The organism is Macrococcus sp. GL_134 (assembly GCF_057834705.1).
The window spans coordinates 230,687-346,029 of sequence record NZ_CM174409.1 but is presented as its reverse complement, the minus strand read 5'-3'; the positions used below and the strand labels follow the sequence as shown (position 1 = coordinate 346,029).

Annotated in this window: 116 protein-coding genes, 8 tRNA genes, 3 rRNA genes, 4 pseudogenes and 1 riboswitch (2 of these 132 running past the window's edge); of the genes and pseudogenes, 35 read left to right on the top strand and 96 right to left on the bottom strand. The window is 42.4% G+C overall.

Annotated features, from left to right (window positions below; all coding sequences use genetic code 11):
- The 14 genes from mmuM to AC3IPL_RS01885 form a co-directional block, all read right to left on the bottom strand.
- A protein-coding gene (gene mmuM / locus AC3IPL_RS01950; RefSeq protein ID WP_489241372.1) for a homocysteine S-methyltransferase crosses the window boundary here: on the bottom strand, positions 1–63 show its beginning. Its footprint begins 828 nt before the window's first position; only the first 63 of its 891 coding nucleotides appear in the window; its start codon is at positions 61–63; the stop codon falls past the left edge of the window.
- Positions 47–1,390 carry an amino acid permease gene (locus tag AC3IPL_RS01945; RefSeq protein WP_489241371.1) on the bottom strand — a complete coding sequence of 448 codons (1,344 nt, stop codon included), beginning with the start codon at positions 1,388–1,390 and terminating at the stop codon, positions 47–49. Before AC3IPL_RS01945 ends, mmuM begins: the two co-directional genes overlap by 17 nt.
- 54 nt (positions 1,391–1,444) lie before the next feature.
- Positions 1,445–1,543, bottom strand: a riboswitch (SAM riboswitch).
- Positions 1,544–1,663: 120 nt separating this feature from the next.
- Entirely contained in the window at positions 1,664–2,215 is a 552-nt protein-coding gene (locus AC3IPL_RS01940; protein ID WP_489241370.1) for a hypothetical protein, read from the bottom strand.
- Positions 2,216–2,219: 4 nt separating this feature from the next.
- Entirely contained in the window at positions 2,220–2,546 is a 327-nt protein-coding gene (locus AC3IPL_RS01935; protein ID WP_489241369.1) for a DUF3784 domain-containing protein, read from the bottom strand.
- Positions 2,547–2,781: 235 nt separating this feature from the next.
- Complete coding sequence (locus tag AC3IPL_RS01930; protein WP_489241368.1) at positions 2,782–4,209, bottom strand: 6-phospho-beta-glucosidase; 1,428 nt, start codon at positions 4,207–4,209, stop codon at positions 2,782–2,784.
- Between the two features lie 69 nt (positions 4,210–4,278).
- Positions 4,279–5,634, bottom strand: coding sequence for a PTS cellobiose transporter subunit IIC (gene celB, locus AC3IPL_RS01925; protein WP_489241367.1), 1,356 nt, complete (start codon positions 5,632–5,634; stop codon positions 4,279–4,281).
- Positions 5,635–5,654: 20 nt separating this feature from the next.
- Complete coding sequence (locus tag AC3IPL_RS01920; RefSeq protein ID WP_489241366.1) at positions 5,655–6,155, bottom strand: hypothetical protein; 501 nt, start codon at positions 6,153–6,155, stop codon at positions 5,655–5,657.
- Between the two features lie 11 nt (positions 6,156–6,166).
- Positions 6,167–6,487, bottom strand: a complete 321-nt coding sequence (locus tag AC3IPL_RS01915) for a PTS cellobiose transporter subunit IIA (protein WP_489241365.1) — start codon at positions 6,485–6,487, stop codon at positions 6,167–6,169.
- A gap of 17 nt (positions 6,488–6,504) precedes the next feature.
- Positions 6,505–8,481: a BglG family transcription antiterminator gene (locus AC3IPL_RS01910; protein WP_489241364.1), complete on the bottom strand. Its 1,977-nt coding sequence runs from the start codon at positions 8,479–8,481 to the stop codon at positions 6,505–6,507.
- A gap of 33 nt (positions 8,482–8,514) precedes the next feature.
- Positions 8,515–8,829: a PTS cellobiose transporter subunit IIB gene (locus AC3IPL_RS01905; protein WP_489241363.1), complete on the bottom strand. Its 315-nt coding sequence runs from the start codon at positions 8,827–8,829 to the stop codon at positions 8,515–8,517.
- 12 nt (positions 8,830–8,841) lie between these two features.
- Positions 8,842–10,275 carry a 6-phospho-beta-glucosidase gene (locus AC3IPL_RS01900; protein ID WP_489241362.1) on the bottom strand — a complete coding sequence of 478 codons (1,434 nt, stop codon included), beginning with the start codon at positions 10,273–10,275 and terminating at the stop codon, positions 8,842–8,844.
- A 344-nt stretch (positions 10,276–10,619) separates the two neighbouring features.
- On the bottom strand, positions 10,620–11,702 hold the full coding sequence (gene nadA / locus AC3IPL_RS01895) for a quinolinate synthase NadA (RefSeq protein WP_489241361.1): 1,083 nt from the start codon (positions 11,700–11,702) through the stop codon (positions 10,620–10,622).
- Entirely contained in the window at positions 11,695–12,519 is an 825-nt protein-coding gene (gene nadC, locus AC3IPL_RS01890) for a carboxylating nicotinate-nucleotide diphosphorylase (protein WP_489241360.1), read from the bottom strand. The genes nadA and nadC overlap by 8 nt, the downstream gene beginning before the upstream one ends.
- 2 nt (positions 12,520–12,521) lie before the next feature.
- Complete coding sequence (locus AC3IPL_RS01885; protein WP_489241359.1) at positions 12,522–13,874, bottom strand: FAD-binding protein; 1,353 nt, start codon at positions 13,872–13,874, stop codon at positions 12,522–12,524.
- 82 nt (positions 13,875–13,956) lie between these two features.
- On the opposite strand from AC3IPL_RS01885, the gene AC3IPL_RS01880 reads away from it, so the two are divergent.
- Both AC3IPL_RS01880 and AC3IPL_RS01875 read left to right on the top strand, forming a co-directional pair.
- Positions 13,957–15,054, top strand: coding sequence for an aminotransferase class V-fold PLP-dependent enzyme (locus AC3IPL_RS01880; RefSeq protein ID WP_489241358.1), 1,098 nt, complete (start codon positions 13,957–13,959; stop codon positions 15,052–15,054).
- A complete protein-coding gene (locus tag AC3IPL_RS01875; RefSeq protein WP_489241357.1) occupies positions 15,023–15,535 on the top strand; it encodes a 3H domain-containing protein in 513 nt (170 codons plus the stop codon). The genes AC3IPL_RS01880 and AC3IPL_RS01875 overlap by 32 nt, the downstream gene beginning before the upstream one ends.
- 205 nt (positions 15,536–15,740) lie before the next feature.
- Here AC3IPL_RS01875 and AC3IPL_RS01870 read toward each other — a convergent pair whose 3' ends face one another.
- Together AC3IPL_RS01870 and AC3IPL_RS01865 are read right to left on the bottom strand one after the other, a co-directional pair.
- Complete coding sequence (locus AC3IPL_RS01870) at positions 15,741–16,088, bottom strand: hypothetical protein (protein WP_489241356.1); 348 nt, start codon at positions 16,086–16,088, stop codon at positions 15,741–15,743.
- A 168-nt stretch (positions 16,089–16,256) separates the two neighbouring features.
- A tRNA-Val gene (locus tag AC3IPL_RS01865) sits at positions 16,257–16,328 on the bottom strand.
- A gap of 154 nt (positions 16,329–16,482) precedes the next feature.
- Here AC3IPL_RS01865 and AC3IPL_RS01860 point away from each other — a divergent pair.
- Together AC3IPL_RS01860 and AC3IPL_RS01855 are read left to right on the top strand one after the other, a co-directional pair.
- Positions 16,483–16,890, top strand: a complete 408-nt coding sequence (locus tag AC3IPL_RS01860; RefSeq protein WP_489241355.1) for a hypothetical protein — start codon at positions 16,483–16,485, stop codon at positions 16,888–16,890.
- An 18-nt stretch (positions 16,891–16,908) separates the two neighbouring features.
- Positions 16,909–17,379, top strand: coding sequence for a hypothetical protein (locus AC3IPL_RS01855; protein ID WP_489241354.1), 471 nt, complete (start codon positions 16,909–16,911; stop codon positions 17,377–17,379).
- Here the strand turns inward: AC3IPL_RS01855 and AC3IPL_RS01850 are convergent.
- The 3 genes from AC3IPL_RS01850 to glmS all read right to left on the bottom strand — a co-directional run bounded on the left by AC3IPL_RS01850 (position 17,370) and on the right by glmS (position 21,080).
- The gene (locus AC3IPL_RS01850; RefSeq protein WP_489241353.1) at positions 17,370–17,900 is read right to left on the bottom strand and encodes a DNA topology modulation protein; all 531 of its coding nucleotides are present in this window, start codon (positions 17,898–17,900) and stop codon (positions 17,370–17,372) included. The genes AC3IPL_RS01855 and AC3IPL_RS01850 overlap by 10 nt on opposite strands.
- 28 nt (positions 17,901–17,928) lie before the next feature.
- Positions 17,929–18,801 carry an MBL fold metallo-hydrolase gene (locus AC3IPL_RS01845; protein WP_489241352.1) on the bottom strand — a complete coding sequence of 291 codons (873 nt, stop codon included), beginning with the start codon at positions 18,799–18,801 and terminating at the stop codon, positions 17,929–17,931.
- Positions 18,802–19,277: 476 nt separating this feature from the next.
- On the bottom strand, positions 19,278–21,080 hold the full coding sequence (glmS, locus tag AC3IPL_RS01840) for a glutamine--fructose-6-phosphate transaminase (isomerizing) (RefSeq protein WP_489241351.1): 1,803 nt from the start codon (positions 21,078–21,080) through the stop codon (positions 19,278–19,280).
- Positions 21,081–21,501: 421 nt separating this feature from the next.
- Between glmS and AC3IPL_RS01835 the strand changes: the two genes are divergently transcribed.
- From AC3IPL_RS01835 to AC3IPL_RS01820, 4 genes are all read left to right on the top strand, one after another.
- A complete protein-coding gene (locus AC3IPL_RS01835) occupies positions 21,502–23,022 on the top strand; it encodes a PTS mannitol transporter subunit IIBC (protein ID WP_489241350.1) in 1,521 nt (506 codons plus the stop codon).
- A 63-nt stretch (positions 23,023–23,085) separates the two neighbouring features.
- Positions 23,086–25,095, top strand: a complete 2,010-nt coding sequence (locus tag AC3IPL_RS01830; protein WP_489241349.1) for a BglG family transcription antiterminator — start codon at positions 23,086–23,088, stop codon at positions 25,093–25,095.
- 16 nt (positions 25,096–25,111) lie between these two features.
- Positions 25,112–25,546 (top strand): PTS mannitol transporter subunit IIA, encoded by a 435-nt coding sequence (locus AC3IPL_RS01825; RefSeq protein ID WP_489241348.1) that lies wholly within the window; start codon positions 25,112–25,114, stop codon positions 25,544–25,546.
- Positions 25,546–26,676 carry a mannitol-1-phosphate 5-dehydrogenase gene (locus AC3IPL_RS01820; protein WP_489241347.1) on the top strand — a complete coding sequence of 377 codons (1,131 nt, stop codon included), beginning with the start codon at positions 25,546–25,548 and terminating at the stop codon, positions 26,674–26,676. The genes AC3IPL_RS01825 and AC3IPL_RS01820 overlap by 1 nt, the downstream gene beginning before the upstream one ends.
- A 135-nt stretch (positions 26,677–26,811) precedes the next feature.
- On the opposite strand, the gene glmM is transcribed toward AC3IPL_RS01820, so the two are convergent.
- From glmM to AC3IPL_RS01800, 4 genes are read right to left on the bottom strand one after another with little or no spacing between them, the layout of a single operon-like run.
- Positions 26,812–28,155 carry a phosphoglucosamine mutase gene (glmM, locus tag AC3IPL_RS01815; RefSeq protein ID WP_489241346.1) on the bottom strand — a complete coding sequence of 448 codons (1,344 nt, stop codon included), beginning with the start codon at positions 28,153–28,155 and terminating at the stop codon, positions 26,812–26,814.
- 26 nt (positions 28,156–28,181) lie between these two features.
- Positions 28,182–29,120 (bottom strand): CdaR family protein, encoded by a 939-nt coding sequence (locus AC3IPL_RS01810; protein WP_489241345.1) that lies wholly within the window; start codon positions 29,118–29,120, stop codon positions 28,182–28,184.
- Positions 29,107–29,919 (bottom strand): diadenylate cyclase CdaA, encoded by an 813-nt coding sequence (cdaA, locus tag AC3IPL_RS01805; RefSeq protein WP_489241344.1) that lies wholly within the window; start codon positions 29,917–29,919, stop codon positions 29,107–29,109. Before cdaA ends, AC3IPL_RS01810 begins: the two co-directional genes overlap by 14 nt.
- 30 nt (positions 29,920–29,949) lie before the next feature.
- Positions 29,950–31,218 carry a helix-turn-helix domain-containing protein gene (locus AC3IPL_RS01800; RefSeq protein ID WP_489241343.1) on the bottom strand — a complete coding sequence of 423 codons (1,269 nt, stop codon included), beginning with the start codon at positions 31,216–31,218 and terminating at the stop codon, positions 29,950–29,952.
- 208 nt (positions 31,219–31,426) lie between these two features.
- Between AC3IPL_RS01800 and AC3IPL_RS01795 the strand changes: the two genes are divergently transcribed.
- A complete protein-coding gene (locus AC3IPL_RS01795) occupies positions 31,427–31,870 on the top strand; it encodes an ArsR/SmtB family transcription factor (RefSeq protein ID WP_489241342.1) in 444 nt (147 codons plus the stop codon).
- A gap of 56 nt (positions 31,871–31,926) precedes the next feature.
- On the opposite strand, the gene rocF is transcribed toward AC3IPL_RS01795, so the two are convergent.
- From rocF to AC3IPL_RS01735, 12 genes are all read right to left on the bottom strand, one after another.
- A complete protein-coding gene (rocF, locus tag AC3IPL_RS01790; RefSeq protein ID WP_489241341.1) occupies positions 31,927–32,832 on the bottom strand; it encodes an arginase in 906 nt (301 codons plus the stop codon).
- A 189-nt stretch (positions 32,833–33,021) separates the two neighbouring features.
- Positions 33,022–33,094, bottom strand: a tRNA-Lys gene (locus tag AC3IPL_RS01785).
- Positions 33,095–33,097: 3 nt separating this feature from the next.
- Positions 33,098–33,172: transfer RNA gene (locus AC3IPL_RS01780), tRNA-Gln, on the bottom strand.
- 4 nt (positions 33,173–33,176) lie between these two features.
- Positions 33,177–33,260: transfer RNA gene (locus tag AC3IPL_RS01775), tRNA-Tyr, on the bottom strand.
- Positions 33,261–33,286: 26 nt separating this feature from the next.
- Positions 33,287–33,362 (bottom strand) — tRNA-Val (locus tag AC3IPL_RS01770).
- Between the two features lie 3 nt (positions 33,363–33,365).
- Positions 33,366–33,437 (bottom strand) — tRNA-Glu (locus tag AC3IPL_RS01765).
- Between the two features lie 9 nt (positions 33,438–33,446).
- Positions 33,447–33,521: transfer RNA gene (locus AC3IPL_RS01760), tRNA-Asn, on the bottom strand.
- Positions 33,522–33,534: 13 nt separating this feature from the next.
- Positions 33,535–33,649, bottom strand: a 5S ribosomal RNA gene (gene rrf / locus AC3IPL_RS01755).
- Between the two features lie 119 nt (positions 33,650–33,768).
- Positions 33,769–36,693, bottom strand: a 23S ribosomal RNA gene (locus AC3IPL_RS01750).
- Between the two features lie 219 nt (positions 36,694–36,912).
- Positions 36,913–38,467: ribosomal RNA gene (locus AC3IPL_RS01745) — 16S ribosomal RNA — on the bottom strand.
- Together the 16S, 23S and 5S rRNA genes with 6 tRNA genes alongside form the textbook arrangement of a ribosomal RNA operon.
- Positions 38,468–38,873: 406 nt before the next feature.
- Complete coding sequence (locus AC3IPL_RS01740) at positions 38,874–39,575, bottom strand: KinB-signaling pathway activation protein (RefSeq protein ID WP_489241340.1); 702 nt, start codon at positions 39,573–39,575, stop codon at positions 38,874–38,876.
- A 13-nt stretch (positions 39,576–39,588) separates the two neighbouring features.
- Positions 39,589–40,635, bottom strand: coding sequence for an Mrp/NBP35 family ATP-binding protein (locus tag AC3IPL_RS01735; protein ID WP_489242235.1), 1,047 nt, complete (start codon positions 40,633–40,635; stop codon positions 39,589–39,591).
- Positions 40,636–40,791: 156 nt separating this feature from the next.
- On the opposite strand from AC3IPL_RS01735, the gene AC3IPL_RS01730 reads away from it, so the two are divergent.
- Positions 40,792–42,252, top strand: a complete 1,461-nt coding sequence (locus AC3IPL_RS01730) for an alpha-amylase (protein ID WP_489242233.1) — start codon at positions 40,792–40,794, stop codon at positions 42,250–42,252.
- A 56-nt stretch (positions 42,253–42,308) separates the two neighbouring features.
- On the opposite strand, the gene AC3IPL_RS01725 is transcribed toward AC3IPL_RS01730, so the two are convergent.
- The 9 genes from AC3IPL_RS01725 to AC3IPL_RS01685 form a co-directional block, all read right to left on the bottom strand.
- Positions 42,309–42,782: a SepA family multidrug efflux transporter gene (locus AC3IPL_RS01725; protein WP_489241339.1), complete on the bottom strand. Its 474-nt coding sequence runs from the start codon at positions 42,780–42,782 to the stop codon at positions 42,309–42,311.
- A gap of 193 nt (positions 42,783–42,975) precedes the next feature.
- Positions 42,976–44,517: an amidohydrolase gene (locus AC3IPL_RS01720; protein WP_489241338.1), complete on the bottom strand. Its 1,542-nt coding sequence runs from the start codon at positions 44,515–44,517 to the stop codon at positions 42,976–42,978.
- Positions 44,518–44,584: 67 nt separating this feature from the next.
- Positions 44,585–45,445 carry a KPN_02809 family neutral zinc metallopeptidase gene (ypfJ, locus tag AC3IPL_RS01715; RefSeq protein ID WP_489241337.1) on the bottom strand — a complete coding sequence of 287 codons (861 nt, stop codon included), beginning with the start codon at positions 45,443–45,445 and terminating at the stop codon, positions 44,585–44,587.
- A gap of 91 nt (positions 45,446–45,536) precedes the next feature.
- Positions 45,537–45,689, bottom strand: a complete 153-nt coding sequence (locus AC3IPL_RS01710; protein ID WP_489241336.1) for a TipAS antibiotic-recognition domain-containing protein — start codon at positions 45,687–45,689, stop codon at positions 45,537–45,539.
- A 176-nt stretch (positions 45,690–45,865) separates the two neighbouring features.
- Positions 45,866–47,026 (bottom strand): efflux RND transporter periplasmic adaptor subunit, encoded by a 1,161-nt coding sequence (locus tag AC3IPL_RS01705; RefSeq protein WP_489241335.1) that lies wholly within the window; start codon positions 47,024–47,026, stop codon positions 45,866–45,868.
- An 87-nt stretch (positions 47,027–47,113) separates the two neighbouring features.
- Positions 47,114–47,344 carry a hypothetical protein gene (locus tag AC3IPL_RS01700; protein ID WP_489241334.1) on the bottom strand — a complete coding sequence of 77 codons (231 nt, stop codon included), beginning with the start codon at positions 47,342–47,344 and terminating at the stop codon, positions 47,114–47,116.
- 8 nt (positions 47,345–47,352) lie between these two features.
- Positions 47,353–48,540, bottom strand: coding sequence for a UTP--glucose-1-phosphate uridylyltransferase (locus AC3IPL_RS01695; protein ID WP_489241333.1), 1,188 nt, complete (start codon positions 48,538–48,540; stop codon positions 47,353–47,355).
- Positions 48,541–48,600: 60 nt separating this feature from the next.
- Positions 48,601–49,110 (bottom strand): metal-dependent hydrolase, encoded by a 510-nt coding sequence (locus AC3IPL_RS01690; protein ID WP_489241332.1) that lies wholly within the window; start codon positions 49,108–49,110, stop codon positions 48,601–48,603.
- Positions 49,111–49,182: 72 nt separating this feature from the next.
- Positions 49,183–49,725, bottom strand: coding sequence for a hypothetical protein (locus AC3IPL_RS01685; protein WP_489241331.1), 543 nt, complete (start codon positions 49,723–49,725; stop codon positions 49,183–49,185).
- Between the two features lie 115 nt (positions 49,726–49,840).
- On the opposite strand from AC3IPL_RS01685, the gene rarD reads away from it, so the two are divergent.
- The 4 genes from rarD to AC3IPL_RS01665 all read left to right on the top strand — a co-directional run bounded on the left by rarD (position 49,841) and on the right by AC3IPL_RS01665 (position 52,291).
- A complete protein-coding gene (gene rarD, locus AC3IPL_RS01680) occupies positions 49,841–50,734 on the top strand; it encodes an EamA family transporter RarD (protein WP_489242232.1) in 894 nt (297 codons plus the stop codon).
- A 136-nt stretch (positions 50,735–50,870) separates the two neighbouring features.
- Entirely contained in the window at positions 50,871–51,131 is a 261-nt protein-coding gene (locus tag AC3IPL_RS01675; RefSeq protein ID WP_489241330.1) for a SunI/YnzG family protein, read from the top strand.
- Positions 51,132–51,236: 105 nt separating this feature from the next.
- Positions 51,237–51,953, top strand: coding sequence for an SDR family NAD(P)-dependent oxidoreductase (locus tag AC3IPL_RS01670; RefSeq protein WP_489241329.1), 717 nt, complete (start codon positions 51,237–51,239; stop codon positions 51,951–51,953).
- A gap of 17 nt (positions 51,954–51,970) precedes the next feature.
- The gene (locus AC3IPL_RS01665) at positions 51,971–52,291 is read left to right on the top strand and encodes a heme oxygenase (protein WP_489241328.1); all 321 of its coding nucleotides are present in this window, start codon (positions 51,971–51,973) and stop codon (positions 52,289–52,291) included.
- Positions 52,292–52,369: 78 nt separating this feature from the next.
- Here AC3IPL_RS01665 and AC3IPL_RS01660 read toward each other — a convergent pair whose 3' ends face one another.
- A complete protein-coding gene (locus AC3IPL_RS01660; protein WP_489241327.1) occupies positions 52,370–53,716 on the bottom strand; it encodes a YjiH family protein in 1,347 nt (448 codons plus the stop codon).
- Positions 53,717–54,039: 323 nt separating this feature from the next.
- Entirely contained in the window at positions 54,040–54,678 is a 639-nt protein-coding gene (locus tag AC3IPL_RS01655; protein ID WP_489241326.1) for a tetratricopeptide repeat protein, read from the bottom strand.
- Between the two features lie 166 nt (positions 54,679–54,844).
- On the opposite strand from AC3IPL_RS01655, the gene AC3IPL_RS01650 reads away from it, so the two are divergent.
- Positions 54,845–55,981 carry an MFS transporter gene (locus AC3IPL_RS01650; RefSeq protein WP_489241325.1) on the top strand — a complete coding sequence of 379 codons (1,137 nt, stop codon included), beginning with the start codon at positions 54,845–54,847 and terminating at the stop codon, positions 55,979–55,981.
- Positions 55,982–56,062: 81 nt separating this feature from the next.
- Here the strand turns inward: AC3IPL_RS01650 and AC3IPL_RS01645 are convergent, their stop codons facing one another.
- The 6 genes from AC3IPL_RS01645 to AC3IPL_RS01620 all read right to left on the bottom strand — a co-directional run bounded on the left by AC3IPL_RS01645 (position 56,063) and on the right by AC3IPL_RS01620 (position 60,568).
- On the bottom strand, positions 56,063–56,482 hold the full coding sequence (locus AC3IPL_RS01645; protein ID WP_489241324.1) for an NUDIX hydrolase: 420 nt from the start codon (positions 56,480–56,482) through the stop codon (positions 56,063–56,065).
- Between the two features lie 5 nt (positions 56,483–56,487).
- Positions 56,488–57,237 carry a class I SAM-dependent methyltransferase gene (locus AC3IPL_RS01640; RefSeq protein WP_489241323.1) on the bottom strand — a complete coding sequence of 250 codons (750 nt, stop codon included), beginning with the start codon at positions 57,235–57,237 and terminating at the stop codon, positions 56,488–56,490.
- Positions 57,238–57,264: 27 nt separating this feature from the next.
- Positions 57,265–58,287, bottom strand: a complete 1,023-nt coding sequence (locus tag AC3IPL_RS01635) for a S66 family peptidase (RefSeq protein ID WP_489241322.1) — start codon at positions 58,285–58,287, stop codon at positions 57,265–57,267.
- A 14-nt stretch (positions 58,288–58,301) separates the two neighbouring features.
- The gene (locus AC3IPL_RS01630) at positions 58,302–58,841 is read right to left on the bottom strand and encodes a DNA-3-methyladenine glycosylase I (RefSeq protein WP_489241321.1); all 540 of its coding nucleotides are present in this window, start codon (positions 58,839–58,841) and stop codon (positions 58,302–58,304) included.
- A 92-nt stretch (positions 58,842–58,933) separates the two neighbouring features.
- Positions 58,934–60,085 carry a chromate efflux transporter gene (chrA, locus tag AC3IPL_RS01625; RefSeq protein ID WP_489241320.1) on the bottom strand — a complete coding sequence of 384 codons (1,152 nt, stop codon included), beginning with the start codon at positions 60,083–60,085 and terminating at the stop codon, positions 58,934–58,936.
- A 66-nt stretch (positions 60,086–60,151) separates the two neighbouring features.
- Positions 60,152–60,568 (bottom strand): hypothetical protein, encoded by a 417-nt coding sequence (locus AC3IPL_RS01620; RefSeq protein WP_489241319.1) that lies wholly within the window; start codon positions 60,566–60,568, stop codon positions 60,152–60,154.
- A gap of 190 nt (positions 60,569–60,758) precedes the next feature.
- Here AC3IPL_RS01620 and AC3IPL_RS01615 point away from each other — a divergent pair, with 190 nt between their 5' ends.
- Positions 60,759–61,268 carry a DUF402 domain-containing protein gene (locus AC3IPL_RS01615; RefSeq protein ID WP_489241318.1) on the top strand — a complete coding sequence of 170 codons (510 nt, stop codon included), beginning with the start codon at positions 60,759–60,761 and terminating at the stop codon, positions 61,266–61,268.
- Between the two features lie 17 nt (positions 61,269–61,285).
- Here AC3IPL_RS01615 and AC3IPL_RS01610 read toward each other — a convergent pair whose 3' ends face one another.
- The 3 genes from AC3IPL_RS01610 to AC3IPL_RS01600 all read right to left on the bottom strand — a co-directional run bounded on the left by AC3IPL_RS01610 (position 61,286) and on the right by AC3IPL_RS01600 (position 63,125).
- Entirely contained in the window at positions 61,286–62,218 is a 933-nt protein-coding gene (locus tag AC3IPL_RS01610) for a cation diffusion facilitator family transporter (protein ID WP_489241317.1), read from the bottom strand.
- A gap of 91 nt (positions 62,219–62,309) precedes the next feature.
- A complete protein-coding gene (locus AC3IPL_RS01605) occupies positions 62,310–62,711 on the bottom strand; it encodes a hypothetical protein (protein WP_489241316.1) in 402 nt (133 codons plus the stop codon).
- Positions 62,712–62,759: 48 nt separating this feature from the next.
- Positions 62,760–63,125 (bottom strand): thiol-disulfide oxidoreductase DCC family protein, encoded by a 366-nt coding sequence (locus AC3IPL_RS01600; protein ID WP_489241315.1) that lies wholly within the window; start codon positions 63,123–63,125, stop codon positions 62,760–62,762.
- A 103-nt stretch (positions 63,126–63,228) separates the two neighbouring features.
- Here AC3IPL_RS01600 and AC3IPL_RS01595 point away from each other — a divergent pair, with 103 nt between their 5' ends.
- Positions 63,229–63,663 carry an organic hydroperoxide resistance protein gene (locus tag AC3IPL_RS01595; protein ID WP_489241314.1) on the top strand — a complete coding sequence of 145 codons (435 nt, stop codon included), beginning with the start codon at positions 63,229–63,231 and terminating at the stop codon, positions 63,661–63,663.
- A gap of 77 nt (positions 63,664–63,740) precedes the next feature.
- On the opposite strand, the gene AC3IPL_RS01590 is transcribed toward AC3IPL_RS01595, so the two are convergent.
- From AC3IPL_RS01590 to AC3IPL_RS01580, 3 genes and pseudogenes are all read right to left on the bottom strand, one after another.
- Positions 63,741–64,973 carry an aminopeptidase gene (locus tag AC3IPL_RS01590; protein WP_489241313.1) on the bottom strand — a complete coding sequence of 411 codons (1,233 nt, stop codon included), beginning with the start codon at positions 64,971–64,973 and terminating at the stop codon, positions 63,741–63,743.
- Positions 64,974–65,055: 82 nt separating this feature from the next.
- Positions 65,056–67,538: pseudogene (gene copZ / locus AC3IPL_RS01585) on the bottom strand (copper chaperone CopZ).
- A gap of 23 nt (positions 67,539–67,561) precedes the next feature.
- Entirely contained in the window at positions 67,562–67,804 is a 243-nt protein-coding gene (locus tag AC3IPL_RS01580; RefSeq protein WP_489242231.1) for a metal-sensitive transcriptional regulator, read from the bottom strand.
- A gap of 186 nt (positions 67,805–67,990) precedes the next feature.
- On the opposite strand from AC3IPL_RS01580, the gene AC3IPL_RS01575 reads away from it, so the two are divergent.
- The 3 genes from AC3IPL_RS01575 (at position 67,991) to AC3IPL_RS01565 (ending at position 69,473) form a co-directional block, all read left to right on the top strand.
- Complete coding sequence (locus AC3IPL_RS01575; protein ID WP_489241312.1) at positions 67,991–68,317, top strand: four-helix bundle copper-binding protein; 327 nt, start codon at positions 67,991–67,993, stop codon at positions 68,315–68,317.
- 143 nt (positions 68,318–68,460) lie between these two features.
- Positions 68,461–69,153: an AzlC family ABC transporter permease gene (locus AC3IPL_RS01570; protein WP_489241311.1), complete on the top strand. Its 693-nt coding sequence runs from the start codon at positions 68,461–68,463 to the stop codon at positions 69,151–69,153.
- The gene (locus tag AC3IPL_RS01565; RefSeq protein ID WP_489241310.1) at positions 69,150–69,473 is read left to right on the top strand and encodes an AzlD domain-containing protein; all 324 of its coding nucleotides are present in this window, start codon (positions 69,150–69,152) and stop codon (positions 69,471–69,473) included. Before AC3IPL_RS01570 ends, AC3IPL_RS01565 begins: the two co-directional genes overlap by 4 nt.
- Before the next feature lie 49 nt (positions 69,474–69,522).
- Here the strand turns inward: AC3IPL_RS01565 and AC3IPL_RS01560 are convergent, their stop codons facing one another.
- A complete protein-coding gene (locus tag AC3IPL_RS01560) occupies positions 69,523–70,014 on the bottom strand; it encodes a GyrI-like domain-containing protein (RefSeq protein WP_489241309.1) in 492 nt (163 codons plus the stop codon).
- A gap of 142 nt (positions 70,015–70,156) precedes the next feature.
- On the opposite strand from AC3IPL_RS01560, the gene AC3IPL_RS01555 reads away from it, so the two are divergent.
- The 3 genes from AC3IPL_RS01555 to AC3IPL_RS01545 all read left to right on the top strand — a co-directional run bounded on the left by AC3IPL_RS01555 (position 70,157) and on the right by AC3IPL_RS01545 (position 72,432).
- Positions 70,157–70,885 (top strand): ABC transporter ATP-binding protein, encoded by a 729-nt coding sequence (locus AC3IPL_RS01555; protein ID WP_489241308.1) that lies wholly within the window; start codon positions 70,157–70,159, stop codon positions 70,883–70,885.
- A complete protein-coding gene (locus AC3IPL_RS01550; RefSeq protein WP_489241307.1) occupies positions 70,882–72,000 on the top strand; it encodes an ABC transporter permease in 1,119 nt (372 codons plus the stop codon). Before AC3IPL_RS01555 ends, AC3IPL_RS01550 begins: the two co-directional genes overlap by 4 nt.
- 231 nt (positions 72,001–72,231) lie before the next feature.
- Entirely contained in the window at positions 72,232–72,432 is a 201-nt protein-coding gene (locus AC3IPL_RS01545) for a cold-shock protein (protein ID WP_133444102.1), read from the top strand.
- An 88-nt stretch (positions 72,433–72,520) separates the two neighbouring features.
- Here AC3IPL_RS01545 and AC3IPL_RS01540 read toward each other — a convergent pair whose 3' ends face one another.
- The 8 genes from AC3IPL_RS01540 to AC3IPL_RS01505 all read right to left on the bottom strand — a co-directional run bounded on the left by AC3IPL_RS01540 (position 72,521) and on the right by AC3IPL_RS01505 (position 79,139).
- Entirely contained in the window at positions 72,521–73,648 is a 1,128-nt protein-coding gene (locus tag AC3IPL_RS01540) for an MFS transporter (protein ID WP_489241306.1), read from the bottom strand.
- A 105-nt stretch (positions 73,649–73,753) separates the two neighbouring features.
- Complete coding sequence (arsC, locus tag AC3IPL_RS01535) at positions 73,754–74,152, bottom strand: arsenate reductase (thioredoxin) (protein ID WP_489241305.1); 399 nt, start codon at positions 74,150–74,152, stop codon at positions 73,754–73,756.
- 17 nt (positions 74,153–74,169) lie between these two features.
- Complete coding sequence (locus AC3IPL_RS01530) at positions 74,170–75,462, bottom strand: arsenic transporter (protein ID WP_489241304.1); 1,293 nt, start codon at positions 75,460–75,462, stop codon at positions 74,170–74,172.
- Positions 75,459–75,782, bottom strand: a complete 324-nt coding sequence (locus AC3IPL_RS01525) for an ArsR/SmtB family transcription factor (RefSeq protein ID WP_489241303.1) — start codon at positions 75,780–75,782, stop codon at positions 75,459–75,461. Before AC3IPL_RS01525 ends, AC3IPL_RS01530 begins: the two co-directional genes overlap by 4 nt.
- A gap of 83 nt (positions 75,783–75,865) precedes the next feature.
- Positions 75,866–76,465, bottom strand: a complete 600-nt coding sequence (locus AC3IPL_RS01520) for a response regulator (protein ID WP_489241302.1) — start codon at positions 76,463–76,465, stop codon at positions 75,866–75,868.
- A gap of 4 nt (positions 76,466–76,469) precedes the next feature.
- Positions 76,470–77,537 (bottom strand): sensor histidine kinase, encoded by a 1,068-nt coding sequence (locus AC3IPL_RS01515; RefSeq protein ID WP_489241301.1) that lies wholly within the window; start codon positions 77,535–77,537, stop codon positions 76,470–76,472.
- A complete protein-coding gene (locus tag AC3IPL_RS01510) occupies positions 77,537–78,274 on the bottom strand; it encodes an ABC transporter permease (RefSeq protein ID WP_489241300.1) in 738 nt (245 codons plus the stop codon). The genes AC3IPL_RS01515 and AC3IPL_RS01510 overlap by 1 nt, the downstream gene beginning before the upstream one ends.
- Positions 78,261–79,139, bottom strand: coding sequence for an ABC transporter ATP-binding protein (locus AC3IPL_RS01505; RefSeq protein ID WP_489241299.1), 879 nt, complete (start codon positions 79,137–79,139; stop codon positions 78,261–78,263). The genes AC3IPL_RS01510 and AC3IPL_RS01505 overlap by 14 nt, the downstream gene beginning before the upstream one ends.
- 146 nt (positions 79,140–79,285) lie before the next feature.
- On the opposite strand from AC3IPL_RS01505, the gene AC3IPL_RS01500 reads away from it, so the two are divergent.
- From AC3IPL_RS01500 to AC3IPL_RS01490, 3 genes are all read left to right on the top strand, one after another.
- Complete coding sequence (locus AC3IPL_RS01500) at positions 79,286–79,669, top strand: VOC family protein (protein WP_489241298.1); 384 nt, start codon at positions 79,286–79,288, stop codon at positions 79,667–79,669.
- Between the two features lie 126 nt (positions 79,670–79,795).
- Positions 79,796–80,170 (top strand): VOC family protein, encoded by a 375-nt coding sequence (locus AC3IPL_RS01495; RefSeq protein WP_489241297.1) that lies wholly within the window; start codon positions 79,796–79,798, stop codon positions 80,168–80,170.
- A 20-nt stretch (positions 80,171–80,190) separates the two neighbouring features.
- Positions 80,191–81,126 (top strand): DMT family transporter, encoded by a 936-nt coding sequence (locus AC3IPL_RS01490; protein ID WP_489241296.1) that lies wholly within the window; start codon positions 80,191–80,193, stop codon positions 81,124–81,126.
- 31 nt (positions 81,127–81,157) lie between these two features.
- Here AC3IPL_RS01490 and AC3IPL_RS01485 read toward each other — a convergent pair whose 3' ends face one another.
- Positions 81,158–81,598, bottom strand: a complete 441-nt coding sequence (locus AC3IPL_RS01485) for a DUF4825 domain-containing protein (RefSeq protein WP_489241295.1) — start codon at positions 81,596–81,598, stop codon at positions 81,158–81,160.
- A 136-nt stretch (positions 81,599–81,734) separates the two neighbouring features.
- Between AC3IPL_RS01485 and AC3IPL_RS01480 the strand changes: the two genes are divergently transcribed.
- A complete protein-coding gene (locus AC3IPL_RS01480) occupies positions 81,735–82,634 on the top strand; it encodes a DMT family transporter (protein WP_489241294.1) in 900 nt (299 codons plus the stop codon).
- A 25-nt stretch (positions 82,635–82,659) separates the two neighbouring features.
- Here the strand turns inward: AC3IPL_RS01480 and AC3IPL_RS01475 are convergent, their stop codons facing one another.
- From AC3IPL_RS01475 to AC3IPL_RS01460, 4 genes are all read right to left on the bottom strand, one after another.
- Entirely contained in the window at positions 82,660–83,499 is an 840-nt protein-coding gene (locus AC3IPL_RS01475) for a manganese catalase (RefSeq protein ID WP_489241293.1), read from the bottom strand.
- A gap of 170 nt (positions 83,500–83,669) precedes the next feature.
- A complete protein-coding gene (locus AC3IPL_RS01470; protein WP_489241292.1) occupies positions 83,670–84,185 on the bottom strand; it encodes a GNAT family N-acetyltransferase in 516 nt (171 codons plus the stop codon).
- An 87-nt stretch (positions 84,186–84,272) separates the two neighbouring features.
- Complete coding sequence (locus AC3IPL_RS01465; protein WP_489241291.1) at positions 84,273–84,908, bottom strand: endonuclease III domain-containing protein; 636 nt, start codon at positions 84,906–84,908, stop codon at positions 84,273–84,275.
- Positions 84,909–84,922: 14 nt separating this feature from the next.
- Complete coding sequence (locus AC3IPL_RS01460) at positions 84,923–85,759, bottom strand: alpha/beta fold hydrolase (protein ID WP_489241290.1); 837 nt, start codon at positions 85,757–85,759, stop codon at positions 84,923–84,925.
- A gap of 151 nt (positions 85,760–85,910) precedes the next feature.
- Here AC3IPL_RS01460 and AC3IPL_RS01455 point away from each other — a divergent pair, with 151 nt between their 5' ends.
- Entirely contained in the window at positions 85,911–87,356 is a 1,446-nt protein-coding gene (locus AC3IPL_RS01455) for a Mur ligase family protein (RefSeq protein WP_489241289.1), read from the top strand.
- Positions 87,357–87,397: 41 nt separating this feature from the next.
- On the opposite strand, the gene AC3IPL_RS01450 is transcribed toward AC3IPL_RS01455, so the two are convergent.
- Both AC3IPL_RS01450 and AC3IPL_RS01445 read right to left on the bottom strand, forming a co-directional pair.
- A complete protein-coding gene (locus tag AC3IPL_RS01450) occupies positions 87,398–88,957 on the bottom strand; it encodes an amidase family protein (protein ID WP_489241288.1) in 1,560 nt (519 codons plus the stop codon).
- 114 nt (positions 88,958–89,071) lie between these two features.
- Positions 89,072–89,575 carry a GNAT family N-acetyltransferase gene (locus tag AC3IPL_RS01445; RefSeq protein WP_489241287.1) on the bottom strand — a complete coding sequence of 168 codons (504 nt, stop codon included), beginning with the start codon at positions 89,573–89,575 and terminating at the stop codon, positions 89,072–89,074.
- 86 nt (positions 89,576–89,661) lie between these two features.
- Here AC3IPL_RS01445 and AC3IPL_RS01440 point away from each other — a divergent pair, with 86 nt between their 5' ends.
- On the top strand, positions 89,662–90,687 hold the full coding sequence (locus AC3IPL_RS01440; RefSeq protein WP_489241286.1) for a threonine aldolase family protein: 1,026 nt from the start codon (positions 89,662–89,664) through the stop codon (positions 90,685–90,687).
- A 31-nt stretch (positions 90,688–90,718) separates the two neighbouring features.
- On the opposite strand, the gene AC3IPL_RS01435 is transcribed toward AC3IPL_RS01440, so the two are convergent.
- The 8 genes and pseudogenes from AC3IPL_RS01435 to AC3IPL_RS01400 form a co-directional block, all read right to left on the bottom strand.
- Positions 90,719–91,243, bottom strand: coding sequence for a GNAT family N-acetyltransferase (locus tag AC3IPL_RS01435; protein ID WP_489241285.1), 525 nt, complete (start codon positions 91,241–91,243; stop codon positions 90,719–90,721).
- A gap of 182 nt (positions 91,244–91,425) precedes the next feature.
- Positions 91,426–92,286 (bottom strand): prephenate dehydrogenase, encoded by an 861-nt coding sequence (locus AC3IPL_RS01430; RefSeq protein ID WP_489241284.1) that lies wholly within the window; start codon positions 92,284–92,286, stop codon positions 91,426–91,428.
- Positions 92,287–92,349: 63 nt separating this feature from the next.
- Positions 92,350–92,667, bottom strand: coding sequence for a thioredoxin family protein (locus AC3IPL_RS01425; RefSeq protein WP_489241283.1), 318 nt, complete (start codon positions 92,665–92,667; stop codon positions 92,350–92,352).
- Complete coding sequence (locus AC3IPL_RS01420; RefSeq protein ID WP_489241282.1) at positions 92,660–93,643, bottom strand: VOC family protein; 984 nt, start codon at positions 93,641–93,643, stop codon at positions 92,660–92,662. Before AC3IPL_RS01420 ends, AC3IPL_RS01425 begins: the two co-directional genes overlap by 8 nt.
- Positions 93,644–93,777: 134 nt before the next feature.
- Positions 93,778–95,655, bottom strand: coding sequence for a heavy metal translocating P-type ATPase (locus AC3IPL_RS01415; RefSeq protein ID WP_489241281.1), 1,878 nt, complete (start codon positions 95,653–95,655; stop codon positions 93,778–93,780).
- Positions 95,656–95,860: 205 nt separating this feature from the next.
- Entirely contained in the window at positions 95,861–96,334 is a 474-nt protein-coding gene (locus AC3IPL_RS01410) for a peptide-methionine (S)-S-oxide reductase (RefSeq protein ID WP_489242229.1), read from the bottom strand.
- A gap of 170 nt (positions 96,335–96,504) precedes the next feature.
- A tRNA-Thr gene (locus AC3IPL_RS01405) sits at positions 96,505–96,575 on the bottom strand.
- 144 nt (positions 96,576–96,719) lie between these two features.
- Positions 96,720–97,850, bottom strand: a pseudogene (locus AC3IPL_RS01400) (SulP family inorganic anion transporter); the annotation flags it as partial.
- Positions 97,851–97,902: 52 nt separating this feature from the next.
- On the opposite strand from AC3IPL_RS01400, the gene AC3IPL_RS01395 reads away from it, so the two are divergent.
- Positions 97,903–98,907: a hypothetical protein gene (locus tag AC3IPL_RS01395; RefSeq protein WP_489241280.1), complete on the top strand. Its 1,005-nt coding sequence runs from the start codon at positions 97,903–97,905 to the stop codon at positions 98,905–98,907.
- 305 nt (positions 98,908–99,212) lie between these two features.
- On the opposite strand, the gene AC3IPL_RS01390 is transcribed toward AC3IPL_RS01395, so the two are convergent.
- From AC3IPL_RS01390 to AC3IPL_RS01375, 4 genes are all read right to left on the bottom strand, one after another.
- Complete coding sequence (locus tag AC3IPL_RS01390) at positions 99,213–99,725, bottom strand: hypothetical protein (protein WP_489241279.1); 513 nt, start codon at positions 99,723–99,725, stop codon at positions 99,213–99,215.
- Positions 99,726–99,836: 111 nt separating this feature from the next.
- Complete coding sequence (locus AC3IPL_RS01385) at positions 99,837–101,036, bottom strand: MFS transporter (RefSeq protein ID WP_489241278.1); 1,200 nt, start codon at positions 101,034–101,036, stop codon at positions 99,837–99,839.
- Between the two features lie 140 nt (positions 101,037–101,176).
- Positions 101,177–102,061, bottom strand: a complete 885-nt coding sequence (locus AC3IPL_RS01380; RefSeq protein ID WP_489241277.1) for a hypothetical protein — start codon at positions 102,059–102,061, stop codon at positions 101,177–101,179.
- Positions 102,058–102,909 carry a hypothetical protein gene (locus AC3IPL_RS01375; RefSeq protein WP_489241276.1) on the bottom strand — a complete coding sequence of 284 codons (852 nt, stop codon included), beginning with the start codon at positions 102,907–102,909 and terminating at the stop codon, positions 102,058–102,060. The genes AC3IPL_RS01380 and AC3IPL_RS01375 overlap by 4 nt, the downstream gene beginning before the upstream one ends.
- A 335-nt stretch (positions 102,910–103,244) precedes the next feature.
- Between AC3IPL_RS01375 and AC3IPL_RS01370 the strand changes: the two genes are divergently transcribed.
- Complete coding sequence (locus AC3IPL_RS01370; protein ID WP_489241275.1) at positions 103,245–104,006, top strand: nucleoside phosphorylase; 762 nt, start codon at positions 103,245–103,247, stop codon at positions 104,004–104,006.
- 149 nt (positions 104,007–104,155) lie between these two features.
- Here the strand turns inward: AC3IPL_RS01370 and AC3IPL_RS01365 are convergent, their stop codons facing one another.
- From AC3IPL_RS01365 to AC3IPL_RS01350, 4 genes are all read right to left on the bottom strand, one after another.
- Positions 104,156–104,824 carry an ABC transporter ATP-binding protein gene (locus tag AC3IPL_RS01365; protein ID WP_489241274.1) on the bottom strand — a complete coding sequence of 223 codons (669 nt, stop codon included), beginning with the start codon at positions 104,822–104,824 and terminating at the stop codon, positions 104,156–104,158.
- Between the two features lie 11 nt (positions 104,825–104,835).
- Positions 104,836–105,885 carry an ABC transporter permease gene (locus tag AC3IPL_RS01360; protein ID WP_489241273.1) on the bottom strand — a complete coding sequence of 350 codons (1,050 nt, stop codon included), beginning with the start codon at positions 105,883–105,885 and terminating at the stop codon, positions 104,836–104,838.
- Between the two features lie 281 nt (positions 105,886–106,166).
- Positions 106,167–106,949 (bottom strand): hypothetical protein, encoded by a 783-nt coding sequence (locus AC3IPL_RS01355; RefSeq protein ID WP_489241272.1) that lies wholly within the window; start codon positions 106,947–106,949, stop codon positions 106,167–106,169.
- 86 nt (positions 106,950–107,035) lie between these two features.
- Positions 107,036–107,269 carry a putative immunity protein gene (locus tag AC3IPL_RS01350; RefSeq protein WP_489242227.1) on the bottom strand — a complete coding sequence of 78 codons (234 nt, stop codon included), beginning with the start codon at positions 107,267–107,269 and terminating at the stop codon, positions 107,036–107,038.
- Positions 107,270–107,315: 46 nt separating this feature from the next.
- Here AC3IPL_RS01350 and AC3IPL_RS01345 point away from each other — a divergent pair.
- Positions 107,316–107,662 (top strand): annotated as a pseudogene (locus AC3IPL_RS01345) (IS30 family transposase); the annotation flags it as partial.
- A 225-nt stretch (positions 107,663–107,887) separates the two neighbouring features.
- On the opposite strand, the gene hxlB reads toward AC3IPL_RS01345, so the two are convergent.
- A complete protein-coding gene (gene hxlB, locus AC3IPL_RS01340) occupies positions 107,888–108,436 on the bottom strand; it encodes a 6-phospho-3-hexuloisomerase (protein ID WP_489242226.1) in 549 nt (182 codons plus the stop codon).
- Positions 108,423–109,058: a 3-hexulose-6-phosphate synthase gene (hxlA, locus tag AC3IPL_RS01335; RefSeq protein WP_489241271.1), complete on the bottom strand. Its 636-nt coding sequence runs from the start codon at positions 109,056–109,058 to the stop codon at positions 108,423–108,425. The genes hxlB and hxlA overlap by 14 nt, the downstream gene beginning before the upstream one ends.
- Positions 109,059–109,157: 99 nt before the next feature.
- On the opposite strand from hxlA, the gene AC3IPL_RS01330 reads away from it, so the two are divergent.
- The 3 genes and pseudogenes from AC3IPL_RS01330 to AC3IPL_RS01320 form a co-directional block, all read left to right on the top strand.
- Positions 109,158–109,496 (top strand): winged helix-turn-helix transcriptional regulator, encoded by a 339-nt coding sequence (locus tag AC3IPL_RS01330; protein ID WP_489241270.1) that lies wholly within the window; start codon positions 109,158–109,160, stop codon positions 109,494–109,496.
- Between the two features lie 21 nt (positions 109,497–109,517).
- Positions 109,518–110,255, top strand: coding sequence for an SDR family oxidoreductase (locus AC3IPL_RS01325; RefSeq protein WP_489241269.1), 738 nt, complete (start codon positions 109,518–109,520; stop codon positions 110,253–110,255).
- A 159-nt stretch (positions 110,256–110,414) separates the two neighbouring features.
- Positions 110,415–110,708: pseudogene (locus AC3IPL_RS01320) on the top strand (hypothetical protein); the annotation flags it as partial.
- 238 nt (positions 110,709–110,946) lie between these two features.
- Here AC3IPL_RS01320 and AC3IPL_RS01315 read toward each other — a convergent pair.
- The 4 genes in view from AC3IPL_RS01315 to AC3IPL_RS01300 are tightly spaced (at most 14 nt apart) and all read right to left on the bottom strand, a layout consistent with a single transcriptional unit that may run on beyond the window.
- Positions 110,947–112,563 carry a peptide ABC transporter substrate-binding protein gene (locus AC3IPL_RS01315; RefSeq protein WP_489241268.1) on the bottom strand — a complete coding sequence of 539 codons (1,617 nt, stop codon included), beginning with the start codon at positions 112,561–112,563 and terminating at the stop codon, positions 110,947–110,949.
- 14 nt (positions 112,564–112,577) lie between these two features.
- The gene (locus AC3IPL_RS01310; RefSeq protein WP_489241267.1) at positions 112,578–113,444 is read right to left on the bottom strand and encodes an ATP-binding cassette domain-containing protein; all 867 of its coding nucleotides are present in this window, start codon (positions 113,442–113,444) and stop codon (positions 112,578–112,580) included.
- Positions 113,444–114,409, bottom strand: coding sequence for an ABC transporter ATP-binding protein (locus tag AC3IPL_RS01305; RefSeq protein WP_489241266.1), 966 nt, complete (start codon positions 114,407–114,409; stop codon positions 113,444–113,446). Before AC3IPL_RS01305 ends, AC3IPL_RS01310 begins: the two co-directional genes overlap by 1 nt.
- A gap of 9 nt (positions 114,410–114,418) precedes the next feature.
- A protein-coding gene (locus AC3IPL_RS01300; protein WP_489241265.1) for an ABC transporter permease crosses the window boundary here: on the bottom strand, positions 114,419–115,343 show its 3' portion. The gene runs 8 nt beyond the window's last position; only the last 925 of its 933 coding nucleotides appear in the window; its start codon lies beyond the right edge, outside the window; the stop codon is at positions 114,419–114,421.

The window sequence follows — 115,343 nt, the reverse complement described above, 5'->3', positions numbered from 1 at the left end:
TGTCGTGCCGAATCCGCCGTCCAGGATAGTCATCGTCTCTTTCAGTTTATCTTGCAGTTTCATGGATTCCGTCTCCTTTCTTCTGTGTGAAGGTGTAGTGAATCAGCCAGACAATGAGGCAGAACGGCAGGCCGATCAGTGTCGCGAGTCGCTGGTTCGGGTCAAAGAGGACACCGATACATGAGACGAGGCACAAGGTGAAGGCTGTGACCGGCAGAATGTAGGTTGAACGCTGCGTGACGCCTTCTGCTTTCAGCTGGTTGATACGTGACAGACAGATGCTCATCCAGACAACGACCACTGCGAAGCCTGCGACTGAAACGAGGACGAGGTAGACCGTCGTCGGCGCGATGACGCTGGATAACAGACTTAACAGCGCACCTGCCAAGCTGATGAGTGTGGCATTGACAGGCATCCCTTTACTGCTCAGTTTCTTCGCGACCGGCAGGATATGGTCCTGTTCTGACAGGCTCCACAGCATCCGGCTCGCAGCATAAAGGCCTGAGTTCGCGGCGGATAACAGGGCCGTCAGAATAATGAAGTTCATGATATCGCCTGCATACGGTACACCGACACTATCCAGAATAGAGACGAACGGACTTTCCAGGAGACTTGCCTTGTCCGTCGGCAGTAGCAGCACCATGATGACAATCGTCCCGATGAATAACAGTGCTAAACGCCAGACAGTCGCGCGAATCGTCTTCGGAATCACTTTCTCAGGATTCTTGGTCTCACCGGCTGCGATTGCAATCAGTTCAGTGCCGCTGAAGGCATAGTTGACCGCCAGCATCGTGATGAAGATACCGAAAAGACCGTTCGGCACATCGAATAACTGCTCTCCTGCAGTGACAGGTTCAAGCGAGGATGGCAGCACCTTGAACAGAATCAGTAAGCCGATCAGAATGAACGCTACAATAGCCAGGACTTTAACGAGTGACAGCCAGAACTCCGCTTCACCGTAAATGCGGCTTGACGTCAGATTGATGGCGATGATAACAGCGATGAAAATCAGGCTGAAGAGCCAGACCGGGAAATCCGGAAACCATTTCTGAAACAATATCCCGCCTGCTGTGATCTCCGAGCCGATTGCGATCGTCCAGCAGAGCCAGTAGCTCCAGGCAACGACATGACCGACGGACGGACTGATATAGATATTGGCATATGTATGAAAGCCGCCGACATCCGGATGCTTGACAGCCAGTGCACCGAGACATTTCATGACCATATAGACGAGCAGTGCACCGACGAGATAACTGACTACTGTGCCGACCGGTCCTGCCTGCTGCAGTGTATAACCTGTACTGAGGAACAGCCCCGTACCGATCACTCCTCCAAAACTCAGCATCATCACATGACGCTGCTCCAATCCTCTTCTGAATTCATTTGACATCTTAATTCCTCCCATAAAAAATACCCCTCTGAAAAAGAGGGGTATCAAAGTATACACTCATATTTCAGGCGAACCTGTTGGATTTAGCACCGTGCATAAGCTGGTTGCTGAGACTTCACAGGGCCAATTCCCTCCGTCTGCTCTTTATAAGTTATTTAATTGTTATACAGCATATCATCTATAGGAAAAGTGGTCAATGGCTATGTTGTCAATTTCTGATCACTGTTTCTTCACTCTGAGCAAACTTCAGTTAGCTGACTCAGTGCACTTGCTCTATTTCGAAAATGCTTTCTTAATTGCTTTCACTGTTGCTTTGTCGACGTATTTATAACCCACGAACGATCCGTTATCGTTATCATATACTAATCCTGTCTGTCCGAAGAAATACACTTCCTCGCTGGCCGATACATATTTGAAATCCGGTTTACCCCAGTATTTCGTCATATCTTTATACTTCAGCATAGTAGACGTCCCGTAATAATCAATATATTTCAGCTTGTAGTCTGCCGTTTTATTGCCGCGCTGTCCTGTGAAATACGCTTCAACCGTGTCATAGTCATCGTCTGTTTCCATGTCAAAGTTCAACGAATAATCGTAGTATTGATACTGACTTCTAACACCTGAATAATCAGTGCCCCACTTCTTCTTAGCAGTTTTGATGGTATTCCCAAGCTTAACGCCTTTGAACGTCATCGTTCCATTCTTCATCGCTTTGATGGTGGTTTTGTTCTTCAGATTAATTTGACCGAGCTGTGCTGCGTCTGCTGGACTTGACCATGCGACTAACATCAATAACGCGAGTAGTACTGCCATGACTTTTTTCATTTGACTATCTCCTTTTGTTTGTGTAGTTTCGTTTGAACGTCTTACTTCTAAACATATAACTATTGAATCCAATACTCCCGATAAACACCAATACTAGTAGCATATATAGTCCCCAGTCAGAGCCCGACCGATAGAACGCTATTAACAAGCCGCTTAAAACTAATAGAAACATCCCCATACCTTGACACAATTTTTTCTTATCATATTGTTGCTGCTTATCTTGACTCATCGTATTATATCCGGCGATCAGTGATGCACCTTTCCCCATCAGGAACATGATTGCAAGCGGAATGAGCAGCAGTAATAATAGGACAAGTACTGGTGTCGGCATGTTAATCCTCCTATTTATTGTATGACATCTTTAGTTTATAACATTTTGAAATAATTTACATCTCTTTTTTTTATATCTTTACACTTTTTTTACACAAGCTAGCGACTAAAACTAGACATCAATTCAATCATTGATTCTTTGTTTTTATCTCTAATGATAAACCAGAAAATTTTAATATAAATTTTCTGGCTTAAGAGTTATTTTACTAAGAAGCTGATTGCCTTATATGTTTTTGTTACTCCAATATCTCGCCGTTACTTTCTATCACTTTCCTATACCAATCGAATGATTTCTTTTTCAGTCGTTTTCGTGTGCCGTTTCCTTGATCGTCTAAATCGACGTATATTAAGCCGTAACGTTTGGACATTTGTCCTGTGCTGTTTGATACAAGATCAATGCAGCCCCATGATGTGTAACCCAACAGTTCAACACCGTCATCTACTGCTTTAATCATTTCTTTCAAGTGTTCTTCCATATACGCAATTCTGTAATCGTCATCAATAGTTCCATCTTCATTCATTGTATCTATAGCACCGAGTCCATTTTCTACAATGAACAATGGTTTCTGGTAGCGGTCATAGATTTGATTCATCGTCACGCGTAGTCCGACCGGGTCGATCTGCCATCCCCATTCTGTCTTTTCAAGATATGGGTTCTCAAGTGATGAGAAGGCATTGCCGTCCTGCGCTGCCTGGTTGACTTCAGGATCAGCACTGACCAATCTGCTGGCGTAATACGAGAAAGAAATGAAGTCGACGGTATATGCCTTCAATATTTCTTGGTCTTCCGCTTCAAATTGTATCTCCACACCCAGCTTGCGGAAGAGTTTCTTCGTATATGTCGGATAATACCCGCGTGACTGGACGTCTGTGAAAAAGTACTGTTCCCGATTCTTATTAATAGCTGCCATGGCGTCATGGGGATGGCAAGTGTTGGCATACACTTCTCCTGATGCAAGCATGCAGCCGATCTGAAAGTCCGGGTTGATGGCTTTTGCCGCTTTTGTTGCCAGACTGCTTGCTACAAGCAGATGATGTGCTGCCTGATACATCACTTGATTTCTGTTCTCCCCCTCTTCGAAGATCAATCCGCCGCCAATGAGTGGAATATGCAGCACCATATTGATTTCGTTATGTGTCAGCCAGTATTTAACGCGTGACTGATAGCGTTCAAATAACACGGTGCAGTATTTGACGTAATGGTCAACCGTTGCCCGGTCGCGCCACCCACCGATAGTTTCTACGAGATGATACGGCGTATCGAAGTGGTTAAGTGTGACGACGGGCTCGATGTTGTATCGTTCCAGTTCATCGAACAACCGATCATAGAACTTCAGCCCTTCTTCGTTCGGTGTTTCTTCTATTCCTTTCGGGAAGATTCTCGGCCATGAGATTGAGAACCGATATGTCTTAAATCCCATCTCTGCAAACAATGCGATATCTTCTTTGTAAGAGTGATACATATCGATTGATGTGTGACTCGGATAATAGTCGAACGTGTCATTGATATGATGCGCCGGGTCAAACAATGGTTTGACACGTTCCTCTGCAGCAGGCAGCTTGTCGACGATGGACAGGCCTTTGCCACCTTCTTGATACGCACCTTCACATTGATTGGCGGCTGTTGCACCACCCCATAAGAAATTCTCTGATAATATAGCCAATCTTTGTTCCTCCTTAAGTCATTTGATAAAAAAGAACATATCTATCATTAGATATGTTCTTCTATGTTACTAGATGATTGATTCTCCGCCTTGTTCTTGTACGACCAATTTCTTATCGTACATTCTGATGAACGGCAGCCATACTAAGAATGATGCGACACCACAAATCAGTGCTACTAGTACTGCAAAGTAATCACCTGCAGTTCCGATGAACGCACCTAAACCGATAGGTGATGGCCATGGTACTTGTGCAATGATAGGTCTGATGAATTCAAATTTAATCGCGAAGTAACCGATTGTTGCGGAAACCATTGGTGCCAAGAAGAACGGAATCGCAAGGAATGGGTTATAGACAATCGGAAGACCGAAGATCAATGGTTCGTTGATATTGAATATCCCTGGTGCAAGTGATGCTTTGCCAAGAATTTTAAGTTGTTCTGATTTTGCAAGGAACGCGATGAAAATACAGAGTCCAAGTGTTGCACCTGAACCGCCCATAATAACAAATGAATTCTGGAATTCCCCGGCAAACGGAATATGTGCACCGTCTAAGTTTGACTGCATGTTGCCGAGGACAATAGGTGTCAGGAATGCAGAAATGATGTTTGCTCCATGAATACCTACAATCCATAACGCATGAATTAAGAAGTAGATGACCATTAAACCAAGCCAGCTGTTCGTTAAGTTAACAACAAAACCGAACGGAACAGCGACTAATTTGAAAATATCTGTGCCTAGTGCTACTAAAACACCATTAATAATGATGACAGCAAATGCGACTAAGAATGCAGGAATCAACGCTGTGAATGAACGCGATACTCCTTCCGGCACTGCTTCAGGCATTTTGATGACCCAGTTTTTCTTAACACATAGACGATAGAGCTGCACTGCGACAAATGCCATAATAATCGCTGTGAAAATCCCTGTTGTACCGAGTCTTGTCACACCGTCTCCCATTTCCCAGCCGTTTATAATTTTTGAATTATCATTGAGGACATTGACTACAGATATCTTGCTGTCTTTAAAGATCAGTTCAGGAATAGCCATGAAAAATGCCATCATTGACAGTAACGCACCGTTCAGTGGATTGACGTTAATACCTTCATCTTCAACGAACGTTTTTGTATATTCATAACCGATGGCAAGACAGAAGTATAATGCAAGAATACCCATCGTTGCCTTGTTCGCCAGCATATATAAGTCACTGATTCTGAAGAACGTATTGTTGAAGAATCCTTCAAGAAATGTGAATGTCTGTGGTAAGACGTTTAATACTAAGAACATCGAACCGACAATTGTAAACGGGATACTCGCCATCCCTGCTGCCATTACAGCACGGACAAATCTAAATGATGCAATTTTCCCCATAGGGCCCATGAGATATTTTTCAAGTAAAGCAAAAAGTCCATGTTGTTGTTCTTCCATTATTATCACTCTTTTCTTTGTTAGATTAGTTTTTCATAATGTTTGATACGATGATACTGTTTGTCATGTTGATTACGAATTTTATTTAGTTTGTGCAGTGTGTACATCACATGCAGTAATCCTGCAAGAAGTATAACAGCGACGATTATCTGATGGGTCAGCGTGGCATTGATAAATGGATAACACCGCTCAAACATACCGGGCACAAGCATCAATACAAGGACAACTACGTTGACTGCACCAAATGCAGTAAATGCACGTCGTGCAGCTGAGGCATCGCTCGTATGATTGCTGAATATTTTGACCTGTTCGTACATAGCCAGCACCGATAATAAGATATTCACCGCCGGCAGCACTGCAAATGCACTATGTGACAATCCTAATGACAGCAGCCAGTAAAGATTACAGAAGAAGAACAGTGCCAGCGTATAACGGACTCCAAGATATCTGTTAAAATACATGGATTTAATACTTGTCTCTTTTTTATTCCTTTCCAGCTCTTTCATGGACGCTGCCATCATGTTGACCACTCCTATTCATTATCGATTCGTCGGTGCAGATGCAGCATTTCCACTGCAACTTCTCTCAGCGTCATTGTTGTCATCAGATGATCCTGTGCATGCACCATAATGATTTCTATCTTGATTTCTACACCCGAAGCATATTGCTGCAGTAATGACGTCTGTGCTTTGTGTGCTTCTGTCAATTCTGTATTCGCTTCTTCAAGCTTCTGTTCTGCTGTCTCAAAGTCACTCGACCGCATCGCCTGAAACGCTTCGTGTACAAGCGTTCTTGATGTTCCACTGTGTAGAATAATTTGAAATGCAACCATCTGTAATTCTTCCTGGTTCATTGTTGACTCCCTCCAAACTAAAACGCTGTTAATAGTATGTCTTTAAAATCTTCAAAATTGGTAACGCCAATCATTCGTTCAGTCATCTGCTTATTGTCGATCAAGTTGACAATCAGACTGACCATATCTTTCATATAGTGATCTTCAAATCGTGAAGGAGAGAGCATAAAGATGACTCTGATGGCACGACGTTCTGCATCATATATGACACCTTCCGGGATAATCGCAACGGCGATGTTGGAATGATCTCCAATGGGTTGTACAGGATGAGGTACAGCGACGTCATCACTGAATACAACAGAACTGAATTCTTCTCTGTAACGCACTTGTCGCAGCATCTGTTCCTTGAACCCTTCACTTTCTCGCACCGCCATGCTGTCCAGCAGCAGATTATATACTTCGTCTTTAGTGACTCGTGTATCGAGATAATGAAATGTCTCTGGACGAAAGTACCGCGTAATGACCTGTTCATTATGTTTATTCCGATAATAGGTCGTCGAATACGCTGCAGTCTGTTCTTTCTTCACATGTAAAAACTGATTGATCTCTGCAATATCCTGTTCATTAAGCAGCACACTGACATGGATGATGGGAACTTTGAATAACTGGGTCGATAGATCAATCGTCGAAATCAAGACATCGATATGACTTAAATCATAGTTCTTAATATCGTAGTAACTGATTACATCAATGATATTGAGATGCAGATGAAATTCCCGCTCTACTCTGATTTTGAGCATTTGCGCACTGCCGTAACCAGTTGCGCAGATCAACAGGACATTCAATTTCTGACGGTCATCGTATTTTTCGATAGCTGCTAAGATATGAAGAGTCAAATATGCCCATTCGCTATCTGTAATGTCATGACCTTCTAGACTCGTCATTTCTTTGAAATATTGTTTCGTCAACTCTAAGTAATTCCCGTAATTCATTTCAATCTCTTCAAGCAGCGGATTTTCAAGTTGAATATCATTTTTAAGCCTAAGCAATAACGGTTTAATATGCGTCGTTATCCCATTAATCAGCTGTAGATCAGTCGACATAGGATAGCCGAAATCTGCTTCAATGGTATGCAGCACGTTCGTCACCTGCTCTTTAAGTGCCGCGTCAGCGTCAGTTCCCTTCTTTGCAGAGCCTTTGCTTAATATATGTAAACCGATATAGACCGATTCATCATCCGGAAACGTAATGTCATAGACTTTGCCGACTCTATCCAGTATGCGTTCAGCTACAATATATTCTTCCTGGTCATTTTGAACAGGTTCAAGTCCCCCGTTTTGAATAGAGTTGCCGTCCACAATCCGCTTGATAGCTAACGCAAGATGCAGTACAAGATTCTGCAGTATATAGTCAGATAACAGAATTTCCGCTTCTCTTGTTTCATCCAGCACAATAATTGACAGCTCTTCAAGATTGATTTCATTTAATATCATCAAGTTGCCGAAATATTTGTTGATGGTCGAATAGAATCCCTTTCCCAGGAAATAATCCATAATCAGATGCCGTTTGTCACGTTCATCTCCTGAAATAGCAATTCCTTTCGCCGGCTTACTGATTATTTTGAGATGATAGCGCTGTAAATCACTCTTCAGGCCATTGATATCCTGATTGATTGTAGAACGACTGACGAATAATTTATCTGCCATATCGTCCACCATTACCCACTGCTGTTCAAATAACAGCTGATTCAAAATGTAATACTGCCGTTCGTTGGCATCGTTCATCGTATCGTGCGTGTCGAATGGCTTGCTGTAATACTGCTTCAGAAAGTTTTCAAACTCAACCTGAAAATTGATTTCAAGCTTGTAGCCATGCCCCTGCTTCGAAATGATCTTAGCACCATTATTGTCAACAGATTCGTGCAGCTGCCCTATATATTTACGGACTGTTCTCTCTGACATTTTCAGCGCTTCAGCTATCTCTCTACTTCTGACATATTGTGATTGATGAACTACCAAATAATTCAATATAGCGATTTCTTTTTTGCTTAACATACGTTTCCTCTTTTCTGCCAAGGAAACTTGCAATTAAATCTCCTGTAAAACTAAGTTTCCTAATTTTTCGACACCCATTGGAATCGGAATATAAGCTTGAGGCGGAATATTAACCACTGGTTTACCTACTTGCTCGCCCATTCCTTTGAAACGATTAAAGTGCATTTTTGTCTGCGGGCTGATCAAGAACAAATCAAAGTCACTCGTTTCAATCATTTTTGCCCCTTCATTTGCTGATACGGCATCAACTTCAATATCTTCACCTTTACCTTTTAAAAATTCTGTTGTCTTTTTAGCCATCAATGATGATGACATTCCTGCTGCGCAGATGATTAATGCTTTTTTCATATTAATATCCTCCTATTGTAAGTTTTCTCCGTTTGAAGCGATAACCTCTTTATACCAGTAAAATGACTTCTTAGGTATCCGTTCTAGCGTACCGTTACCTTCGTTGTCTTTATCGACGTAGATAAAACCATAACGTTTCTTCATTTCACCTGTACTTGCTGACACTAAATCGATACAGCCCCATGGGGTGTACCCCATCAAGTCCACACCATCTTCATCCACTGCTAATATCATTTGTTCAATATGATTTCTTAAATAGTCAATTCTGTAATCATCCTGAACGACACCTTGATCATCCAGTTCATCAATAGCACCAAAACCATTCTCAACAATGAATAACGGCTTGCGGTACATATCTGTGAACCAGTTGAGTGAATACCTCAAACCTTCAGGGTCAATCTGCCAGCCCCAGTCTGATGCTTTAACGTAGTCATTACGGACTAAATCTCTCGTTTCATCATAATCATAATATTCATTAGTTTTTGCGTGTGACGCTGCAAAACTCATATAGTAACTGAAACCAATATAATCAACTGTTCCTTCTTTTAATACAGCAAGATCTGCTTCTGTAATATCTAACTTGAATCCTTTTCTGTCAAAGTACTTAGTCAAGAAAGCAGGATACTCACCGTACACATGAACATCGGTAAAATAGTAACGTTTCTGCATTGCTTTTTGAGCCATTAGAACATCTTTCGGATCCGCAGTAGCTGGATAGATTGGACACATCGCAATCATACAGCCGATTTCAAATTCAGGATTGATCTGTTTACCGATTTTTACAGCTTCTGCACTTGCGACTAACTCATAATGCGCAGCCTGATACATAATCTGTTCGCGATTTTCACCTTTCTCATATTTGACGCCCGAGTTAGTGAATGGTGCAAAATCTTCATGGAAGTTCGCCTGGTTGTTGATTTCATTGAATGTCATCCAATATTTCACTTTGTTTTTGTAACGTTCAAAGACAACTTCTGCGAAACGGACGAAGAAATCAATTAACTTACGATTTCTGAAACCACCGTATTCTGTAACGAGATGATAAGGTAATTCGAAGTGGCTTAATGTCACGACAGGTTCAATCCCCTGACGCAGACATTCATCAAATAAGTCGTCATAGAATTTCAATCCTGCTTCGTTCGGTTCAGTTTCATCACCATTCGGAAAGATCCTTGCCCATGCAATAGATGTTCTGAAACATTTGAAGCCCATTTCTTTGAATAAAGCGATGTCTTCTTTGTAACGATGATAGAAATCAATTGCTTCGTGGTTCGGGTAATACTTTCCATCAACGATGCCGTCTGTAATTTCACGAGGTACACCGTGGCGACCTGCTGTCATCACATCTGCTACGTTAATTCCTTTACCACCTTCGTTGAATCCACCTTCTAATTGATGCGCTGCAACTGCGCCGCCCCACAAAAAATCGTCAGGTAACTTAGCCATTAATATTCCTCCTTATATGTTCTACAATTTTATTGTATACGCTTACATAAGGAAGTAGAATTTATAAAATTACCGTAACGATACGGCAAATTATAGTGAAATAATTAATGAGTATACAATATCATTATAGATTATACAATTTTCTGTAAATTCAGTAAACAAAAAGCACAGGACAAGTCCTGTGCCTTACACTATTTCAAATATGCTCTTTTTATAGCTTTCACTGATGCTTTCATTGTGTATTTGTAACCGAGAAATGCCCCGTTCTTGTCATCGTAGACTAATGCGGCCTGTCCGAAGAACCACCAGCAACGAAAAGCACGCGTTGTGCTCATCCTATACTGTCACTGCCGCTCAAGCATTTTATCCAGTGCTTTCAGTGCATACTGTGTCGTCTCGCTGTTGACGGTGATCTGGTTGCTGTAATCATCTTCAAGGATTTTATCAAGACACCAGACGAAGTGCGGCAGGTCGATACGATTCATGGTCAGGCAGGCGCACATATAAGGATTAAGTGAGACGATATCCAGGTCCGGATGGTCTTTGATCAGTCGGTTGACGAGGTTCATCTCGGTGCCGATTGCCCACTTCGTGCCGGGTGCCGCTGCTGCTATCGTTTGGATGATCTTTCTTGTCGAGCCGTTGTCGTCACTCTGCTGGACGACGTCAAATGAACATTCCGGATGGACGATGATTCGCCGGTCCGGCTCAGTCTGTCTGATGTGGTCGATGTTACTGACAGTGAACTTCTCATGGACAGAGCAGTGTCCTTTCCAGAGGATGATGCGCAGGTCACTGATATCTCCCTCGTACTCCAGTCGCTGCTGCACCGGGTCATAGACAGCCATCTGTTCGAGCGGGATGCCGAGATCATAGGCGGTGTTCCGGCCTAAGTGCTGATCCGGCAGGAAGAGGATGACCTGGTTCTGTTCAAGTGCCCAGCTGACCATCTTATGGGCATTGCCGCTCGTCAGACACGCGCCGTTCTTCCGGCCGACGAATGCTTTGATGGCTGCTGTTGAATTGACGTAAGTCAGCGGCAGCACATCGATATTGTAATGTTCCTGCAGATAATTATCGCAGCGTTCGACTTGATGAATGTTTGCCATATCGGCCATTGAACAGCCTGCCCGTAAGTCCGGCAATAAGACAATCTGCTCATCTGATGTCAGCATATCAGCAGTTTCCGCCATAAAGTGCACACCACAGAAGACGATGTATTTCGCATGATTATCACGGCTGAAGTTCGCAAGTTCCAGTGAGTCGCCTGTCATATCCGCGAACTGGACGACTTCGTCTTTCTGGTAATGATGCGCCGGGATAAAGAGGTCACTGCCGAGCCGGGCTTTTACTTCTTTCACTCTCGCCGTCAGTTCTTCTGTCGTCATCGTGCGGTATTTCTCAGGTAATTGGGCAATCTTAAACATAGGCCACCTCCGCTGATATATCGAGAGCATGTGCTGAATAGAAGAGCGCCCCCACCGAAATATAATCGACGCCTGTTCTACTGTAGACATCTATCTTTTCAAACGTAATACCGCCGGATGCTTCTGTCGTGATATGATCCGGCACTTTATTGATGTTCTCTTTGATCATCCCCGGGCTGCAGTTATCGAACATAATGATATCCGCTCCCGCTGTAATGGCTTCTTCCAGCATGTCCGGTGTCTCAATCTCCACTTCTATCTTGTCCATATGGCCTTTGTATGGCGCGGCACGCTGTACGGCTTCTGTGATTGAGCCTGCATAGGCGATATGATTATCTTTCAGCATGATGCCGTCGTTCAATGAACGGCGGTGGTTGCTGCCGCCGCCTGTCACGACTGCATACTTCTCAAACATACCGAGTCCGGGCGTCGTCTTACGAGTATCGGCAATCTGACATCTGCCGCCCGCCGCTTCAACGTACCGGTTCGTCATCGTCGCGATGCCTGACATCCGCTGAATGAGATTCAGTACTGTGCGTTCTGCCTGCAGCAAGTCACGGATACGGCCGTGTATGACGGCGAGTGTCTGCTCGTGCGTAATCATCTCGCCGTCCTTCACATGAAGTTCAACAGAAGTCTCACTCAAAATATTGAAACCCCGCTCGATGATCTCCGCGCCGCAGAATATGCCGCTGTCTTTCGCGAGGATAGTCATCGCACCGGTCTCTCCAGTGAATATCATGGAGGACAAATCACCGAACTGGATGTCCTCCTTCAGAAATGCCTTGAGTTTCTCTTCAATCAGAATAGGATTCATACTTATCTCTCTTTCTTGTTAGTAATGTAGTGAACACCTGCTGACGGTGCACTCAGTGCTGAACGGATGATGATGCAGCAGAGTTCATGATAAAGCCGGTCGATTCCTGTCGTCTCACGGCTGAAGAAGGCGAGTCCTTTCTTCAGCTCGTGTTCAGTGCGGTGAATGCCGCAGTAAGTCATCAGTTCATCCTTGAAGCGAAAAGACGGAATCGTCACTGTCGATACTGTTAACTGCACCGTTACAGCGCGTGCTGATTGCTTGAGCTGCGCCGCACATAGTCTGCCCATGGCGAGCCCTTCCAGCAGTGAATTACTCGCAAGTCGGTTCGCGCCGTGAAAACCGGTGCAGCTCGCTTCACCGATGACGTACAGCCCGCTGACGTCTGTTCTGCCGCTAGTATCCGTCGCAATGCCGACGATCATATAATGAGCGCCTGGTGTCACGGGAATAGCATCATCGATATGATGGTCATCCAGCACTTGGCGGATCGCCGGGAAGCGGTCACTGAAATCCTGGACTGCCGAGATATCGAGATAAGCCTGTTCACCGAGATTGTAGATGGCACGTGCAACGACATCTCGCGGGGCAAGGTCACCACCCGCCATGACGCGTTCTCCGCTGTTCGTGACCAGCACGCCGCCTGCACCTCTCACCGCTTCTGATATGAGCTGGTTCCGCTGCCCTGCGTCAAGCAGTGTCGGATGAAACTGGAAGTACGCCATATTCTTTAGCGTGCAGCCTACCTTTTCAGCGAGCATCAGCGGGATAGCACTTCGTTCAGATGCATTGGATGATACACCGTACAGCCCGCTCGCTCCGCCGGTCGCAAGCACAATCTGTCGGCAGTCGAGTCTGTATGTCCCGGACGCCGTCTGATAGACCGCACCTGTAATACCGTCATCATCAGCCGTCAGTTCGAGCAGATCGCCTGTAACATGCGTCACGTGGGCCTTAATGTGCTGCCGGAGCCACTGGCAGAAGTGATAGCCTGTCCGGTCTTTCATATGAAGGATGCGGGGCAGGCTGTGTGCTGCCTCGAGAGCCAGTTCAAAGTGATTGTTCTGCCGGTCAAACGGTATCCCTTCATCGATATAATCACGAAGTACGCCGTTTCCAGTCGCGATCAGTGCTTCAATCACGGCGAGGTCACCTTGGCGGCACCCAGCGACATAAGTGTCTGTAATATGCTGCATCATGGATGGTTCGAAGAGCGACGTCGCAATGCCGCCCTGCGCGAGCTCACTGCTCGCTGTCTTGCTATTCTGTAACTCGAGGACATTCATATCCGCGGGCAGGTCATGGAGCAGGCTCAGCGCACTGACACCCCCGCCTACAATCAATAAGTCATACATCGACAAACACCTTTACTTTTAGTTGACAATAGTTTTACAATAATATTGTCATATAAAAATAAAAATAACAAGAGGGAATTCCATGATTTATTTAGATTATGCGGCGACGACACCTTTTCTGCCTGAGAATATTAAGCTATACAGCGAGCTCACAGCAGATTACTTCTACAATCACGAGAGTCTTCATGCCGGAGGAGACGAAGTGAAGTCATTGAGAGAAGCGGCTGAACACTATTTAGATGACATGTTTACAGATAACTTGACAACGATTGTCACCACAAGCGCATCAGAAGCCAACCGGATTGCGATTGAGCTGTATCTCTACGGTAAGCATCAGCCGCGTGTCCTTGTCTCACCGCTTGAACACCCATCTATCTTCTCAGCACTCGAACAGCACCGGGCAGAACTTATTCTACTCCCTATAGAAGACGGGCGTGTCCAGCTGGATGCCGCCAACGAGCTCATTGCGCAAGTAGACCTCGTCATTATGCAGCATACGCATTCAGAGACCGGCCTGCTTATGCCGGTTGAAGCGCTCAGCTTGCTATGCCGAGAGTACAATGTTCCCTATCACTGCGATATCGTGCAGGCAGCAGGTAAACTGCCGGTTGATACGACCGGGATGACGTCCTATGCCTTCAGTGCTCATAAGTTCTACGGCCCGAAAGGAATCGGCGCACTGAGAATCAAACCGGACTATATCCGCTCACTAAATCCACATTTCCATCATGAATATGGCACAAAGAACGGAACGCTGGATATCCCCGCCTTCGCTGTCATGGCGCACCGGCTGACAGCAATGCAGCCGTATATCCAGAACCATCTGACATACACAGCTGCACTTAAAAGACAGCTGCTTGCCGGTCTGAACGATGCCTACAGAACGCTTGATTACGAGATGAGCCCTTATATCATTCCTTTGATCAGTCGGCAGTGCGAGGGCCAGTACATGATGCAGCGGCTGTCGCAGGAAGGTATTCTCATCTCTACCGGTACAGCGTGCGGGCATGGTACAATACACTCAATAGGTCTGACGCAACTGATAGACCCGATCAACCAGTACTTCAGAGTATCGCTCAGCCATCTGACAACACCCGGTGAAGTAAGTCAGCTTGCGGCGGCTCTGAACAGAATAAGCGAGGAATTCCATGACTCAAGACAGACGTCAGCAAATCGCTGATTACATAAAAGATCAGAACTATCCCGTGACCGGCAGTACACTCAGTCAGATATTCAACGTCTCAAGGCAGATCATCGTCTCAGACATCGCTGCACTGAAACACGACCACCCGATCGTATCGACAAAACGCGGCTATATTTATCAGCCGCCGCAGAAAATCGGCGGCCCTTATGAACGTACTGTTATGGTTTCGCATACAGCAGAAGAAATGTCGACAGAAGTGAGAATCATCGTCGAGAACGGCGCCATTGTCAATGATGTATCCATCCAGCACCCGATCTACGGCCGGATTACAGTCGAACTCATGCTGACTTCCATCGAAGACTGCGACAAGTTCAGCCGCAATATGTCAGAAGACAACGGCCGAATGCTCGCTGAACTGACAGACGGCATCCATCAGCACACGTTGTCCGCTGCTACAGAGAAAATATTGGACAACGCAGTGAATGATTTGAGAAAACATGGCTTTCTATTAGAATAAGACCGGGATCCTGTTCAGTGATCCTGGTCTTTTATTCAGCCTCTCAGCAGCATGTTATTCTTTAAAGGATCACTTAAATGTCACATTCGTTAAAATAGGTTGTAAGTGGTATGTAGAAGAAATCAACTGTATGGAGTTCAGGTATTAGTCAAAATTAATTTTCTCCACAAAAAAAGACGGAGCATTCTCCGTCTTTTTTTGTGCCTTACAGCAACTCTATATGGACTTTCTGTATCATGTCTTTACTGTCTTGAGTCTGAAAAGTTACAATCCATAGTGAATGGATAACCGTCCCATCAACTCTGTTTTCTCTTTTTGTGTCTACGAGAACAATATTCTGACCGCTTCTTTCAACTTTATGGATGACTTCAAAATCCCAGTATGACAAGTCCTCAAAAGCATTAGCGAATACTTCCAGCATTTCTTTTAGTGAACCTGCCTGCTCCGTATTATCCTGATGAACGATCCGGAACGTCAGATTCTCAGATGACATCTCCTCGATCGCTTCAAAATCCCGGTTTTGACAAGCTAACAAAAAATTAAAATGGCTCATTCTTTACTCCTAATTTATAACATTATGTTTATATAATAACTGGAGTCTCAATGACACCCATTTTATTATATCAGAAGGAATTATAGCAGTGCCAGAGTATTTTAACATATCATTTCTATCTTCTAAAAGAAAAAGCCCGCCTGTTAACATTAACAAGCGGACTGACAATGCACCCTGACGGATTCGAACCGCCGACCCCTTGCTTGTCGAGCAAGTATTCTCCCGCTGAACTAAGGGTGCAGATATAAGATTTCCTTAATTATAGCATCACGAAAGGATTTAGCCAATACTATTATAGTAGAAAAAATTAATGTATTATTATATTAAATATACAAAAAATTCAATTTTTGTATTATAATTATCTGAATCATTATAATCATAAGGGGCAGATACGATGATTAAATCAATAGGCTGGTTCTTGATTGGGACTGCTATAGCTTTACTAGTGATGCAAGTACTTACATATATTAATTCACCAATGAATAATAATGTAAATTATCCCTTTTTTATTACGGGTATTAATTTCTGTGTCGGTCTGCAAATACTTGTTGATGATTATGAAAAAGCCTATCGCTCTACAAATCACGTAAAAACAACTGTATCAAGGCTTATCTCTATCATTCGATTAAGTATGGCAGCGCATATCATATTTGAACTGGTATTAGGGGTGGTGATATTTCAAGAGCTGATAGTAAATGCGTTAGATTTATATACACTGGCATTATTTATATGTGCAGCGACCTTTGCGTTTTCACTACGAAAACAATACTTGTTATATAAAAAGTATCGGCATGCTGATTAAGCTTTAGGAGATGACTAGATGAGCAGAAAAACATTAGGTATTTTAATATTCGGCATTGCAGCTTTTGCATTAGGTGTGGTGATGTCGATCGATCTAATCTTTAATCTATCAGGCACTTCTACAGCTGCCGATGCATTGTTTATACTCTCTGGTTCATTCAGCGTGATAGCAGGGAGTCTCAAGTCTTTTGTAGATGAACAGACGGAAGATATAAGAGTGAATCCTCATAGAAAAAGAATTAGTAAGTACCAGTTGCTGACGATCCGTAAACTGATTTTATTAATTCATGCGATCGTTCCTTTAACATTCAGTTTTGCATTTTTCTTTTTGAAGCAGTCTGAAATTTTGCGTAACCATAGTATGATAATGTTTTTAATACTAGGTCTATTGATCTATATGACATATATAAGCTTCGTGGATTATCAGTTAAGCAGGCAACTGCTGGAAACAGAAAACGATGTAACAAAAAACGATCCTACTCAATTTTGAGCAGGACCGTGTTCATTCAAACTATTTTGTACAAACAGCTCAATCTGCTGCGGTGATTTCAAGATGATGATTTCTTTGCCGGGTGATACATTACCGAGAAGTGACATGACTTTAGGCCGCTGATTTTTCGGATAGTTCCAGATCCATCGGATGAATTCCCAGTCGATCTTTTCATGACAACCCATACCCATGTCGGGCCTCACTTGATTGCGAAACATCATATATCGTTTAACCGTCTGGTACAAAGCAATTCTATGATTAATATCCAGAAAGATAATAGTATCTGCTTTGGCGATTCTGACATCCATTGTACTTGAATAGTTACCGTCAATGACCCATCGATCTGCTGTCAGTAATCGCTCCTGAATCACACGTTGTTCGTGTCTAGGCGTCATCACCCAGTTGGGCTGCCACATATGTGCATCCAAATGAAAGACCGGCAGATTCAACTGTTCGCCTATCGTCCTAGCTAATGTGGATTTTCCAGCACCACCTGGTCCAATAATCATTATACGATTCATAACAGCCTCCTGTTATCGATGTCAGTCATTAATTATGGAGATTCATCCGTTTCATCCGTCTGACGTAACGGCCGTCTTTCGGAATAGCGAGATAATCAAAGTTGTTTGCTAAATATTCTAGATTGCGTTCAAGATCCTCACCGACGATTTCTTTGCCGTGACCGGTTACTGCTACTTTTGGTTTAAGAGCCGCGAGCTGTCTGACCGATTCTCTTGCCGACACCCAGTCAGGTGTGAAATATTTTGGCGGGCCATTCAACTCTTCCGTCTGTAAAAATACTTTTCTAAGTGACTCCTGTTGAACATTGACAAACGCATCACCTGCAATCAATGTCCGGTCGCTCGGTCTGAACAGTGAGACATGACCCGGCGTGTGACCTGGTGTATGAATCCATCTGAAGCTCGGCATGTAAGGAACAGTTCCATCAGCCGGCAGTGCATAAACATTATCCTGTAGATTAATCGGCCGCTTCGGATACATGAACGACATCCGTGCAGCAAGACCGCCACCGACACCCGGATCCGGTGACTCGTAATAATCTCTGCCGGTTAGGAAGGGTATTTCCTGAGGATGTGCAATCACTGGTACTTGCCATTCTTCGACCAGTTCAATGATAGAGCCGACGTGGTCAAAGTGACCATGCGTTAATATAATGGCTTTCGGCTTTGCACCTTTACCGTATATGTCTTCTGCCGCCATTTTGATCTGTACCGCTGAATTCGGCATCCCTGCATCGATCAATACAAATTCATGTGATTGTGGATCCCCGACAAAATAAACATTAACCATTTGCGTTGTATGACTGAACAAGTCTGGAAGCACTTCTTTTGTACGTCCGCTTGAAAGTGAAGTGACAGGAATGGATTTATAGTCTTTACCATAATGCATATTGCTGTTCATTTGATTTCCCCCTTATAAAGCATTGTTCTTTCATTATTCCCAAAGTAAGGAGGAGTTAATCAATTTGTGATTTAGAAGGCCATGTTTTGATGAATTTCTTGATTTCTATTCAAACTTGGCCCTGTAATCTCGTTTGAAGGCCATGTTTCAATGGATTTCTCAATTTTCACTTAAACATGGCCCTCTAATCCTGTTTGAGGGCCATGTTTCGCAGGATTTCTCGATTTCCACTCAAACATGGCCCTGTAATCCTATTTGAGGGCCATGTTTTGCCGGATTTCTCGATTTTCACTCAAACATGGCCCTGTAATCCTGTTTGAGGGCCATGTTTTGCCGGATTTCTCGATTTTCACTCAAACTTGGCCCTCTAATCCCGTTTGAGGGCCAGGAAATTACTCTATCCTCAGCTCAAACCTTCATTCACCCACAAAAAAGCAGCCATCAAACTCAGTTTGATGGCTGCTTTCCTCTATTCCTTATTCAACTGTTACTGATTTAGCTAAGTTTCTTGGTTTATCAACGTCACAATCTCTGTGAAGTGCTGCGTAGTATGCAATCAGCTGAGTAGTGACTACAGATACTAATGGTGCAAGCATTTCGTGAACAGTTGGCAATACATAAGTGTCGCCTTCTTGTTCTAATCCGCTCATAGTAATGATACATGGATGAGCACCACGTGCGACGACTTCTTTGACGTTACCGCGGATTGATAAGTTAACCGCTTCTTGAGTTGCAAGAGCAATAACTGGTGTACCGTCTTCAATCAAAGCAATTGTACCATGTTTCAATTCTCCGCCGGCAAAGCCTTCTGCCTGGATGTAAGAAATTTCTTTCAGCTTCAATGATCCTTCGACACCGACGTAGTAATCCATCGTACGGCCGATGAAAAATGCATTGCGAGTCGTTGCCAGGAATTCACGCGCGATTTCTTCCATGCGCGGCGCATCGTCGACAACAGTCGTGATCGCTGCAGTGACTTTGGCAAGTTCAGGCAATAAGTCAATTCCTGTGTCAATGCCGGCATCTTTAGCGACTACTTGTGACAGAATCGCAAGAACCGCAATCTGTGCTGTATATGCTTTTGTTGATGCTACAGCGATTTCTGGACCAGCATGCAGAATCAATGTATGATCTGCTTCACGTGATAAAGTAGATCCTGGGACGTTTGTAATCGTCAGTGCTGTATGGCCTAGCTCTTTCACCGCTACTAATACGGCACGGCTGTCTGCAGTCTCTCCTGATTGAGAGATGAAGATGAACAATGGTTTTTCTGATAATAGCGGCATGTTATAGACAAATTCACTTGCGACATGGACTTCAGTCGGAACATTTGACCACTTCTCAAGATATTCTTTACCGACCAGTCCTGCATTATATGATGTACCACAAGCGACGATGTAGACGCGGTCAGCTTGGCGGACTGCTTGAATGATGTCAGCGTCTACTTTCAGCTGGCCATTGTCATCCTGATATTCCTGGATGATTTTACGCATAACGCCCGGCTGCTCATGAATTTCTTTAAGCATATAATGTGCGTAAGTGCCTTTTTCGATATCTGATGCATCGATTTCTGCTTTGTACGGCGCACGTTCAATCACGTTGCCTTCAATATCTTTAATAGTCACTTTGTCTTTTTCGACTAAAACGATTTCGCCGTCAACAAGTTCAACATAAGTGTCAGTCACTTGCAGCATCGCCATTGCATCTGATGCGATAACGTTGAAGCCTTCACCTAAACCGACAAGTAATGGTGATTTGTTTTTAGCGACATAGATGACATCAGGATTTTCTTTGTCGAGTAATCCTAACGCATATGACCCGTGCAACAATTTAAGAACAGCTACAAATGCTGCTTCTGTATCTAATCCCTGCTTCGCAAAGTGCTCTACTAACTGCACGATGATTTCTGTATCAGTGTCTGACTTGAACGTCACATCTGATAAGTAGTCTTTTTTCAGCTGTTCGTAGTTTTCAATCACACCGTTATGAACTAAAGTGAAGCGTTCTGATTCTGATTGATGCGGGTGAGAGTTCACATGGTTAGGTACACCGTGAGTTGCCCAGCGTGTATGACCGATACCCGTGGATGTTTCAAAAGAGCTGTCCACTACTTTACGTAATTCAGCGATGCGCCCTTTTTCTTTGTACACACGGACATCTTCACCGTGACGTACTGCGATACCTGCAGAATCATAACCACGGTACTCTAACTTCTCAAGACCTTTCAATAGAATTTCCTTTGCGTCTTCAGTTCCAATATATCCAACGATACCACACATAGTTATTTCCTCCGATTAATCCATATATTTTAATGTATTGTATGTTAATTTAGAGTATTTGCTTGTGCTGACGTCTTTGTACGACCAGTCACCTGGCCGGTTTAACATTCAGCTGTCGAATAAGCCTATCCGGAATGGCATCCGCCGAAATTTCGATGACCATTCTCCTCGTCAACAGTAAAACTGTTCTGGCGCTGTATCCCTTGTTAATCCTTTAATCCTCCTGTTCTGCTAAACTTTAATAATTGTACTATCTTTTCATATGATAAACAAGTCGCACATCATACTTATCAAAAGGGCACCTATCTCAAATTGTCACCAATCGCTGTGACAAACTTGCATTTACTATTTGTTGTGTAAGACTAAGTGTCCATTTACAATTAAGACAGTATAAAAAATATCTTTTAAAGGAGAGAAACACATGGCAGAACAAAAAAGCGGCTTGCAGCGTAAAGTTCAAGCTTTTGGTTCATTTTTAAGTAGTATGGTTATGCCGAATATCGCAGCGTTCATCGCATGGGGCTTATTGACAGCGTTATTCATCCCGGATGGCTGGTTCCCGAACAAGGATCTTGCAACAATCGTAGGTCCTTCCATCTCTTATTTAATTCCACTATTAATCGCATTCATGGGTGGTAAACTTGTCCATGACGTGCGTGGTGGTGTCGTCGGTGCAGCAGCAACGATGGGTATCATTGCAGCATTCCCTGAAACTCCAATGCTACTCGGTGCGATGATTATGGGTCCACTTGGGGGCTGGTTAATGAAAAAGGTTGACCAAGTATTACAACCAAGAATTAAAACAGGTTTTGAAATGCTTGTTAACAATTTCTCTGCTGGATTCCTGATCTTTGGTTTAATGATTTTTGCTTACTACATTTTAGGTCCAATCGTTGAATGGTTAATGCAGATTCTTGGTAATGCAGTAGAATTCCTTGTAGGGAACGGTCTACTTCCATTAACCTCCATCTTCATTGAACCTGCCAAAGTATTATTCTTAAATAACGCAATTAACCACGGTGTGTTAACACCGCTTGCGACTGCAGAAGCTGCAGAAGCTGGAAAATCTATTCTTTTCACTTTGGAAAGTAACCCGGGTCCTGGTCTTGGTATTTTACTTGCCTACATGATCTTTGGTAAAGGATCTGCACGTGCCACAGCACCTGGTGCAGCAATCATCCACTTCTTGGGCGGGATTCACGAAATCTACTTCCCATACGTATTGATGAAACCTGCGATGTTGCTCGCTGCTATTGCCGGCGGTGCGACAGGGGTTGCTATCTTCTCTGCAACAGGTTTCGGTCTGCAGTCTCCAGCAGCACCAGGCTCTATCATTGCTTACGGCTTAGTAACACCTAAAGGCTCATTGCTGACAATGCTGATCGGTGTATTAGGTGCCGCATTGGTATCATTTATTGTCGGTGCGTTAATCTTACGTTTCACTAAAGATAGCGAAGAAGATTTAGCAGCTGCGACAGCAAAAATGGAAGCAACAAAAGGCAAAAAATCTTCAGTAGCTGGTGCATTAACAGGCGCTGCTGCTGCAGGTTCTGCAACTTCTGACCGCGTCAATGTGGTTGAAGTCGACAAAGATGAAACAACTGAACCTGATCTTCTGAATCAATATGACACAGAAAACGTCAATGCGCATGACTACTCAAACGTCAATAAAGTCATCTTCGCTTGTGATGCTGGTATGGGTTCAAGTGCGATGGGTGCAGGGATGCTGCGTAACAAATTCAAAAAAGCAGGCATCAACGTCGATGTCACTAACTCTGCCATCAATCAGCTGCCAAGTGATGCTGACTTAGTGATCACACAAAAAGTTCTGACTGACCGTGCGATCAAGCAGGTACCGAATGCAATTCATATTTCAGTGGACAATTTCTTGAATTCACCACGTTATGATGAACTGATTGACAACTTGAAAAAAGACCAATAATTAGACAATTCTATGTGATGAAGATAAACTTTAAGTGAATAATTTCTAAAAGGAGTGTGGGTTATGCAGATCAGTAATCGCGAGAAGAGAATCATCGAATCGTTACTGAAGAACCCGCACTCCTTTTTGACGATTCGTCAGATTGCACAAGATCTCGGCGTCTCAAGCAGGACGATTCACCGGGAGCTCAAATATGTCGAACAGACACTTGAGCGGCTTCATCTCGAACTGCTCCGTCAGCCGAACAAAGGCCTCAAAATTTCCGGCAGCAGCGAGCAATTCGACCAGTTGACGGATCAGCTGGATGCGATGGATGTACTGGATCTGTCGATGGATGAACGGAAAGTCATCATCTTATATACATTGATCAAAGCGAAAGACCCTGTGAAGCTCTACAGTCTTGCCAGTGAAATCGGAATCTCGATCAATAAACTGAACAAAGAACTCTCCGTATTAGAAGCAGATCTCACCCGCTACCATCTGGAACTGCAGAAAAAGCGCGGCGAAGGCTTGATGCTGTCAGGTGATGAAGTCAACAAACGACAGCTGCTTGCAGACTTGATGCTTGAGAAGCTCAATTCAACAAGTGTCTACTCTGTCATTGAAGATCACTTTGTCTATCAGACGTTGAATGATGAGAAGCTGCTGGATATTGTCGATATGAACCAAATATTCAACGTCGAGCGGCTGCTCATGGATGAACTGTCTGAACTGCCTTACGTATTGATGGAGACTTCCTATTTAACACTGACGATTCATATCGTCCTTGCTATTGAACGCATCCGTAACGGTGAACAAGTATCGATCAGTGACGAACTCATTCAGGCACTACGGGTCACTCCGGAATTCACAGTAGCTGAGAACCTGGCTGAGTCATTGTCATATGTCTACAATGTCGTCTTCGACCTTGAAGAAGTGATCTTCATCACGATGCATCTCCGCGGTGCTAAACGCCGTGCCGATGAAAGCGAAACAGCTATTGATATTACAGCAGAAGCAGAGCAGCTGATTCATCATGTGGAACAATTGACCGGCTATGACTTTGATGGCAACGCTATTCTCAGGGAAGGCATTCTTCTTCACCTCGTACCTGCTTTAAATCGGTTGTCAGGGGGTATTGAAACATATAATCCGCTGACAGATATGATCAAAGCGGATTATCCGACGCTGTTCAAAGCGGTCAGTACTGCGCTTACCCGTATATTTCCGGACCATACATTTCCGGACGGTGAAATCGCATTCGTCGTGCTGCATTTCGGCGGGGCGATGAAAGCAGCTGAAGAAGAACGCGTGCTCGTCGTCTGTACGAGCGGGATTGGGACAAGTAGAATACTGTCCAATCAAATCGAGCAGCACTTTCCAAACGTCAGCGTCACCCGTCAAGCATCGGTCAGTGAACTGAAGTCAATCAACTTGAGTCAGTTCGATCACATCATTTCCACAGTCGGTCTTGATATCGACCAGCCTTATACGGTCGTCAATCCACTGCTTCCTACGTCTGACCAGCAAATACTTGAGCAGATATTTACACCGGGTGCTGCGAAACATACTGTCAAAACGCGTGATATTGATGTCGATGCTTACGATACAGCAGTGCCATTTGTTGTTGAAGGCCATGCGCTCATTGACGGCCTTGTGTTCCAGCATAGCGATGCCGTTTCTGTCGAAGAAGCTATTCAGGCTTTCATCACAGCGTACGGAGTAACTTCAGACGGCGACGCACTGCTCGATGTTGTCAATGAGAGAGAACAGACTCAGGGATTTGCGATTACAGGATCTGCGATTGCGCTCCCTCACCTCGTTCATGAATTGATTAAGCGGCCGAGTATCGGAATGATCACATTGGATGAACAGGTGCCGGTGAAGAATATGGACGGCGACATGCAGCCTGTCCGTTATCTGGCACTCATGTTTTTACCTGACGAGACACGCTTAAGGCCGCTCGTCAGTGAACTGAGCATACTGCTCATGGAACACTTGGAGTCACCTGACAAACTATTTTTGGATTCAACGTTTGTCGTTCAATATATGAAACAAGCATTAATGCAGCAATTAACACAACTAATCTACTAAATGGAGTGAAGAAAACATGTCAAACTTAATCCCAACAGAAAATATTTTAATGAACCAGCAGCTCGCAACGAAAGAAGAAGCCATCGAAGCAGCAGGCCGTCAATTAGTTGAAGTCGGTGCAGTAGGCGAAGGTTACATCCAGGCGATGAAAGACCGCGAAGCCATCGTTTCAACGTATATGGGCAACTTCCTGGCGATTCCTCACGGGACTGACGAAGCAAAAACTGAAGTGATTAAAACAGGCATTACGTTATTACATGCACCAGACGGTATTGACTGGGACGGCAACACAGTTAAAGTCGTAGTCGGCATTGCAGGTAAAGACGGCGACCACTTAGACTTATTATCACAGATCGCTATCGTCTTCTCAGATGAAGAGAACGTTGACCGTGTCATCCAGGCGCAATCAGCAGATGAAATCAACGCGATCTTCGGGGAGGTCGAACTGTAATGAAAGCAGTCCATTTCGGGGCAGGCAATATCGGCCGTGGCTTTATCGGTAAAGTATTGTATGACAACGGCTATGACATTACGTTCGTCGATGTTAACGCTGAGATGATCGATCTGATCAACAAAGAACAGGAATATGACGTCATCATCGCTGAAGAAGCGAAGTCTCGTCAGCACGTGTCAGGTGTCAAAGGTATCAACAGTATGACAGATACAGACAAGCTGAATGCTGCGATTCAAGACGCAGACTTAATCACGACAGCAGTCGGCGTCAACATTCTGCCGATCATCGCTAAAAGCATCGCAGGATCACTGACAGAGCGTACAGCTGACAAACCGCTGAACATCGTTGCCTGCGAGAATGCGATTATGGCGACAGACAAGCTGAAAACAGCAGTCACGGCTATCTCAGGAGAACTTGGTGAGCATATCCATTTCCCGAATTCAGCCGTAGACCGCATTGTCCCTATTCAGAAGCAGGATAATCCACTGGACGTCATGGTGGAGCCGTTCTTTGAATGGGTCATTGAAGAAGATGCCTGGGCAGGCGATCAGCTTGACGGCGTGAAATACGTGTCAGATTTACATCCATACATTGAGCGTAAACTACTGACGGTCAATACTGGACACGCGTTCATCGCTTACTTCGGCACTTACAAAGGCTATGCAACAGTAGATGAAGCGATGAAAGATGAAGAGCTTGTCCAGCAGTTGAAAGCAGTGCTTGCTGAAACAAGTGACTACTTAACGACTGTCTATGACTTCACTGCTGAAGAACAGGCAGCATATGTTGAAAAGATCATCGGCCGCTTCAAAAATCCATATTTATCTGATGCATTAAACCGCGTTGGCCGTTCACCGCTGCGTAAAATCAGTCCTGAAGACCGCGTAGTGAAACCACTTGCTTATCTTGCAAAAGAAAGCAGAAAACACGACGCATTAGTTGATATGGCAGCTTACTTACTGCGCTATTCTGATGAGATGGATCCAGAAGCAGTAGAAAAAAATAACTTCATCAAAGAACAAGGCGTATCTGAGTTTTTGAAACAATACGCAAAAGTTGAAGGCGATCTGGCAAAAGAAATTGAACATAAATACAATGCGTTAATTTTTGATAAAGAGAATAATTAATGATTAAGTGGCCTCTAATGAATGAGATGGCCACTTTTTTTGATTGTGTGGTATTGGTGTTCTCCTGCCCTGCTAATTCGGCTGATATTCTTTCAACACAAAAAATGCCCCGCATGCACGCGGGGCATTCTATCATTATAATCCCATTTTTTCTCTCACTACATTTGAAATACTGTTAACGAAACGTTCTGCATCTTGTTCAGTTTTAGCTTCAACCATGACACGAACTAAAGGTTCTGTTCCTGATGGTCTCACAAGGACGCGGCCTTCACCGTTCATTTCTGTTTCGACTGCTTGAATCGCTTGAGCGACATCTTCATTTTGTTCGACTGCATGTTTATCAGTCACTCGAATATTGACTAGTCGCTGCGGATATTTCGTCATCTGTGCTGCAAGCTCACTTAATGTTTTACCAGATGCTTTAATGATGGCTGCTAAATGTACACCCGTCAATAAGCCGTCGCCCGTTGTGTTATAATCCATCATCACGATATGTCCGGACTGCTCACCACCGAGATTATACTGACCGCGGCGCATTTCTTCTACGACATAGCGGTCGCCAACTTTCGTCTTGTCACTTTTGATGCCGTGCTCTTCCAGTGCTTTATAGAATCCGAGATTACTCATCACTGTTGACACAACCATATCATCTTTCAGTTCACCACGTGCTTTCATCGCCTGTGCCAAGATGAACATGATCTGGTCGCCATCGACAATCTGCCCTTTTTCGTCTACTGCAATGAGACGGTCACCGTCACCGTCGAATGCCAGTCCGAAGTCACTGCCTGATTCCACAACGAGTTCTGCCAGAGCGTCCGGATGTGTTGAACCTACTCCGTCGTTAATATTGTTACCGTCAGGATTACAGCCGATAGTCACCGTATCCGCTTCTAAATCACCAAATAAATAAGGGGCAAGAGAATACGTTGAACCATGGGCGCCGTCCAGGGCAATCTTCAATCCTTCTAAATCTCCATCAATCGTTGATTTCAAGAAGCTTAAATAGCGGTTACCACCTTCAAAGAAATCTGAAGTACGGCCGATATCTGCTCCAATAGGTCTTGGAAGCGTATCATCAGCATCCAGCAGTTGTTCAATCTCTGCCTCCTGATCATCGCTTAACTTGAATCCATCTGCTCCAAAGAATTTGATACCGTTATCCTGTACTGGATTATGGCTTGCAGAGATCATAACGCCTGCTTGAGCTTCTAGTTCTCTTGTCAAATAAGAAACGCCGGGTGTTGATATAACACCGAGTCTCATGACTTCTGCACCTGTTGATAACAATCCAGCAACGAGTGCTGATTCAAGCATGATTCCAGATACACGTGTGTCTCGTCCTACAAGGACAGTAGGTTTGTCATGACCATTATGCGCCAGGACATAGCCGCCGAAACGTCCTAACTTGAATGCAAATTCTGGGGTTAACTCGCTGTTTGCGACACCTCTGACACCGTCTGTTCCAAAATATTTACCCATTTTTATAAACTCCTTTTAAACTCCAATTATTTTTTGCTTACATCAATTGTCACGGTTACTTCTTCTGGTGATGCCTTAGTGACATCTTCCGGAAGAGGAATCTTCTGCTTAATTTCTGTGTCTTTTGTAATATCATCTAGATTCACTTCTACTTCCATATTACCAATACCGTCAAGAACTGACCGTTTGCCGAACAGTTCCACTTGATCGTCAGATAATGTAATATCATTGAGCTTCAAGTCTGACGATAGTTTTCCTATTGTTTTCGGTGTAACGGATACTGACTTGGCAGACGGTGCGACTTTAATGTTGATTTTGACTTTTGCTGGTTTGACAGTCACATCGAGCTTATTCAGCTGAGCATCAAACACGCCGACTTCCGCTTCTTCTGTCGTTGACTCTGACAGCTTAGTCTTATTATCAAGCGTCGCTTTGACGTAAGCAATCTTGCTGACTTCGTCCTCTCCGCCTGTAATGGTTACCTGCGACGGATCGACTTCCTGGCCAATCAGTTCATAGCCTGTCGCGATACGGCTGTCACTGATTTCCGCTTCTACTTGTTCTGTCACACTCGTCTTCTCGGTCAACGTGACGTTCGCTGACTTCGGCATCAATTCATAAGTCAGTTTATCAGATAGACCGTCTACAACAAAGCGCTTTTTATGATCTCCGACCGTATCGTTACGCATATCCAGCTTCACGGTGAAGTCCATCATACTCTCCGTCTTTTTGACGATGGCATTCGGCCCTGATATTCTGACGTTAATGGTCTTCGGTGCACCCGCGAGGTAGAGGTTGTCCTTATCATATATGGTTTCAACCGGGACATCTTCGATCACAATTTCCTCTGATTCATTGAACTGTTCCTGCGAAAAGAAACTACCGAAGACGTCATTGACAGATAGAAATAAAAATAACGCAAGAACTAAAGAAACAAGCCGTAATCCCCACTTAGTTTCCAGCATCGTTCACCACACCTTTCTTATCAAGATGTGCACTGAACCAGTGCTCTGTCAATAATGCTTCAAAAACTTCCAGCGACACATCTTTACGTAATCGACCATTGTAAGTCACTGAAATAGCACCTGTCTCCTCTGACACAACGACCGTGAATGCATCTGATACTTCAGACAGACCAATCGCCGCTCTATGGCGTGTGCCGAGACTCTTCTGAATCTTGCTGGAGTCAGAGAGTGGCAGATAACTCGCTGCAGCAGCTATTTTGTCACCTTGAATGATCAAAGCGCCGTCATGCAGCGGTGTATTCGGTATAAAAATATTAATCAGTAATTCTGATGAAATGTTGGCATAAATCGGTATACCCGTTTCAATATAATCTTGAAGACCTGTTTCTTTTTCGATGACAATCAGTGCACCTATACGACGTTTTGCCATATACTGAACTGATTTGACCATATCGTCTGTCAATTTGTTCTTATCTACCTTTAAGTTCGAAGCATTCCGTTTGAACAGACTACCTCGTCCCAGCTGTTCCAGTGCTCTTCTTAATTCAGGCTGGAAAATTACAATGACTGCTAAGAAACCCCATTCCAGTACAAAATCGAATAATCTCGTCGTTGTCGTCAAATCGAGTAAGTCACTGACTAATCTACCAATCACAATAAAGAATATTCCTTTGAGCAGTTGTATTGCTTTCGTTCCTTTGATGGCATTAATGACCAAGTAAAGAACGTACCATACAATCAGCAGGTCCAGAATGCCGGTGATAACTTTGAGTGTATTTAAGTTATCAAAAAACTGCATTACATCTCCTCCATACTTCAGCTAAATATATTATAACATGTCATTAACAAGACTCTTGTATTCCGTAACACTTTTTTCGTAATATTCAAGAGCTTTGTCAATCTGACCGAGCTGCTTGTAGATTTCTGCTATTTTGGGATAGAGCTGAACGATATATATTGAATAATCATCACCCTTCAGCGCTTCCGTATAATACGTCAGTGCGCCCTGCAGGTTACCTTCATGACAAGCAATATCACCTAATATCTCATTGGCAAATCCAGATGTATCTGTCGCTATCAACTGTTTGACAATCTTTTTGGCTTCTTCCTTCTTGCCAAATTTACTTAATATTTGGCCGTAGCGTAGTTTCACATTCATCACAAATGGTACGTCAAATCCGTGGGCTTCGACCATATCATAGGCATCTTTGATGTTGTCATACGCTTCACCAATGCGATTGACTTCCATTAATAGTATGGCAAAGTTCGTCTTCACGCCGACGAGTTCAATGCTCGGCCCTTTCAGTTCTGAATAGGTGATGGCACGGCGCACATGTATTTCCGCTTCATCATATTGTTTCAAGATGTGATGAGCTTTCCCTAATGTATTCTCAATCTCATAGCCGAAATGGAACGTATTGAGCTTCCTGCTTAAATTCAAGGCATCTTCGCATAAATTGATGGCGACATAATTCTCACCGATCATTCTGTAATATTCACCGAGTCTTGCAAGAATAGTGACGCGTAACGTATTGGTGATATTCTCGAATATCGTAATGTTGTTGGCAATCGTCAGCTGATGGATAGCTGCCATCGTATCACCTGTCTGGCATTCAACATGACCGAGCAGTACAAGCGCTCGAAGATAAATCGTGACGTCCTTCTGTTTTTTCACAATACCAATCGTCTTTGCCAGTTCTTCACGTGATTTATCATAATCCTGCTGATGAAAGTAATAACTTGCTTTGATCCAATGAATCGTCCCGCGCTCATATTCTGTAATAGTATCGAGCGTTTCGTAATTCTTCATCAGAAAGTCTTCAAGCTTGTTGAATTCATGCAGCATCACGTGATTTTCTGCGACTTTGATATCCTTCTTAATATCGAACAGGCTCAAATTGCTGTCAGCAGATGCTGTTGTGAAATCATCCAGCGTACAATTCAGTCTGACGCTCAGTTTCTTCAGTACATTCGTCGACGGGTGAACAGAGTTTTTTTCGATTAAACTTAAGTAAGTTCTTGATATAATTCCTTCAGCTAACTGCTGCTGTGTTAAGTTAGCCGCATTTCTTAATTCTTTGACACGTTGTCCTAACATATCAAGACCTCCATTAGATTTTATTATATTATACTTTGTTAACATTGAAATGTAACCCACAGTTGATTTAAATTAATGTTAAAAGTAGATTAAATAGAATAGATTTAATCTTTTTTTAGTGATAAAATCATTCAATTAGTGTAATCCGTTGACACAGTCCCAAAAAATAGTAATAATTGAAGTATCAATTATTTAAAGGAGACGCTCAATGTTAGATATCCTGGTCATCGATAATCTGGCTCAACTTAAATGCGTCAGTGATCCGTTTCGAATTAAACTGCTCGAACTCCTGTCTGAAGGCGAAAAAACGGGGCAGCAGCTGGCAGATGAACTAAAAATTCCGCGTGCCAAAATTCATTACCATCTGAGAGAGCTGGAGAAATACGGCATTATTGAAATGGTCAAGACAGAACAGAAACACAGCATCATCCAGAAGTTCTATTCGCCAACAGCGAAGAAACTGTTTCCGAGCCCTGACTTACTTAAGTTCCGAGAAGAAGAATCAAAGAAAGAAGCACTCTCCTTTAAATTGCAGCTGAATCAGGAAGATCTGCCCGAATTTAAGAAGGATTTGAAGAAATTCCTGAAGAAATCCTCCAAAAAATCAAGTGATCACCATTACCTTGTAACTGTAATTCCCAGCTCAGAATAATGAGCTGGGTTTTTTAATACAAAAAAAATCAGGCGGAAATCCGCCTGATGACTTACTTATAATAATGTTTCGCCGAAGAACGAACCTAACAGGCGTACTGCCTGATCAGCTGTTTTGTTGTTGATATCAATGAGTGGATTGACTTCTACTAATTCCATAGATGTGATGGCATCTGAACCATGCAGTATTTCCATTGCTAGATGGCTTTCGCGGTAAGTGATACCACCTGGTACAGTCGTCCCCGTCCCCGGTGTTTCAACGGGATCAAGCGCATCGACATCTAATGATAAGTGAATACCATCAGTATCTTTTAAATAGTCGAGTGTTTCTTCGATGACCGCCTTCATTCCGAGCTTATCAATATCTGCCATTGTGTACGTTTTAATGCCCACTTCTTTAATATACTGCTTCTCACCTTCATCCAAATCGCGCATGCCGATGAGGACGATATTTTCCACTTTGACTTTATTCTGATAACCACCGATGTTGACCAGGTCTTCATGCCCGTCACCAATCAAAGCCCGCAATGGCATCCCGTGAATATTACCTGACGGAGAAGAATCAGCTACATTCAAATCTCCATGTGCATCGTACCAGATGACTCCTAAATTATCGTAGTGGCGCTTCACACCGGATATCGTACCTATCGCGATAGAATGATCTCCGCCAAGGACCAGCGGAAATTTATCGGACTGGATGGTTTGATCTACTTCATCGCAAAGCGTTTCACAGAATACTTTGACCTCTTCAAGATTACGGAGTCCACCCTCCTGCTCTGAACGGTATTTCTTCATATCTATCATCGGGCTGTCGATGTTGCCCTTATCTTCTACATTGTGACCGATCGCTTCAATACGTTCTACTAAACCCGCATAGCGCATCGCATCCGGACCCATGTTCACGCCAAGCTTACGCTGCCCGAATGCACATGGTGCTCCAATGATTTCAATCGTTTTATTCATGACTATAACCCCTCTATTTCCAATAGTTTAAGAAAGCGCTAACATGATATATTTTATAGCACTCTATTGGAATATTCAATAATTTTATGCATGAGTGAATAAAATGTATTTTTATGGAATATAGCGAATAGCCATTCACACTAGAATAATACAACAAAAAACCCTTGTCCGAAGACAAGGGTTTCATTATGAGCCATAGAGGATTCGAACCTCTGACCCTTTGATTAAAAGTCAAATGCTCTACCAGCTGAGCTAATGGCTCTAATGGCTGGGGTAGCTGGATTCGAACCAACGAGTGACGGAGTCAAAGTCCGTTGCCTTACCGCTTGGCTATACCCCAATAATGGTGGAGGGGGGCAGATTCGAACTGCCGAACCCGAAGGAGCGGATTTACAGTCCGCCGCGTTTAGCCACTTCGCTACCCCTCCAGCTTTTAATATGTAAGTTATTTAAATGGTGGAGGATGACGGGATCGAACCGCCGACCCTCTGCTTGTAAGGCAGATGCTCTCCCAGCTGAGCTAATCCTCCGTATGACCCCTACGGGATTCGAACCCGTGTTACCGCCGTGAAAGGGCGGTGTCTTAACCGCTTGACCAAGGGGCCAAAAAAAAATGGCTCCACAGGTAGGACTCGAACCTACGACCGATCGGTTAACAGCCGATAGCTCTACCACTGAGCTACTGTGGATAAATAAAAATCTGCCCGGCAACGTCCTACTCTCACGGGACGTCAGTCCAACTACCATCGGCGCTAGAGAGCTTAACTTCTGTGTTCGGTATGGGAACAGGTGTGACCTCTCTGCCATCGTCACCAGACAGACGGGGAATATACCCTCAAAACTAGATAGGCATGAAGAAGAGATTCAACCGGCAATGCCGATAATCTTTGTTTGTCCAGCTGCGCTGTCTTTCCGCTTGCCTTCGCTTTTCTTAAATTGATTAAGTCTTCGATCGATTAGTATCCGTCAGCTCCACACATCACTGTGCTTCCACCTCGAACCTATTGACCTCATCATCTTTGAGGGATCTTATAACCGAAGTTGGGAAATCTCATCTTGAGGGGGGCTTCATGCTTAGATGCTTTCAGCACTTATCCCGTCCATACATAGCTACCCAGCTATGCCGCTGGCGCGACAACTGGTACACCAGAGGTATGTCCATCCCGGTCCTCTCGTACTAAGGACAGCTCCTCTCAAATTTCCTACGCCCACGACGGATAGGGACCGAACTGTCTCACGACGTTCTGAACCCAGCTCGCGTACCGCTTTAATGGGCGAACAGCCCAACCCTTGGGACCGACTACAGCCCCAGGATGCGATGAGCCGACATCGAGGTGCCAAACCTCCCCGTCGATGTGAACTCTTGGGGGAGATAAGCCTGTTATCCCCGGGGTAGCTTTTATCCGTTGAGCGATGGCCCTTCCATGCGGAACCACCGGATCACTAAGTCCGTCTTTCGACCCTGCTCGACTTGTAGGTCTCGCAGTCAAGCTCCCTTGTGCCTTTACACTCTGCGAATGATTTCCAACCATTCTGAGGGAACCTTTGAGCGCCTCCGTTACTCTTTAGGAGGCGACCGCCCCAGTCAAACTGCCCGCCTGACACTGTCTCCCACCACGATAAGTGGTGCGGGTTAGAAAGTCAACACAGCCAGGGTAGTATCCCACCAGCGCCTCCACGTAAGCTGGCGCTCACGCTTCAAAGGCTCCTACCTATCCTGTACAAGCTGTGCCGAATTTCAATATCAGGCTGCAGTAAAGCTCCACGGGGTCTTTCCGTCCTGTCGCGGGTAACCTGCATCTTCACAGGTACTATGATTTCACCGAGTCTCTCGTTGAGACAGTGCCCAAATCGTTACGCCTTTCGTGCGGGTCGGAACTTACCCGACAAGGAATTTCGCTACCTTAGGACCGTTATAGTTACGGCCGCCGTTTACTGGGGCTTCAATTCGTAGCTTCGCAGATGCTAACCACTCCTTTTAACCTTCCAGCACCGGGCAGGCGTCAGCCCCTATACGTCACCTTACGGTTTTGCAGAGACCTGTGTTTTTGATAAACAGTCGCTTGGGCCTATTCACTGCGGCTCTTCAGGGCTTGCACCCTAAAAAGCACCCCTTCTCCCGAAGTTACGGGGTCATTTTGCCGAGTTCCTTAACGAGAGTTCGCTCGCTCACCTTAGAATTCTCATCTTGACTACCTGTGTCGGTTTGCGGTACGGGCACCTAATTTCTAACTAGAGGCTTTTCTTGGCAGTGTGAAATCAACGACTTCGCTACTATAATTTCGCTCCCCGTCACATCTCAACCTTGATGAGCACCGGATTTGCCTGATGCTCAGTCTTGATGCTTGGACGTACATAACCAACAGTACGATCGCCTATCCTTCTGCGTCCCCCCATCGTTCAAACAATCTTAGGTGGTACAGGAATATCTACCTGTTATCCATCGCCTACGCCTGTCGGCCTCGGCTTAGGTCCCGACTAACCCAGAGCGGACGAGCCTTCCTCTGGAAACCTTAGTCAATCGGTGGACGGGATTCTCACCCGTCTTTCGCTACTCACTCCGGCATTCTCACTTCCAAGCGCTCCACATGTCCTTGCGGTCATGCTTCGACGCCCTTGGAACGCTCTCCTACCATTGTCCGTAAGGACAATCCACAGCTTCGGTAATATGTTTAGCCCCGGTACATTTTCGGCGCAGCGTCACTCGACTAGTGAGCTATTACGCACTCTTTAAATGATGGCTGCTTCTAAGCCAACATCCTAGTTGTCTGGGCAATGCCACATCCTTTTCCACTTAACATATATTTTGGGACCTTAGCTGGTGGTCTGGGCTGTTTCCCTCTCGACTACGGACCTTATCACCCGCAGTCTGACTCCCGCATTAAATTATCTGGCATTCGGAGTTTGTCTGAATTCGGTAACCCGAGGGGGGCCCCTAGTCCAAACAGTGCTCTACCTCCAGTAATCATCATGCGAGGCTAGCCCTAAAGCTATTTCGGAGAGAACCAGCTATCTCCAGGTTCGATTGGAATTTCTCCGCTACCCACACCTCATCCGCTCACTTTTCAACGTAAGTCGGTTCGGTCCTCCATTCAGTGTTACCTGAACTTCAACCTGGACATGGGTAGATCACCTGGTTTCGGGTCTACGACCTGATACTCATTCGCCCTGTTCAGACTCGCTTTCGCTGCGGCTCCGCATCCACTGCTTAACCTTGCATCAAATCGTAACTCGCCGGATCATTCTACAAAAGGCACGCCATCACCCATTAACGGGCTCTGACTACTTGTAAGCACACGGTTTCAGGTTCTATTTCACTCCCCTTCCGGGGTGCTTTTCACCTTTCCCTCACGGTACTGGTTCACTATCGGTCACTAGAGAGTATTTAGCCTTGGGAGATGGTCCTCCCGGATTCCGACGGAATTCCACGTGTTCCGCCGTACTCAGGATCCACTCAGGAGGGAACAGCTTTTCGACTACAGGACCTTTACCTTCTCTGGTTGATTGTTCCAAAATCATTCGTCTAAACTGTTCCTTTGTAACTCCGTATTGAGTGTCCTACAACCCCAGAGTGCAAGCACTCTGGTTTGGGCTCTTCCCGTTTCGCTCGCCGCTACTCAGGGAATCGAGTTTTCTTTCTCTTCCTCCGGGTACTTAGATGTTTCAGTTCTCCGGGTGTGCCTTCTCATATGCTATGTATTCACATATGGATAACATGACATGACTCATGCTGGGTTTCCCCATTCGGAAATCTCTGGATCAAAGCTTACTTACAGCTCCCCAGAGCATATCGTCGTTAGTAACGTCCTTCATCGGCTTCTAGTGCCAAGGCATCCACCGTGCGCCCTTAATAACTTAATCTGTTATTAATAATGTGATGTCTGCATGAATGCAGACGCGCGATTTCAAGAATTCATAAAATGAACTCACTCGGTATTGCTTGGTAAAATCTTTTTCTTCTTCATTGCTTATCTAGTTTTCAAGGTACATTCTGAATGTATAAACATTCAAAACTGAATACAATATGTCAGCGTCAATTCCGAAGGAATCTCATGGATTCCTTTTCCGTATAATCCTTAGAAAGGAGGTGATCCAGCCGCACCTTCCGATACGGCTACCTTGTTACGACTTCACCCCAATCATCTGTCCCACCTTCGACGGCTAGCTCCTAAAAGGTTACTCCACCGGCTTCGGGTGTTACAAACTCTCGTGGTGTGACGGGCGGTGTGTACAAGACCCGGGAACGTATTCACCGTAGCATGCTGATCTACGATTACTAGCGATTCCAGCTTCATGTAGTCGAGTTGCAGACTACAATCCGAACTGAGAATGGTTTTATGGGATTTGCTTGACCTCGCGGTTTTGCTGCCCTTTGTACCATCCATTGTAGCACGTGTGTAGCCCAAATCATAAGGGGCATGATGATTTGACGTCATCCCCACCTTCCTCCGGTTTGTCACCGGCAGTCTCTCTAGAGTGCCCAACTGAATGATGGCAACTAAAGATAAGGGTTGCGCTCGTTGCGGGACTTAACCCAACATCTCACGACACGAGCTGACGACAACCATGCACCACCTGTCACTCTGTCCCCCGAAGGGGAACGCTCTGTCTCCAGAGTTGTCAGAGGATGTCAAGATTTGGTAAGGTTCTTCGCGTTGCTTCGAATTAAACCACATGCTCCACCGCTTGTGCGGGTCCCCGTCAATTCCTTTGAGTTTCAGTCTTGCGACCGTACTCCCCAGGCGGAGTGCTTAATGCGTTAGCTGCAGCACTGAGGGGCGGAAACCCCCCAACACTTAGCACTCATCGTTTACGGCGTGGACTACCAGGGTATCTAATCCTGTTTGATCCCCACGCTTTCGCACCTCAGCGTCAGTTACAGACCAGAGAGCCGCCTTCGCCACTGGTGTTCCTCCATATCTCTGCGCATTTCACCGCTACACATGGAATTCCACTCTCCTCTTCTGCACTCAAGTCTCCCAGTTTCCAATGACCCTCCCCGGTTGAGCCGGGGGCTTTCACATCAGACTTAAGAGACCGCCTACGCGCGCTTTACGCCCAATAATTCCGGATAACGCTTGCCACCTACGTATTACCGCGGCTGCTGGCACGTAGTTAGCCGTGGCTTTCTGGTAAGGTACCGTCAAGGTACGTTCAGTTACTAACGTACTTGTTCTTCCCTTACAACAGAGTTTTACGATCCGAAAACCTTCTTCACTCACGCGGCGTTGCTCCGTCAGACTTTCGTCCATTGCGGAAGATTCCCTACTGCTGCCTCCCGTAGGAGTCTGGGCCGTGTCTCAGTCCCAGTGTGGCCGATCACCCTCTCAGGTCGGCTACGCATCGTCGCCTTGGTGAGCCGTTACCTCACCAACTAGCTAATGCGCCGCGGGTCCATCTATAAGTGACAGCCGAAACCGTCTTTCACTGTTTCACCATGAGGTGAAACATATTATCCGGTATTAGCTCCGGTTTCCCGAAGTTATCCCAGTCTTATAGGTAGGTTACCCACGTGTTACTCACCCGTCCGCCGCTGACTTCAAGGAGTGCAAGCACTCCTGTCTGTCCGCTCGACTTGCATGTATTAGGCACGCCGCCAGCGTTCATCCTGAGCCAGGATCAAACTCTCCATAATAGTTTGTTTGATAAAAGCTCTTTGATTGGTTGAGCCAATCACTCTTCAGCAAGTACTTAAAGTACTCAAATTATTGGAATTAACGTTGACATATTGTCATTCAGTTTTCAATGTTCATTTTTCAAGTGTTCAAAACTCATTGTAGCAGATTCATTATCCCGCTGCAAGAATTAAGACTACCTTATATACTATAAAGTGTTTGCGATACTTTCGCAAGTATCAATTTTACACTTTCGTGCAGCTGCTTTATAGCGTTTGTTTCAAGTGTTGTTGTCGTTTTCAGCGACTTTTATATCTTAACAAGCTGACCTTTTAAAGTCAACACTTTAATTCAACTTTTTTTAATCTTTTTAAATCCATTAAAAAAAGAAGCAGATCTCGTTCAGATCTACTTCATTATATAAAGTTATGACCGCTTCTTTTTCTTTTTTGAAACAACTTTCGTGTTCTTTACAGTCACACGTTCTTCCGGCGCGATCTCACCTTTTGCGACTTTGCGTGCATAACGTTCTTGTCTTGATGCCTCGTTATACTTCGGCAATGTTAACAGCTGATAGGCGTTGCATAATAAAAGCGGAAAGATAGTACAGTATAGCCACGTTGTATCTTCCACTCTTAAAAATGGAATCAATTCAACAGTGGTCATGACAATCATAAAGAACAATGCTGGAATGACGACACTGTTGTTCGTCATCTTCACTTTGTAGTACGTTACAATCAGTGCCGCAATCAAAATAAGAATTGGAATCCAGATGAACTGCTGAACATCACCTTCTTGTCTGCCAAATCTTAAATACCTGAAATAAACTAAATCAAACAGTGCAAAGACAGTGATGACTGCCTGTATAGGGTTCCAGGCCGAGCGGAAAATCCCGGCTCCAAGCTGATGGATGAATAGATAACTAAAGTAAGCTAGTTGACTCACTGAGGCAATCAATAATCCATAACCCATAAACCAGACGAATGCAGCGAGAAACTCTCCAATCTGTCCTTTGAATAAGTAGACCGTTAAACGATCATATCCGAATATCAGGCTGACCAGCAACGTCGTGATCATACCAATCAATAGCGTGATGCCATAAAATTTACCTAAATTTCTAATTGTCACAATCGTGCCTCTCTTATTTCTCAGTCTTCTCGATAATTTTTGCCGCCATATTTCTGTAGATGACTCCAAGTGGATGATCTGCTCCGTATACTGACGGTGCAAAGTCATCTTCCTGCCAGTCAGGCTGCGCAAGAGGCAGCTGGCCCAATAATTCTGTATTGAGCTCATGCGCAAGCTTTTCGCCGCCCCCGCTTCCGAACACATACTCCTTGCTGCCAGTTTCTCGGCTTTCGAAGTATGACATATTCTCGATGACTCCAAGAATCTCATGGTCTGTATGAAGTGCCATAGCTCCTGCTCTTGCAGCAACAAACGCAGCAGTTGGATGCGGCGTTGTCACAACAATCTCCTTGCTCTTCGGCAGCATTTCATGCACATCAAGTGCTACATCTCCTGTACCGGGCGGTAAATCAAGCAGAATATAATCCAGTTCTCCCCACTCGACTTCCTGGAAGAAATTATTGATCATCTTGCCGAGCATCGGCCCCCGCCAAATAACAGGAGCATTCTCTTCTACAAAGAAAGCCATCGAAATGACTTTGACACCAAATCGTTCGACAGGCAGGATGGTTTCTCCTTTAATGCCGGGACGAGATGTAATACCCATCATGTCAGGTACACTGAATCCATATATATCTGCATCGACTAAACCTACTTTTTTGCCGAGTCTCGCCAGTGCCACAGCCAGGTTGACAGATATAGTTGATTTGCCGACGCCGCCTTTACCTGAAGCAATGGAAATAAATTCTGTATTTTCAAGCTGGCGCTCAATCTCAGAGCCTGTCTGACCTCTAAACTGTTCAAGTGCCGCGTCATCGAGCTGTTCGAATCTAAGGCCGACTGTACGTGCACCATTTGCTTTTAAAGTGTCTACAATCTTAGTCTGGAGATCCAGCTGAGTCTGACCGCCTAATTTTGCAATCGCAATCTTGACACTGATATGTTCCTTCTCTTCTTTAATGGATACTTCTTTGACGCCGCCTGTTTCTTTCAATGGAACATTGATAATTGGATCGGCAAGTTCGCCAAGTAGATCTGCTGCTGTTTCTACAGTTAACACATTCATACGCCCCTTTAAATATTCATTACTATAAGAATAACAAAAAACCCGTCCTTTGTATAAATCTATTATATGACAAATTTTTAACTACTTTATGATTGAAAGAGTATAATTAAGGCTATTAACAAACATACTTATACAATCTGGAGGAACATGATGATACTTAATCACACAATTATGCAATATTTCGAATGGTACACAAATGGAGACGGTAATCACTGGAACCGATTAAAAGAAGATGCAGCAACACTGAAAGAACGCGGTATCGACGCTGTGTGGATTCCACCGGTCACTAAAGCTGACCATAACCAGAACCCGGGTTACAGTGTCTATGACCACTTTGATATCGGTGAATTTGATCAAAAAGGCAGTGTGCGTACGAAATACGGCACTAAAGATGAACTAAAAGCAGCAATCAAAGCCTGCCACGACAACGATATTAAAGTATATGTAGACATCGTTATGAATCACAAAGCAGGTGCTGATGAAACAGAACTCTTCAAAGTGGTTGAAGTTGACGCAGATAATAGAACAGACGTGATTTCTGAACCGTTTGATATTGAAGGTTATACGAAATTCACGTTCCCAGGTCGTAACGGCAAATACAGTGACTTCATCTGGAACTACACACATTTCAACGGCACAGACTATGATCACAAAACAGGTAATACCGGCGTGTACCGCATTCTCGGCGACAATAAAGGCTGGAATGAAAATGTGGATGACGAAAAGGGGAATTTCGATTATTTGATGTTCAGTAACATCGACTATAAGCACCCGGATGTCCGAAATGAAATGATTGAATGGGGCAAATGGCTCATCGACGAACTTGAAATTGATGGTATGCGTCTTGATGCCATCAAACATATCGAAAGTTATTTCATCCGCGACTTCATCAAGGCAATGAATGAACACTCAAATAATAATTTCTATTTTGTCGGAGAGTTTTGGCGTGCCGATGTTCAGACGAACGAGAGCTTCTTGATTGATGCTGAATATTCTCTCGACCTATTCGATGTTGCGCTGCACTATAATTTAAAAGAAGCATCAGAAGCTGGTGCTGCCTATGACTTGAGAACGATATTCGATAATACATTGGTCAAAGAAAACCCGCTGAACGCTGTCACATTTGTTGATAATCATGATTCTCAGCCCGGTGAATCCCTGGAATCATTTGTTCAGGACTGGTTCAAACAGAGTGCCTATGCATTAATCCTTCTGCGTTACGACGGATTCCCTGTTGTCTTCTACGGTGATTATTATGGTATCGCCGGTGAGCATCCGGTTGATGGTAAACAAATGGCTATCGACCCACTGTTATATGTCCGCAAGAAAAAAGCATTCGGTCAGCAGGATGATTATTTCGATCACAAGAACGTCATCGGCTGGGTCAGACGCGGTGCCAAAGAAGTAGAGAATTCAGGATGTGCCGTCATCATCAACAGCAGTAATGAAGATGCCGAAAAAACGATGTTTGTCGGCAAGGAAAAACAAGGTCAAGTGTGGCTTGATTATACTAACACACGTGACGAAGAAGTGATTATTGACGAAGATGGAAATGGTGTTTTTAAAGTCAACCCAGGCAGTGTATCTGTCTACTGTCAAAAAGAAGAATAATCGAACATAATATAACACCCGGCTGTCATCAGCCGGGTGTTATTTATACCAATATGTCAGTCATCATCTTTGTGATTCAAGTTTTCACTCTCAGGATAGAAAAACTCTGTCAGTGCATAGAGTATACCGATGACTATCAAGATGACAAAGTAATTGATTCTAATGTGTTCATAGTTCAAATGGACAAACAAATAAAAGAAAGTCGTATTCATAAAAACGATAAAGATATGATATTTAGCGCCTTTAAAAAATGAATGTTCGGGATTTCTTTTCTTCAGTTCATCAATAATAAATTCTATTACTAAGAGCAGGAAGTAGCCGGATACTATATAGGACCCATAATAAAATAAATTATCAATCATACTCTGATTATAGGTGAATTCAGCAAGCTGTAAATAAATTAAAATGCGGCTCAAGCCATACAATCCAAAGGCGACCATCAATAAAAAAGTAATACCGGATATTAAGACGATAGCTGTAATCATTACGATGGAGAGGAGAGACTTGCCGTGAATTTTAAAGCGTTTCAATGAATTACCTCTTTCTATAACTTGTTATTGATCAACTAAGTGCACGATTAGAGTTTCCTTTGAATTACAAGATTTCAAAAGATCAGATTTCGACTGGCGTAAACAATCTTGAACAAGAATCACGGCGAGGGCCGTGATTTTTTAATTTGAAGGCCGAGAAATCGCGAAACCTGCTCAAACACGGCCTTCCAATTTATTTTCTATAGACGATATCCCCATCAACAATAGTCATTGCGACGTTTATTTTGTGAATATCAAGAGGATCAACTGTAAAGGGATTCTCTTCAAGTATCGTGAAGTCAGCCAAGTAACCCTCTTTTATTAGTCCATTGTCCGGGCGTTGTGCGACATCTGCTGCAAGTACAGTATACAGGCGCACAGCATCAAATACTGATAGTGCCTGAGCCATTGTATATTGAGTGTCTCCGTCAAATGGTCTGCGGTTCACTGCAGCATCAATCCCTACAAGTGGATTAAATGATTCAATCGGTGCATCTGATCCACCACCGATGACAATTCCCCGGTCAAGCAATGTTTGCCAGATGTAGGCATATTGAATACGTTCGTCGCCGACACGATCCATTGCCCACGGAAAATCAGATGTCAAGAATGACGGCTGTACATCACAGATAACTGGCAGTTCAGCTATGCGGTCTACTAAATCAGCTCCAAGAAAACTGACATGAATCAAGCGGTCACGTCCTGTTGCTGGGGGATACTTTTCAATAGCATCGAGCACCATTTCACACGCCCGGTCACCAATCATATGCACAGCAACTGTTGCGTTATGACGTCTCGCCTTCTGCACTTGTGCTTCCAGCTCTTCCTGCGTATATATCGCAAGCCCCGACGTCTCCGGTGCATCGCTGTATGGTTCACGGAATAACGCGGTTCTTCCACCAAGCGCACCGTCCGCGTAAAATTTCATGCTGTCAGCTTTGATCCATGTGTCATAAGTGTAATCTGTCGCCATCAGTTCTTCAAATATGGCAGTATGTCTCAGCAGATTAAGACGCAGTTGTTTCTTACCTTTGCCGAATGTCTTTTTGTAAGCATTGAAGACATTGTGGAAATCCTGATAATACGCTAGGTCTTCTGTGTGAATAGTGGTCAAACCAACCGCATGCATGGCATCTGCCGCGCGTTCCATATGAAGCGTGAGTGATTGTTCTGTTTCATGCATGCTGGCATCGACGAATTGCTCCATTGCAGCATCATGTACCCAGCCGTTCAATACGCCGTTCTGTTTTTCATAACGGCCGCCTTCCATGTCTTGAACGTCATCTGTTATATTCAGCGCTTCGAGTGCTGCACTGTTCACGATTGCGGCATGACGACAAATACGTTTGATCAGTACTTTGTGAGAAGTCAATTCATCCAGTTCCTGACGCGTCATCCGGTGACCCAGCTGATTATCATCATATCCTTCGCAGACGAGCCAGCTATTGTCAGGTAAACAATCTACCGCTTCTCTGATCTTCTGCTTAACCGTATCAATCGCGCGGTCATCTCTAAAATCAATCCCACCGAGAGCAATTCCTGTACCGACCAAATGGATATGGGTATCGATAAGTCCCGGGAGCATCGTCCGTCCGTTCAAATCTATATAATCTGCATCTAGTTCAGGTACCTCATCAAATACTGCCGTAATGCGGTTATCATCAACTGCGACAGCTGCCACCTGTCTGCCGTCAGCTTCCATCGTATATATTGGACCATTATGATAAATCTTCATCTTCATCCCCCTAAAATAAAAAAAGATATACTATCGCTAGTATATCTTTTAATACAACGCATGACTATCATTCAAGTCCCATTTCACTGAATGTATTGCCGCCGCGGATGTCTCCAGTCTCATAACCTTTTTTGAACCACTTCATACGGTCAGCACTTGAACCATGGGTAAATGTATCCGTATTGACACGTCCCATAGACTGTTCCTGTAATGTATCATCACCAACCGCATGGGCTGCTTTAATAGCTTCTTCGATGTCTCCCTCTTCAGTGACACCCATCTTCTGTTCATAATGGGCATACACTCCGGCATAATAATCAGCCTGAAGTTCCATCGCTACAGAATATCGATTGAATTCTTTTTCGCTTAACTGTTGTCTTAAACGGTTCACTTTGTCAGCTGTCCCTAGTTGATTCTGTACATGGTGACCGACCTCGTGTGCGATGACATAGGCCATGGCAAAGTCTCCAGGAGCCTGGAATCGCTGATCAAGCTCATCCATGAACGTCAAATCGATATAGAGTTTCTCGTCAGCCGGACAATAGAATGGCCCCATCTCTGAGCCAGCGTTACCACAGCCTGTGCTGACAGCATTAGAGAATAATACCATCGTTGGTTCTTCGTAAGTCAATCCTTCATCCTGGAACAACTTGTTCCATACTGTTTCCGTATCTTTCAGTACAACACTGGCAAACTGTTCACGTTCTGTCTGACCCGACTGTCCGGAGTCATTCGTTTGAGTCTGCTGCGTCTGCTGATTAGATGTACCGCCGCCTAATATATCAGTCGGATCTCCGCCCATCAGCATATAAACGATCGCAATAATAATACCAAGACAACCGACACCGCCGCCAGTTGCTAGACCACGACCACCGCCGCCACCGACATTTTCTACATTTGAACTCCCCTGTCTCCCTTGCCATTCCATAATGTATCCTCCTAAAATAAGCTGTTAATGAATAACTTATTGTTTAATACCCATTATAGAATATTATTTATCATTCAAACATAGAAATTAATCATATATGATATTTTACAGCAGCAATCAAATAATCTGCCGCACCAGGAACGACTTCATAGTACGCTTTGAAACGGTTGTCTGCTTCGTACGTCATCATTAATCCGAGATGCATCTCCCGTCTGTACTGCGGCCAGTAATAGCTGAGATGCAACGAGGCAATATGTGCACCCTACTGTTCCGGAGTTCTCTATGTTTAGTCACTGCATCAGTCAGAAGTGATTTAATATTGCGATCAATCGCTGTCACCTGCTGATAGTCTTCTTCTTTTTTGTAAAAAAAGAATCGTTTCTCTTTGAATTTCAAGCGAAAACGATTCATGGAATCTAGTTATTGATCGAACACAGTGATCTTATCGATCGACGACAAGCCGTCAGTCACTAAATATTGCCCATCGACATGTTTCTTTACTGTGACTTCTTCTTTATTTATCTCTTCTCCGTATACTTTCTGGACATAGTATTTCGTGACAGCTGTTTTTAATTTCTGGCCGTTTTCAGTAGTGATGACCTCTTTTTTGACAAATCGTTCCGGCAGCCAAATATGATTTTTAAATGACGGATAGATTTTCACATGAAGCGTATCACCGGCCATCAGCTGACCAGATTGTTCAAAAAACGCCGTATATTTGAATTCTGAAGGTTGTTCAGGTTGTTCAGCTGAAGGTTCTTCTGTTGTCTCGACTGGTGCTTCTGGTGTTTTCGGCAGACTGCCGCTGTCTAGATGATCGACTGGTGTTCGGCTGATAGTTTCGAGCTGCCCTTTGTATGCTTTGTCGGAACCATCCCGTGATGCTTGAAGCTTCAAGTTCGGTTCTAAAAACTGAACTTCATAGCGGTTCGCCACCCCATCGATATGCAGTGCATCAACACTCAATGTCACGACCGGCTGATCCTGACGCGCACTGGTGAATGCCTGAACCTGCTCATCATTAACTGCAAGAACGTCGCCATCTGCACCGGCTTTGATTGTCAGATTGTCAATTTTTCTGACAACTTTTTTCTGTTTTTCTTCGAGAATGTTGATGTTATTCTCTGCTTTTGAGAGCTCAGAGTCAAGCCAGTTGAGCTGTGCATCAATCGTTGCTGCATCTTCTAAATCCGCTTCCAGACGCTGATCTTCGTAGGCAGCAATCTGACCTTCCACCTGCTGTTTTTCTATCCGCTTGTTATCAATCCGCAGTGCAATTTCAGCCTCTTCATTATTCAGCTTGTCATCGACATACGTAAATAAAGGATCGCCTTTTTGAACTGCATCACCTACCTGCACATGCATAAGCACTGGTTCTTTCTGCTTGCCTTTTAAATAATAGAATCCTAGCTTCTGTGTCGCTTCGCCTTCTACCGTGATGACGTGATTCTTCATCCGCTCATCTATTGCTATTGTATTGTTTGCATCGATTGCCCGGAGTGCCATGTAAATACCGCTGATGATGATGAGCCCGAGTATTACAAGGATTAATACAACCGGCCAGAACCAATTCTTTTTCATGGCGTAACCCTCTATATCATTAATTTTAATCTTAGTATAGCAACACAAAAATAGGTCAGTGTTAAGAAAATCTAAACTCTTTGTAAATTACTTGAGCAGTCGGTCGTCGTCAGATTTTATATGGGAATTGAAGTCAGTCATATTCTGACGCTTGACAGACCGATGATATCGATTCAACAGCAGCAGGAATATGATGCCGACAAGCAACGAGACAATTCCCATCCACATCAGTTCACCACGGCCTCCGCCTAAAATATAGTAAAAGGCAAAATAGAAATTGACGAGCGCAATAATGGTCATTCCGATATATGGATACATCCAATCACCTACAATATGCCGTTTTCTATTAATGCTTGACGTGCTGTTTCGATGCTGTCAGTGCCTTCTTTGTTCTTGAGCGGGCTGAATTCACTACCGCGTTCTACTTGAAGCGTGCTGAATGACTGTGCATATTGGAAGATATCAAAGTAAAACTTCTCAAACTTCAATGTTTCTTTCTTCACCACTTCAAAATCTTCATCCAGCTGAGTCAAATTTTTCACTGCCAGATGATAGGGCAGTTGATGCTTTGATGCTTGTTCAAGAAAATCCAATCTAAAGACATGGATGCCGATGTTAGCATTGTTAAACGTGTTCTCCATCCCTTCAGGCAGTTCAGTGTATTCCATCACACGCTTCCTGCCATCTGCCATAATGACGCGGCCGACACTTTCACCTTCAAGAGGAGCGATTGTTTTTGTTGTGACATCTGCACGTGACTCAACTGCTAGTCCGCACAGCACCGGATCAAGTACTTTGACAAGGACATTATCGATATTGTTCAAATAAACATGTGATACACCTTGACGTGCCATCTGCTCATAAATCCCAGTAGCCGCCATCGCTTCAAATACGCCGCCGTTACCGTTAGGGGCTGTCAGCAGTTCACTGCTTTCGTTCAGCAGTAGTTCCCCGTCCGGAGACAAGGCGACGACATTCGGCTGTTTGAAGAAAGTAAGGGCTTCCTCAGGATAATCAAAATAATGATGACTCTTGAAAAATTCAAGTGTTTCTGCATGATTGATATCGCTTGTCATAATAAACCATGGAATCGTGACATTCAGTCGGCTGTTCAATGATAACAGCTGGTCTGCCTGCATTTTGAACAGACTGATGCCGTCAAATGAGAATGTGCCTTTTGGACCTTTGTGTGCAAGGCGCGTCCCTTGACCACCTGCCATCAATAGTGCGGCAAATCTGCCCTGCTGAATTGCTTCAAGACCGAGCTGTTCAAGCGCTGCTATACGGGAGTCGGACATTTCACGTTTCACTTCTGCTGCAACGTCTGTGAGTTCCCCTGGCGGTACTTCCACATGACGGTTTACATAGACCGTGTCATAAAGTTCTTTGACTTCATCGAGACTGATCGCTCCAAGCTGCTGTTCCAAAGTGTTCTTTTCGTTTTCTGACATCATCGTCATCATCTCTATAATTAAGTGGTGATTATATTGAGGTAAATCTTGAATATCAGCCATAATTTCTCCTTTAAGGTCAATAGTTTCTCTTTATTATAGTTATTTTATCCGTCCTGTGCATTATAAATGTATCCAGTCCAATGTCCGATGAAACATTTCTGTATAGATTAAATAAGCGGTCAGCACAGAAAAAGTAGTGGCGAGAGACATATCGAGAACGCCTCCGGTCTTAAAAGTCACCGGCATCGTCACCTTCATATCAATCGGGAAGAAAAGCGCCACCCCTCTTGGTGTCATCATATCAAGCACAATATGGCTTGATATCCCGATCAATGCACAAATAATATAAGTCAGTTCGATATTGAGGAGCGTCATGACTACCGCAATGACAGCCATAAATAACAGCGAATGCGTAATGGTCCTATGTCCGAAGAAAAAATTAATCAATCTGCTCAGCAGCTTGAACTCTTTTCCTACTTTGCTGCCGGAATGACAAATATCAGGTAATATGCTGAAGACTCCTGTTGTTCCAATAATAACTGCGCTTGTACCGATATCATGAGGCGTATTCAGCGCATAGGCTGTACCGAGCAGTATACCGAATGCTGCATGAGTTTTTCCTGTCATCATCTGCTCCTTTCTTCAGGATTAAAAAAATCTACTTCTTCGTTAAATGAGGAGTAGATTTTTTGATTAAAAGAATTATGGGGCCACCTCTGGTATCGGGGCTTCAGTAGATAGTCCGCCCGGCTCGATAGGTAAGGGCGAGACTGGCTGTTCAGTCTGCTCTTCGACAGGCGGTGCTTCCGTCACAGGCGCTTCTGTCACTGGCGCTTCTGTCACTGGCACTTCTGTTACTGGCACTTCTGTCGTCGGTGCTTCCGTTTCCACTAGAGAACATTGATTACCTTGACAAATATAGCCTTCGTTCGTCAAATTGTTCCATGCTTTGGAATACTCTTCTGAATTCTCAATGTCTGTACATTTACCTTTGCCTGCAATAGCCGCATCCGTCAGACACAATCGTGCCTGATTATATTTTTCTGTATCAAATTTGTCTTCTTCAGTTGTCTTATCTGCATTTTTGCGGCCGCGCTCTTTCGCCTCTTCAATCTTTTTCTTGGCATCATCCGCTTTGTTGATTTTCACTTCTGCCTTGGGTTTGTCTTCTGTCTTCGGTTCGTCATTACATGCTGCTAACAATACAGATAGGCTAAACAGCAGAATCATTAGTTGCTTCATCATTTCTCTCCTAACATACTGTATCTATTTAATTATACTGATTATCTGTGAAATGTGAATTTATTTTTAATATACCATTTGATTTCTGTTATTATTATAGCAGTACATAAGGAGGCGCATCATGTCTGAACAACAAAAAGGAATTATTTTCGCGGCAAGCAGCTATTTAATCTGGGGCATACTCCCTATCTACTGGCGCCTTATCGATCATTTCAATGCCTACGAAATACTCGCACACCGCATCATCTGGTCATTTGTCTTTATGGTGGTTCTTATATTGGCGTTGAACAAGACACATGAACTGAAAGTACAGACCATTCAACTGCTACAGCATAAAAAAGCTGCCATCAGCTTGTTTGTTGCCGGTATAGTCATTGCGGTCAACTGGGGCCTCTTCATCTGGGCTGTCTCTAATCATCACGTGCTGCAGGCAAGCCTCGGTTATTATATCAATCCATTGATGAGTATTCTGCTCGCCATGATCTTCATGAAAGAACGCTTCTCAAAAATCGAGTGGACATCGATTATTCTCGCTGCACTCGGCGTACTCTATATGGCAATCTCCATCGGTGAAGTCCCTTACATCTCATTGTTGCTTGCTGTATCGTTTGCACTGTATGGACTGATCAAGAAAAATGTCCATATGGATGCCATGTTCACGATTTTACTAGAATGTCTGGCATCTATGCCGTTTGCTTTGATCGGCCTGATGTACTTGAAATCCAGTGATATGAGTTACTTCGGTTACAATGCAGACAGCGGCATTCTGTTGTTCTCAGGAATATTGACGGCAGTACCGTTGATTCTGTTCACAGCTGGAGCTACACGTATTCCATTATCACTCATCGGATTTCTGCAGTATATTGCACCGACATTGATGTTCATGCAGGGGGTCTTCTTCTATAATGAAGCATTCACTACGACGCATCTCGTTACATTCGCCTTTATCTGGGCCGGGCTGATTATCTACAGTTATTCTAAATACAAGCAATATCGTGCTCAACGTCGATGATCCGCTTAAAAACATTTCATTACCATTCAAAAATAGTTAATTTCATTTAAATTCATTTAAACCCATCACATTCATTGTAAGCGGATGCACAATGAGATATATTTAAGCTATAAAAATGATAAGGATGTGTTTAGTAATGGCAATGACAGTAACTAAAAATGATAAAGAAGTTAACATTAAATGGCGTGTAGCAGACATCGTTATCCCGAATGAAGACATTGTAAGTGTTAAGGAAGATACTAATATTTACGCTGGTACAAACGAAAATGACGCTAACGTCGTGAGAATTGGTTCTACTTTCGGTAAAACAAACCGCATTCTTTTAGATACTAAAGATAAACACTACATCATTTATACTCACAATGACAAAAAAATCCTTAACGAATTAAATAAATAATGAACAAGCCATCTAATCAGATGGCTTTTTTGTTTGCTGCGTTCTTATAATTAGGAGATTGGATTTACTTTTTGATACGATAGCAATATCGAAAGGAGATGGAACATGGAAAATTTAGCAGGTAAGTCAGCATTAATCACGGGCGGTTCGCGCGGTATCGGGCGTGCCATCGCCTTAAAGCTTGCAAGCCAAGGTGTGAACATCGCGATTACCGGTCGGAGCGAAGATTCATTGCAGGAGACACTTTCACAAGCAGATGCTTATGATATAGCTGCGACTGCGATTACAGCAGATGTCAGAAACGTTGATGACATTAAGGCAGCGGTCGACCACACGCTTGAAACATTCGGACAGATTGATATTGTCATCAATAATGCCGGAGTAATGAACAACGCCTTATTCCTGGATACGACAGAGGAGATGTTCCGCGACTCTTTTGAGACAAACGTCATGGGCCCATATTATGTGATGCAGCAAGTACTGCCTCATATGATTGAAAGACAGACAGGTGACATTGTGAACATCGCATCCATGTCAGCGATTAATTCTTCCGAACAGACAGCCGCTTATTCTGCAACAAAATTTGCGTTGACGGGACTGACTGAAGGGGTCATGAAGGAAATGCGAAAATACAATATCCGCACATTTACCATCAATCCATCTGCTGTACTGACTGAGTTGATCGGTGAGACTTCACTCAACCCTGACACAATGATTCATGCAGAAGATATCGCAGACGTCATCGTCAGCCAGCTGCAGTTGAATAGACGTGTATTTGTCAAAACAAATCAGATCTGGGCTACTAACCCACAGCAATCTTAAAACAAGGAGGAAATAACATGTACATCGTAACTAACCGCATTAAGTTAAAGTCCGGCTTTGCTGAAAAAATGGCCCCTATGTTCACAAAAGGTGGCGCTACACAGCAATCAAAAGGATTTGTAAAAATAGAAACTTGGTCTGTCACCAATCATGAGGAATACGATGAACTATACGTCCACACTTACTGGGAAACACTGGAGGATTTTGAAGCGTGGAAGACTTCAGATGCTTTCAAACAAGCGCATAGCCGTCCATCAAACAATGAAGAGCAAGGCGAGTCACCAATGCTCGGCTCAGAAATTGTCATCGCACAATTACAGACAACACTTGAAAAATAACACTTTCACTAAAAATATCATCCCTCATGCAGTGCATGAGGGATGATATTTTGTCCTGATTTAATGATGCTGCACATTCTAAAAAATCATATGCCCCATCACAACGATGATCGGCAGGATGATGATTGTTCTGATTAAGAAGATGGCAAATAACTTAGGAAGACTGACTGGAATTTTTGAGCCGAGGATGACGCCCCCTACTTCTGATAAGTAAATCAGCTGTGAAATACTTAACGCGGCAACGATGAATCTCGTCAATTCACTTTGTACATCGCCGATCAGAATAGCCGGCAGGAACATATCAGCAAAACCAATCAGAATAGTCTCTGATGCTGCCACAGCTTCAGGAACCTGCATCAGTTCAAGGAGTGGTACGAACGGTGCTCCAATCCACGTGAAGAAAGGTGTATATTCAGCGATGACCGTCGCAAGCGTACCAATACACATGACAACAGGCAGCACTGCAAACCACATATCCATTACTGTTCGTGTTCCAAGTGTTAACAGTCCTTTAATACCCGGGGCTTTAATCCCCCGTTCAACTGCATTTTCAAATCCATAGGTGATAACATTATGCGTATCAGGTGTCTCTTCACTTAAGCGTTTCGTTGAGCCGTTAGAATAAGAATCATTAATTTGTCGTAACGGCCATATTCGCGGCGTAATCATTGCCGCTACTAAGCAAGAAACGATAACCGTGAAATAGAAATAGAAGAAATGATTCATTAAATCAACTTCTTTAGCAACCACAATAGCAAATGTAATGGATACCACCGAGAAGCTTGTCGCAATGACCGTTGCTTCACGTCTTGTATAGAACCCTTCATCATACTGTTTGGATGCCATCATAACACCGACTGTTCCATCACCGACAAATGATGCTAAGTTCTCTACTGCTGACCTTCCGGGCAATGTGAATAAGGGTCTCATCACACGTGAAAACATCGGACCGATGAATTCAAATAAGCCGTAATCCATCAGCAGCGGCAGGAAGATACCGGCAAAGAAGAATACCGTGATCAATGTCGGCAGTAATCCATCATAAATCAGTCCGCCTGTATCTTCAGTGTTGATCCACGGGACATCCATATTGAAGTAGACGATAGTTGCAAAGATCCCGCCCAGTATACGAATGAGCAGCCAGATCCAATTGACTTCAAATAAATTTTTCAAGAATGATGTTTTAGCATTACGAGTAACCGAAAAGTAAATGGTAATGAAGATAGATAAAATAATAGTGAAATAGATCAATGTCGGCATAAATCCACCGATAAGTGCTTTAAATTTACCAGCAAGAACTGCAACCGGTAAACTTGTCTCTCCACCAACTTGAAGTGGTGTCATAAAGAGAAAAATACCAATGATTGATGCGATAATGAACTTCCACATGCCTCTTCTGCGCTGACTATCAGTATAGCTATTCATAGATTCCTCCAAAAATTATTCACTTTAAGTAATAAAAATACATTATATCTAAAAATATAATAACATAGATGAAGTATTAATATGCACTAAAATAACTAAATATTCTTTATTAGTTTAAAGAGTGATGGATACAGTTTCTATGAATGATTATACATAGATTTGAAACCGTTTACAATACAAAAAAGAGACAGGATTCTACTCTGTCTCTCAGCCGTTAAAATCGTCGACAACTCACTATGTGCAGGCTCTTCCACATAGTCCGGACGTGCCGCCACAGCTCATTCTGTAATCAACATGACCTATCCTTCATCTTTGAAGATACACTAAACTTCAAAGATGATAGACTCAAGCATCTCAATTTCTTCTATGCTGATATCATCACCAGCAATTTTGAAGTTCTCTTTGGCAAGTTTAAAGTGAGCTTTTGATTGTTGTTCTTGACCTTGTGCAGCACTTAATTCTCCCAGTGCCCGATACACTGAACCGACACCAGACTCATCACCTTCGTCTCCTGCTAGTTTCAAGGCGTCATTCAACTTGGTTGCCGCTTCGTCATATTTCCCTTCCTGCATATAGACGTACCCGACTTCATAGCAATTGATGAACTTCAATAATTGTTCATCAGGAAAATGACGGTTGATGAGGTCTTCTTCCTGTGAGAAATAGTGTTTGGCCGCCTCAAATTCACTGTCCATACGGGATACTATGCCTAGTTCATGAATAGCTTCGTATTGGTCTTCAGGTGTTTCAGCTCTATCAAGCAGCTCTTGATAAACGTGAACTGCTTGTTCGAGATTCAATTTCAATGTATGGTAATAGCCTAATGCACTTAAATACTGATTGTAGTCTTGGTGTTCAGGCGTCACTTCTTTCTGTAAAGAAGCAAATAACTGTTCCGCCTGCTGTTCATCACCTTCATGAAACGCTTCAAATGCCTGCTCAATTCTTTCGTTTATGTCCATTTTTGTCCACCTCATTGATATGTCTTTATATAAATTTTAAACCGAGAAATTTCGAAAGTCTATTAATAGCGCTGAGTTTAGAGAATATTCTTGATCATTCAACTATTGTTGTTCTTTTGTCAGTATTTGTTATAATCATCATACAACTTCATCAGAAAGGAATTCTATGTCATATACTAAATTATTTACGTTTATACTCAGTATTTTTGTAGTCGGAATGGTCGAGCTGATGATTGCAGGAATTTTAACGCTGGTTAGTGACGACTTAAATATATCAGAAGCACTTGCCGGCCAGCTGGTTACTATCTATGCATTTACCTTCGCATTGTCCGGTCCTATTCTTGTCAAATTGACTAACAAGTATGAGCCGAAATGGGTGCTGCTGGTCACGATGGGCGTATTCATTATCGGGAACGCTATTAATGCTGGTGGTTCTACATTTACGGTGATCGTCATCGGCCGCGTGATTGCATCATCAGCAGCATCGTTGATCGTAGTCAAACTGCTTGCTTTGACCGTCGTTTTAAGTAAACCGGAAGTCCGCGGCAAAATGCTCGGACTTGTCTATATAGGTTTCAGCGGGGCCAATGTTTTCGGTGTGCCGATCGGGACTAAAATCGGCGAGTGGTTCGGCTGGCGTGCGACATTCTGGATGATAGTCGCAGTCAGTTTTATCGCAGCGATATTACTAATGTTCCAGCTGCCGAATAAGATTAAGCCTGCAGAAGACTCTGATGCTAGTGCAGGAACATCGAGACTACTCCATCCAAAAGAAGCAGCAAAATATATTTCTATTACCTTTTTAATATTGGCAGCGAATGCCGCTGTCTTCACTTATATCAGTCCTATCATGTTGAACGGCGGTTATGAATTATCAGCAGTATCCATCGCCCTATTCGTGGCAGGAATCGGCAGCATGACCGGGACCAGCCTGGGGGGTGCAATGACCGATCGACTCGGCAGCCGTAAATGGTTAATCATCAGCATATCAGTATTTATTGTCTCAGTGCTGTTGTTAAACGTGACATTACCTATTTACTTGCTGTTACTGTTTATTATTCTTATATGGAATTTATCAGAGTGGGGGACGAACCCTGCGATTCAAATGGGAATCATCAAGCAAGTACAAGGCGATACCAGTCAGATTATGGCATGGAATATGTCTGCGCTGAACGCCGGCATCGGCTTTGGTGCATTAATCGGTGGTGTGCTTGTCGAATATTATGCCCCGTCATACAGCGCTTATATTGCAGCAGCCCTAGGAGCTGCTTGTTTATTGATTGCATTGACTATTAAAAGATAATGAATTGAAATACGCCTGCAAATCTTGAATTTGTAGGCGTATTTCTAATCGGTTTATTATTTTCATCATTTCCCGGCCTTCTCATTGCGTTTGACGAAATTTCTTTTGATTAATAAAGGCTAGCAGCATTTCCCTGTCTTCTTCAAATGACAATTTTAAATTTTTGAACTTATCACTGTCTATCCATTGGATATCATGAATAAGATTGTCTGGATCATGAAAAGTTTTTTCTCCACCTATTATATTTACTAAGTAATATTTAACTGTCACTTGAAAATCTTTGATTGTAGAAGACTTTGTCTGTAAGTACTCTTTAATCTCAACATGATATCCAGTTTCTTCATGAAATTCTCTAATACAGCATTGTTCGAATGTCTCTTCCTGCTCTAGTCCCCCTGAAGGAACAGTCCATAATTTTTCTTCATCAAGTGTTCCTTGGAGAACCATTAACAACTTGTTATCTTTCACACAAATACCAGCTGACCCTTTAAATTCTTTCATAGCACTCACAAATACCCATAATAACACCTGGTAATGTTTGGAACTTGTACAGTGCCATCTTTTTCAAATTCCTGAAACATTTTAATCAATGCTTGTTCAAAAGCAGGATAGTTTTCATGTACTGGGTCAAGTGAATAACTGGCTGAGACGCATCTACCGACAAATTTCTTCAGCGTATAGTCAAGGGGATAGTCGAGTTCAAAGAGTTTAAACTGCCCATCAAAGAAGTCACTAATCTTCTCTTCTTCGCTGTTGTCTCCTCCGCTGAATGCTTTGAAGTCCGGGCAATGTTCTGTGAATATTGAATGCGTTCTTTGATTAATCTCAGCTGTTGCTACTCTAGTATTCCAGATGAGACAGACCGGCCCATTGTCTACAAGAATTCTCTGACATTCTTTCTTGAACTGCTCTGCGTTGAACCAATGGAAAGACTGAGCAGCAGTGATGATATCTACACTGTTATTTTCCAGTTCTGTATATTCAGCCGGCTGCTCACTGAGTTGTAACTCGCTGCACATCAATCCGTCTCTTAGTTCATTAGCCATCGCATGATTCGGTTCTATCGCCACGACTTTACAGCCGAGGTCCAACAGCTTCTCAGTAAATTTACCTGTCCCTGCTCCTACATCTGCTACGACTGTCTGTTCATTGATTGAGAATTGATCCTTCATAAAAGCAAGCAGCGCATCTGGATACGATGGTCTGCCAAATTCATAGATTTCTGCTTTGTTTGTAAACAATTCGGTATGATTCAACTCTCTTACCCCCTGTTTCACATGCTGCTAAATAAATCGCTGTGTGAACTGCCCTTTGCCTTTTTCCATGTTTATCATACCATATGCGCCGTTAATAATCGTCATCTGCGGCGGTTTATGTCCGAAATCTACATCATAGAGGACTGGGATTTTGAGCTCCTGCGCTAGTTCTCTGTACAGATCTTCATACGTATAATCTTCTTTGACTTCAGGTTTGCCGACACGGCTGAATATTATACCTGCACAGTCATCGAACCAGCCAGCATACTTCATTTGAACAAGTGAGCGTTTGAAGTCAACTGTATCAAGTTCGCTGTCATCGATATACCATAGAATTGACTCATGATTAATATGATGTCGGAAGCCTTCTACATCACCGTATTCAGTCCCTATCAGATGACGGAAGCAGTCGATACATCCTCCGAGCAGTCGCCCTTCGATATGCATTCCGGACACTCGGTCCCCTATCGCATCAAAGCCTTTCCATTCAGTTTGTTCTGACAGCTTGAAGACGATAGACGTCGGATTCTCATGATCCCATTCTTCCTGGTACAGTTCTGAAGAAACCTGCTCTACTGACTCTCCCGCCTTTGTTCCGAGTACTTCCAGCCACTTAGCTGTTACGGGGTCCATCTCCTCACCGCGCAGATCGACGATGTTTGCCATATGAGCAGTCGCAATTCCAGTCTTGAGCGTTATAGCAAGCATCACTGTCGATATATCAGAATAGCCGGTCAGCCATTTCGGTTGAAGTTCTGCAAAATCCATGTATTCAAGCATATCGACTGCTAAATGTCCTCCCCACGGCGGCATGATGATATCCACTTCATCATCATTCATCATTTCAATTAAATATGCAGCACGTTCTTCTCCAGAACAGGCACGTGCTTTTTTTTGACCCCATATCGCATCTTTTTTCTTTACTTTGAAGCCGCGCGACTCCATCCGTTCAAATGTCTGTCTGAACATTTCTTCTGTCTCACGGTAAATTCCATTGGATACGGGCGTTACACCAATGACATGGTGCTCGTTTAATTCTGGATATTTCATTCATCTCATCCCTTTTATCGTAGTCGGTCCTGAATAATGCCGACCGCCCCTAAATAAGAATAGATGACCACAGGTCCAACAAATTTAAATCCCCGTTTTTTCAGATCGTGACTGACCATCAACGACAATTCATCTTTTGTTGGGACATCCTTTTCGTCATCATAATATCTAATAAGCGGTTGATGCGCCGTAATTGACCATAAATAATCCGAAAATGTCCCGAATTCCCGCTGCACTTCTTGAAAGGCAGCAGCATTTGTTACTACACTGTGAATCTTCGCACGGTGCTTAATCATGTCCGGCATCTCCAAAATCGTATTTAGTTTGTTCTCATCATATTTCACAATATCACTGATATCAAACCTATTAAATGCATTTTGCATTGTTTTTCTTTTCTTCAGGACTGTCAACCATGACAATCCTGCTTGAAAACTCTCCAGCACAAGAATTTCAAAGAGCAGCTGGTCATCAAAAACCGGCTGCCCCCATTCTGTATCATAATATTCCGTCATTAACGGATGCGTATCTGCCCAGCTGAAACGTTTCATAGCCATCCCCTCTTTTATCTGTTATTCATTCCATACCAACAAAAAAGCAGCTGATGCTGCTTCATTGAACCCTATTCTTTGAATCATTGTTTGACACCCTACTTATATACCAGTAATCCGATGATGATTCCAGTGACCACTATGATCCAGGGCGCCACTTTGAAAAAGTAGAGCATGACGAACAACAGCCCAGCCCAGACTATATCTACAGGTGCTTTGATAGTATGGGTTATAATCGGTGCAATCCATGCGGCTGCCAGTATACCGAGGACGCCTGCATTAATTCCTTTCAGTGCCCGGCGCATCCATGTATTTCGTCGGAGCTGCTCCCAAAACGGCAGGCAGCCGGTGACTAACAAGAAGGCTGGTAAAAATATAGCGATCATGGCGAACAAACCGCCGACTGTCCCTTTCATAACAGCGCCTAAATAAGAGGCAAAAGTAAACAATGGCCCCGGCACTGCCTGAGCGAATCCATAACCTGCAATAAAATCATCAGCATCCAGCAGACCCGGCACAAACTCTCGTTCAAGTAACGGCAGAACAACGTGACCCCCGCCAAACACCAGTAGTCCTGACCGGTAAAACTTATCAAACATGACGAGCCAGTCGCTATTGATGCCATTTGCGAGCAGAGGTAATAACAACAAGATGATGACCAGGATGATCAGACTCACCATTCCAGCGGTGCGAGAGATCGGCACAGTGAATGGATCACCATCTCCTGACGCTTCAAATAACAGAATACCGATAATCCCTGATACGACGATGATACTTATTTGTGTCACAGCTGTCTGAAACAGCAGACTGACCGCTAATGCCGTGACAGCAATCATCACTGAATGAATCGTCGTCATGCTCGTCTTCCCCATACCAATCAAGGCATGTAATACAACAGCTACTGCAACAAGCTTCAATCCTTGAATCCAATCAGTTGAAACAGCAAATGAATCAACAATATAGACAGCGGCAATCAACAGCAGGACAGATGGCAGTGTGAATCCTAGAAAGGCCAGAATTCCTCCTGCTATCCCGCCGCGCATCATACCGATGGCCATTCCTACTTGACTACTAGCAGGACCGGGGAGAAACTGGCAAAGTGCGACAAGATCCTGATACATTTTGTCACTCAACCACTTTCTACGTTCTACATATTCGTTTCTGAAATAACCTAAATGAGCTGTGGGTCCGCCGAACGATGTGACACCGAGCTTAAGTGCCACTAGAAAAATTTCAATCAGCCGTTTCATAAGTTCCTCCTAAAGCAATAGTTATGACTATCATACTATGCTTTAGAAGTCTGAAATATTACATTACTATTGAGATTTTGTTGAGGAATGTTTAATCCATCGGTCTACCACGACTATGTAAACGACATGAGTAAGCAGCCATCCAAACGCACCCGCTTGAGTCAATTCAAATAACGGCCGGACAGCAAGCACTGTCAATACATAATACAGTGCACAAGTGATGACCAGTACAATGATTAACGCGGGTAAATATAAATACTTATGAGACTTGTAAATAATCATCAGCAGCAAATAAATGATTACGCCAGTAATGATATGATAAGCTGCTTCTTCCATGAATGATGGTTTTCTCACGGTATAATCAATAATGAAATCTACATTTAACAGCAATCGGCTGATTGTAGTTCCAAAGAGGCTGTCCCATATTAACGTCAGCAGCAGCAGTAATAGAGCTGCTGCTACAGCTTTTAACAGATGTTTCATTCCTTCTCTCCCTCTCTGAACGACTGATTCACAGTCACTTAATCCCGAATAATAATAGCCAAATAGTATCATCTGAAAAATCTTTTCCTAAAAAATGTGCTTATTTCTCAGATATCTTATACAATAAGAAAGTAGCTTAGTCTTTTACCACTGAAATTTGCCATTCTAGAACGAGCAAAGGAGTGATGACATGGACCATACAATTACAATCAAATCATATAAGTACCCTAATGTCCCTCATATTGAGTTCGAAGGGAAACTTCTTGAAGAAACAGCCCACTACTGGCTTGTATTTGCGCCTAGCAGCAATGAACTGAAACATTATATCAACCAGCAGACGTATCAATCTGATCATGACAGCCTGCACTTTTTCTCTAAATATCACGGTTACACCGTCTCCATCTATATTGATGATGACATGAGACCTATCAGTATGTTCTGCAACATCTCTACTCCATGTACAAATGTCGACGATGCCATTACTTATATCGATATAGACATGGACTACGTTAAATCAAACGAAGGACTATGGTTTCTGAAAAACCATGAGAATTATGTTAGAAACAGCAAGAAATATCATTACCCGATTCAGCTGACGAACTTTGCTGCCGTTTCCTTACAAGAACTGAAAACGAACATTACCAATGGCGTGTTTCCGTTCGGGGTCAAACAGTTTGATACTATAAAGCACCTTATCTAATAGATAAGATGCTTTTTTTAATGCTGATGGACATGTGCTTGTGCAGTATGTGTACATATTATCGACGGGTCATGAACTGTAGTGTTGCTTTCGACCTGTACTGTTGTATGGCTGATATTCTGATGTTCTAGTTCATGTGCGATAGTTTCCTGCACATGCTGGCTTTCCTGAACTGTCATCGTACCATCCACTGTAATATGACAGCTGAGTGCATTTTGTCCACTCGTAATACACCACACATGAAGATCGTGGACGCCGTTTACGCCGGGTACTGACTGAATAGCATGAATGACATCATCGAGATGAACATTGGCAGGAGTTCCTTCCATCAGTATATGGACAGACTCACGTGTTACCCGCCAGCCGCTGACAAGTACGAGCAATGCGACGATGACACTCGCGATGGGATCTGCAATCCCCCAGTCAAAGAACATGATGAGCAGTGCTGCTGCGATAGCACCAATAGAACCAAGCAGGTCACCGATTACATGCAAAAAGGCCGCTCTGACATTCAAGTTCTCATGTGTATCACCACGCATCAGCAGCCAGGCGACAAAGATATTCACGAACAGACCAACTAAGGCGATAATCAGCATGCCATTTGATGCTACTTCAGGTGGATGTTTGAAGCGGTTGACAGCTTCATAGAAAATGTAGCCGGCGATCAGTATAAGTGTTACACCATTAAATACAGCAGCAAGTATTTCGAAGCGCTTGTAGCCGTATGTTTTTGTATAATCCGCTGATTTAGCACCGAATATCAGTGCAAGTAGACCTATGCCAAGAGAGATTGAATCTGACAGCATGTGTCCAGCATCTGATAATAACGCAAGACTGTTTGTCAATAAGCCACCGATTGCTTCAACAATCATATAGGCTGTAATCACAATGAAACTTAACAGCAGAGCTTTCTTATTAGTATTATGTACATGGTTATGTTCACCAGACATCAAATCACTTCCTTATCGTGATACTATTATAACACCAACACAAAAAATCAACTATAAGGAACCCCTATAGTTGATTAATGGGGACCGACGATTATTTCAGCCAGCCGCGCACAAATTTTTCTACTTTTGAAGCTTCATCGACCACATCTTTAATACGGTCTACTTTTTGCTGGTTAGTAATAAATGCTGAGACAATACCCGTATCAAGAATGGATTTCACTGAATCACTGATGGACTCTTTCGGTGCTTCTCCGTTTACTACAACTGTTTCATCTACAACCTGGTCAACATGCTGATTTTTGCCAGTCTGATTTTTGACAAGTGCAGTCGTTGTTGTCAGAAAAACAGTGGCAATTCCGCTGTATTTTTGAAGGTTGTTCAACTTCTCAGTCACTTGTTCACGACTTTCAATTTTTCTCATATATTGCATGGCATCTTTAGCGATATAAAACCCTGCTCCAATACCAAATCCTAATCTCAACCATTTCTCCATTGATCATTACCTCGCTTTAGTCAGTTTTCGATATGCTGCTGACATTCTTTACCCAATAAATCGCTTTTTATAGACATCCGGCATTATTTCACACGTAGTCGGCGCCAGATGATGACGATAGCGTGCAACAATATGATACAGCATATCGCAAAATATTCCAGGAATCAGCCGGCCAAGTGCCGCCGCCCGCCGGTAACCAATGATCTGCATCATATGCAGCACGGCTTCTGATTCTGTCTCAATGTTACTGTCTGTGACCAGCATGACACTTTCTGTTGTCTTGACAGACAATGTCTGAAAAAATTCCGAATACTGGTCTGAAAACATTAATTGTTCCTTGTCATCGTGCCGGAGCAGCCAGCGGATCCAATACTGACAAAACCCACAGTCACCATCATATATAACAACATTCATTAGCATCACCCCTGTCATTTTACCATAGCACGGCTTCAGTTGATGTTTAAGACCATTGATAAGTGGAATATTGATAGAAGATACTATTAAAGGAGCGATTATCGTGAAAACAATCTATGAAACATCAGCTATCAATACAGGTGGACGCGAAGGCGAAGCATATACAGAAGACGGTAACTTAAAAGTCAAAGTAGATAAGCCGAAAGAAATGGGCGGTACAGCGACAACAGAAACTAACCCTGAGCAGTTATTTGCTGCAGGATACAGCACATGTTTCAACAGTGCACTGGAGCTTGTCTTAAAAGCAGCTCACAAAGATTATGAATCAAGCCAAGTAAAAGCAGTTGTACGTCTAGTAGAAGATCCTGATGACAAAAACAGTTTCAAACTTGATGTAGATCTGGCAGCAGACATTAAAGGGCTATCTCAGGCAGATGCTGAGAAATTCATCAAGATTGCTCACAAACACTGCCCGTATTCAAAAGCATTGAAGGGCAATGTCAATGTGAACTTATCAGCGACAGGCAGCGAAGGTTAATAATGATTCAAGATAACAGGGGCTCATCAAATGATGAGCCCCTGTTATCTGTTATTCAATCAGCAACATCTAGTGAGTTATTCAACCCAGTTACCTTGGCGGAATACAGGAACGACTTTGCCGTCACGTGTAATGCCGTCGATATCAAGTTCTTTGCTGCCGATCATGAAATCAACGTGAGTAAGTGAGCTGTTCAAGCCGACTGCATCCCGTTCTTCATCTGTCATTTCATTGGCACCAGGCACGGGTCCTGGATAAGCTTTCCCTAAAGCAACGTGACATGATGCATTTTCATCGAATAATGTATTGTAGTATAAGATGCCTGAATTGGATATCGGTGAATCTACTGGTACTAATGCTGCTTCCCCCAGTCTTCTAGAACCTTCATCAGTATCAAGCAGTTCTTTTAAGATATCATAACCCTGCTCCGCTTCGAAATCTGTAACGACACCATCTTTGAATGTCAATTTGAAGTTATCGATGATCTGTCCACCGTAGCTTAGCGGTAATGTATTGCTGACTACACCGTTCACGCGGCGGTAATCAGGTGATGTGAACACTTCTTCTGTCGGCATGTTTACTTTGATTTCAAGGTTGCCGCGGCTCTTATGACCGCCACCTGCGAATCTTGAGCCGTCAATCAGTCCGATTTCAAGATCAGTGCCCGGCGCTGTATATTTCAGACGGTCGAAGTTAAAATCACTTAACCATTTGGCACGGGTTTTCAAGAACTTACCATGTTCATTCCAAGCCTCAACTGGATCTTTTTGATCCACTCGAACGGTCTTCAAAATATTTTCCATCAATTTCTCAACCGCTTCTTCTTCTGATAATTCCGGGAAGACGAGTTTCGCCCATTCTGGGCCAGGATAGCCGACGATACACCATGGTTGATCATGACGCATACGTGAGTCACCTAGTTCTTTGGAAACCTTACGCCCAGCACGGTTGGATGCAGCGATTTTTTCCGGATCAATATCTTTTAAACTTTCTGGAGATGTTGCATGAATAAAGAGCATAGATACTTTTTCTTTTAAGTAATAATCATTTTTCACTTTTAAATACGGCGGCAAATCTTCAATCGTTTCAATAGATTGATATTTCATATGAGCTTGTTGAAGGTCGCTGTCTGAGAGTTCGACAATGACTTTTTTCGCTCCTAGTTCATAGCTTGCTGTTGTAAATGCACGTACAAGATCAAGAGCGCGTACATCTGAAGATACAACGACGATTTCGCCTGGTTGAACGTTCAAGCCAACTTTTGCAATGACCTCAGCATATTTTTTAATCTGTTCAGTAAATGGTTTCATTAAATCACCTCATCGATTTAGTTACACATATTATATCGGAAACCGAATTAATTTGTAAATGAATATCTACTGTCAGTATTTATTATTTAATATTCATACGCTGCAGCCGCAGGGCATTCAACACGACCGACACTGAGCTGAATGCCATGGCAGCACCTGCAACCCAAGGAGCTAATAGACCGAATGCTGCAATTGGAATACCGATGACATTGTAACCGAATGCCCAGAATAAATTCTGCTTAATATTGCGCATAGTTTTCCGGCTCATAATCAGCGCATCAGCAATGCTGTTCAAATCACCACGTATCAACGTAATGTCTGCTGCCTCCATGGCGACATCTGTCCCTGTACCGATAGCCATACCAATCTGCGCAGTCGCAAGTGCCGGTGCATCATTAATGCCGTCCCCGACCATAGCGACCTGTCTACCTTCTGCCTGCAGTTGTTCTATGACCTTCGCCTTTTCTTCAGGAAGTACTTCTGCAATCACCCGGTCAATACCGACTTGTCTGCCAATCGCTTCCGCCGTTCTGTTGTTGTCACCCGTCAGCATGATTACTTCGATTTGGAGTGAATGAAGACGTTCGACGGCTTCACGCGACGTCTCTTTCACTGTATCAGCGACTGCTATCATTCCTTTGTATTGGCGATTAACAGCAACAAGCATAGCAGTCTTGCCGTCTGATTCCAGTATTTCCATATCAGCCAATACCGCATCCGTCAGCAGGATACCATCAAGAAGACGTCGTGTGCCGATCAATACTTCGTCATTTCGGATGACTGCCTGAATGCCGTAACCTGGAATGACTTCGAATGCATCCGGTTTGATCAATGGCAGCCCGCGCTCATCAGCTGCCTGGACAATGGCTTCTGCAAGCGGGTGCTCAGACTGCCTTTCTGCTGAGGCTGCTATTTTAAGCAGCGCATCTTCTGACAGTCCATTTGGCATGAGATTCGTCAAGACAGGTTTACCGTGCGTCACCGTACCTGTCTTATCGACAACGACCGTATCGATGTCTCCCGTCTGTTCAAGGTATTCTCCTCCTTTGAACAGCACCCCCGCTTCAGCAGCGCGGCCGGACCCAGCCATGATGGATGTTGGTGTTGCGAGGCCTAGAGCACACGGACAGGCGATGACCAGTACACTGATAGTAATTTCAAGCGCCTGGGCAAAATTACCGGGATCGACTGCAACATACCAGATTATACCTGCTAATAGAGCGAGGCCGATAACGACAGGAACGAACACGCTTGAAATTTTATCTGCCAGACGTTGAATCGGTGCTTTTGACCCTTGGGCATCTGACACCACTTTGATAATTTGAGCCAGTGCTGTCTCTTTGCCGACTTTTGTCGCCCGCATATGAATGAAGCCATTCTTATTAATTGTAGAACCATACAGCATATCACCTGCTGTTTTGTCGACCGGCAGACTTTCACCCGTCAGCATGGATTCATCGACTGCCGACTCTCCGTCAATCATTTCCCCGTCGACTGGAATTTTTTCTCCGGGTTTGATCAAGACAATATCACCTTTGATGACTTCTTCCAGTGGAATCGTCTGTTCCTTATCATTTCGAATCACGACTGCTGTCTTGGCCTGTAAACCCATCAATGATTTAATAGCACTGGAAGAGCGTCCCTTCGCTCTTGATTCTAATAATTTCCCGAGCAATATAAGCGTAATCAAGACAGCACTTGTTTCAAAATACAAATGCTCATGATGATTGGTCAGCATTTGATAGAGACTGTAGAAATAGGCAGATGACGTTCCTAATACGACAAGCACATCCATATTGGCGCTGCCATTTCTCAATGCCTTATAGGCACCGACGTAGAACTGCCAGCCGATTATCAACTGAACCGGCGTTGCAAGCAGCAGCTGCAACCAAGGATTCATGAGGAGCGCAGGCATTGGAAGAAATGAAGTGAGACTAAAATGAGCGACCATCGTCCACAACAGAGGCAATGACAGGACGGCTGCTGCAATAAACTTAATCAGCTGATGTCTGGATTCCCGCTCTCTTATATCTTCTGTTTCCTGTTGATCTACTTCCTGGAATGCACCGTATCCTAACTTTTCAATACGTGCGATAATCGTTGCAACATCCGTCATATCCGGATTGTATATGACAGAAGCATGCTCTAATGCCAGATTGACATTCGCTTGATTGATACCATCCATCTTATTCAGCACACGCTCAATTCGATTTGAACAAGCGGCACACGTCATACCTGTGATTTCGAGTTCCGTTTTGTCATGTGAGTCCATCGTTATCACCTTTCTATACCTATATGGGGTATATTTTATTTGAAAAAGAAAGTGCGAGTTCATCGCACTTCTCCTTATTCGTTGGTCGGTAAGACCTCGTAACCTTGGTCTTCAATTGCATCTTTGATATCTTCAACAGCAGCTTTTGTATCATCAAATCCTACTGCCACTTCACCATTCTCAAGGTTGACGTTAACGTCGTTCACACCTGCTACTGCACCAACACTTTTTTCGACTGCTTCTTTGCAGTGATTACAAGTCATACCACGTACATTCAAAGTTTGATTCGCCATTATTACATCTCCTCTCTATTATGTTATTTTCTCATGAGTTTCTGCATCGTTACAAGTAATTCATCCAGCACTTCATCTTCGCCGGCATTTAGACGCTCGAAGACACAACCTTTCAGATGCCCTTCAAGCAATATACGCGCCACACTATTCAGTGCCGATTGTGTAGCTGATAACTGTGTAATCACATCATCGCAATAGACATCCTTTTCAATCATTCCTTTAATACCACGAATCTGACCTTCGACTCGATTCAACCGATTGACCATATCTTTTTTCACATGATCAGGATGATGACTCTTTCTTTCTTCAGCACAATGTTCTGGCAACTGCGCCACCTCCTATAACACTTTCAATATACCCTATAGAGGTATATATGTCAACTGAAGAATCATGATTAATCTATTTCATGGAGGGTATAAAATAATGACACCACATTTATAGGAGGAATAATAATGCAAAATCATCAGTATCAAGAACTTCTTACAACGGTTCACGAGTGTATGGAAACATGTAACGTATGTTTTGACGCCTGTCTTAAAGAAGAAGATGTTAAAATGATGAGTGAATGTATCAGACTCGATAGAGAATGTGCTGAAATTTGCAGCTTGCTTGAGCAGGCGATTACAAGAAACTCTCCATTCATCAAAGAAATTGCTGCACTATGTGCAACAGTGTGCGAAGCCTGCTACAAAGAATGCAGTCAACATGACGACGACCACTGCAAGCGTTGTGCTGAGACATGTAAAGCATGTGCTGAAGCTTGCCGTAAAATTGCATAATACAGTGTTCTCGCTCAATAAAGAGTACCTACTGTTTCTCAGTAGGTGCTCTATTTATATTCATAAGATTTCACACTGCATTTACTTTTATTATCTATCATTATATAATTATCAGAAATCATTCGACGAAAGGTGGGTTCGTGATGGATCAGCTGTCTTTCAAGCAAGGTATACGCGATTGTCTGCCGACGCTGCTCGGATACTTCAGTATTGGACTCGCCTGCGGAATTGTCGGTATCGCGACTCATCTCAGCACGCTTGAAATCACTCTGCTCGCCGTACTTGTCTATGCTGGTGCTGCTCAGTTCATCATTTGCGCGCTCATCGCGGTCGGCAGTCCTATCAGCGCCATCATTTTCACGACGTTCATCGTCAACCTCAGAATGTTTCTACTCAGTATGACCCTTGCCCCTGCCTTCAGACAGGAATCTCTACTGAAAAATATCGGCATCGGTACACTTCTGACTGATGAGACGTTTGGTGTTGCCATCAATCAAATGGTACAGCAGAAGCGGGTATCAGCTGCCTGGATGTACGGCCTTAATTTGACGGCGTACTTATTCTGGATATTATCATGTTTTCTTGGTGCAGTGTTCGGTCAATGGATTTCCGACCCCGAAATGTTCGGTCTCGACTTCTCGCTCACCGCTATGTTTCTTGCACTCCTTGTGCTTCAGCTCGAACATATTCCTTCCGGCAAGTTAAAACTCTATTTATCCTTGATTGTTTATATCATTATTTTTATGCTGATATTCTGCATGTTTGTGCCGTCTTACGTCGCTATTATATTATCTACCATCGTCGTCGCATCGATAGGAGTGATCAAAGACCGATGACTATTTCCGACACTATGCTGCTCATTATGCTCGGTTCAGCCATTGTTACTATCATCCCGCGCATATTGCCTTTTGTCTTTATCCGTAAAATAGAGCTGCCATCTCTTTTAGAAAAGTGGCTGACATTCATTCCTGTGTGCATTTTTACAGCCCTCATCGTTGACAGTTTCTTATCTGACGGTGATCAATTAATCAATATTGACTGGTTGGCACTTACTGCCATCATTCCAACACTCGCCGTTGCGTTATGGACGAAGAGCTTATCGCTTACTGTCATCACAGGTATTGTTGTTATGGCGCTGCTCCGCTTGTTGTTTTAGCGGCATAACAAAAAAACATATCCTTTTCAGACATGTTTTTAAAGTCGTTTTATTTTTTTGTGATCGGCAGCCATATTTCACTATATTTCATTTCTCCGGTATCCGTCATTCTCGTGAAAGAAATTTCCGGACCAGTTGTCACGGTATAGTCTGTATGAGGTGACCATTCCGTATAAATCTTCCCCCACGTATCCTGCAAATCTTGAGGAAACGGTCCTGTACTCTGAAAGATTGCCCATGTTCCTGACTCAACATGAAGCTCCTCCAGTTCTTCTAGTGCGTGCTGCTGCTTTGTCAAGACTCCGATCATATGCGTCAGTTCGCCTTTTCCTTCAAATCGTGTGTCATCAAAATCATATGATGCATTGACTACTTGATGTGGATACAAATCGTTCAAGCTGTTCATTAATTCTTGCTGCGACGTATTGATACTTCCGGCCAGTTCTATAATCTCAGCGTTCAGACCTTCAAAACGTATAGGCACTCGTTTCGTCACACCGATCATATTAAAAGCTTCTTTCTCTTCAATTCGTACTTCCATCTTCAGTCACCCCTCATACCGATTTTGGTTACGTTTATATTGTACATGATATTAATCAGATAATCGATTATGCTGTCATTCTGACAGATATACTGTATTTCGTTATAATATGATTAATTGTAACAGACATTAGGAGGATAGGATGACAGAACAAATTATTATTAATCATGTCTCAAAGTCATTGGGTGATGTTCAAGTACTGAAAGATATTGATTTTGATATGCATGCCGGCAGAATTTATGGCTTTATCGGTCCTTCCGGTTCCGGAAAAACTACTTTAGTACGCATGATCGCCGGAATGGACTATCCAACTAAAGGAAGCATCTATGTGCGTGACAAAACCGTTCCACACATGTCTCTCATGCATGAAATCGGATTTATGGCACAATCTGACGCCCTCTATCTAGATTTAACGGGTCGTGAAAACCTGGAATTCTATGCCTCACTATACTCATTGAACAGACAGACTAAAGAAAAGCGGATTCGTTATACTGCTGACCTGGTCGGATTGACTCATGACTTGAAGAAACGTGTCAGCTATTACTCAGACGGTATGAAGCGAAGATTATCTCTTGCGACGGCGCTGCTGCATGATCCTACGATACTCATACTCGATGAACCGACTGTCGGCATTGATCCTGAACTTCGCAGTATGATATGGGATGAACTGGACAAGTTAAAGCAACAAGGAAAAACGATTATCATTACTACCCATGTGATGGATGAAGCAGAACGCTGTGATGATATTGTTATGATCAAAGACGGCATGATCTTAACAGAAGGTTCACCAGAAGAACTGAAAGCACGGTTTCATGCGGCATCATTTGATGAAGTATTCATCAATGCAGGCAAAAAGCAGGTGTCACAATGAAAGTGATGGGACTGATCAAACGGATTCTACTGGAAAAGATCAGAGATAAACGTACACTTGCTCTGCTGTTTATTGCACCGCTGATTATTCTGACACTGATGCATATGGTCTTTGACAGTGATAGTCAAAAACCCGTTGTCGGTACAGTGAATATTGAGCCTTCTATTGCTGATAGATTGGAAGACAGCGATATGACCGTCGTGAAATACAAAGAACGGCCTGCTGACAGTAAGTCGTTCATGGAAACACAAGATCTTGATGGTCTTGTGATCAAGCAAGAGGATACAGTCACGATTAAACTTCTTAATGAAAACCCTGGAATATCCGGCCGAATCAATACAATCGTCAGCCAGACCTATCAACAGAAGACACAGAGCACGTTAATTGATGACATGAAAGCCAAATTAAAAGATTTCACAGAATCATTGGACAACATTCCATTCAGTCCTACTAAAAATATGGATCTGTCAATACCTGAAAAAACAGCAGTTCATACAGATTATATATACGGCAGCGAGCATACCACTCTATTTGATACCTTTTCACCTGTATTGATCGGATTCTTTGTCTTTTTCTTCGTCTTTCTGATTGCCGGCATCGGCTTCCTAAAAGAGCGGACGTCAGGGACATTGGAACAGATGCTGATGACACCGATCAGACGTTACGAAGTTATATTAGGTTATGTAGCAAGCTACGGTATTCTTGCAGTGATTCAGACGATTGTCATCGTCTTGTTTTCAATATACGTGCTGCATATTGCAGCGCCTGATACTATCTGGGGCGTCATTGTCGTCAACTTGTTCGTTGCGCTCGTCGCCTTATCTCTCGGCCTGCTGTTATCAGCGTTTGCAAAGTCAGAATTTCAGATGGTTCAGTTTATTCCGCTGGTCATTGTCCCGCAAATCTTTCTATCAGGTATATTTCCGCTCGAACCAATGGTTGGATGGCTGCAGGTACTTATGCCGCTCTACTATGCGGGAGATGCGCTGAAGAATATCATGTACAAAGAAATGCCGCTCAGTTCAGTTACTGTCGATATCGTCATCCTGGCATTATTTGCAATTGCTTTTATTATATTGAATAACACCGTGCTTAAAAAATATCGTAAAATATAAGTTGAAATGATCAAGTGTTCTTCAGTAAAAATGATATTTATTAAAATAAGTGCATCATTCACTAGACAACGGAAGAAATATGTTATATACTAAGGTTAATTAAATCGAACGTTTAAAAGGCAACGCATTCACATGGTACAAAAGTAACGTGGTTTGTTAATACTTTTGTAACGTGTGAATTTCTTTTTGAGAAATTCTGATTTAGTAATAATTATTTGGAGGTCATTACACATGACACAAGGTACAGTTAAATGGTTTAACGCAGAAAAAGGTTTCGGTTTCATTTCAGTTGAAGGCGGAGACGACGTATTCGCTCACTTCAGCGCTATCGAAGGCGACGGCTACAAAACATTAGAAGAAGGACAAGCTGTTGAATTCAACATCGAAGAAGGCCAACGTGGTCCTCAAGCAGCTAACATCGTTAAATTATAATTTAACCTTCAAAGACATCTCATATGAGATGTCTTTTTTTTGAGTCAAAAATAGCCTTCAAATCAATTTTGAAGGCCATTATATCCAGCTACAGTTCTTCCAACTCTTCAGCAAAAGGTCTGAAAAATATCGTCACCAGGCTGAGCAGACTGTATATGATGAATAATCCTTTGAATCCTGATACTTCAAGTATAAACCCTGAAAAGAAGGTTCCTATGAATTGACCGGCTGCAAGTGAGATAAAAGTCACAATTATCCCCATGGACGGATACTTCACATAAATTCTTGCACTCCAGAAGGCGTAGACCCCCATACTGAACACATAGATCATACCAAATAACACAGTTGAAGCTGCAATAACAATTCCGTTAGTAGTGATAATCAATAATACGTTGGCCAGAGCGAGCATCAACCCGGTAAACACATGGATGCGCATAATACCAAACATCTCAAGCGCCTGTCCTGCAAATCCTCCGAGCAATCCTCCGATTCCGAGAGTGACCCAGAACAAACTCGTCAGTTCGTTGAAATCTGCTTGAAAAATATATGACTGAAAATAAGTCCAGTAAGCAGAAGTCCCGATACCTAGAAGCAGCGTCGATAAGACTAACTTCCTGCCGTAAAATAGATGACGCACATCCAGTTGATAGTTCAGATGACTCATCTCTATGAACGGCAATTTTGTATAATTGATCAGCGTAATGAACAAACTCAGCAGAATGAACACCAAATAACTATAGCGCCAGTATTCCTGAAAGAAAAAGACGATCAGTCCTATAATGATAAGTCCTAAACCAATCCCTGTATTAATCCAGGAATTACTCCTGTCTTGATAACCATACGTGATTTTTTCCTTAATGATTGAGCCGTATGGCGCTGTCGCAATCCCAGCAGCATAACCAAGTATAATGATACCAACCCCAAAAACCATATAATTCATCGATACCATGAGCAATGTCAAACCGATCAGTGATAACACACTAGAGATGAGCAGATCGTGTCTCGGCTGGATGTTTTTGAACAAAGTAAATACCGTAATGATGCCAAGACTATAAGTTAAATAAGATACAGATGAAATGATCCCTGATATTTGATTAGTCATATGTAGTGGTCCGTTGAAATATGGCAGCAGCAGGCCGTAACTGAACCGTGAGATTCCGTAAGCCATCGCAATAAATATGATACCTGTAAACACAAGCTGACGTTCTTCTTTCATAGCATCGACTCCTGATAAATCTATCAATGGATGATTACCCTATTGAAAAAAAAATAATCTGTCATTAAATGACAGATTATTTTCTAGAGGTTTCATATATCCCCTTTATATATTAGTGGTTTCACTGAATTCTTTAATGCGTGCCCCAATCTGATCTCTTACACGTTGAAAAACAGTCCATTCCTGACCAGCTGGATCTTCAAATCCCCAATGCTCTGTTTTCACATGAGGTGGTGTCACTGGGCAGACATCTTTTGCATGATCACAAAGTGTAACCACCAAGTCCGCACTATTCAACAGCTGGCTGTCAATCTTATCAGATGTCTGACTGGAGATATCAATTCCTATTTCTTTCATCACTGCGACTGCCTTCGGATTAACACCGTGAGTTTCAATGCCAGCAGAATAGACATTCCACCCAGGTAAATATTTTTTCCCAAATCCTTCTGCAATCTGACTACGGCATGAATTACCTGTACATAAAAAATAAATTGTCTTTGTCATATATTCCATCATTCTCCTCAATTAAATATTAGCATTGAAAAATATAAACCAACAAGTGTCATCAACAGTACAGGAATTGTAATGACAATCCCTGTCTTAAAATAAGTCCACCACGAAATCTTTACACCTTTACCACGCAGAACATGAAGCCATAGCAACGTAGCAAGAGAACCGATCGGCGTAATCTTCGGTCCAAGGTCGCAGCCGATGATATTTGCATAGACAAGTGCCTCTTTGATTGTTCCTGCAGCCTGAGACTGGTGAATGGCAATGGAATCAATAAGAACTGTCGGCATATTATTCATGACAGATGATAGAATAGCGGATAAAAATCCCATACCTATCACTGTTCCGAATAATCCAGAGTCAATGATCTGATTGATGACACCTGCCAGCGTATTGGTCAGTCCTACATTTTTCAGTCCGTACACAACGACATACATCCCTATAGAAAAGAAGACGATTGACCACGGCGCACCTTTGATGACTTTAGCAGTATGAACAGCTTCACTTCTCCGTGCAAATATAATAAAGACTAAAGCGATGACTCCTGCAATAATTGATACCGGGATATTAACTAGGTCACTGACGAGATAACCGATCAACAACAAACCTAGAACAACCCAGGACATCTTAAACAACGTTCTATCTTTAATAGCCGAAGCCGGACGCTTTAATTGCGTGGCATCATAATTTTTCGGGACGCGTCGACCAAAGTACAACCAAAGCACAATAACTGATGCTGTCAGACTGAAGATATTCGGCAGAAACATATGTTTCGCATAATCAACAAAGCTGATATCGAAGTAATCAGCTGAGACGATATTCACTAAATTACTGACAATAAGCGGCAGACTTGTAGTGTCTGCAATAAAGCCGGAAGCAATGATAAACGGAAATACCATCTTCTCATCAAACTTCAGATGACGGACCATTGCTAGTACAATCGGTGTCAGAATAAGAGCAGCCCCGTCATTCGCAAAAAATGCAGCAACAACAGCACCGAGCAGGCAGACATAGATAAACATGAGCAGTGACCGCCCTCCGGCAAGATGTGTCATATGAAGCGCAGCCCACTCGAAAAAGCCGATTTCATCAAGGATCAATGAAATCAGAATGACAGCGATAAAAGTGAATGTGGCATTCCATACAATATGGGTAACGTCTAGTACGTCACTCATATCGACAACGCCAAATAGCAGAGCCAGAATAGCACCACCTATCGCTGAATACCCGATTGATAATCCTTTCGGCTGCCATATGACAAGAGTCAACGTCAGCAGGAATATGAATACAGCAATCCATGTCATGATTCACAGCACCCTTCACTGTTAATCTGTACACATACACAACGCTCACTTTCAGTCACTAACTGCTGTGTGAACTGAAGGACATCAGTCATTTTCTCTTTGTTCAGTGCATACATCACTTTTGTACCCTCTTTCCATGAGGTAACCATCTCTGCTTCTTTCAGCTGCTTCATATGGTGAGACAACGTCGGCTGAGTGACATTGAAATGTGCAAGAATATCGCACGCACACAACGGGCCACATGATAAAAGATCGATAATTTCAATTCGATTGCGGTCTGACATCACTTTAAACAATGAAGCCATCTGTTCATAGTTCATAATCTTCTCCTTATATAGATGAATATCTATATCATAATACAAATATAGATATTCGTCTATATTCGATAGCCTATAATGGTCGGCTAAAGATCAATAAAACCTAAATCCATTGCAATATGCCATGCATTGATGCGATTATCAGCACCGAGTTTATCAATGATGAGTGATGTATAATTTCGGACTGTGCCGTCACTTAAAAACAACTGACTACTGATTTCCTTACTCGATAATCCTTTTCCAATCAACTGTAGAATTTCCTGTTCTTTGTCTGTCAGCGGGTTTTTTGTGAGCATCATCGGCAGCAGCTCTGGACTGTATTCTTTCTGTCCTTTCATTACTTTGTCAATGGTTTCAATCAATTCATCGACTGAGCGTTCTTTTAATACATAAGCATCGACACTCAAGTTCAATGCTTTTTCAAAATACCCTGGTCGTTTAAACGTTGTGACGATAATCACTTTACACGTCAGCTGCTGACTTCTAATAAATTCAAGTACCTGCAATCCGGTCATTCCAGGCATTTCTATATCGAGTACTGCTGCATCAAACGACTCATTAAGTGCTTTTACTGCAGCAGCGCCGTCAGCAACACCTATTACTTCTGAAAACTTTCCACTGATTGTCAGCAATTTCACCATTGCTTCACGCAGCATGCTCTGATCTTCTGCCAGTAGTAACTTCATCTCATCACTTCTCCATTTCTATGCTGATTTCAAATCCTGTCACTGTGTCTAAATAACGCAGCATTCCGCCTAATTTCTCAATTCGACTGCTGATACTTTTCAATTCGGTATCAGGATGAGCCAGTCCTTTTCCATTATCTTTAAAAATCAACAGCACATGTTCATTGAGCTCTTGAAGATCAAGATAGACGTAATCAGCATCGCTATGTTTTATGACATTATTGACTAGTTCGCGGATCAGCATGACAAGTTCATGGTTCTGCTCTTCGTCCATTGTGGAGACTTGCACTTGATAATCGAATGTAATGCCGGCGTTTTCAAGCAGTTGTGACGCCTGCTCCACTTCTTCCTCTATCGTTGCTCTATTGACTTTGTCAACGATCGAACGCACAGAAAATAACGATGATTTGGCGAGTGCATTGATTTCTTTAAGTTCCGCTTTTGCCATAGTCACGTCGTGATCTACTAGTTTTTCTGCCAGTTCGGATTTGACAGACAATGTACTGAACACCTGACCAAGTGAATCATGAAGATCCTGTGAAATTCTGCTCCGTTCGAGTTCTCCGGCCATCAAGGCAAGTTCTTTATTTTTGTCGTTCAATTTCTGCTGCAGCCGGTTCTGCTGTGCAAAGAAATCATTGGACAGCAGCATCATTCCGGCAAGAACAATAAATGGAATCAAGTTAAAGCTCACATTCTGTATGTTGATCTGTACAATGACCACATTTACGATGAATGAACCGATTAACAATAAGCCGTATAACGACGTCACCTTCTGATTAAGTCGAAATGCCAGTATGCTGACAGGAAAGAAATAAAATAAGATACATCCTGGATCGATAAAATGTGTAAAGTAGCTGATACTCATAAGCAGTATCAGCCACATTAAGACAAGGGACTTATGTTGACATTCCATGAAATAAAAAGTGCAGATAATATAGATGACTATCGCACTCCAGTCTAGTATACCGTCCCATATTGACGTCGGATGAATAGCTGACGACATTGGAAATATGAGAAAGACTAACGCTGATACATAATTGGCAATATGCGCACCGAGACGCTGATTCATCAAATCACTTCCGTTCGTTTTCTGATCCACATTGCTAATATAACAAATACAGCACCGTACAGTAACATAATACCGATGGAGTGATACGGATAATGAACGCTGAAGAGTCCTGCTGCGATATTCTTAAAGTGATAAGTCGGTGTTGCATATGCAATCGGCTTCAACCAATCCGGGAATGTCATTACCGGAAACCACAGTCCGCCGAGCATCGCGAGCCCTAAATAAAGGACGTTCGCCAGCACTGACATTTTCTGTGTATCTTTGAACTGAGCAAGCAGCAGTCCGAATGTGAGGAAGATAAATCCACCGAATAACAGTGCCGTGTAGCAGCCAATCCATTCCATGAAACTCATCTCTACACCTTTATAGAAACGACCGACAAAAAAGACTACAGCAATCGCAATCATATACATCATCATAATTTTAATGATTTTACAGACGTAATAGATGAATGGCTGCAGCGGTGTTCTGAATAATGCCCGGCTCCACCCTTCTTTCTTGTCATTGATCATCTCAACTGGAAACGTAAAAAGTGCAAAGCTTGTCAGACTGAACGTTGTCATTGACAGCATATAATCTCTCACAAAGAACTTCTGCATCTCTTCATCAGGCAGCTGCGTCATTGACGAGAAGATGATAAAGAATATAACCGGCAAAAAGATAGAGAATATAAAGATGCTTTTACGCTTCGTAACATCGATGAGTTCATATGTCATCATGGCTTTAAACTGTTTCATGTTGATCATCCTCCACTACTTTAAATACGCTGTCGAGCAATGAAACATTGCTGATTTCAACGTTCTGGAACGATACTTGACGAGCCATTAACAGCGCCATCAGCTGATCGATATGCTCTGTTTCAATCATGATATATTGTGAATCTGCCGCTACTTGCCTGCTCAATGACTGAATGTCTTGTACAAAATCATTATATTTAATCGGTAAAATCACATGTTTAATAGCATTTTCACTACGGATGGCTCTCGGTGAACTGTCACGAACAATCTGTCCTTTGTGCATCAGAACAACACGGTCTGCAAGAGTTTCCACTTCTTCAATATAATGAGACGTAAAGAGAATCGTCTTTCCTGAAGCCTTCAGCTCGGCAATCAATTCGTAAAATTGACGTCTTGTTGATGTATCCATACCCACTGTTGCTTCGTCCAGAATAATGAACTCAGGATTTCCTGTTAGGGTGAGTGCAACATCCAGAATCCGTTTTTGACCGCCTGATAATTTTGAGGCTTCTGTTTTCATCAACGTATCATCAAACAGCGTTATTGATTTGATGTCTTCGACAGACATCGGTGTGTCGTATAGATTTCTGAATAATTCAATGATTTGATACGTCTTCATATGAGGAGTGAAGTAGGTCTGCTGATAGAGAACACTGGTCTTCGTGTGATCCATAATCAATGACTGTCCTTCTATAGAACCATCTGATAACTTCTTGTTACCAAGCAGCATATCAATCAAAGTCGATTTACCTGCCCCGTTCGGCCCGACAAGTGCAATAACGTCACCTTGATGGATCTCGAGGTCAATACCGGACAAAATGCTGCGTCCTTTAATTGTTTTTGAAACGTCTTTCAATGTAATCATGTGCAACGCCTCCTTAAGTTCATTAAACACTAATCCTCAGAACGAACACAGTCACATCTGTCATGACTGTTACATGACATTTGTCACATGCTGTTCATTTTATAGTACAATATGAATGAATAACTACCACTCATCTGGAGGCCTTTATGAAAATTGAACATATCGCGATGTATGTGTGCGAACTGGAGTTAATGAAAGACTTTTACTGTACGTATTTCAATGCAACAGCTCACGAGAAATATCACAATCCTAAATCAGGACTGGAGACGTACTTCTTAACATTCGAAGAGGGTGCACGTCTAGAGTTAATGACGCGTCCAGATATGGGAGAAGATCATGAAGGGTTATGGCATCTCGGTTACACACACCTTGCGATGAGCCTCGGCAGCAAGCAGGCAGTGGACGAGTTGACAGAGCAGCTCGTGATGAACGGTTGTGCACTTGTCAGCCCACCACGGATTACTGGGGACGGCTATTATGAGAGCTGCATCAAAGATCCTGAAGGCAATCAAATTGAATTAACGGTATAAAAAAGAGGATGCAGCCGCATCCTCTTTACATGATAATCACTTGAACCACTGCTATTTAATCATTGATCCCCCATTCTATCGACATCTATGTTTTAATAGTAGTACCTAACAGAAAAAGGAGATTGAATGATGAATTTAGGAAACTTTTCGTTAAGTCTGGAAGTGAAGGATATTCATGCTTCACTGGAATTTTATAAAAAGCTCGGCTTCAAGCAGAGCATGGGCGACCTTAATCAGAAGTGGTGTGTCGTCAAAAACGGCGACTGTACGATTGGACTCTATCAAGGGATGTTTGATAGTCATATGATGACCTTCAATCCAAAATGGATGTCGAATTTCCAAGAAGACAAAGACGCCCCGGATATCCGTGACATCGAATCTCAACTGCGCGCTGAGGGGATAGAACCGTTGAAATCATTTGAATATGATACAACTGGGCCTGCTCACTTTGTCATTGAAGATCCCGATGGTCACACCATTATGTTTGAACAACATTTATAGACTGACTCAGGAGTGGTAATATGTTGTATTTAGTCATTGCTTTATTGATCGGGGTCGGTATACCTGTACAGACAGCGATCAACTCACGGTTGCGGAGTTATGTGCTGTCTCCTTTCGTCGCATCCTTCATTTCATTTTCGACGGGGATGCTGTTCCTTGCGATAGTCACACTGGTGACTAAACAGACGCTGTTCTTCCCTAAAGAGCTGTTCACTTCACAACCCGCATGGATCTGGATAGGCGGGTTGCTCGGTGTCGTTGCACTGACAGGCAATATTCTGCTGTTCCCTAAACTCGGCGGTGTCCAGACGGTGCTGCTGCCGATTATGGGGCAGATACTGGCAAGTATGCTGATCGATAGTTTCGGATTATTCAACTCACCGGTCCAGCCTTTCACACTGCTCCGCGGCATCGGTATAGCGGTGTTAGTACTCGGTCTCATCTGTATTGTACTACTGCCCAATATGATGAGCCGCAGAACATCCCATGAACCATCCACTGAAAACAGTAAGCTGCCGTATCAATTATTCGGTATTGGTGCCGGGATGTTAATGGCAACTCAAGCTGCAGTCAACGGCCATCTTGGCAGCGTCCTGAATTCACCCATTCATGCAGCCTTTATCTCATTTTTAGTGGGTATGATCGTATTGTTCATCTTAGTGACAGCCGTCTTTAGAAAGCTCAGTAATGTCAAACTGGCATTTGGCTCCGGCAAACCTTGGTGGATTGTCACCGGAGGACTTCTCGGTTCCATGTTTGTCATGGGGATGGCCGCATTAGTTCCTGTTATCGGAACAGGGATGGCAGTCATTCTCAGCTTATTCGGTCAAATTCTATGCAGCCTATTGATTGACCGCTTCGGTCTACTCGGTGCTAAGAAGACAACGATTACACCAGTACAGCTGCTAGGCATTGCCTTGATGGTCGTCGGTGTCATACTTGTAGAATTGTTCTAAAAAACTGACTCCTTTTTTATATTAGAAGGATTCAGTTTTTTGGTTGCTGCAGAAACTGTTCGAGCTTCGCTTTGTCTTTACTCATGTCTTTCACTTTCATCTTCAGCTCTTTGTTCAATGATTTTTCTGTGAATCGATATGTTTTCTCAGTTGATTTCACTTCTACATAGGACAAGTTGCCGATTAATCCTACTGCCAGCGCACTGATACGTTCGGCTGTCTCCTTGCTGAACTGGTCTGTAATATTACTGTAACTGACGGTCAGGCCGTAAGAATCAGTGGTCGTATGGAGTTGTATCGTATAATCACCAAGCTCTCTTGCGCCTGCTTCTCCTAGAATATTGATGACTGCACTGTTATTTCCGACATGCCCTGACTTCCAGTCCCATAATGCATCTACATTGGCTGCCTTAATGTCACTGCATCCTGCAAGTATCACTACGACAACAAGACTACTCATCATTCTCTTCATACGCCCGTCCCCTTATATTGATTTCATTATAACGGCTGACCTGTTATGACAGCAATTTTTAGGACATCAAAACATTTCGTTTAATAATTCCGTTGTATCGTGTACCATAAAAGAAATGAAATGAAGGAGGGCACTCATGTCGAATCAGACAAAAGGCATACTGCTGATTATATGCGGTACCATATTTTGGGGGACCGGCGGCACAGTGGCTGAAATACTGTTCAAAGATTATGGTCTTATCGTCAATGATTACGTCAAACTGCGGTTGCTCGTCAGCGGTGTATTGCTGCTCATACTGGCATCTATTAGAAAGCAGCCGGTCATCGCACCATTCAACAATAAAATCACGGCGCTTCAGATGGTCATCTACGCCATTTTCGGCATGCTTGCTGTCCAGTATACTTATATGGCATCCATTCAAGCAGGTAACGCTGCTGTCGCTACACTCTTACAATATCTAGCACCAGTAGTCATTCTTATGTTTGCTGTGTTGATGAGAAAAAAACCATTTAAATGGCAGGACCTGCTGATCGTCACAGTGTCGATGTTCGGAACATTTCTGTTGTTGACAAACGGCAGTCTGAAATCATTTGAAGTAGCATCTTCTGCTGTCTACTGGGGTCTGCTCAGTGCGATCGCTGCTGCATTCTATATTATGTACGCCGGCAACCTCTTCAAACATGCACCGTCGCTTGTCGTGGTCGGCTGGGCCATGCTGATCGGTGGAATAGTCATGAGTATGATCGACCGCAGCTGGTCATTTAACTTTCTTTCGCTTGATAGCCGTGGTTATGTGCTGTTATCCATTTCCATCATTGTCGGGACGATGCTTGCCTTCTGGCTGTATCTTGAGAGTGTCAACTACATGCAAGCTGAAATCGTCGCCCTGCTCGGCTGTCTGGAACCATTGACCGCGGTCATACTCAGCGTCATCTGGCTGAATGCATCATTCGGCCTCATGCAGTTCGTCGGCATGCTGATTATCTTCAGTATTGTCATCTATTCCTCTATCCGGCAAGACACTAAAACATCCTGAAGATTTCTTCAGGATGTTTAGGCTGCTATTTCTTTTTATCGTTCTGCGGTAATGTATTATGAAGTGATTCAGGAGGATTTTTAAGTTCAGGTACTTCGCCTTCAAAAGGAATCTTCTCTACATATTTGAATTCACCATCTCCTGCAGGCGTTGTGCCTTCTGCCCATGAGCCGAGACTGCTCTCTTCTGAGCTGGCAGAATGGTTGTATAATGAGAATGCAATGTCTGTACGTTCTTTTGAACGGTCAAATGTCGAAGGAACAATTTTACCTTCAGCTGCTTCAAGTTCAGCGATCGCCTGCATCCACAAGTTCTGGTGGAAAGAATCGCGGGCAATCAATACGGCAAGCATATCTTTCAGGCCAGGATCATCAGCCATCTCGTAAATACGTACAGCCTGTATTCTACCTTGAGATTCAGCGTTTAAGTTGGCACGGAAATCAGCCAGTAAGTTGCCACTTGAAATAATATAGCTGCCCATCCATGGGTTGCCGACGCTGTCAGCTGGACGCGCGTTTAAGCCTGAAACAATCGCATGCTGCGGATTCATCCCTGCTAAAATCGAGCCGACTACTGGATCTTTCGCTGCAGATTCCTGATGCTTAATATCAGTACCTTCCAGCAGGCGTCCTACCATTGTTGCCAGCATTTCAATATGTCCTAATTCTTCAGTACCGATATCAAGCAATAAATCTTTGTATTTTTCATTGCCTTTACGGACGCCCCATCCTTGGAACAAATACTGCATCGCTACGCTCATCTCACCAAACTGTCCACCGATTAACTCCTGGACTTTCTTCGCCATTAAAGGATCAGGTTTCACCGGCTTCGCTTCAAATTGTAAGTGTTTGTCATGTAAGAACATTTGAGTAACCTCCTAAATTGAATTGATTATACTCTTTGAACATACCTCTACATGCAATAAATAAACATCACGCATTCAAAATACATAAATTTTACAGAACTTAATATCTCATATATAAAAATGATTAACTCGGCTTTCATAGCAGGAAGCTGAGTTAATCATTTTTCAAGCTATAGGTTTTTAACTAAAATCAGATCCGTCTGTTCATCGTCACCCATAAAAAATGAATGTCTTCCTTCTGACACAAATCCCATTTGTTTATAGAAGGCCAGTGCCTGCACGTTGTGTTCCCAGACACCGAGCCAAATACGCTGTTTGTTATTTGATAACGCAATTGAGACGGCTTTATCAAACAAATATTTGCCGAGCCCTTTTCGATGAAACGCCTGCAGCAGATAAACTCTCTCAATCTCTAATGCATCACTGCCCATATCTTCAGTCTGTGCCTCATTCATATTCACCTTCAAATAGCCGGCTAATTGATCATCGGCATACACAAAATAAAACTGAGAATCAGGATGTTGAAGTTCACGCATTAATTTTTCGGAATGATAGGCATGCCTTAAGTAAGCCGTCATATTCTCTTCTGAATTGTGTTCATCAAATGTCTCTCGGTATGTCTTAATACTGAGCTGCTGCAGTTCTTCTACATGTGCTGTAGTCAATCGTTGTAATGTAATCGGCATCCAGAATCACTCCTTATATACAGTTGAATGGTCGTTACAGCGTCTATCATTAAATGCTGTTGAATCACTTTCGTTTTGCAAAATAAATTAAATAAAGTAAGCAGATAGAAAGTGCTCGGTTTCTTTTGGTTTTCCTGATAAATATTTCTTGCCGAATTCATCGAGCAGTCCATGAAACTCTTTTGCGTCTTCAGTCGTAAAGTCTGAAGGCAGTGTTATTTCTTTTTTGAAGCGGTTGTAATTTTCTGTATGGCTATAGCCGAGTTTCGCGTACAGTCTTCTCGTATAACTATCTGGAATAAATTCTACACGATGAAACAAATAGACTAATAACACGTCTGCTGTCTCAGGTCCAATTCCATGGAGTTTGAGGAGTTCATTTCGTAACTCTTCTCCAAAATGCTGTGATAATTGATGATAGTCGAAGTCGTATTCAGCTAACCAATTAAGCAGTGTGCTGATTGCTTTTGCTTTGCTCTTATAATAGCCGCTCGGTCTGATAAGTTCTTCCACTTCAGAAGAAGTCAGTGCTGCCAGCCTTTGATGGTCAAATGCTGTTAGCTGCCGAATATTATCAAGCGATCGTACGACATTATTCCAGTTGGTGTTCTGGACTAACAGCGCGCCGATCATCATCTCGATTTCATTATTGGCCGGCCACCACCCTTGCGGTCCCATGTTATGGAGAAGTATGTCATATAATTCTTTTGTTTCAAGCTTCATTCAATCACCTTTTATTATTGAAGTCGTTTGTCAAGCCAGTTAAGAATCGTATTCAACGTCTGATCTTGTAGTATATCATCTAACAGTATGTGTCTTCCTTTTTTTACGAGGTAGAAAGTTTTGTCTTTACTGTTCACTCTATTGATAAAGTCTGTTGTATTTTTATGACTAGCAGATTGATCATCTGTGCCATGAATGACCAGCAGTGGACTTACTATTTGGTTGTAACGAGAGAGATTGTCCCGTGATACTTTGATATCACTGCTCGCTGAAATCCACGGCAGTCGTTCAGACACGAGCATCGGATCCTGGTCAAGTTTTTTTATGTTTTCTTCTTTTGCAGTCATTTTGTCGGAACTTTGCGACGGAACAGGCAGTTGTCTTTTAGGTATTAATTTAGCGAACCATTTGACAATACTTCGGCCAATGATATTTACCCGGTGTTCAAATGATGGAGACAGTAAAATGGCGCCCTCAACATTATCCTGACTTTCAATTAAGCTGGTTACGACTACTAATCCACCAATAGAATGGCCTAAAAGAAAAAGCGGTGACTTGTCTTTCAGTGCTGCTCTTGCTGCCGCAAAATCTTTAACCGCCTGTTCCACGTCTGTACGTCCTTTATCACCAGGTGATCTGCCGCTTCCGCGCATGTCAAATGCATAGACAGTGACACCAATTTTCAATAATTCCGGTATGATCTGATTATTCTGGTGTACGAATCGTTCTGCATAGTCACCCCATCCATGCTGAAGCAGCAATATTGCCCGCTCGTTACCTGCATGCCATACATAACCTTTAACACCTGTACCAATGTCCCATGATTCACTTTTAACGTCATTATGATTCAATCCTATTCCTCTTTTCGATCGGGTGAGATATTTTATAGCATAAAGCTGTTAACATTGATTAAAATATTGATATTAAGTCACTATTTAGTCTTTATTACACGATAATAAGGTATACTTTGACTAAATATCATTTTAGGAATGAGGGATTTTGATGAACATCTCTTCAATGCTTAAATTAATAGACACGTACATTATATCGGGTGACTATCAGATAGAACTATTTGATGAACTGACACCTCATATCGTGACGATGTATCAAAATATTACTGAACATAGCATTTTTATGCTTAAATCGTCTCATAAGTCCGCTTACTATGCTGAACTCGCTATTGAAAAAAAGCCGGTTCTTATTATTTCAGATGCTGCCATTGAAGAGAGTCCTATTCCAGTCGTCGTTGTCAGTGACTTTGCGGCTGCAGCCAACCAGCTGATAGCAGCGTTATACGACGATTATATTTCCAGCTTGAAATTTATTGCAGTGACAGGTACTAACGGTAAGACTACAACTGCGCATATGATAGCAAAACTATTGTCGTGTATGGGTCAAAAAACAGGAATCATTGGTACATTAGGTATTTTTGATAATGAGTACAATGAAATCGAATTAGATTATTCTACCCAGACCACACCGATGTATTTCGAATTGGCTGAGATCATCAAGTATTTTGCTGAACAAAATTATGATTATATCGTTTATGAAGCAACGTCTATCGCTCTTGATCAAAGACGAACTGATTTCATTACTAATGACCTTGCCATTTTCACTAACTTCAGTGCGGAACATCTTGAATACCATGGCACAATCCATAACTACCTTGAAGCAAAATTAAGGTTGGCTGAGTTAAGTAAAGACCAACTTGTGAACATGGACACAGAAGAATATCACGTCATCGCAAAAGGACCGTATCATTTCTCCAGCAAACATAACAGCTACTATCAGTTTAAATTATATGATGATTTTATCGATCTAACATTTGGCGATGAGCACAAAAGGCTATATTCGTCAGTTTTTGGAGAACATAATTTTATTAATTTATCGACTAGTATTTTTGCGCTTCATAAATTAGGATTTCAAACCGACCTACTGCTTCAATATGCAGCAGAGATAAAACCACCTGTCCATCGTTTTGAGCGTCTGACGGTTCAAGACTATCAGTTCATTCTTGATTTTGCCCATACGCCTGTTGCAGTTAATGAATCGATTCGTAACGCGATGAAGTATGCGCTCAGGCGTGATAAGAACTTAAATGTGATGGTCACTGGTATCGGTCTAAGAGGGTTTGAGAAAATTATTATGACAGTTAAACAGTTGCCTTCAGGTATCCATCAATTGATGCTTGCTGCAGAACAAGTAGGTTATGAAAGCCCTGAACAAATTGTCGCTACCATGACGCAGCATTTACCAGCCTATTATGATGCCGAAGAAGTACTCTCATCAACTTCTAGAAAACAAGGCATCGCCCAGCTGATTGAAGTAACTGATTCAGCGACTGATATTATTTTGTTGACGGGTATCAATGAACCTCAGCATGTCAAAGGTCAGACTATTGATCATGACGACCAGTCTTATATCAAATCGTTATTACAAGATATTTAATGAAGAAGCAATGATGCGCTGGTCATCACTGCTTCTTTTTTCTATCTTTTTAAATGCGCTTTAAGGTCTTCATCAGATAACAGCACTCTGCCATTATGGTGCTGCTCAAAAGCATAGCCTAACTGCAGTACTTTTTCGTCTTCGTTCATTTCACCTGTGATGGTCAGACCGTGAGGGGACCCGTCTTGATCAAGCCCGAGCGGAATAGTAATCTGTGGATACCCCGCAACTGCAGTGACGATAGTGCCTGAGTAATCCAGATAAGCGATGCTGTCTAATTGATATTGATCAATCAAGTCGTCGTAATGGCGCGCAGCATTGTCAATCATTTCATCAATAACTGCTTGATCTTTCTCTGTACCAGCGGCTTTGATGACGTGACCTTGACCGTATTTACCTCGGTTCGCCATATCTTCTTTGTTATAAGCGATGAGATCATCCAATGTATTGAATGGTAATTGATGTTTTTTTGTATATTGTTCAACATCTGGACCAAATTCAGCATTAATAATCGGTGCGTTATCAATATTAGCTGTGTCAAATTCAAGTTCAATGACGTCTGCTCCCGCTTCACGTAATGAATTGATGGCTGCCTGAGTCATCTCATGCTTATCTTGAATCACTCCAATGCGTTTGCCTGTCAAAGTCCCTTGACGGACATCATCGATATCAATCCGTTCTAATCGGTCAGCTGCAATAGCATTGTAGCAGTATACTGCGTCAGTGACCGATTTAGTAATAGGCCCTACTACATCAAGTGAGGATGCCAGCGGGAAGACACCTTCGCCTGCTGTTTTGTGGATGCTCGGTTTGAAACCGACTGTTGATGTGTAGGCAGCCGGTGCAGCAATAGAACCCGTCGTCTCAGTTCCAAGTGCCAGCGTACCCATATTCGTTGTCATACTTGTACCAGCCCCTGAACTTGACCCAAGGGGTGACAGCTTAAGAGGGTTATACGGATTGACCGTCTGACCGTGTTTAGAACTATACCCGCTCGGCATTTTCGGTGACATGTAGTTCGCAAGCTCTGACAGATTCGTCTTAGCAAAGATGATAGCGCCGGCTTCTTTCAGACGTTTTACAACATCTGCATCCTCTTCCGGTATGAAATCGCGCAAAATATGCGTACCGACACTTGTTATCATGTCATCCGTATTAATGTTTTCCTTCACTGAGACAGGAATCCCGAACAGCACCCCTTTTTCGACGACTGGCGACGCATCACATTCGCGGGCGAGTTCCATTGCTTTAGGATTCACCTCTGAAATTCCATTGATCCCTTGTTCGACTTGATCAAACGTCAAGATTCGGTCTAAATAGAAGGCCATTAAAATTTCATAGTTCAAATCATTATTTCTGATGGCTTCTTGGATTTCTTCAACGTTGCGGTCGATGATGAATTCAGCTTTGGCACGAACCATGTCCATGTTCACATCTTCCAGCTGTTGTTCGATTGTTTTAACTAGACGCTCTCTATTGTACATGGCGTACGATTCTTTAGTGGTCTTGGGTTCTTTCTTTTGTGCGGTTGTAATCCCTACTGTTGCTGCCAATGCTGCAATACCTACTGCAGCACCGATGGCTATGTTCTTCTTATTCACATCTGTTCCTTCTCTCATAAATATTATAGTTTGATTATTCATTCCCTAAAACTGATGAAGCAATCATTAAATGATGTCGCTTGTTGGCTCTAGCGGCCATCATACGACTTACGATCAGTCATTATCAATCCAGAATCGTCTGACTTTCTCGTTATTTTCCTTTGTAAACGATACATCTTCAACGCCGCCGTTTTTAATGATGACTTGTGCCGAACTGAGGTTATCTTCATCACATGTGACCAGGACACGATTCACTCCGATGTCTCTTAGAAAGGCCAGACTGCGCCTTAAGATATCCGTCGCGTACCCTTTTCCTCTATGAGCCGGCCCTGTACCATAACCGATATGTCCACCGCGTGCTAGTAATGCTTCATCGAGTGTATGCCTGATATTTCCTGCACCGACGATACTGCCATCAACAAATAAAAACAGTGTGGTGTTCTTGACCCAGTCTTTACCACTTTCTCGGAAAGCCAATGCGTCAATCAATGTCTCAAATGTGTCGTAACGATCATAGTCAACCGCACTCGGTACGAGCTCTTCATCCTTATTCCAACTCTGGATGTATGTCATAAATGCCTGCTCGTCTTCTGTCGTCAGTCTTCTAAACTCAATCATTGTAACCTCCTCCAGCCATCATATACAGAATTTTATGATAATATAATCATATCAATAAACTACAATTTGCGAAATGAGTGATTGACATGATTAGATTTGATAATGATTATACAGAAGGTGCTCACCCTTTAATATTAGAAGAACTCATGAAAACAAATACCGAACAGCTTCCTGGGTATGGTGAGGATGACTACTGTCAACTTGCTGCAAACTATATTAAGCAGCATTGTCAGAACGAAGATGTAGATGTTCACTTCATGGTCGGCGGCACTCAAGTGAATACAACGATTATTTCAGCGGTTCTACGTCCCCACCAGGCAGTACTCTCTGCTGACTCCGGCCATATCGCTGTCCATGAAACGGGCGCGATTGAGTCGACCGGCCACAAAGTACTGGAACTTACCAATACAGAAGGCAAGATCAGTGCTGAACAGATTCAAGCCTATGTAGAGAACCACTGGGACGATCCTACGCACGAACATATCCCTCAGCCGAAACTCGTCTATCTGTCCCAGCCCACTGAACTTGGCACATTATATACAAAAGCTGAACTGCAGGCCATCAGAACAGTCTGTCTCGATTACAACTTGTACTTAATGGTCGACGGTGCACGTCTCGGTTACGGGATGGCCGCGAAAAATAATGATGTGACGTTGCATGACCTCACTGAGTTAACAGATATGTTCTACATCGGCGGCACGAAAGTCGGAGCGATGTTCGGTGAAGCAATTGTCATCAATCACGATGCACTGAAAGAAGATTTCCGGTATATTATGAAGCAGCGCGGCGGCATGCTCGCAAAAGGACGTTTCCTCGGGCTGCAGTTCAAAGTATTATTCGAAGACCATCTATATTTCGATATTTCTGACCATGCTATCCAAATGGCAGAACTGCTGCTTGAAGCATTCAAGGAAAAAGGAATCAGGCTGCAATATGATTCACCGACGAATCAAATATTTCCGATACTGCCCGATGACAAAATCAAATCTCTTCACGAAAATTATTCGTTCTATGTCTGGGAAGATGCAGGCGACGGTCAGAAAGCCGTCAGAATTTGTACCAGCTGGTCGACTAAAGAAGAAGACATCAAACAGTTTATCACCGATTTATAACAGACAACCCTTTCCTCGAGCGGAAAGGGTTTTACTGATTATATTCTTCTTTCATCAATGAAAATATCCAGTCATCGTGAATAATATCACCATTTCCTTTGACACAGTGACGCAAGGTGCCTTCGTGCGTAAAACCAGCTTTTTCAAAGAGATGCTTCGATAGATCGTTCCCTTTGAAAACACGCGCAGAAATAACGGCTTTACCTTCGCGTCTGAACAAATGATCAATCATTCCTCGGAGTGCTTCCTGCATATAACCTTTACCCGCATACTGTTCATTCATATTATATGAAATCATCTCACTATTCACGTTATACCTCAAAGCATCCGGATATGAATCGATCATTCCAATCATAGCTCCTTCTTTCAGTGAAATGACATTCATCGTTCCCTCTTTGATCAACTGTTTGAACTCATCCAACCCTTCGTCCTTTGTCACTGGAGGCATCGGATTATACTTCAAAAATGGCGCGCTGTTACGAATCGTCAAACAGTCTTCGAAGTCGGTCAGGTCACCTTTTCGAATGATCAATCGTTCGGTTTCAAATAGTATCATCTTTGTGTTCCCCTTTTACCGTATAGAATCAGGACAAATCGCTTACATTTAATATGACACATTATTTTTAATTAGTATGTGACACTAAAATAAAAATGACAATGAAAAATTATGAATCGTTATTCAATCATCAATCCAACGATTTATCTAAAAAACACCTCCCTATTAACTAGAGAGGTGAATTAACGGATTCTTAAATCAGATTCCTGTAGTTTTATCCGCCGTGCTGTTGATTCTTTGAAGATTTGCTCCATCTTGTGAGCATCATCTTCCTGTATGGCAGTCTTCAGTTCTTTGAACGCTTCTTCAAACCGTTCGATATAAGTGATTAAATGATCTTTGTTGTTCATAAAGAGTTCGGGCCACAGCTTCTCATTCATATTCGCAATACGCGTCAAGTCACGATAGCTGTCGCCGATGAAGCGGATGGTTTCATGTGACCGGTCGTCACTGTTGATCAAAGCGACAGCAATCGCATGAGTCAGCTGACTCGTATGCGCAATCATCTCATCATGTGTATCGGCGTCGGTCATCGTCACCCGCTTGAATCCTAAATCGGATAGAAACGCTTTGAACCATTCAATGTTGTCTGGATCATTATCTTCAGTCGGTGTAATGACATAGTTGGCGCCTTCAAAGACACTTGCATCTGCATACTCAAACCCCCTTTTTTCACGGCCGGCCATCGGATGCCCGAATATGAAATCGACTTGTTCAGGGATGACGTCAGCCATCGATGCAATGACCGTGCGCTTGACGCCTGTTGTGTCAGTGATGATCGCTCCTGCCTTGAAGTCATCTTGATGTGTGCGGACGTAATGCTTCATCACTTCAGGATAGAGTGCAAATATTACAAGGTCTGCCTGCTGCAGTATAGTTTCATTCACAGTCTCCCCGTAGTCAATAAAGCCCTGTTCCTCTGCCAGTTTCAACGCTTCATGATTCGTATCAATCGCCATAATCCGATGACTGTTATCGTGATGGCGTATCGCTTTTGCGAATGTTCCACCTATAACGCCCAGTCCTACTATTGCAATATCCATTCTGTCACCTCTAAATATTTTAATGGTTTAAAGCGTAACAATAAATGATATTTTTGGCAACTGTTATGATGCACTCTGTACTTGCTGCAATTTCTTCTCAAGCAGTCTGAAATCAATAATGCGCGCTTGACGATGAATCTCTCGCCCTTCAAAGAATACAAGAACGACCGGTGCTGCAAACAAGCTCAGCTGACCGACCGCTTCTTGTACTTGGTCGGCGCGAAGTTCATAAGCAGGTACTTCGAGAGCGTCCACTATCGCTTGTACTTTCGGATAATCTGCATGACATACCGAACAGCCTGCTGTCGATACATATATCAGCACGAGCGATTCTGTTTTAGTGACTTGCCGCAGTTCATCATAGCTTGTCAGTTCATTCATCGAATCCCCCGCCTTTGATATGAATAGGTTTTAACTTACTCTCAATTTCAATTCTATCGTCTTCAAGAAATGGCGGCAGAGATAACTGTTCCCCTAAAGTCTCCTCCGGTTCATTTTCCAGAAATCCTGGACCATTAGTAGCAAGTTCAATGACAATCCGTTCAGGCGTTGTAATATATAGCGACTTAAAGAAGAATCGGTCAATAACCGGTGATGTCATCAATCCATTATCACGCAGCCAGATCAGCCATTCTTCAAGTTCAGCTTCATCTTTGACCTGCAGTGCAATATGATGCATACTTCCTCTTCCCGGCCGCTCTCTCTCACTTGGATTATGTTTCACGTGGAGCTCATCGCTGCTACCTCCTCTATTCGCGCTATATACATGCACTGTGTCATTGGTCACCGGATGAACAAATGAAGGTTCAATACGATAACCGAACAAATTGATAAGCATTTCTTCGAAGCTTTCGTGATCGCTGACGTCCAACTGAAACGGACCGAGTCCCGCGATTTGATACTTCGTTGGTACAGGACTGTTGTCCCAACGTTCATAGTGCGGCACATATGTTTCTGATGCGTCACTGACCAGCGCCAGTCTCTGCTGATCAAAATCTTCAAATTCAAGCGTCAGTCTACCATTGATGACAACAGGTTCTTCGTAATTCACATTGAATTGATCAAACCGATTCTTGAAATAATGAATTGCTTCATCACTCGGCACACGCAGTGAAATACATGTAATACTATCTGACCCTCTCCACGTATGACCAGCAATCGGAATTTCAAAGAACGTAATATCCGTCCCTTCATTGCCGATTCTGTCACCGAAAAATAAATGATACATATCTGGACTATCTTGATTGACTGTCTTCTTCACAAGTCGCATTCCAAGAATTTCTGCATAAAAATGATAATTGTCTGACGCATTCTTCGTAATACCAGATGCATGATGGTGTCCTAATATTTGTCTCATATCTTACTCCTTCGATTTACTTAGTATAAAAATTATACCACGTTGTCCAAAGATTTTCTTCACTGAAGTTTCAGTGAGCGCAATCATCATAAAAAAACACCATTCAAGCAATTGCTGGAATGATGTTTCATGACTTATTGTGTGATTTCAGCTGCAGCTGGATGTTTGACCACGACTTCTTCCTTGCGCTGTCTAAGCAGCAGTAAGCCGTTCAAAATGACAAGAATCGTTGATCCTTCATGGAAGAGCACCGCTGTCGGCAGCGTCAGCACACCGAAGATATTCAGTAGAACTAAGATGACAATGACTGATAACGAGAAGACCACATTCATCATAATTTTACGGTTCAATCGCTTACTTAAGTTAAAACTATAGAGTAATTTCAATAGATCACTTTTTACGATAACCACATCTGCTGATTCCATCGCAACTGACGAGCCGCTTCCCATCGCGATACCGATATCCGCACTCGCTAATGCCGGTGCATCATTAATACCGTCACCAATCATGCCGACCAGTTTGTGATTCTTCTGACTGTCAGTGACATAGTTGATTTTGTCTTCAGGCAGACATGACGGAATATAACGCTTGATCCCTACTTCCTCAGCGACTTTCTTCGCTACTTGTTCGTTATCACCTGTCAGAAGAATAACATCAATGTCCTGCTGCTGAAAGCCGGATACTGCTGACACTGACTCTTGACGCACTTGGTCAGCAAGTGAGAAGTAACCGACGATGTCGTGCCCTTTGCTGACAAGAACAGTCGTCTTCCCTTCAGCTGCTTTTGCCTGATAATGATGACGATCATTATAACCTGCAAATGCTGACGGCTTACCGACTTTAATATCCCCTTTCACAAGACCGGAAGCTGTCTTCTCTTCTACAGGCTGTGTCTGATCAACCGTGTCGAGATTAAGCGATTTGAATCCCGCGACGATGGCCTGTGCAATCGGATGGCTGGACTGCTGTTCCATGTAAACAACTTCTTTTAGAACGTCTTCAGACACTTCATAATCTGTCACTTGAAATTCACCGAGTGTCAATGTCCCTGTTTTGTCACTGTATAATACATTCATTCTGCTGAGTGCTTCCATCGCTGCGCCGCCTTTGAATAATACACCATTTTTCGCACCATTACTGATTGCACTTAATGTTGCAGGTGTCGCTGATGCAACCAGTGCACATGGGCTGGCAACAGTGAGCAGCACCATACCTCTATAGAAAGCTTCCTGGAATTCCAGTTGATTGAAATAATACAGAATGAAGATGAAAATCGGTACCGCAATCAGTACACCAATGACATACTTTGATTCAATACGGTCGATGAACTTAGAAACGTTCGATGGTCGATTCTGTGCTTCTTCAACCATTTTGATGATGTTGGAGAAGACAGTTTCACTGCTTAATTTATTAACTGTTAAATTGAATACATTACCTTCGTTAATTGTGCCGGCGAACACTTCTGTCCCGGCTTCTTTTTCAACTGGAACTGCCTCACCTGTTAATGCTGATTCATTGACCATTGCTGTACGATCTGTGACACCATCAATCGGAATTTGTTCACCTTTTGACACGACAACCGTATCACCAACTATCAATTCGCTGGTCTCTACTTCTATAATTTCACCGTTTGGTTTTAGGACGTGTGCAGTATCCGGCACTTGCGCCATCAGTTCTGAAATTGCATTCGTTGATTTGTTTGACGCATAATCTTCCAGTGCTTCGGCACCCGCAAAGATTAAAAGCAGCACAGCACCTTCAGATTCATAGTTGATGACTACAGCACCAAGCGCCGCAAGAATCATCAGTAAGTCGACATTCGGTGACTTCGATTGAATCGTTTCAACGACTGCTTCTTTTGCTGCAAAGAATCCTAGGAAGAAAATCGCAATATAAAATGAAAACCGTCCTAAGTTATCATTCACTCCAGATAATATAAATCCTAATATCGTAAATAAAATGCCGGCAAGCAGGAATTGGCCTTGTCGTGATTTCATCAAATAACTAAACATATGAGTTCCCCCTCATGAATTCAGTAATATCTTACAATTGTTATTTGTATTATACCCTTATTTATAATTATTATAAATAAATATAGTTACTTTTATTAAATAAGTCAACTAATTGAGAATTTTTATTTCTAATTGATAATGATTTTCATCATCATTCTCTTTTTCCAGCTAAAAAAACAGAATGGTCTCAGAGACCATTCTGTTGCTACTTTCGATATTTATTCATTATATGAACAGGAATATGGCAGTAATCTTCTGGATACTTGTCGAGACGGTCCTGATGTTCTTCCGCACTGCGAATATAATGCTTAAGCGGCAGAACTTCGACTTTAATACTCTCACGGTCAGGTCTCTCTGCAATATAGGCTGCGGTCAGCTCAAGATGTTCTTTGTTCTCACTATAGACTCCTGTTCGATATTTCTCACCGATATCATTCCCCTGTCTGTTGACACTGTATGGATCGATGATTTCAAAAAACTCATCAAGCAGCTGGTGGAGAGAGATGATCTGACTGTCAAACACAGTCTTAACACATTCTGCATAACCGTCATAATCACCGTCCAGCGTATGACTGCTGCCATTCGCTCTACCTGCTTCAGTCATGACAACACCTGGAATTGTCTTCATAAACGCCTGCACGCCCCAGAGACATCCTCCTGCAAAATATACTGTTTCCATCATGATCCCCCTTTAATTCGTTATTCATTACCTATTGACGTTCTAATCATAACATTTGAATGAGCAATCAACTACAAAGAGGAATTAACTGTGCCAAACAGAATTCATGGTCTATTGATTCCAGCAATACGACACAAAAAAGGCACTTCTCATTACCGAGAAGTGCCGGATGCCTCCACCCAGAATCGAACTGAGGATTCATCATTACCATTGATGGGTTATACCACTTAACTATAGAGGCGAGATTCTGCTGTCCTCTAACATTATAACAAAACTATCAACGAACAAGTCAACTTATTTTTTTGATGGCACACCAATCACTAGAAATAGATGCGTCTTTTTATTGATCCGCAACTCTATCAGCTGACTGATGATTTCTTTTCAAGATGACATTCAACAGGCTGCCCGCAATAACGCCGACTGCTAGGTTATGCGTGATCAGCACTAAGATGATAGTCAGTAAGATGACGGCACTATCTGCTTTCGGTGCTGTTCTCATCAATAGGAATGTCTTGAACTCAAACGTGGTCCATGCAACGACGACCATGATGCCCGCTAATATAGACATCGGAATTTGGACAAGATAATCACCGAGCACGATAATCATGAACATGAGAAATGTTCCTGCTGTCAGTGACGATAACCTAGATGTACCGCCAGACTGCAAATTCATCACTGACTGACCAATCATCGCACAGCCTCCGATGCCTCCGAACAACCCTGACAGAATATTGGCGATACCCTGCCCTCTTGATTCACGATTTTTGTCGCTGTCAGAATTGAGAGTCTCATCAACAATACGAGCGGTCAGCAGACTTTCTACAAGACCGACGACAGCCATTGATAACGAGTACGGGAAGATGATTTTCAATGTTTCGAAGTTCCACGGAACATCCGGGATAAGAAAATGAGGCAGTGTTCTTGTAATCTCTCCCAAATCACCGACCGTTCTGACATTTGCATCTGTCATCATTGAGATGATCGTCAACAATACGACAGCAACGAGTGGTGCGGGTATTCTTGTGTAAAATTTCGGCATGATAGAGACAATGAGTATCGTCATACCTGTAAAGACATACGTCTCCCACGACAGACCGAAGATGTGCTGCAGCTGAGAGTGAAAAATTAATATGGCTAATGCATCAACGAACCCGATCATAACGGTGTTCGGAATATATTTCATTAAATGTCCGACCTTTAACAGGCCCAATATGATTTGAATGACTCCCATCAGTATGGTCGCAGCCAGCAAATAATCCACTCCATAAGTTTTGACGAGCGGATAGACCAGCAGTGCAATTGCCCCGGCAGCTGCTGATATCATCGCCGGCCGACCTCCTGTGAATGCTATTGTCACAGCAATGATGAACGAAGCATATAACCCGACCATAGGATCGACGCCTGCAATCACTGAAAAAGCAATGACTTCAGGAATCAGTGCCAATGCTACAACAATCCCGGCCAGAATATTGGCCCAGCCACCACTCAGCCATCCTTCTTTAATACGTTCTAACATGATATCCTCCTAAAAAAACAGATAGAAGAAGTATACCATGATAACATAAGGGATGATACTGCCTTCTCCCATCAAGCCGACTAACGGGGTAGCAAGGGAACCGATGAAATACTGCATCACTCCAATTAAGCTTGTAGCACTGCCGACTCCTTGTTTATATCCACCTAACATTGGTGGCAGAACAGGTGCTGCACTTTTACTAGTGCCTACTGCCCTGTCGAACGAAACTGTGCAGGCAACCGCCGGCAAACTGCTAAATGACATGACCTACTCAATGTCTGATATCATATCACCGAAAGCTAAACAATATGCGACGCACATTAACAACACACTATCAGTGAATGGTATTGATTATAAGTTGACAGATGTCTACGCAGATGGCCATTACTTAACTTATCATCTGCTGGTTGATTATCCTGATGATAGAGATGCGAATCAAGCTAGCATCTCACCTCAAAGTGTCAAGTTGAATGGGCATCAAGTCATGGATGGTTCATTTGGCAGCAGCGAGATAATTGACGAGGCCCGTCAGATTGTATCAAACACACAGACTATTCACTTAAGAGACGCACTACTTGATGGTCAACAAGAACTTGAACTGACATTCAGTGAGTCGAACAGTAAAGAACAAGCGGTCTATCAAATCAATGTCGACAGCAGTGAGTTAACCAAAGATACAGCTCTTTACAAGATGAATCAAAATCACACGTTTGACGGCCGTTCAATTGATATTCAGCAGCTGATGATCAATCCACTTACATCTCGTCTCACTATTGAATATGAAGGAGATCAAGAAACTTATGACGTCGTGTTAAAAGACTCAGACGGGAAAAGTTATTCCTTCGATACAAATACAGTCGATGAACAAGCAGACGGCAGCTATAAGGCGATACTGACTTTTAACCCAGATTTTTCTGAAGGAAGCATTGAGTCATTGAACGAAGCAGATACTTTAACATTTTATTTTACCGGACAAGACTCATTTAAAAATGGTGACGTCAAAAATAATTTTAATACTGATGACAACGAAGCATTTACTTATCACTTGAAACGTTAATTCCAAATAACAACAAACCCCGTTTATATTAATAGACGGGGTTGATATCAATATTTTAAATCAACTTTTGCTGATATACAGACAGCAATCGGACTATATAAAGGATTAGCTTAATATTAAAGAGTACCGCTAAAGGCAAAACTTGGCACTCAAAGTTTTTGGCTGATGCCCATCGAAAGATAACGAGGTCTACTCTTTCGTCTTCTAGCATCGCATTCATAAGGCGTAACAAAGTGTAAGTTGTAAGGCGTTATCGTCCGAATCAATGGATAGCTGTTAAATAGCATTCTTTCTACCAAAATCAGTTACTGTGTCTTCAAATCAACGTCAATCATCGTCATACTGTTGAACTGGTCTACTTTCATCGACTTAACATTAGCCGCTGCTTCCAGCTCTTCGATATACGCATTAACACGCTCTTCTTCAATAATCCCTTCCTCTACTACACCGACGCCGGCAACCGTCTTAACGCGTTCCTGTCCGTAGCCGAATTCGGTATAGTTCTGGAGGTTACTGATGATATTACGGTCAAGTTTCAGTTCTTCAAGCATAGCAGACGCTGTATAGCCTGTTTCAATTTCAGTTTCAGAGTTCTTGAGATGAATGGCTGTTTTTAATGTCACGATATCTTGTTTCAACAGATTAATCTTATTCAATGAATCAAACACTTTTCTAGATTTCTCTTCTGTCACAATCGTCTTGCTGTTCACTGCAATCGGTGTTCTGTATTCCGAATGAAACTTCTGCATTTCACGTTCCAGCTGCTGGCGGAGCGTGCTGATCAGAAATACTGCCTGCTGTATAGATAATGTCGTCATAACGGCCTCCTGTAGTAATCATTTTGAATCATTATAGCATATCATCCGCTGTGCACTGACGTTAAAACTGAGATTGATCTTTTGAAGTTTCACTGAAGCATCATTCCAACGTTACTGACTGGCATCTCTACTTCTCTTAAAGAAATAGACTGCACAGTAAGTGATGCCACCGAGCATTGCAAATAACACAACGCCATTCTGCACTGTATCGAGGAAGATACCACCGATGAGTGGTGCGATAATTCTGCTGAGGCCTGTTAAGCCGGTCAATGAGTAATAAGACCCTTTCAGATGAGGTTCTGATATTTCATCAATTCTAATATCCCACATAGTGAATACAAACATCTCACCTATAGTGAAGATAAACATAGCGATGGCAAGTCCTATGAGATTTGTCGTGACACCGAAGAGGATGAGACCTGTCGGTAATAACACAGCACCGATCATCATTGCAGTCGATGTCGTCATCAGTTTACTGACTCTAAAAACAAAGTACTGACACGTTAATACTGTAATGGCATTGACCAGCAGCAAATAGGCATAGTTCTTCACCGCTACTGAATAATCAAACTGATGACCTAAATATTGTGACAGCGTTGAAGACATTTGATTATATCCAAAAATGATAAAGAGATTGCCTAATAACAGAAAGAGAAAAGCTGGATTCTTCTTAAAAATATATAGGGCATTGAAAAAAGGGATTTTTTCATCGCCCGGATTTTTTGTAATTTGGAGTTTGAATGTTCTGAACAGAACGATGAATAGCAGCAAATTGACAGCGAATGTAATGGATACACTGTAGAACAGGCGGTTCATGCCTAAGAATAACAGCTGTGCCGCAAGCAGTGGTCCGATAGCAGCAGCAATATTAATCAGATAATAACGGACATTGAAGACCAGCTTCTTCTTGTCCTGCGGCGTGTACTCTGCAAGCAGCACACGATAAGTTGGATCGACCAGCGATGCACCGATCGTTGATACAAATGAAAAAGCAATGAATCCTAGATATGAATGAATTATCGGAAACATCGCATAGCTGGCAATCGTAATCATCAGGCCGATGTAAATAATCTGCTGTTTATTGAAGCGATCAATCAAGCTGCCGGCGAATGTACTCATGACAATCCCACCTACTCCTGCAGCTGATAAGATCACTCCGATTTGAGTAGCAGAATAATGATAGGACTCCATCAAATAAATCGATAGAAATGGTGTCGCAAGAAACAGGCTTGTTTTTGCAAGAAATGTAGCAAGTAGTAACACATAAATAATAGGTGGCAGATGTCTCATGTCTTCTCCTGACGTTTTCATGACTTACCTCTATTATATTCCAATACTCAGCAGAGTTATATGACTAAAAATGATTCATAATGGTTATATCCGGTAGAATCAAGAACGTCTAACAGCAGTTAATTAATCGGCTGGAAGAATGACAACGACCAGTATCAACCCTACAGTCGATTGAGGCCTCTGACTGTCAATTGTGTAAGGACCATCATATAGATAATGGCTGACAGAGGCGCGTAAAAAGTCCACCAGGCGGATGCTAAGTCATGGAAGTGATAACCAAGCAAACTACTCAGCTCAGGTAAAACAGGTTGCTCAATAATTATACATGCTGGACCGTAACATACATCCGTCCCTCCAAAAAATAGTTTAAAGAATGCCAAATGAGAGATGACCATCAGCACTTGGAACAATACTCTCAAAAAAATGATGAGGTACTGTAGTGTCATATTAGGTAAGATATGTCTGATATAAATATGAAGTCGACTAGGACTGATGGTAAAGGCACTATCAATAAATTCCTTTTCCAGTATGAGTTCTGTAGTCTCCTTGATCAAAGCGATTGTTGTCGGTGTCATGAGCAATATAAGAATTACCACATTATAAAAAATTCGGAAGACTACACCATTTTCAAATCCATCTATTGTTTCATATAATACAGGCCGTAATAAAATGTAGGCTAGAATAGACTGAGGAATGTAGAAGAACGGGTTAATTGCTGCTTGATAGAGCATACTGTTTCTTTTGTTATAGGCAAGCACTGTTCCGATAATGACCGCAATGAGCAGTGAAATGAAAGCGACCACTACAATAAGTGCAAGCGTCATACGATAGCCCGACAGCACTTCAAATGCCATATGATTTGAATTGGCATCCACCCCAAAAATCGCTCGACTACTCGGTGGGAATGGCGAACTTGAAATAATAGCCCCATTATCATCATAGTAAAAATTTGTTTTCTTCACCTTTTTTCCTAACACATCGAAATACACCACGCCGATTACAGCAGGTAGAATGAGCAGCATCAAATAAGTATATATTTTTCTCATTCAGCCATCCTCCTGCCCGTCATACGATTGACTATATAACCGGCAGCACTAAATAGCAAAGCGATCGGAATATATAGCATCATGAATGTAATAAATAGAACAATGGGTGAATTATAATCAAATATAAAAACTGAGACACCGAATATGTTCATAATTCTTTCAAGAAACAGCAGGCTGGATAAGGTAATCCAGATGAGCTGTTTCAAGTTAATCAAATAGCCAAGCATCAAGTTGTTAAGGATATGTCTGCGAAATACCTCAAAATCACTTAATCCTTTTGATATAGCAAACTCTACATACATATTCTTTTTTTCGTTCTTCATCAGTTCGTATAGTAAAGTCACGCTGTTCACAGTAGGTATGATAAGTAACACTAAAACTGGAAAGGCAACGGCATTGGAACTTTGACTTGTCGCTATTTCAAACAACAGCATTCCTGTGTATTGATAAATCAATATAACCATAGTGATAGATATCGGAATATAGAAAATATCCGGAATAATACTCAAGCAGTTGTTCACTGCATAGATGATTTTTTCAGCCCATTGGTAACGATACATCAAGAACATGAGTACCAGTGACAGCAGCAACGAGAGAAAAATAGCACTGACCAGTATGGTGAACGTATTAAACCAAGGTTCAAGAATAAAAGGAAATAAATTATATGCAGTACCAGACCTCTGATTAACAAATACAATATCAGCTGGATTGAATATGGCGAGAGCAGTCTCTTTAACAGCAATGATGTAATTCGATAAACTAAAGTGCTGCGTTTTGAACAATGAAGGTAGGCATGCGATTAAAAATAGCATCGATATATTGATTGATACACGCAGTATATTTTTCATAGATGCACCTTTTTTATAATATGTTATCTATTACGATATGATATTTTCAGAAAATTTACAATAATATCTTTAATTATAATGATTCCCTTAACTTTATCCCGCTTCAAACCATTCTGTATCCCATGTTTCATCGAGAAGGTTTGCGTAATAGGTTAACGGCCGATTAAAGAATTCAAGTTTTTCATCTTTTTATCTGAATACCACAGTTTAGTAATAAAGTCCCCTAATAGCCGCTTTTATGAATAATAGAATAAGCTTATTTTCAAAATCTTCTTGAGAATTGATAGATGACTGTGTTAAATTCGTGGAAACACTTTTTGTGAAAGGAGACTGGCATGATTACTGATAGTTTTGACATAGATACAGATCTAGTAATTACTCTAGAGTACTTCTACGGCCCTAAAAAACACATTCTCGATAAGTGCATCATTATCCTTTCAAAGAAAATTCATGATGAGTTATTATTGACTTTTGACTGTAGTGAAATAGACACCTTGACTGCCTGTAATGGGACTACAATCATCTACAAACTAAATTATAAAGGGACTGATATTGCTTTTTATTTGTCTGGTATCGGTTCTGCTGTAGCATCTATGGAATGTTACGAAACCCATTGGGTTACAGGGGCAACTCAGTTCATTATGTTCGGTTCGTGTGGAAGCCTTGACGGAAAACAAACAAAAGGGAAATATATCATTCCAACCGAAAGCTATCGCGGAGAAGGTACGTCATACTATTATGCTGAAGCTGCTGATTACATTACGATCCGCAACAGCGACAAAGTAGCTGCTTTTTTCAGTTCATTAAACATTCCCCATATACAAGGTAAGGTTTGGACGACTGATTCAATGATTAGAGAAACAGCAGGACTTGTAAACAAAAGAAAGCAGGAAGGATGTATTGCTGTTGAAATGGAGTTAGCAGGTGTGCAGGCACTATGTGATTTTTATCAATTAGAACTCTATAACTTCCTTCAGTCCGGAGATGTTCTTATGGATAGCGGTTATGAGGTGGAGGGACTTAGCTTGGCTAATCATGATATGGCTAAGTTACATTTAGGGTTGGAGATGGCATTAGTGATAGGAGCAGATACTTGATAATAAAAGTAGATGACTTCAAACAATTACCGCTGAATTTATTGCTTTCAGCTTGAATTCCAGATCATATTTAGCCAAATAAAAGCACCCCAAACGTTAGATTTTAAGTCTAACTTTTAGGGTGCAGTACAGAGTTCAGGTGTTTTTAACTATTGTTTCTGTTCCAGGTAACCGTCATTCATTTCATACACTTTATCAAAATACTCCAGCAATCTCGTATCATGTGTCACGACAATTGCTGCTTTGTTACGATGTTTCGCCTGTGATTGAATGAGTTTAATGACTTCAATCGCTTTTTCACTGTCAAGACTGGCAGTCGGTTCATCAGCCAGAATGATAGATGGGTTCGTATAGATTGCTTTTAATATCGCAACACGTTGTCGTTGTCCACCTGACAGTTCGCCAGGAAACTGGTTCATCACTTTTGTCAGTCCTAATGTCTCCAGCTCCTGATTGAGTTCTTCACTGGACAAATGACTGCTGTTAACTTTGTCGAGCAGTTTGAACTGATCTTTCACTTTCAGGAACGGTACAAGGTTAGATGCTTGAAGGATAAAGCCAATTTCTTTCAGTCTGATTTTTGCGCGTTTCTTTTCGCTCATCTCGCCGACTTGCTGATTGTTGATACGGATTTCACCTTGTGAAGGTGTCTGCAGCAGTCCTGCTACTGTCAGGAATGTACTCTTCCCTGAACCAGAAGGTCCGATGATGGCTACCATCTCGCCTTTTTCAATACTGAATGTCGTTGTTTTCATTGCTTCTACATAAGTCTGGCCTTTACCAAACCCTTTACTTACATTTTTAAGTTCTAATACCATCCATCATTCTCCTAACTAATTGATTTTAATGGATCTGATTTTCTGATTGACTGGATTGAGAATAATCCCCCGATAATTGCAGTAAGGATAATCGTCACTGCAAATATAACAATAGCTTTAATATCAAAGGCAATCGGTACAGCGGCCGGCAGTGCATATGCTGTTACAATAGTCAGCAGTACTGCAATTGCTACAGCGACGACTGATAGAATCAATGTCTGTAATACAAGAGAGCGGGCAAGGAACCCATTACTTATCCCCTGCGCTTTCAGTAAGCCGTAGATCGGCATCTTCTGAATCGTAATGATATAGAGGAAAATCGCAATGATAAATGCTGAGATTGCGAACAAGAAATAACTCATAAAATCAAGTGTCAGTTTCTGCTCTGTATAACCTGGAAGATTTTCGATGAATGTCTGAGTCGGGATGATTTCAAGATCATTATCAATATCTTTATCTTTGAAATCCTTATCTCTTACTACAAAAGCACTTGCTTTATCATTCAGACGATTGACAGAAAGAACGTCTGCTGTTTTTTCATTTCCATAGAGGATAGGTGCTGCATTGTATTTAGATTCATCTGTAAAACCAGTAATCGTCAATTCTTCATCAGTTCCAGCCAGATCGAGAACATCGCCGACTTTGAATCCTTTTTCCTTCAATGTATCATCCGCTACGACTTCAAAGTCTTCTTTGAATGTCTTACCTTCTGTGACATTCGGATTCAGGAATTCATCTTTGTTAATACCGAAGAGAATCGCGTTCTGCTTAAGGTCATCTTTTGTCAGGATGACGGGCAGACTCTTGATGCTTGCTTTGTCATCAAATGTATCGTCCAGTACATCTTTGTCCATAATAGACTGACCAATATTCTGATTGGCTTCTTCTGCGAGCACAAAGGCATCAACTTCCCATTTATTGATTGCTTCTCTATTCATGTTCATCAAACCGTTCGATAAACCTGAAATCAGAAACAGCAAGTATGATACTAAAACGATAATACCGATAATCATTCCAAAACGTAGTTTGTTATATAACATTTCTTTAAGCGCTAGAAACATATCATTCTCCTTACTTCATATGATTTAATTTTGTGAGTCTAATCAATCCGTACGGTAACTGTATCATTACCGTTGATTATCTTGTATTCCTCATCATCGATACATCAGCGATGACTGTCTTGTAATATGCGTCCTTTCATTTTTTTAGTTATATTACTATTCTATGTTTCAACAGCATTTTAAGCGACCAACAATGCTTGGTTAATTGTTCATTAGAGAATTATAATGATTTCACATGAAACACAGGCGCACTGATGACAAAAAGTGCGCCTGTGGTTTAATTACTTCACCTGACTACCTACATCAATCATTTCACTTAAATAATGACCATACAACCCTTCACCGTCTTTGGATAATAGATGTCCGTATCCTGTGATAACTTGTCTATTCGTATCCCAGTTCTGACTCCGGTAAAAAGCTTCTCCTTCTTCACTAGCCTTCAATGCATTGAATCCATCTGAATCGGCTTCAAGACCATCATCAGTCGCTCCGACTATCCATGTCAACGGAAATGGTTGTTCAATGATATCCCGCTTCTCTCTATCACTAGTAATCTCTTCAACTTCAGGAGATCCACCGCCACCAAACAATACGGCTCCTCCTTGTTTGACTCCTGCTTTCTTTAGATCTCCAAGCAACCAGTAAGTCGTTAGTTCAGACCCACCGGAAAACCCTCCGATCCACAAGGTTTCATGATCAGGTAACGATGAAATGAGCTCTACTAAATAGGCTGCGTTCTGTTCACCCTGCTTCCACCAAGTATCATCATTCGGTGTTTTAGGAACGACGAGAGTCAATCTTTTGTCCTTTGCAGCATGCTTAATTCCTTTTGGTCCTGCTAAATATTCTTTAGAGTGCGGATGATTATATTCGTAAGCCCCGTCTCCGTGAAGCCATAGCAATGTCCCTGCAGGCTCATCAACTGGATAGATGCGGTACTCTCCTTCCACACCGTCACTTGATTTGAAAGAGTTCATATTATTTTCGTTCTGCAGCTGATTATAGATAAAAATGATTAAAAGAAAGACACACAACAAAAGAGCTATACTATAGAGTTTTTTCATAATGAGTATCATCCCCTCTTTACTATAAAAGTACTATTTACGGCTTTTTATCTTTAGTATGAATAGTATGATATCAGGCAGATGGATTACTGTGTCAACTGATTGTCTAACAATCGTTCTGCTAACTCAATTTGAGCCTGTCTCTCTGCAATTACTGGTTCTATTTGGTTATTATGCATCACATTCAGTACTTTGATGGCATAGTCAGCAGAAACTATAGAATGCCCGCGCATGCATCCTGTAGCTATAGCCTGGGCATATACTCTGGACGCAAATTTGCTGGTCTCATTGATAGAATTCTGAGCGAGTGTATTTGCCAGAAATCCTGCTTTTCTTAGTTCATATGCCGATCTTTCACCCTTTAATCTTCACTCTATGTTTTCAGTTTTACCTTCTCATATATTTAAATCGATTACTTTTGATTGTGGTAAGGAGTTCTCCAACTGGAAAACAATCTGTAACCGACACGATATCTCGATATTCTTTGCTGACCCCGGCACTCCGTCGCAACGTGGATTGAATGAACATTCCAACGGGATACTTAGACGCAGTGGATTAGATAAAGAATTAGACTTTAATTCAGTCACTGATGATCAATCATTAGTGTTGCTCAAAATATTAATCATCGTCCCAGAAAATCGCTGGGCTATAAAACACCATTGGAAGTATTCATGAGTTTCATCGAAGATGAGAAATTGTCTAGCTTATTTTGACAAACGAAATAATCAAATAAATGTACCATTTGAAGTTTAAATTCTGACGTAAATGTTCTTCTTGTTCTATCCATAAATAAATCGCCTACTTTCTTAATTCAACATTACATCCCCTCAGGGGAGTTGTCCAGTTAAGTATAGACGATTCAGATGTGATTTTTTCTTAATAATAAAACACCTCTCTATAATTATAGAGAGGTGTTTTATTATTATTTCAAATTATTATTACTCTAAATTTGCATGATTATTCTGCATTGTTTCTTCATCAACATTTAGGGATTCTTGAATCGTTAACACGATACTGTCTAAATAGATTTGACTGCTTTGCTCAAAGAGACTGCCTAAAGGTTGTTTTGAACCTTCTGCATCGTATTTTGTACCAGCAGGTAATACGATGGTTAAGTCTGCAATATCAGCAATTGGTGATTCGTCTTTTGTTGATAATAATAATACATATGCTTCATTATCTTTCGCTGTTTGTGCGAGCAATTTTAAATGAGCTGTAGATCCTGAACCTGATGCTATAACGAATACATCATTTTTCTGGATTGATGGTGTAGTTGTTTCACCCACGACATAAGCCTTTTTGCCTAATTGATTTAATCTCATAGCAAAGCTCTGAATGACAAGACCAGAACGACCTTTACCAGCTACAAATATTGACGATGCATCCATAAGATCTTTTGTAAATTTCTCTGATTCTGCTACATCAACATGTGATAATGTCTGCTTTATTTCATTTAAAATTAATTCAAAGTGATTATGCATGTGCATCAACGATTTCACGACATTTTTTAGCAGCAGCTTTTGGGTCATCAGCATTCGCGATACCGCCACCTACGATAATTAGGTCAGGTTTTTCGGCTGCTACTGTTTCGATTGTATCAGGTTTAATACCTCCAGCTACAGCTACTTTAGAATTTGAAATCACTGATTTCACAGTACGTAAACTTTCTAAAGGTGATACACCTTCAGCTTGTAAATCATACCCAGTGTGAACTGCGATATAATCAGCACCCATTTTGTCTAATTCAGCTGCACGCTGTTCTAAATTTTGAACAGCAATCATATCAACTAATAGTTCTTTACCGTGTTTATGTGCTTCTTCAATAGCGCTTTTGATTGAAGCATCTTCAGCCACTCCTAAGATTGTTACGATATCAGCACCAAACTTTATAGCTTGGCTTACTTCATATCCAGCAGCATCCATAATTTTTAAATCCGCTAACACTTGTGTGTTATTAACTGACTTACTCATATGGTCAACGGCAGATAGCCCTTCGTTTATAACGATAGGTGTTCCAATTTCTACGATATCAATAAATTCTTCTACTTCTTGAGCTAGCTTTGCTGCCTCTTTTTGATCTAATAAATCGATTGCTAATTGTAATTTCATAATAATTTCTCCTATCTATCTTTTATAACTCTATTATGATACTATGGATTACAAATGACAATACTGACATTTTCGTCACCATAGAAAGGAGGAATGAATATGTTCATTGAATATAATAATAAAGAATTTTATACATCGAAAGATTTGGCGTTATCTGTCATTGGAGGTAGATGGAAAATTGCAATTATCTATCATCTTTTGCATGAGGACAGATTAAGATTAAGTGAGTTACAAAATAAACTTCCTGATATCAATCAGCGTATGTTAATCAGACAACTTCGCGAGCTGGAACAAGACAAAATCATTGAAAGAACAGTGTACCCAGAAGTGCCTCCTAAGGTAGATTATAAATTGACAGAAATAGGGTTGAAACTTGATGGAGTAGTTTTTTCGATTTGTAATTGGGGAGATGAGTTTTTGCAGGTGATTAAAGGTTGATGTTGATATAAGGAGGTCTGTATGAAGAATATATTGATTACGGGTGTCAGTCGAAAAGGTGGAATCGGTGCGAATTTAGTCCATCGCTTCTTAAAGGAAGGCTACAAAGTTTATGCCCATGGCTCAACTGACTATGACCAGAAGATGGGTTATGATGATGCTGGAGATTTATACCAGGATCAGTTTGTCCGCTTGAAAGATTGTGATTTATCGATAGCGGACAACGTACAATCGCTCATTAATGAATTAGCACCATACGAAATATCACACATGATCATTTGTCATGCTTATAGTACGCAATGTGCGCTTGACGACTGGAATGCAGAAGAGATCAATAAGCATCTGGCAGTGAATGTAACAGCTGCTATGCTGCTGATTAAACACTTCAAGGCACAATTACAAGCAGAAAAGGGATGCATTACTTTGTTCACGTCAGGTCAACACCTAGGACCGATGACTTCTGAGATTCCTTATGCGGTATCAAAAGCAGCTGTCACAAACCTAGGCATGCAAAGCGCATATGCACTGGCTGAACAGAATATAAGAGTGAATGTTGTTAATCCAGGGCCGACAGATACAGGCTATATCGATCAGAACAGTGAAGTCTATCATCAGATTTCGAATCAATTCAATGACAAACGCTGGGGGCATCCTGACGATATTTCCAACTTAGTATTATTCCTGCACAGTGATGAAGGTCAGTGGATCACTGGTCAGCTGATTAATAGCGAAGGCGGGTTTAATAGATATATTGAATAAGAAAAAAGAGTATTGAAGTTATAACTCGGTGACATCTTCCTCTGTGATATCTTGAATGACCTTTACGTCCATCAATGCGCTTCAATAAAAGTAAATGATGATCAAATTAATGATGTGCTTCCAATTATATACTTGCATATTATGATGTGATTATAAATATTTAAAAAAACCAAATCTAAAATCCCTCCTTTTATCTCTAATTCTAAAAATCAGTATCATGAACGTAGCAAGTATCTGAGATATATTAGTGAAGACAGATCTAAGAACGGAAATTATTCATAATGGTAAAAGTATATTTGATTTATATGATAATTACGAAGATGTGTACAAGTTATTAAATAGTATTAAATTAATAATAATTGAATATATAAATAGTGTAGTTAAAAAGAATATACAAACTTTTGATGCTCTCGAAATAGAAAGAAAAAAATCATTAAGTCTCTTGGCATCTAAAGTACGAAGGATATTTAAGGGGTAAAATCTATGCAAAAGACATATAAAAAAGCACTTCTCGAATAAATTCGAGAGGTGCTTTAAACGTTGATATAACAATGATATTAACGTTTTGAGAACTGTGGTGAACGACGAATGCCCTTAAGGCCTGGTTCTTTACTTTCTAAAAATTTCGGTTTCAAAGAAACGTAGACTTTTGTCTCACCTTCTCTACTTCTTATGTCTCTTTCAGTTATTTCTATTCTTTCTCTGCATAGATAAAATTAGGACGACTTAAAGCATCTGTTTTGACATTCTTCACGTTTTCTTTAATGAGTGTATTGGAGTAACCGAAGTTCACTGGCAGAATCGGGAGTTCGTCCATCAGAATAGCTTCTGCCTGATGCAGCAATTCAAGACGTTTTTGGTCATCTGTTGTTTTCAGTGACTGGTCAAGTAATGCATCGAATTCTTTATTCTTCCAGTTAGTGAAGTTGCTTGAACTGTTTGATGCATATAAGGCAAGTACCGGGTATGGATCAAGGAAATCCCCGCCCCAGCCCATACGTGCCAGCTGGAAGTTCTTCTGTTTAAATGTATCGATATATGTTTTCCATTCCTGACCTTCAATACTGACATCAATACCAAGATTCTGTTTCAGCATTTCCTGGATCACTTCTGCTGATTTTTTGTTGATGCCTTCACTGTTTGTTTTCAGCGTCAGTTTAGGTAAAGTTGTTAACCCTTCTTCTTTCAATCCTTCTTTTAACAGTTGTTTTGCTTTTGCAGGATTATACTCATAGTACTTTTTACCTTCTTCACGGAAGTCTTTACCGTCTGCATCTTTCACACCATATGACACATAACCGTACGCTGGTTTCTGGCCGCCTTTTAAGACATTTTCAACAAATGACTGACGGTCAATCGCATAGCTTAATGCCTGACGAATTTTTTTATTGTCTACTGGTTTTTTGTTGACGTTGAATGAATAAGTACCGACTGAGAAGTTCTCATAGCTGACGAGTTCCTTGCTGTCTTTGACACTTTTCAGAATATCAGCCGGGACAGATGCCAGAAGATCCAGATCACCGCTCTTATAAAGCTGATATTCTGTATTTGGATCAGCAACCATCCGGAAGTTGACGCCGCTTAGTTTCACTTTATCTTTATCGTAGTATTGATCATTCTTTTCAATATCCAGTGAATCATTATGTTTCCAGTTTTTCAGTTTAAAAGGTCCATTAGAGACAAGTGTCTCTGCTTTAGATGCCCAGTCTTTCCCTTTAGCTACTGCTTCTTTTTCCACTGGATAGGCTGCTGCTCCGGTCAGTACTTTAGGGAAGAAACTAATCGGATCCTTCAGTTCAACTTGTAGTTTGTGGTCATCGATCGTCTTGATACCGACGTCTTCTAGTTTCCCTTTACCTGTATTATACGCTTCTGCTCCTTTAATGAAATAGAACGTTGAAGGACTGTATGCTGCTGTCTTCGGATTCAGGACACGTTCCCATGCATATTCAAAATCTTTCGCTGTCAGTTCTTTACCGTCTGACCATTTCAGGTTGTCTTTAATCGTGAATGTATAGGTCTTGCCATCTTCAGAGACATCTGCTTTTTCAGCTAAGTCAAGCTGAGGCTCACCGTTTTTACCTTTACGATATAAACCGCTGTAAATGCTGTCGATGACCCACCAAGATGTTGTATCAGACGCGAAGGCCGGGTCCAGTGTATAAGGTTCTCCACCCAGGTTAAGTTTTAGCGTCTGTTCTACTTTTTTCTCGCTTGAGCCTGATTTTTTATCCGTTTTTGAATCTGCGTTGCCACAACCTGCTAATAAAATAGCTGCTGCCGCTAAACCAATACCTATTTTTTTCATTTGTTCATTCTCCTTTAATGTACAGCCACTAGATGGCTGTCTGATATTTGCTGATATGATTTGACCGCTCCGTAGTCCGGTCGGTCTTCTGACACTTCGCTTATACAGCGGTCTTTTGGATGCTGTACTGGACTTGAGTTCATCAATCGCTTCGTATAAGGATGACTAGGATTGCTGAAGAGCTCTTCACTTTCTGCGATTTCCAGAATCGAACCGTTATACATGACAATGATCCGGTCACTGATATAGCGGACTACATTGAGATCATGACCGATAAACAGATAAGTCAATTCTTTCTCTCGTTGTAATTTGCGAATCAAATTAAGGACCTGCGCCTGTACCGAAACATCGAGTGCGGAAATAGGTTCGTCTGCCACTAGAAACTCAGGCTCAACCGCCAGTGCTCTCGCTATTCCAACACGCTGCTTCTGGCCGCCTGACAGTTCAGAGGGATAGCGGTCCTTGAACTGACTGGATAATCCTACTTCATTCAGTCGTTCCCGGACAAAGGCATCCTTATCGCCCACTTGAATACCGAATCCTCTAACTCCTTCTAATATAATGTCATGTACTTTCATCCGAGGATTAAGAGATGAATCCGGATCCTGAAAAATTATCTGAACCTGACGCCTGAAGTTCTTCAGTTCTTTCTTGGACAGCGTATCAATTGACTGTCCTTTAAAATGAATACTGCCATGCTGATACGGCTCTATTTTAGTTAGAATTTTCCCTAGCGTCGATTTCCCGCTGCCACTCTCACCGACGACACCTAATACTTCGCCTTCATTAATAGTGAACGATATATTGTGCAGAATCTGAACGGGTGACCCTGTTTTTTGCGGATAAAACTTATCCACCTGTTCAATCGTCATCAGGCTCATTAAGTTCTCACCTCCTCAAGCCAGCAGTCTACTTGATGGTCCTGCTTATGTGTCGTTGCTGGATAATGTGAGACACAGATATTCATGGCATACGGACAACGATCGACAAACGGACAACCTTGCGGGATTTCGTCTGCCATAGAAGGTCTCCCTTTAATAGAGTATAAAGGCTGACTTCTATCTGTATCCTCTTTAATCAGTGAAGCCAGTAACCCTGCTGTATAAGGATGTTTCGGATGGTTAAAGATAGCTTCCACAGACCCTTGTTCAACAATTTTGCCGCTATACATGACAGCCACCCGGTCTGCTATTTCAGCGACAACGCCTAAGTCATGAGTAATCAGCAGAATGGCACTGCCTTTCTCTTCTTTCAACTTCTGCAAAAGCGATAAAATCTGCTTCTGTGTCGTGACGTCTAACGCTGTAGTCGGCTCATCGGCAATGACCAGGTCAGGTGATAAAGCCAGCGCCATGGCAATGACGATACGCTGGCGCATGCCGCCGGACAGCTCATGCGGATACTGTTTAAGTCTCGCTTCCGGCAAAGTGATTTCCACACTTTTCAGCAGACGGATAGCTTCATCCCTTGCGGCTTTCCTGGAATATTTCTTTTTGATGATAAATATCTCCATCAGCTGTTTACCTATCGTAAGTGTAGGATTGAGTGAGGTCATTGGGTCCTGGAAAATCATGCCGAGTTGATGTCCTCTGATATTCAGCCAGTCTTTATTCTTTATCTTCTGCAGGTCCTGGTTGTTGAACTGAATCTGCTCTGCATTCAGGTTAAGATTCCCTGCCTGCATCCCTGCGATTGACTGTGTTGTGATACTTTTACCGCTGCCACTCTCACCGACAATAGCGAATACTTCTCCATGTTCAACGTTGAAAGACACCCCTTTAACGATAGGAATTGCTCTTTTTTTCGTGATGACTTGAAGATTTTTTACTGTGAGTAATTCTGTCATATATTCCTCCTAGTCTACTTCAACTTGAAGTGTGTCCTGTAAACCGTCACCTATCGCATTGAAAGAAAACATGGTCAGTGCAATCAGTAGAGATGGAAATAATAAGCGCCACCATTCACCACTTAAGATCACACCGAGCGCGTCATTCGCCATCGTCCCCCAGCTGGCAGCAGGCGCCTGCACACCAAGTCCGAGGAAGCTGAGAAAAGATTCAGCGAAGATAGCAGATGGAATGGTGAAGGTCAGGTTGACAATAATGACCGCCATAATATTCGGAATGATGTGCTTCAGCAGTATACTTGCATGACTCGTACCGAGAAGTTCAGCTGCCGTGACGAACTGCTGCTGCTTAACCTGCAGCACCTGTCCTCTTACAATTCGTGCCATGCTGACCCAGCCTGTCAGACTCAGTGCAATAATCATAGTGACTAGCCCTGGTTTCATCAGGACAAGTAACAGAATCACCACAAGCAGATAAGGCACACCGTATAAAATCTCAACAACCCTCATCAGAAAACCATCGATTCTATCTCCCCATTTGCCACGACCTGCTGCATAACCTGAAATCGCTCCGACGACGATGCCGACAACGATATCAATCAGTGCTGCAATAATCCCGATGGATAAAGAGATACGGGCCCCCAGCCAAATACGCGTGAAGATATCTCGTCCTAAGTCATCTGTACCAAACCAGTATTTACTGTCAGGTGCGAGATTCGCTTCAATCAGAGACTGTTTGCTTCCTTCATAACCCGAGATCATCGGCCCTATAATAGCCATTACTAAAATACAAAATAGTACAAATATACCTAAAATAGCCATCTTGTGATTAAAAAAAGAAAGAAGCAGCTGTTTCCGGGTAGAAGCGCGCTTTAAAATAACGTCCTGTCCATCATCTCTTGGTGTTAGTTTCTCGAACGAAGTATCTGTGTAA

Bases quoted from the DNA above. Each gene is read 5' to 3' on its own strand.
- AC3IPL_RS01945 (WP_489241371.1), bottom strand. From the start codon at position 1,390: ATGTCAAATGAATTCAGAAGAGGATTGGAGCAGCGTCATGTGATGATG.
- AC3IPL_RS01940 (WP_489241370.1), bottom strand. From the start codon at position 2,215: ATGAAAAAAGTCATGGCAGTACTACTCGCGTTATTGATGTTAGTCGCA.
- AC3IPL_RS01935 (WP_489241369.1), bottom strand. From the start codon at position 2,546: ATGCCGACACCAGTACTTGTCCTATTATTACTGCTGCTCATTCCGCTT.
- celB (WP_489241367.1), bottom strand. From the start codon at position 5,634: ATGGAAGAACAACAACATGGACTTTTTGCTTTACTTGAAAAATATCTC.
- AC3IPL_RS01920 (WP_489241366.1), bottom strand. From the start codon at position 6,155: ATGATGGCAGCGTCCATGAAAGAGCTGGAAAGGAATAAAAAAGAGACA.
- AC3IPL_RS01915 (WP_489241365.1), bottom strand. From the start codon at position 6,487: ATGAACCAGGAAGAATTACAGATGGTTGCATTTCAAATTATTCTACAC.
- AC3IPL_RS01910 (WP_489241364.1), bottom strand. From the start codon at position 8,481: ATGTTAAGCAAAAAAGAAATCGCTATATTGAATTATTTGGTAGTTCAT.
- AC3IPL_RS01905 (WP_489241363.1), bottom strand. From the start codon at position 8,829: ATGAAAAAAGCATTAATCATCTGCGCAGCAGGAATGTCATCATCATTG.
- AC3IPL_RS01900 (WP_489241362.1), bottom strand. From the start codon at position 10,275: ATGGCTAAGTTACCTGACGATTTTTTGTGGGGCGGCGCAGTTGCAGCG.
- nadA (WP_489241361.1), bottom strand. From the start codon at position 11,702: ATGTTTAAGATTGCCCAATTACCTGAGAAATACCGCACGATGACGACA.
- nadC (WP_489241360.1), bottom strand. From the start codon at position 12,519: ATGAATCCTATTCTGATTGAAGAGAAACTCAAGGCATTTCTGAAGGAG.
- AC3IPL_RS01885 (WP_489241359.1), bottom strand. From the start codon at position 13,874: ATGTATGACTTATTGATTGTAGGCGGGGGTGTCAGTGCGCTGAGCCTG.
- AC3IPL_RS01880 (WP_489241358.1), top strand. From the start codon at position 13,957: ATGATTTATTTAGATTATGCGGCGACGACACCTTTTCTGCCTGAGAAT.
- AC3IPL_RS01875 (WP_489241357.1), top strand. From the start codon at position 15,023: ATGACTCAAGACAGACGTCAGCAAATCGCTGATTACATAAAAGATCAG.
- AC3IPL_RS01870 (WP_489241356.1), bottom strand. From the start codon at position 16,088: ATGAGCCATTTTAATTTTTTGTTAGCTTGTCAAAACCGGGATTTTGAA.
- AC3IPL_RS01860 (WP_489241355.1), top strand. From the start codon at position 16,483: ATGATTAAATCAATAGGCTGGTTCTTGATTGGGACTGCTATAGCTTTA.
- AC3IPL_RS01855 (WP_489241354.1), top strand. From the start codon at position 16,909: ATGAGCAGAAAAACATTAGGTATTTTAATATTCGGCATTGCAGCTTTT.
- AC3IPL_RS01850 (WP_489241353.1), bottom strand. From the start codon at position 17,900: ATGAATCGTATAATGATTATTGGACCAGGTGGTGCTGGAAAATCCACA.
- AC3IPL_RS01845 (WP_489241352.1), bottom strand. From the start codon at position 18,801: ATGAACAGCAATATGCATTATGGTAAAGACTATAAATCCATTCCTGTC.
- glmS (WP_489241351.1), bottom strand. From the start codon at position 21,080: ATGTGTGGTATCGTTGGATATATTGGAACTGAAGACGCAAAGGAAATT.
- AC3IPL_RS01835 (WP_489241350.1), top strand. From the start codon at position 21,502: ATGGCAGAACAAAAAAGCGGCTTGCAGCGTAAAGTTCAAGCTTTTGGT.
- AC3IPL_RS01830 (WP_489241349.1), top strand. From the start codon at position 23,086: ATGCAGATCAGTAATCGCGAGAAGAGAATCATCGAATCGTTACTGAAG.
- AC3IPL_RS01825 (WP_489241348.1), top strand. From the start codon at position 25,112: ATGTCAAACTTAATCCCAACAGAAAATATTTTAATGAACCAGCAGCTC.
- AC3IPL_RS01820 (WP_489241347.1), top strand. From the start codon at position 25,546: ATGAAAGCAGTCCATTTCGGGGCAGGCAATATCGGCCGTGGCTTTATC.
- glmM (WP_489241346.1), bottom strand. From the start codon at position 28,155: ATGGGTAAATATTTTGGAACAGACGGTGTCAGAGGTGTCGCAAACAGC.
- AC3IPL_RS01810 (WP_489241345.1), bottom strand. From the start codon at position 29,120: ATGCTGGAAACTAAGTGGGGATTACGGCTTGTTTCTTTAGTTCTTGCG.
- cdaA (WP_489241344.1), bottom strand. From the start codon at position 29,919: ATGCAGTTTTTTGATAACTTAAATACACTCAAAGTTATCACCGGCATT.
- AC3IPL_RS01800 (WP_489241343.1), bottom strand. From the start codon at position 31,218: ATGTTAGGACAACGTGTCAAAGAATTAAGAAATGCGGCTAACTTAACA.
- AC3IPL_RS01795 (WP_489241342.1), top strand. From the start codon at position 31,427: ATGTTAGATATCCTGGTCATCGATAATCTGGCTCAACTTAAATGCGTC.
- rocF (WP_489241341.1), bottom strand. From the start codon at position 32,832: ATGAATAAAACGATTGAAATCATTGGAGCACCATGTGCATTCGGGCAG.
- AC3IPL_RS01730 (WP_489242233.1), top strand. From the start codon at position 40,792: ATGATACTTAATCACACAATTATGCAATATTTCGAATGGTACACAAAT.
- AC3IPL_RS01720 (WP_489241338.1), bottom strand. From the start codon at position 44,517: ATGAAGATTTATCATAATGGTCCAATATATACGATGGAAGCTGACGGC.
- ypfJ (WP_489241337.1), bottom strand. From the start codon at position 45,445: ATGGAATGGCAAGGGAGACAGGGGAGTTCAAATGTAGAAAATGTCGGT.
- AC3IPL_RS01705 (WP_489241335.1), bottom strand. From the start codon at position 47,026: ATGAAAAAGAATTGGTTCTGGCCGGTTGTATTAATCCTTGTAATACTC.
- AC3IPL_RS01700 (WP_489241334.1), bottom strand. From the start codon at position 47,344: ATGTATCCATATATCGGAATGACCATTATTGCGCTCGTCAATTTCTAT.
- AC3IPL_RS01695 (WP_489241333.1), bottom strand. From the start codon at position 48,540: ATGGCTGATATTCAAGATTTACCTCAATATAATCACCACTTAATTATA.
- AC3IPL_RS01690 (WP_489241332.1), bottom strand. From the start codon at position 49,110: ATGATGACAGGAAAAACTCATGCAGCATTCGGTATACTGCTCGGTACA.
- AC3IPL_RS01685 (WP_489241331.1), bottom strand. From the start codon at position 49,725: ATGATGAAGCAACTAATGATTCTGCTGTTTAGCCTATCTGTATTGTTA.
- AC3IPL_RS01675 (WP_489241330.1), top strand. From the start codon at position 50,871: ATGGCAATGACAGTAACTAAAAATGATAAAGAAGTTAACATTAAATGG.
- AC3IPL_RS01670 (WP_489241329.1), top strand. From the start codon at position 51,237: ATGGAAAATTTAGCAGGTAAGTCAGCATTAATCACGGGCGGTTCGCGC.
- AC3IPL_RS01665 (WP_489241328.1), top strand. From the start codon at position 51,971: ATGTACATCGTAACTAACCGCATTAAGTTAAAGTCCGGCTTTGCTGAA.
- AC3IPL_RS01660 (WP_489241327.1), bottom strand. From the start codon at position 53,716: ATGAATAGCTATACTGATAGTCAGCGCAGAAGAGGCATGTGGAAGTTC.
- AC3IPL_RS01655 (WP_489241326.1), bottom strand. From the start codon at position 54,678: ATGGACATAAACGAAAGAATTGAGCAGGCATTTGAAGCGTTTCATGAA.
- AC3IPL_RS01650 (WP_489241325.1), top strand. From the start codon at position 54,845: ATGTCATATACTAAATTATTTACGTTTATACTCAGTATTTTTGTAGTC.
- AC3IPL_RS01645 (WP_489241324.1), bottom strand. From the start codon at position 56,482: ATGAAAGAATTTAAAGGGTCAGCTGGTATTTGTGTGAAAGATAACAAG.
- AC3IPL_RS01635 (WP_489241322.1), bottom strand. From the start codon at position 58,287: ATGAAATATCCAGAATTAAACGAGCACCATGTCATTGGTGTAACGCCC.
- AC3IPL_RS01630 (WP_489241321.1), bottom strand. From the start codon at position 58,841: ATGGCTATGAAACGTTTCAGCTGGGCAGATACGCATCCGTTAATGACG.
- chrA (WP_489241320.1), bottom strand. From the start codon at position 60,085: ATGAAACGGCTGATTGAAATTTTTCTAGTGGCACTTAAGCTCGGTGTC.
- AC3IPL_RS01620 (WP_489241319.1), bottom strand. From the start codon at position 60,568: ATGAAACATCTGTTAAAAGCTGTAGCAGCAGCTCTATTACTGCTGCTG.
- AC3IPL_RS01615 (WP_489241318.1), top strand. From the start codon at position 60,759: ATGGACCATACAATTACAATCAAATCATATAAGTACCCTAATGTCCCT.
- AC3IPL_RS01610 (WP_489241317.1), bottom strand. From the start codon at position 62,218: ATGTCTGGTGAACATAACCATGTACATAATACTAATAAGAAAGCTCTG.
- AC3IPL_RS01605 (WP_489241316.1), bottom strand. From the start codon at position 62,711: ATGGAGAAATGGTTGAGATTAGGATTTGGTATTGGAGCAGGGTTTTAT.
- AC3IPL_RS01600 (WP_489241315.1), bottom strand. From the start codon at position 63,125: ATGAATGTTGTTATATATGATGGTGACTGTGGGTTTTGTCAGTATTGG.
- AC3IPL_RS01590 (WP_489241313.1), bottom strand. From the start codon at position 64,973: ATGAAACCATTTACTGAACAGATTAAAAAATATGCTGAGGTCATTGCA.
- AC3IPL_RS01580 (WP_489242231.1), bottom strand. From the start codon at position 67,804: ATGGTCAATCGGTTGAATCGAGTCGAAGGTCAGATTCGTGGTATTAAA.
- AC3IPL_RS01575 (WP_489241312.1), top strand. From the start codon at position 67,991: ATGCAAAATCATCAGTATCAAGAACTTCTTACAACGGTTCACGAGTGT.
- AC3IPL_RS01570 (WP_489241311.1), top strand. From the start codon at position 68,461: ATGGATCAGCTGTCTTTCAAGCAAGGTATACGCGATTGTCTGCCGACG.
- AC3IPL_RS01565 (WP_489241310.1), top strand. From the start codon at position 69,150: ATGACTATTTCCGACACTATGCTGCTCATTATGCTCGGTTCAGCCATT.
- AC3IPL_RS01560 (WP_489241309.1), bottom strand. From the start codon at position 70,014: ATGGAAGTACGAATTGAAGAGAAAGAAGCTTTTAATATGATCGGTGTG.
- AC3IPL_RS01555 (WP_489241308.1), top strand. From the start codon at position 70,157: ATGACAGAACAAATTATTATTAATCATGTCTCAAAGTCATTGGGTGAT.
- AC3IPL_RS01550 (WP_489241307.1), top strand. From the start codon at position 70,882: ATGAAAGTGATGGGACTGATCAAACGGATTCTACTGGAAAAGATCAGA.
- AC3IPL_RS01545 (WP_133444102.1), top strand. From the start codon at position 72,232: ATGACACAAGGTACAGTTAAATGGTTTAACGCAGAAAAAGGTTTCGGT.
- AC3IPL_RS01540 (WP_489241306.1), bottom strand. From the start codon at position 73,648: ATGAAAGAAGAACGTCAGCTTGTGTTTACAGGTATCATATTTATTGCG.
- arsC (WP_489241305.1), bottom strand. From the start codon at position 74,152: ATGACAAAGACAATTTATTTTTTATGTACAGGTAATTCATGCCGTAGT.
- AC3IPL_RS01530 (WP_489241304.1), bottom strand. From the start codon at position 75,462: ATGACATGGATTGCTGTATTCATATTCCTGCTGACGTTGACTCTTGTC.
- AC3IPL_RS01525 (WP_489241303.1), bottom strand. From the start codon at position 75,782: ATGAACTATGAACAGATGGCTTCATTGTTTAAAGTGATGTCAGACCGC.
- AC3IPL_RS01520 (WP_489241302.1), bottom strand. From the start codon at position 76,465: ATGAAGTTACTACTGGCAGAAGATCAGAGCATGCTGCGTGAAGCAATG.
- AC3IPL_RS01515 (WP_489241301.1), bottom strand. From the start codon at position 77,537: ATGAATCAGCGTCTCGGTGCGCATATTGCCAATTATGTATCAGCGTTA.
- AC3IPL_RS01510 (WP_489241300.1), bottom strand. From the start codon at position 78,274: ATGAAACAGTTTAAAGCCATGATGACATATGAACTCATCGATGTTACG.
- AC3IPL_RS01505 (WP_489241299.1), bottom strand. From the start codon at position 79,139: ATGATTACATTGAAAGACGTTTCAAAAACAATTAAAGGACGCAGCATT.
- AC3IPL_RS01500 (WP_489241298.1), top strand. From the start codon at position 79,286: ATGAAAATTGAACATATCGCGATGTATGTGTGCGAACTGGAGTTAATG.
- AC3IPL_RS01495 (WP_489241297.1), top strand. From the start codon at position 79,796: ATGATGAATTTAGGAAACTTTTCGTTAAGTCTGGAAGTGAAGGATATT.
- AC3IPL_RS01490 (WP_489241296.1), top strand. From the start codon at position 80,191: ATGTTGTATTTAGTCATTGCTTTATTGATCGGGGTCGGTATACCTGTA.
- AC3IPL_RS01485 (WP_489241295.1), bottom strand. From the start codon at position 81,598: ATGAAGAGAATGATGAGTAGTCTTGTTGTCGTAGTGATACTTGCAGGA.
- AC3IPL_RS01480 (WP_489241294.1), top strand. From the start codon at position 81,735: ATGTCGAATCAGACAAAAGGCATACTGCTGATTATATGCGGTACCATA.
- AC3IPL_RS01475 (WP_489241293.1), bottom strand. From the start codon at position 83,499: ATGTTCTTACATGACAAACACTTACAATTTGAAGCGAAGCCGGTGAAA.
- AC3IPL_RS01470 (WP_489241292.1), bottom strand. From the start codon at position 84,185: ATGCCGATTACATTACAACGATTGACTACAGCACATGTAGAAGAACTG.
- AC3IPL_RS01465 (WP_489241291.1), bottom strand. From the start codon at position 84,908: ATGAAGCTTGAAACAAAAGAATTATATGACATACTTCTCCATAACATG.
- AC3IPL_RS01455 (WP_489241289.1), top strand. From the start codon at position 85,911: ATGAACATCTCTTCAATGCTTAAATTAATAGACACGTACATTATATCG.
- AC3IPL_RS01445 (WP_489241287.1), bottom strand. From the start codon at position 89,575: ATGATTGAGTTTAGAAGACTGACGACAGAAGACGAGCAGGCATTTATG.
- AC3IPL_RS01440 (WP_489241286.1), top strand. From the start codon at position 89,662: ATGATTAGATTTGATAATGATTATACAGAAGGTGCTCACCCTTTAATA.
- AC3IPL_RS01435 (WP_489241285.1), bottom strand. From the start codon at position 91,243: ATGATACTATTTGAAACCGAACGATTGATCATTCGAAAAGGTGACCTG.
- AC3IPL_RS01430 (WP_489241284.1), bottom strand. From the start codon at position 92,286: ATGGATATTGCAATAGTAGGACTGGGCGTTATAGGTGGAACATTCGCA.
- AC3IPL_RS01425 (WP_489241283.1), bottom strand. From the start codon at position 92,667: ATGAATGAACTGACAAGCTATGATGAACTGCGGCAAGTCACTAAAACA.
- AC3IPL_RS01420 (WP_489241282.1), bottom strand. From the start codon at position 93,643: ATGAGACAAATATTAGGACACCATCATGCATCTGGTATTACGAAGAAT.
- AC3IPL_RS01415 (WP_489241281.1), bottom strand. From the start codon at position 95,655: ATGTTTAGTTATTTGATGAAATCACGACAAGGCCAATTCCTGCTTGCC.
- AC3IPL_RS01410 (WP_489242229.1), bottom strand. From the start codon at position 96,334: ATGGAAACAGTATATTTTGCAGGAGGATGTCTCTGGGGCGTGCAGGCG.
- AC3IPL_RS01395 (WP_489241280.1), top strand. From the start codon at position 97,903: ATGATACTGCCTTCTCCCATCAAGCCGACTAACGGGGTAGCAAGGGAA.
- AC3IPL_RS01390 (WP_489241279.1), bottom strand. From the start codon at position 99,725: ATGACGACATTATCTATACAGCAGGCAGTATTTCTGATCAGCACGCTC.
- AC3IPL_RS01385 (WP_489241278.1), bottom strand. From the start codon at position 101,036: ATGAAAACGTCAGGAGAAGACATGAGACATCTGCCACCTATTATTTAT.
- AC3IPL_RS01380 (WP_489241277.1), bottom strand. From the start codon at position 102,061: ATGAGAAAAATATATACTTATTTGATGCTGCTCATTCTACCTGCTGTA.
- AC3IPL_RS01375 (WP_489241276.1), bottom strand. From the start codon at position 102,909: ATGAAAAATATACTGCGTGTATCAATCAATATATCGATGCTATTTTTA.
- AC3IPL_RS01370 (WP_489241275.1), top strand. From the start codon at position 103,245: ATGATTACTGATAGTTTTGACATAGATACAGATCTAGTAATTACTCTA.
- AC3IPL_RS01365 (WP_489241274.1), bottom strand. From the start codon at position 104,824: ATGGTATTAGAACTTAAAAATGTAAGTAAAGGGTTTGGTAAAGGCCAG.
- AC3IPL_RS01360 (WP_489241273.1), bottom strand. From the start codon at position 105,885: ATGTTTCTAGCGCTTAAAGAAATGTTATATAACAAACTACGTTTTGGA.
- AC3IPL_RS01355 (WP_489241272.1), bottom strand. From the start codon at position 106,949: ATGAAAAAACTCTATAGTATAGCTCTTTTGTTGTGTGTCTTTCTTTTA.
- hxlB (WP_489242226.1), bottom strand. From the start codon at position 108,436: ATGCACATGCATAATCACTTTGAATTAATTTTAAATGAAATAAAGCAG.
- hxlA (WP_489241271.1), bottom strand. From the start codon at position 109,058: ATGAAATTACAATTAGCAATCGATTTATTAGATCAAAAAGAGGCAGCA.
- AC3IPL_RS01330 (WP_489241270.1), top strand. From the start codon at position 109,158: ATGTTCATTGAATATAATAATAAAGAATTTTATACATCGAAAGATTTG.
- AC3IPL_RS01325 (WP_489241269.1), top strand. From the start codon at position 109,518: ATGAAGAATATATTGATTACGGGTGTCAGTCGAAAAGGTGGAATCGGT.
- AC3IPL_RS01315 (WP_489241268.1), bottom strand. From the start codon at position 112,563: ATGAAAAAAATAGGTATTGGTTTAGCGGCAGCAGCTATTTTATTAGCA.
- AC3IPL_RS01310 (WP_489241267.1), bottom strand. From the start codon at position 113,444: ATGAGCCTGATGACGATTGAACAGGTGGATAAGTTTTATCCGCAAAAA.
- AC3IPL_RS01305 (WP_489241266.1), bottom strand. From the start codon at position 114,409: ATGACAGAATTACTCACAGTAAAAAATCTTCAAGTCATCACGAAAAAA.